The sequence below is a fragment of the Streptomyces sp. NPDC028305 genome (assembly GCF_055569495.1).
On the sequence record NZ_JBVHTN010000010.1, the window covers coordinates 333277 to 446223 of the forward strand.

Here is a 112947-nt window from a genome sequence, read left to right on the forward strand (position 1 = left end):
CGCGGCTGAGGTCCGCGCCCGACGGGGGCACGGAAGTGGAGCTGGAGATGGAGAGGGCGGCGACGACGACATGACCGACGCGAGCGGGGCGGCGAACGAGGCCGGCGGGGCGAGCGGGGCGGCGGACGGGACGGAGGGCCGCCGAGTGCGGGTCGTCCTCGTCGACGACCACCGGATGTTCCGGACCGGCGTCCAGGCCGAGATCGGGGAGACGGCCCGCACGGGCGTCGAGGTGGTCGGGGAGGCGGCGGACGTCGACCAGGCCGTCACGGTGATCGGCGCCACCCGGCCGGAGGTGGTCCTCCTCGACGTCCACCTCCCGGGCGGCGGAGGCGTCGAGGTGCTGCGCCGCAGCGCCGCGCTGATGGCCGACCCCGACCGGCCGGTGCGGTTCCTGGCGCTGTCGGTCTCGGACGCCGCCGAGGATGTCATCGGGGTGATCCGCGGCGGCGCCCGCGGCTATGTCACCAAGACCATCACCGGCACCGACCTGGTCGACGCGATCTTCCGGGTCTCCGAGGGCGACGCCGTCTTCTCGCCCCGCCTCGCCGGCTTCGTCCTCGACGCCTTCGCCTCCACGGACGCCCCGCCGGTGGACGAGGACCTCGACCGGCTCACCCAGCGCGAGCGCGAGGTGCTGCGGCTGATCGCCCGCGGTTACGCGTACAAGGAGATCGCCAAGCAGCTGTTCATCTCGGTGAAGACGGTCGAGAGCCATGTCTCGGCGGTGCTGCGCAAGCTCCAGCTCTCCAACCGCCACGAGCTGACCCGGTGGGCGACCGCCCGCCGCCTGGTGTGACCCGCCTGGTGTGACCCTCGGGCCTCAGTAGCCGATCGTGAACCGCCGCTGGACGAACCGGGGCAGCTCGGCCTCGTCGATCAGCGCGACGGCGGCGTCCTCGAAGGAGATGCGGCTGCGCCCCTCGGCGTCCAGGACCGGCTGGTCGCCGCCGAGCCGGAAGCGGCCGGTGCGCTCGCCGGGGGCGATCTCCTCGGCCGGGCTGAGGTAGGTCCACAGCCGGTTCGAGGTGCGCAGCACGTTCAGGGCGTCCCGGTGGCCCCGGACCGCGGCCGCGTACTCCCTGGGCAGGCCGATCGAGTCCAGCGTCGCGTACAGGTCCTCGTCGGAGTCGGCGCGGGTGACGCCCGGCCTGATCTCCAGGCTGCCCGCGCCGCCGATCACGATGAGCCGGGTCCTGGGGTGGCTCTCCAGGGCCTTCAGCAGCGACGTGGCCGCCGTGGCGTACGCGGTGGGGTCGGCGATCGAGCGCCGCACGGTGTCCGCGAGGTCCCGGGCGGCGTTGCCCGGCTGGAAGCCGCTGATCAGGACGTCTAGCCCGGGCAGGACCGCCGCCACGGCGTCGGCGTCGAAGATGTCGACGCTCTTCCAGACCACGTTCTCGCGGTCCTCCTCGATACGGGAGGCGTCGCGGGTGAGCGCGGTGATGTGGTGGCCCCGGCCGAGAGCCTCGGTGACGACGCGCTGTCCGATGCCGCCGGTGGCGCCTATGACTCCAATGCGCATGACAGAAATCTCCCCTGTGCGAGCCGTGCTCTATATGGCGTGCCGTGACTATACGGTGTGAAGTTTTTATACGGAAACCAAGGATTGTGACGCTGTAGAGTGCTCCCGTGGGTACGACAGGACGGCGGGAGAGGCTGCGCGCCGAGACGACGGCCGAGATCAAGAAGGTCGCGCTGGGGCTGATGTCCTCGGGCGGGCCGGACGCGATCACCCTGCGGGCCATCGCCCGCGAGATGGGCATGACGGCCAACGCCATCTACGGCTACTTCGCCACCCGGGACGACCTGGTCACCACGCTGATCAGCGACGTGTACACCTCGCTCGCCGACGCCGTGGAGGCCGCCCGGGACGCCTGCCCCGCCGACGACCCGGCCGGCCGCATCGCGGCCTGGGCCAACGCCTTCCGCGACTGGGCTCTCACCAGCCCGGAGGGCTTCCGGCTGATCTACGGCGACCCCGTACCCGGCTACCGGGCGCCCGAGGGCAGCGCCGCGCCCGAGGCCGAACACCGCGTCTGCGCCGGGCTGACCGGCCTGGCCGCCGGGGCCTGGCCGCACGCCAAGGCGCTCTACCCGGAAGCCGAGTTCGCGTGGTCGGACTTCGACCCCAAGCTCGCGGCCGAGGTGCGCGAGGAGTTCCCCGGCCTGCCGCCCGCCGCCGTGGCCATCGCGCTCCGCCTCTGGGGCCATCTGCACGGCCTGGTCTCACTGGAGATCTACGGCCATATGCGGGTCCAGACCCCGCGCCCGGACAAGATCTACCGCGCCGAGGTCGCCCAGCTGATCCGCGGCCTCGGCCTGCCCGCGTAGCGGCGCCACGGCTTCGCCGCGGCGGCCCGGGCCCGTCTCCCGGGCCGCCAGTTGCTTGTTGCCTGTCAGCCGTCGGCGCGTGCCATGGTCTGCTTGGCCAGCTCGTACGCGGGCAGCATGGCGTCGTGCTCCTCGCTGTCGAGCCCGCCGAGGTGCAGCACGACACCTCCCTTCGGGGTCACCACCGCGAGCGCACGCTCCCGCTTGGACTCGTCCAGGTCGGGGACGTCGAGGATGTAGCTGATCTCCGCGGCGGGCAGGTCGCCGGCCTTCACCTCGCTGTACCGGGCGTCGCGTACGCCCTTCTCCTCGGCGATGAACGCCTTCAGCAGCTGCCGGGGCTCGGCGCCGGCCGCGGCCTTGCCCTTGTCCCCGGTCCAGACGCGCAGAAAGCCGACGTGCCCGGCGGGCTTCGCGTCGATCTCGCAGACCAGGGTCACCGGCCCCTGCGAGAGCAGCGTGGAGCCCAGCTCGGGGTCCGCCCCCTCCAGCTCCTTCACCGCCTCCGGCTTCCACGACTTGGCGAGGCTGAACCGCACCGGCAGCGCGCAGGCCGTGTCCGGGCCGCCGAGTTCGCCGCCCGCGGCCGCCGTCTTGACGCCGCCGCCGCTCTTGGCGCTGTTCTTGCCGCTCTTGCCGCCCTTGTCGTCGTCGTTCGAGTCCGAGGAACAGCCCGTCAGTACTCCGAACACGCCGATCACACCGATCGCCACCGCGGCGCCCACGGCCGCCCGACCCGGTTTGCGCATCCCACGCATCGCGCTGTTCCCCGCCTTCTGCACAGAAAAATCGAAAATTCGCCGCAGCATATACGGAACGGAAGCCGATTGACCGAGGGTGGCACGGCCGGCCGGAACGCTCAGAGGCGAAACGTTTCCGGTCCCCGCGCTCCTGTGCATAACGTGCTTGAGCCGCCCGCGACTTGTGGCCGCGGGCCGGGAGGAGGCGCGAGCGATGGGCACCGCGGGAGAGTCGGCGGCACCGGAACCGGAGTGGTGGCAGACCTGGGAGGCCGAAGCGGAGCGGCGCCTGCCGCCGCACGCCTACACCTACTACGCCTCCGGCGCCGTACGTGACGTCACCCGGGACGAGGGGCTGCGCGACTGGGACGCGCTGCGGCTGCTGCCGCACGTGCTGCGCCGGGTGTCCGGGGTCGCCACCCGTACGACGGTGCTGGGCACCGAGGTCGCCACCCCTGTGCTGGTAGCGCCCATGGCGGGCCAGGAGTACGCCCACCCTGACGGGGAGCGGGAGATGGCCAAGGGCGCGGCCGGGGCCGGGTCCCTGCTGGGCGTGACGACCTGGACCGCCAGCCGCTTCGAGGACATCGCCGCGTCGGGCGCGCCCTGGTGGTACCAGGTGTACGTCACCCGCGACCGCGGCCTGACCGCCGAACTCGTCCGGCGCGCCGCCCACCACGGCGCCCGCGCCCTGCTGTTCACCGTCGACCTGCCGGTGCTCGGCCGCCGCGGCGAGAAGCAGCGCGCCGCCGACCTCGACCCGACCGTGCGCCTGGTCAACCTCGAGGGCCGCCAGGTGCTCCCGCGCGAAGAGGTCCAGTCGGAACCGGACCTGACGCCGGACCTGATCGGCTGGCTGCGCGAGACCAGCGGGCTCCCGGTCGTGGTCAAGGGGGTGCTGCGGGCGGACGACGCCAGGGTCGTCGCCGACCACGGGGGCGCGGGCGTGGTGGTCTCCACCCACGGCGGCCGCCAGCTCGACCGCAGCGTGACCTCGGCGTCCGCGCTGCCGCGCGTGGCCGAGGCGCTCGCGGGCACCGGCGTCGAGGTGTACGCCGACAGCGGGGTGCGCCGCGGCGAGCACATCGCCGCGGCCCTCGCGCTGGGCGCCCGCGCGGTGTTCGTCGGCCGCCCGGCGCTGTGGGGCCTGGCCACGGAGGGGGCCGCCGCGGTTCAGGAGGCCGTGGAGCGGCTCACCGCCGAACTCGCCCACACCATGACCCTGCTGGGCGCCGCGGACCCGGCCGCGCTCACCCCCGACCTCGTCGCCTGAGCCCGGGCCCCGTGGCACCGTGGCCCCGTCTCACCCGAAGCCGAGGCGCCGCGGCGCGGCCACGTCCAGCGTGTCCTTGACCATGGCGAGCGCCGCGCCGAGCGGGCTGGAGCGGCCGCCGCTCACGGTGATGTCGCCCGCGTCCGGGCAGCCGTAGACCACGGCCTTCTCGGGCCCGGTGAGCGCGTGCAGCGGGTCGCCGGGAGCGGTCCGCTCCAGGCGGACGCGGACCAGCAGCGGCTCGTCGGCGGTCGCGCTCGCGACCGCCCGCAGGCGGTGGTCCGAGGCGGCGGCCGCCCGCGCGGCCCGCGCCGCGCCCTCGTCCACCGCTTCGGTCTCGGTACGGATCGCCGAGGCGTCCCACCCCCACAGCAGGGCCGCCAGCAGCCGCGCCTTCGTGGCGGCGTCGGAGCCGGACAGATCGGCGCTGGGATCGGCCTCGGCGATGCCGCGCCGCCGTGCCTCGGCGACCGCGTCGGGCAGGGAGTCTCCGGCCGCCAGGCGGTCGAGTACGAAGGTGGCGGTGCCGTTCGGGCAGGCGCGGATGGAGCGGCAGCCAAGGCCGCGTACGCCCGCCCTGGCCAGGTCGGCCGCGGGCAGGGCGGCGCCGGTGGCGCCCGAGATCCTGATCAGAGAGCCGCCCGCCGCCGCGGCGAGCCCCAGCTCCCGCCAGTGGCTGAGGAGATGGCTCTTGGTGGCGGTGACCACATGCACGCCGCGGCGCAGGGCGAGCAGCGCCTCGGCGGCCGCCTGGTCGCACACCTCGGGGGAGGACGGCACGCACTGGACCAGCACCCCGGCCCCCGTACGGTCCAGCGTCCCGGCCAGCGGCAGGGCCGGGCCCCAGGCGGAGCGGGGCGGCAGCGGCGCCCAGGTGCCCGTGCTGTCGGCGGGCGTCCCGTCGGTGGGCGTCCCGTCGGCGGGCGGCAGATACTCGGCCGAGCGGGCCCGTACGGCCGCCAGGCGCAGCCGCACCCCGTACCGGCGTGCCAGGGCCTCGCCGTGCTGGGCCAGGTGCTCGGCGTACGCCCGGCCGACCGGGCCGTAGCCGGACAGCACGACGGCCGCTGGGGCCGGCTTTTGGGCGACGGTTTCGTCCGACACGGGTGCGGGTCTCCTTCGCGCGCGGCTCGACGCTGATCCAGGAGAACGCTACGCGGGCCGGGTCGCGCCCGAGAACGGCATCTGGTCGATCGGCGCCACGCGGACGGGCGCGCCGGGGCGCGGGGCGTGGATCATGCGGCCGCCGCCGATGTAGAGGCCGACATGGCTGACGCCGGAGTAGAAGAAGACCAGGTCACCGGGGGCGAGCTCGGTGCGCGAGACCCGCCGGCCCGCGTTGATCTGGGTGTAGGTGGTGCGCGGCAGGGCTACCCCGGCGGCCCGCCAGGCGGCCTGGGTCAGCCCCGAGCAGTCGTAGCCGCGCGGGCCGGTCGCGCCCCAGACGTACGGCTTGCCGAGCGCCCCGTACGCGTACGAGACGGCGCGGGCCGCGCGGCCGGAGACGGGGGCGTACGGGGCGGTGCCGAGCCCGGTGTCCGCGCCGTGGGCGCCCTGGGCCTCGTAGCGGCGGCGCTGTTCGCCGGTCAGCTGGTCGAGCAGGGCCTCGGCGGCGGCGAGCTTCTTACGGGCGGCGCCCCGGTGGCGGGCGAGCGCCGCCTGGGCGCCGCGTAACTGGTCGAGCCGGTCCTGCGCCTCGCCGCGCACCTGGCGTAACTCCCGGCTCTGGCGGGCCAGCCCCGCGACGGCGGCGGCCTGGCGGCTGCCCGCGTGGTCGGCGAGTGAGGCGCGCCGCAGATACTGCCCGGGGGAGGAGGAGAGCGCGAGCTGGAGGGTCGGGGAGATGGTGCCGGAGCGGTACTGGGCGGTGGCGTAGGCGCCCAGGGCGTTGCGCGAGGCGTTCAGCCGCGCCGTCCGGCGGGCCGCCTCGTCGCGCAGGTCGTCGAACGACTCGCGGGCCCGGTCCGCTTTCACCTTCGCGCCGTTGTATCTCTCGTTGGCCTCCTCGGCCTCCCGCTGGTACTGGTCCACCTTCGCCCTCACCTGGGCGGGGGTGAGGCGGGTCTCGGCGTGGCCGGTGCCGCTCAAGGCGGTGGTGGCGGCCCCCGCGAGGGCGATGGCGGCGGCTGTCCAGGCGGTGCCGGCGGTGAGCGAGCGCTGCTTGGGCTTCCTGTGCGACGCCACGGCGGCGGCCACCTTCCTTCACGTTCTCGCGTGCTGTTGCGTGCTTTGTTGCTTGATGTCGGGCAGGCGGCAGCCCGCCGATGAGGCGGGGACCCTCGGTTGACGGGAGGCGGACTGCCACCTGGAGGAGGAAGCTAGGCGGGCGGCCGCGGGCGGGCGGTGCGATGAACGGGAGTGGACGGATTCGGCGCCCCGATGCCCGTAACCGACCGCCCGGCGCCCGGGCCGCCGATGACTCGAGGGCGGCCGTGATCGAAGCGGCGATAGTGGCCCACCCGGTTGCCGGGGGCTGATATGGGCCCAACTACGCTCCAAGGTCATGGACGTCCTCATCAATGTTTTCGTCGGCCTGCACATCGTCGGTATCGCCGCGCTGCTCGGCGGCTTCCTGGCGCAGCTGAAGCCGATGCGCGCGGGCGAGGGCCGGATGACCCCGGGGATGCTGCACGGCGCTCTCACCATGCTGGTGACCGGCGCCGCGCTGGTGGGGCTCAACCAGGCCGACGACAACAGCGTCAACAACATCAAGATCGGCGTGAAGCTGGCGCTGCTGATCGTGATCCTGGGGCTGGTCTATGTGAAGCGCGACGACGAGAAGGTGGAGGCCGCGGCCCTCGGCACGGTCGGGCTGCTGACCACGGCCAACATCTTCGTCGCCGTCCTGTGGACCTGAGCACCGCCCTGAGCACCGCCCTTGGGGCCTGACCGCTCCTGTCAGGTTCCGCGCAACCTTTTGTCCCCACTGTGTGTCTCATCGGGCAAGGCAGCCGAAGGGAGCGGATAGTGGGGGTACTTGCGGCGTGGGGCCGCCGGACAGGCGTGGCCTTGGGGGTAGCGGGGATGGTGGTGCCGCTGGCGGTGGCGCTGGCCACTCCGGCGCAGGCCGCCTCGTCGTGCACGACGAGCACGGGGCCGTATCAGAAGAAGGTGGAGAAGTTCCTGGGCCGCCCGGTGGACGGGCGGCAGTCGCGGGCGGACTGCCTCGCGATCCAGAAGTTCCAGGTCAACCACGGCATCAGCCCGACCATCGGCTATGCGGGACCGGTCACCTGGGGCGTGATGAACCTGATCAACACGCAGAAGGCGGCCGGGCACAACCCGAACAAGGCGAGGAAGTGCCCCACCAACAAGGGCCGCATCGCCTGTGTGGACCTCACGCGCCAGCTGAGCTGGATCCAGGACGGCTCGCGGCTGGTGTACGGCCCGGTGCCGGTGCGCACCGGCCGCGACCGGTATGAGACCCGGGTCGGGCTGAAGAAGATCTACTGGCGGAACATCGACCACTGGTCGACGATCTACGACGTCCCGATGCCGTACAGCCAGTTCTTCGACGGCGGCCAGGCCTTCCACTCCATCTCGGGGAGCGTGTGGTCGCCGCCCGGCTCCCACGGCTGCGTGAACATGCGCAAGGCGGACGCCAAGAAGTACTGGAGCCTGCTGCGGAACGGCGACGACGTCTACGTGTACGGCCGCAAGCCCGGCACCTGAGCCACCGTCTCCCGGGTCCCGGGAGACGGGTTCCGGGTCCCGGTGGGCCGACCGCCCTCCGGGACCCGGGAAGCCGCTACGCCGGCCGGACGCTGCCGTAGATCGGCATCTCGGTGATCGGCGCCTTCTTCACCACATCACCCGGCTTCGGGGCATGAATCATCATTCCGTCGCCTATATAGAGGCCGACATGGCTGATGTCGTCATAGAAGAAGACGAGATCGCCCGGCTGGAGGTCGGCGGTCGACACCCGCGTGCCGACCTTCACCTGGTCCCAGGTCGTGCGCGGCAGTGAGACCCCGGCGGCCTTCCAGGCGGCCTGGGTGAGCCCCGAGCAGTCGTAGGAGTTGGGGCCGGTCGCGCCCCAGACGTACGGCTTGCCGACCTGGGCACGCGCGAAGGCGATGGCCTTGTCGGCCTTGGTGGTCTGCGAACTGGAGGAACCCGAAGAGCCCGAGGAGCCCGACGAACCCGAAGACCCGGACGAGCCGGCGGACCCCGAAGAGCTGGAGCCGCTCGCCTGTTCCTGCTGTTTCTGCTGCGCCTGCTGCTCCTGCTGTCGCTTCGCCGCCGCCTCCCGCTGCTGCCGCGCCAGCTCCGCGGCCTTGCGCTGGGCCTCCTCTTCCTTCTTCTTCTCAATCGCCGCCAGCCGCGCCTTCTCCTCCGCGGTCAGCTTCGAGAGCAACTGGCGCGCCTGGGTGAGCTTGCCCTGGACGGTCTGCTTCTGGGTCTTCAGCTCCTGTTGCGAGCGGGTCAGCGTGGCCAGGCTCTCACTGGCCTTGGTGCGCTCCTTGGCGGCCGTGGCCTGTTGGGTCAGAAAGTCGTCGACGGCCTTCTTCTGCCCGCTGGACAGCCGGTCCATCAGATGGGACTGGTCGAAGATGCCCTTCGGATCCGAGGCGAACAGCAGCGTCGCGGCGCTGGAGGCCATGCCGCCGTTGCGGTACTGCGCGGCCGCGAGGCTGCCCAGGGTGCGCCGCGCCTCGTTCAGCTTCTCGGTGCGCTTGGCGACGCTGTCCAGGAGCTGGTCGACCTTGGCGCGCTGCCGGCCGGTGCGCTCCTTGGCCGCGTTGTAGCTCTGGGTGGCGGACTCCGCCTGGTGGTAGAGGGTGTCGACCTTCTTCTTGACCTCTTCGACCGACGGCTTCGGCTTGCCGGGCTCGGCGCTCGCCGTCTGGGAGAGGAGGGTGACGGATGCGAGGGCGGCCGTCGTGACGCCGACGGCGGTGCGGCGGCCGGTGGCCGAGTCCAGTATTCGGGTCCGCGGCTTGCGGTGCGACGCCAAGGGAGGCGACTCCTTCCGTGGACCGCCTACCGGGTTAGCTGTCGGGTTCGGGCGTCGGAAGGCTGCCCTACGGACCGGATGGTGACGGCCGACGTCGCCACATGGTCCGATTCACCCCAGTGGTGCCTCTGGGTCCCCGGCTCCGGCTGCCTCGCGGCGGGACCGGACTCGGCGGAGACAGCCCGTGTCGACGCGGTCGCCGACGGGTTCCGGACCGCCTGATCGAGGACGGTAGTGGGCTTGTGGGGCTCATGTGAAGCCTGGTGTTCGAATTGTCCCGAAACCGTTTCGTGACATCCGCACGTACGCTGTCAGTGCGGCAGCCTAGACTCGGTGAGCGATGAGCAGCCTCTTTGACGACAGCTTCCTGGCGGACCTCGGGCCCTCGGACGAGGAGCCTCCGCCGCCCGAGGACGACGGCCACCCCGCAGCTGAGGGCGTTCCACACGACCTCTTCGACGGGAAGTTCGACGCGCCCGTCCCCAGGGAGGCGTACTACCGCGACGGCGCGGCGCGGCCCGCGGTGGACACGTCCGCGCTGCTCGAGGGGATGAACGAGCAGCAGCGGGCCGCCGTGGTGCACACCGGCTCGCCGCTGCTGATCGTCGCGGGCGCCGGGTCGGGCAAGACCAGGGTGCTCACCCACCGCATCGCGTATCTGCTCGGCGCGCGCGGGGTCCACCCCGGCCAGATCCTCGCCATCACCTTCACCAACAAGGCCGCGGGCGAGATGAAGGAGCGGGTCGAGGAGCTGGTCGGCCCGCGCGCGAAGGCCATGTGGGTGTCGACCTTCCACAGCGCCTGTGTGCGCATCCTGCGCCGGGAGTCCAAGAAGCTGGGCTTCACCTCCTCCTTCTCGATCTACGACGCGGCGGACTCCAAGCGGCTGATGGCGCTGGTGTGCCGGGATCTCGACCTGGACCCGAAGCGGTATCCGCCCAAGTCCTTCAGCGCCAAGATCTCGAACCTGAAGAACGAGCTGATCGACGAGGAGACCTTCGCCGGGCAGGCCGCGGACGGCTTCGAGAAGACGCTCGCCGAGGCGTATGTGATGTACCAGTCGCGGCTGCGCGAGGCCAACGCCCTCGACTTCGACGACATCATCATGACGACGGTCAATCTGCTCCAGGCGTTCCCCGACGTCGCCGAGCACTACCGCCGCCGCTTCCGGCACGTCCTGGTCGACGAGTACCAGGACACCAACCACGCGCAGTACACGCTGGTGCGCGAGCTGGTCGGGCCGGGCCCGGTGGCCGCCGCGGACGGCGGCGCGGACGAGGGCGAGGTGCTCGGGGCCGCCGAGCTGTGCGTGGTGGGCGACGCCGACCAGTCGATCTACGCCTTCCGGGGCGCCACGATCCGGAACATCCTCCAGTTCGAGGAGGACTACCCGGACGCCACGACCATCCTCCTGGAGCAGAACTACCGCTCGACCCAGACGATCCTCAGCGCGGCCAACGCCGTCATCGAGCGCAATGAGAACCGGCGCCCGAAGAACCTGTGGACCGACGCCGGCGCCGGGGCGACCATCACCGGCTATGTGGCCGACACCGAGCACGACGAAGCGCAGTTCGTCGCCGACGAGATCGACCGGCTGACGGACGCGGGCGACGCCAGGTCCGGAGACGTCGCCGTCTTCTACCGGACCAACGCCCAGTCCCGTGTCTTCGAGGAAGTCTTCATCCGGGTCGGCCTGCCGTACAAGGTCGTCGGCGGCGTGCGCTTCTACGAGCGCAAGGAGGTCCGTGACGTCCTGGCGTATCTGCGGGTGCTGGCCAACCCGGAGGACTCCGTCCCGCTGCGCCGCATTCTGAACGTGCCGAAGCGCGGCATCGGCGAGCGCGCCGAGGCGATGATCGACGCGCTGGCGCAGCGCGAGAAGATCACCTTCCCGCAGGCGCTGCGCCGCGTCGACGAGGCATACGGCATGGCGGCCCGCTCGGCCAACGCGGTGAAGCGGTTCAACGTCCTGATGGAGGAGTTGCGGACGATCGCCGAGTCGGGGGCGGGGCCGGCCACCGTGGTCGAGGCGGTGCTGGAGCGCACGGGCTATCTGGCGGAGCTCCAGGCGTCCACGGACCCGCAGGACGAGACCCGCATCGAGAACCTCCAGGAGCTGGCGGCCGTCGCCCTGGAGTACGAGCAGGATCGCGGCGAGGAGACCCCGGGCACGCTCGCGGAGTTCCTGGAGCAGGTCGCGCTCGTCGCAGACTCCGACCAGATCCCGGACGACGACGCCGAGGGCGCCGGGGTCATCACGCTGATGACGCTGCACACCGCCAAGGGCCTGGAGTTCCCGGTGGTCTTCCTCAGCGGTATGGAGGACGGGGTCTTCCCGCATATGCGTGCGCTCGGCCAGACCAAGGAGCTGGAGGAGGAGCGGCGGCTGGCGTATGTCGGCATCACGCGGGCGCGTGAGCGGCTCTATCTGACGCGGTCGACGATGCGCAGCGCCTGGGGGCAGCCCGCGTACAACCCGCCGTCGCGGTTCCTGGAGGAGATCCCGGACCAGTATGTGCGCTGGCAGCGCACCGGGCCCGCCACCCCGTCGGCGTCGATGGGGGCCATCGGGGCCGCCGCGGGGGTCGCGTCCTCGCTGTCCTCGTCGCGTTCGAGGGCGGGCGCCGGGGCCGCCGGCTTCGCCACGCGGCGGGCCAAGGAGCGGCCGGTGGTCGCGCTGGCCATCGGCGACCGGGTCACCCATGACGCGTTCGGGCTCGGCACCGTGGTCGCGGTGAAGGGAAGCGGGGACAACGCGGAGGCGACGATCGACTTCGGAGGGGAGAAGCCGAAGCGGCTGCTGCTGAGATACGCACCGGTAGAGAAGCTGTGAAGTTGTAGGGGGGTGCACCGCGGCCCGCGCGGGCCGCGGTGCCGCCGCCCAGGGCGCCTATGCCTGCGACGCCTAGGCCGCGTACGCCTACGCCTACGTCGGGTCGAGGCCGTGGCTGCGCAGCCACGAGAGCGGGTCTATGGCCGAACCGCCGCCGGGGTGCACCTCGAAGTGGAGGTGCGGGCCGGTGGAGTTGCCGGAGTTCCCGGAGTACGCGATGACGTCCCCGGCCTTCACCGTGCCGCCCCGGATCTTGGCGCTGCTCAGATGGCAGTACCAGGTCTCGGTGCCGTCCGGGCTGGTCACTATGACCATGTTGCCGTAGGCGTCGTTCCACTGGGTGCGTACGGTGCCGTCGGTCGCGGCCATGACCGGCGTGCCGTAGCTGACCGGGAAGTCGATGCCGGTGTGCACCGACATCCAGTTGATGCCGGCCTGGCCGTAGGTGGCGCTCAGGCCGTGCTGCGCGACGGGCAGCGCGAACTTCGGCCGCAGCGCTTCCTTGCGCGCGGCCTCCTCGATCTTGCGCTTCTTCTCCGCCGCCTGGCGCGCCCGGAGGTCGATCCGCTCCTGGGTGCGGCTGGCGCGGGCCCGGAAGTCATCGGCGTCCTCGAGGCCCGCGGCGAGCTGGGTGTCCAGCTTGCTGTTGGCGACCGAGGCCTTGACCGGCGGGGTGTCCGCGGCGGCCTGCGTGGTCTTGGCGTCCTTCTTGTCGTCTCCGAGGTTGCTGACGGAGGCGGCGGCCACGGCGGTGACGCCCAGCGCGCAGACGGAGGGGACGGCGACGGTGAGGAGCGCCGAGCGTTTGGGGCGGGCCGAGGGGGCGCGGCGACGGCTGCGGCCGCTCTCCCGGCGGGGGGAGGGCAGCTGTACCGCTTCGGACTCGGTGGTCCTGTCGCCCTCGAAGTCGGCGTCGTCGGCGGAGTCGGCGAGGTCCGAGGGGGCGGTGGTTTCGGGGGAATCGGCGGAGTCGGCCGTGCCGGCCTGGGGGGAGTCGAGGTCCAGGACCATGAGGGAGGTCTGGGTCTCGGCCTGGTGCACGGCCGCCGCCCCGGGTTCCGGCTCCGCCTCGGGGGCGGCGTACGGGTGCTCGGCGGGCTGTTGCTGATATCCGCCGTGCTCGTACCCGCCCTCCTGGTACTCGCCCTGGCCGTAATCGTTTTGGCCGTATTCGCTTTGGCCGTACTGCGACTCGTCGACGGTCGCGTAGGCGCTCATGTCCCAGAACTGGGTCTGCCCGGTGTCGACCCCGGAGGTGTCGAACTGCCCGGTGCCGTCCCACTCGGCGGACTGGGCGGACTGGGGGACCTGGGCGGCCGTCAGGTCGTGGTGGCCGGAGGTGTCCCAGGCGGTGGCGTCCCACTGGCCGCCGGTGTCGGAGCCCTGCTGGGCCGGGATGGTGCCGGACAGCGGGACGCCGGAACTGGCCCACATCGCGGTGGTGTCATAGGTGCCGGAGTCATAGGCGCCGCCGGTGCTGCCCCACTGCGTGGCGTCGTACTGCCCGCTGGCGGAGCCATCGTGGCCGGTGCCGTAGCCGCCGCCGTCATGGCTGCCGGGAAGGGCGCCGAAGAGAGGGTCGCCGTCGCTGTAGGAGGCGGCGAGGCCGTCGAAGTTGCCGGTGGAGTAGCCGTCGTACCCGGCGTAGCCGTGCGCTGTGCCCTGCTGGTCGTATGCCTCGTAGTACGGATATGAGGCGTCGGGAGCGGGGACGGTCGAGGTTGTGATCCCCGACGGGTGACGGTCGTTCACCACCACTTCTCTTTCGCCTCGGCAGCAGGAGAATTAGCGGCGACTGTACCCGCCAGTTTGGGACGGCGACAATCTTCATCAGGTTTTGAGTAACGCCGGCACGGGCATTTGGCCGCCTTTCGGTGGACTGGACGCCGTAATTTGGCCGGGTGTTCGATTACTGTTCGGCAACTTCCGGCCCTGTCACGCAACCGAGGCGGCGCCTGAAGCGTCTGTCGGTACCCCCTCGGCGGCGTCCAGCGCCTCGCATATGTCGGCGGCGACCGCATGGTGCACCGGAAGGGTGAGATGTCCGATTCCGTTGACGCGGACGCTGTGCGCCAGGAGATCCGGATGGTCGATCCTCGCTGTCTCCGCGGGGATCATCAGCTGGTCCACCTCGCTCCAGAAGGCGATGAACCGGGTACGGCAGCCGGGCGCGGGGCGCCGTAATTCCTCGATCACATCGGAGTCCGGGCGCATCTGCCGCACCAGCGGATGCGCGGACAGCAGGGGCGCGGTGCGGGTGCCGGAGTGCGGGGTGCCCAGGGTGACCAGCGTGTGCACCCGGGCGTCCCCGCCCAGCCGCTGCACGTAATAACGGGCGATCAGGCCGCCCAGGCTGTGGCCGACGACATCCACCCGGCTGTGGCCGGTGCGCTCACAGATCTCCCGCACATGCCGGTCGAGCAGCGCGGCGGCGGTGCGGAGATCGCAGGTCAGCGGGGAGTAGTTGAGCGCCTCCACATGCTGCCGGCCGTGCCGGCGCAGGGAGCGGCGCAGCAGAACGAACACCGAGCGGTTGTCGATGAAGCCGTGCAGCAGAAGGACCGGGCGGTGGGCCCGGCCGTCCGTGGGCAGCCGGGGCGCGGCGCCGGGCGGCGGCGCGGCGGGCGGGCGCTCCTGGAGCAGGCCGGTCGGATAGAGGAGGAGGTGCCCGGCGAGGACCGCCAGGTCGAGAACGGTGGCGCGGATACGGATCGGGATGGGGATCGGGAAGGGGATGGGGATTCGGGTGAGGCCCATGGCGGCCGACCTCCTGAACGGCGCGCGGGAGGCGGCGCTGTCCCCCGCATGCCCTCGCGGGCAGCCGGCGGCGGACGGTTCGTGGTCGTCGCGGTACGACCGCTCCGTCGCACCGCGGCGCCAGGCGGCCCTCGCTGACGGCGCGGCGCGGTGCGACGGTCCCCGCTGCGGCTCCCCTGATTGGCCGGCCCGACGTGGGTGACCGCCTTGCGGCGGCCGAGGAGGAGGTGGGCGCGGCCGAGGTGAATGTGTCCCACGTGTGATTTCCCCTTCGCCGCGTGCCGTGAAACGGCTGGCTGCGGGATCCTGGAGATAACGTTCGTTCACGTTCGCGACATGGAGGCTGCGATGGGTGTGACCGGTCCGATCCGTGTGGTGGTGGCCAAGCCCGGGCTCGACGGTCACGACCGCGGGGCGAAGGTCATCGCGCGGGCGCTGCGCGACGCGGGCATGGAGGTCATCTACACCGGCCTGCATCAGACGCCCGAGCAGGTAGTCGACACCGCGATCCAGGAGGATGCCGACGCGATCGGGATGTCCATCCTCTCCGGCGCGCATATGACGCTCTTCTCGAAGGTGATCGAGCTGCTGCGGGAGCGGGACGCGGAGGACATCAAGGTGTTCGGCGGCGGCATCATCCCCGACGCGGACATCCCGCTGCTCAAGGAGCTGGGGGTGGCCGAGATCTTCACCCCGGGGGCCACGACCGCCTCGATCGTGGAGTGGGTCAGGGAGAACGTACGGCCGGTGGCCGCCTGACCCGCGCGCCACGGGCCGTGGGTCCCGGCCGGCGCTATGGCACCGGGCTGACCGCCGCCGTGTCCGGCGGTTCGAGCTCGCGGCGCATCGCCGCGCGCAGCCGGAGCGTGCCCACCAGGCGCTGGAACGCCTCCGACCAGTAGCTCCCGGCACCTGGCGAGCCGTCCGCCGGCTCGTCCGGTATCGCGGTGAGCACTTCGAGCCGGTCGGCCTGGTCCGGGTCCAGACAGCGCTCGGCCAGCCCCATGACACCGCTGAAGCTCCACGGATAGCTGCCCGCGTCGCGGGCGATGTCGAGCGCGTCCACGACGGCCCGGCCCAGCGGCTCGGCCCAGGGCACCGCGCACACCCCCAGCAGCCGGAAGGCGTCGGACAGCCCGTGGGCCGCGATGAAGTCCGCGACCCACTGGGCCCGTTCGGCCGGGGGCAGGGCGGACAGCAGCTTCGCCGGATCGCGCCAGGACGGAGCGGCGGGCTGGGCACCGGCCGGGGCGCCCGGGGACGGCGGCGCGGTCGGGGCGAGCGGCGAGCCCGGGAGGGGCGAGGCGGCGGGCGGCTCGGACGGCGCGCCGAGCAGGGCGCGGGACCACTCCACATTCCGCTGCCGGACGGCCGCCCGGCACCAGGCCGCCTGGAGGTCCGCCTGCCAGCCGTCGGCGACCGGCAGTGCCACGATCTCGGCCGCGCCACGCCCGCCGAACCAAGCGCTCCAGCACTCCAGCGGCGTCGCCTCCACCAACTGGCCGAACCACCACGCCCGCTCGCCGCGCCCCGAAGGCGGCTTGGCCACGACACCGTCGCGCTCCATGCCGCTGTCGCACTCGGCCGGCGCGTCGATGGCGATCACCCCGTCGGTGAGCGAGACACAGGCCCGGGAACGCTCGGCCATACGGGAGGCCAGCGCCGAGCCGGGGAGGGCGGACAGCAGCTCGGCGGCCGTGGCCCGGACGTTCCGGCTGCGGTCGGCCAAGGCCTGCTCCAGGAACGGCTCGTCGGAGGGCGAGAGGTCGTCGCGGAGCGAGTCCAGGAACATCAGCCGGTCCTCCGCGCGCTCCATGGACCACGTGCCGCCGAGCAGCGCGAGACCGAGCTCCGGGTCGCGGTGGCGCACCGCCGTCAGCAGCGAGACCCGCTCGGCGAACAGGCCCTCCTCCCACTGGCGCTGTACGTCCGCGGGCACGGCGGGGGCGTCGGGCGCGGCCGGGGCTGCTCCGACGCCCGCTCCGGCCGGGGACCCGGCCGCGGTTCCGGCGGGCGAGTCGACTGTTGTCGCGGGGCCCGGAGTCGCGGCGCCCGCGGACCCGGGCGCTCCGGCCGACCCGGCCGCCTCCGCCGTCGTGGCCGCGCGCCCGGTTCCGCCGCCGCGCAGGGCGAACTTCCACTCCGGGTTCAGCCGGGCCAGCCACAGGACCCGGGGCCCGCCGAGCGCGAGCGCCTCGGGGCGCAGATCGGTGCGGGCGCGGGCGGCGTCCAGCAGGGCCGGGAGGAGGGCGTCAGGCGCTCGATAGCCGCGTTGGTTGGCCATGGTGAGCCACTGCGGGAGCAGCTCGGCGAGGTCGGGCGCGGAGCGCCGGCCGCCCCCTCCGGCCGAGCGCCCGGCGAGCAGCATGGCCAGCCGGTTGCGGGCGGCAGGCGGCAGCGGCGGGCGGGGGTCCTCGGGCGCGGGCGACGGGGCGGGCCGGGCTGCGGCGGGGCGCAGCCCGGCCCGCCGCAGCACGGTGCTGAGCGCGGCGGCGTCCAACAGGGCGGCGGACGCGTCCTGGCCGGGGCGCGGTGCGACGGGCGGGGTGCGGCGCTCGGTGCCGAGCAGGGCGGCGGCGACCAGGTCGTCCCAGGGCGCGGTGGTGGTCACGGCATGCCTCCATGCGGTGTCGAGCCGGTGCCGGACGGGTGCTGGAGCGGAACGGGGGCCGGATCCCAGGTGGTGAGCGGGGCGAAGCCGCGGTGGCCGCACTCGCCGAAGACCGTGACGGGGGCGCCGCCCGAGACCGCGGTCAGCCGCCACAGGTCCGTACGCCCCGCGCACCGCGGGTCGATCGGCAGGGCGGAACCGGTGCGGGTGTCCGCCAGCTGCCAGCCGTCCTCGCCGCCCGGGACCGGGGTCACCCCCGCGAGCACGACCGGCCAGGCGTCCAGCCAGGGGTCCTCGCGCAGCGCGTCACCATAGGCGGCCAGCGCTGTGGCGATGTCACTCCCGGGCGGCACGGGGGCTGCCGAGGGCGCGGGCGCGGGGGACGGCGGCGGGTCCGGGCGGGGGGTGCCGAGCGCGGCGCGCAGCGGGCGCCCGGCCGGGTAGTAGGTGAGGTCGGCGTCCAGCACGATCCCGACCGGCAGGGCCAGTTCGGGGGAGTTCCCGGCGGCGCCGAAGGAGAGCAGCAGGGCCATCCGGCCCGTGTCCTCGCCGCGCAGCCAGATGCGGCGCGTGGTCAGCCTGCCGTCGGCGCTGTCCTGCGCGCCGAGGACGAGCCAGCGGTCGGGGACGGCGGTGCCGGAGGCCAGCAGCTCGGCCGTGGTCGTGGTGAGGCCGACGCGCGAGCGGGCCGTGGTGGCCAGCGCCTCCGGGAGCCGGCCGAGGTGGAGAAAGCCCTGGTTCAGGAGGTGCAGCAGGGCGCACTCCTCCAGCAGCCGCGCGGGCCAGCCCGGGCCGGAGGACGGAATCGCGCCCAGCTCCCGCACCCGCGCCTCCAGTCCGGGCGCCTGCGCGTCGACCATGCGCGCGGCCGTCTCGTCCCAGGTCGCGTAGCCCGCGCGGTCGGCTCCGGCCAGGCCGTTCCGGAGCAGGTCCGCCAGGCGCTGCTCCAGTTCGGAGGCGCCCGCGGCGATGCGCTGGGCGCGCCGCTCGGCCCGCCGCCTGGCCGCCTCCGGGTCGGCGACGCCGCCCGGCCCCTTTCCTGCCCCGGCGGCGGCTCCGGCGGTGGCGGTTGACGCCTCGCGCTCGGCGCGCTCCCGCCGCCCGCTCAGCCACTGCCCGGCCCACTCCGGCGGCTCCTCGGCCTCCCGGACGCCCCCGCCGCCCGCCCACAGGAGGAGCAGCCCGAGCGCATGCTTGCAGGGGAACTTCCGACTGGGGCAGCTACAGCGGTAGCCGGGCCCGTCCAGATCGACGACTGTCTGGTACGGCTTGCCGCCGCTGCCCGCGCACAGCCCCCACACGCCCCGGCCGTGGGCCCCCGCTCCGGACCACGGGCCGGGCGCGGCGAGCTTGCCGCCCGACTTGCGTGAGGCGGCGTCAGGAGCCAGGGCCAGCACCTGCTCCGCCGTCCAGCGTTCCCCCTGCGCATTCATGTCCTCGACGGTACGGGCGACCACTGACAACGGCCCCGGCCTGCGGGATTGTTGACGGTCGGGCCGGTTGTCAGTGGGGTGGTGCAGGGTGGTCGAGGGTCCGGAAACGGACAAAGAGACGAGTCGTGGGGGAGCTGTGACCGTGCCTGTGCCCAACGGAGACGAGACCGCCGAGACCGGCGGCGGCACCGAGCCCGCCGTGCCCGCAGCCGAGGGGTCGGCGGGGGCTGCCGGAGCCGAGGCCCTGCGCCCACATGCCGAGGACGCCTTCGCCGAGGAGCTCAAGGCGCTCGCCGCGGCCGACGACCGCCCGCGGCCCGCCCGCTGGCGGCTGTCGCCGTGGGCCGTCGCGACGTACCTGCTCGGCGGCACCCTGCCGGACGGCACCGTGATCACACCCAAGTACGTGGGCCCGCGCCGCATCGTCGAGGTCGCGGTCACGACCCTGGCCACGGACCGCGCGCTGCTCCTGCTGGGGGTGCCGGGCACGGCCAAGACGTGGGTCTCCGAGCATCTGGCGGCGGCGGTCAGCGGCGATTCGACGCTGCTCGTCCAGGGCACCGCGGGCACGCCCGAGGAAGCCATCCGCTACGGCTGGAACTACGCCCGGCTCCTCGCCCACGGCCCCAGCCGCGAGGCGCTGGTGCCGAGCCCGGTGATGCGGGCGATGGCCGAGGGCATGACCGCGCGCGTGGAGGAGCTGACCCGTATCCCGGCCGACGTCCAGGACACGCTGATCACCGTCCTGTCGGAGAAGACCCTGCCGATCCCCGAGCTGGGGGAAGAGGTCCAGGCGGTCCGCGGCTTCAACCTGATCGCCACGGCCAACGACCGGGACCGTGGGGTCAACGAGCTGTCCAGCGCCCTGCGCCGCCGGTTCAACACGGTCGTGCTGCCGCTGCCCGCGACCGCAGAAGAAGAGGTCGACATCGTGTCCCGCCGCGTGGCCCAGATCGGCCGCTCGCTGGATCTGCCCGCGGTCCCCGAGGGCGTGGCCGAGATCCGCCGGGTGGTCACGGTCTTCCGCGAGCTGCGGGGAGGGGCCACGGAGGACGGGCGTACCAAGCTCAAGTCGCCGTCGGGCACGCTGTCGACGGCCGAGGCGATCTCCGTGGTCACCGGCGGGCTCGCCCTGGCCGCCCACTTCGGGGACGGCGTCCTGAGGGCGGGCGATGTGGCCGCGGGGATTCTGGGCGCGGTGGTCCGTGACCCGGCGGCGGACCGCGTCATCTGGCAGGAGTATCTGGAGACGGTGGCCCGCGAGCGCGACGGCTGGAAGGACTTCTACCGCGCGTGCCGCGAGGTGGGCGCGTGAGCGGCGCCGCCCCGGGCCGCGCGGCGGGGCCCGACGGGGCAGGGCCGCCCTGGCCGCTGCTCCTGGGGGTGCGCCACCACGGCCCGGGCTCCGCGCGGGCGGTGCGCGCGGCGCTCGACGCGTGCGAGCCGGGCGCCGTGCTCATCGAGGGCCCGCCGGAGGCGGACGCGCTCGTCGAGTTCGCCGGGCAGGAGGGCATGCGGCCCCCTGTGGCCCTGCTCGCCCACGCGGTGAGCGATCCGGGACAGGCGGCGTTCTGGCCGCTGGCCGGGTTCTCGCCGGAGTGGGTGGCCATCCGGTGGGCGCTGTCCCGCGGCGTCCCCGTGCGGTTCATCGACCTCCCGGCGGCGAACTCGCTGGCCATGGCGGGCCGTACGGAGGGGGATCCCGCGGAGGGTCCGCTGGAGGAAGCGGCGGAGGATCCGGCGGGGCGGGTGCGGGTGGACCCGATGGGGGTGCTCGCGGAGACCGCCGGATACGACGATCCGGAGCGCTGGTGGGAGGACGTCGTCGAGCACCGCGGCACCGGCGCCGAGGGGGGCGGCGCGGCCGGCTGGGCGGACGCGGTCGGGCCGTTCGCCGCGCTCGGCGAGGCGATGGCCGTCCTCCGCGCCGAGTACGGCCACGGCGGACATGAGCACGACGCGGTGCGCGAGGCGCACATGCGGCTGCGGCTGCGCGAGGCGCGGCGGGAGTTCGGGGACCGGGTCGCCGTCGTGTGCGGGGCCTGGCACGTCCCGGCGCTGGCCGGGAGGGCGACCGTGACCGCCGACCGCGGGCTGCTCAAGGGGCTGCCGAAGGTCAAGGCGGAGCTCAGCTGGGTGCCGTGGACGCACCGCCGGCTGGCCCGGCACAGCGGCTACGGGGCGGGGATCGCCTCCCCCGGCTGGTACAGCCATCTCTTCCACGCGGCGGACCGCCCGCTGGAGCGCTGGCTGACCAAGGTCGCCGGGCTGCTGCGCGCCGAGGACTTCGCCGTCTCGTCCGCGCATGTCATCGAGGCGGTGCGGCTCGCCGAGACCCTCGCCGCCGTGCGCGGACGCCCGCTGGCCGGGCTCGCCGAGACCACGGACGCGGTGCGGGCGGTGATGTGCGAGGGCTCCGATGTGCCGCTCGCGCTGGTCCACGACCGGCTGGTCGTGGGGGACGTCCTGGGCGAGGTGCCCGAGGCGGCGCCCGCCGCTCCGCTCCAGCGGGACCTGGCGCGCACCCAGCGTTCGCTGCGGCTCAAGCCGGAGGCGCTGGAGCGCGATCTGGAGCTGGACCTGCGCAAGGAGACGGACGCCGCGCGCAGCCGTCTGCTGCACCGGCTGCGGCTGCTCGGCGTCGACTGGGGGACCCCGGCCGCCTCGCGCGGCAGCACCGGCACATTCCGGGAGACCTGGCGGCTGCGCTGGGAGCCGGAGTTGTCGGTGCGGGTAGCCGAGGCCGGGGTGTGGGGCACCACCGTGCTGTCGGCCGCCACGACGCGGGCGGAGGCCAAGGCCGTGGACGCCACCGCCCTCGGCGAGGTCACGGACCTGGCCGAGCGCTGTCTGCTCGCCGCGCTCCCCGACGCGCTCCCGGTCGTGATGCGCGCGCTCGCCGACCGGGCCGCGCTCGACGCGGACGTCGGGCAGCTCGCCCAGGCCCTGCCCGCGCTCGTCCGTTCGGTGCGCTACGGGGATGTGCGCGGCACGGACACCGCCGCCCTGGCCGAGGTCGCCGTGGGGCTGGCCGAGCGCGTCCTGATCGGGCTGCCGCCCGCCTGCTTCGGCCTCGACGCGGACGGGGCCGCCGAGATGCGCGGCCATCTCGAAGCCGTGCACCGGGCCGTCGGCCTGCTGTCCGAGATCCGGGCGGACGGCGCGGAGAGCCCGGACGGAGGAGGCGGCAAGGACGGAGGAAGCGGCAAGGACGGCGGGCTGCGGGGCCGCTGGCTCGCCGTGCTGCGCGCGCTCGCCGAGCGTGACGGCGTGTCAGGGCTGATCCGCGGCCGGGCCGCGCGCCTGCTCCTGGACGACGGCAGGCTGGCCGAGGGCGAGGCGGCCCGGCTGATGGCCCTGGTGCTGTCGCCCGGCACCGCGCCGGCCGAAGCGGCCTCCTGGATCGAAGGGTTCGTGGGCGGCGGCGCGGGCGGCGGAATGCTCCTGGTCCACGACGAGCGGCTGCTCGGCCTGCTGGACAGCTGGCTCACGGGCGTCCCGGCGGAGGCGTTCACGGACGTACTGCCGCTGCTGCGGCGCACGTTCGCGGCGTACGACGCGGGGGTGCGCCGCACCCTGGGCGAGCTGGTCCGCCGCGGGCCCGCGGCGGACCAAGGACCGCGCCCGGTGGGCGACCCGCCCGCGCCCGGCTTCGGCCCCGGCCTGGACGAGGACCGCGCGGCGGCCGTCCTGCCGACGGTCCGCCTCCTCCTGGGCCTCGACGCCCAGCACGACAACGAGGGCAACCACGAGAACCAGTACGGGACGGAGGTGGCCGGATGACCGGGCAGGCGACCGGGGCCGCGGCGGACGAGCGGCTGCGCCGCTGGCGGCTGGTGCTCGGCGGGCAGGGCGGCGACGGCACCGGATGCTCCCTGAGCGGGCGGGACGCCGCGATGGACCGCACGCTCGAAGCGCTCTACGGCGAGGGTGGCGGGTCGGGCCCCGGCGGCGGAGCCGCCACGGCCCGCGGCGGCTCCGCCGGGGGCGGCCCGCGCTCGGCCGGGCTCGGCGGCTCCGCGCCCCAAGTGGCCCGCTGGCTCGGCGACATCCGCAGATACTTCCCGACGTCCGTGGTCCAGGTCATGCAGCGCGACGCCATCGACCGGCTCGGCCTGTCCGCCCTGCTCCTCGAGCCCGAGATGCTGGAGGCAGTGGAGGCGGACGTGCACCTCGTCGGGACCCTGCTCTCGCTCAACAAGGCCATGCCGGAGACGACCAGGACCACCGCCCGCGCCGTCGTCCGCAAGGTCGTGGAGGACCTGGAGAAGCGGCTGGCCACCCGCACCCGCGCCACCCTCACCGGCGCCCTCGACCGCTCCGCCCGGACCAGCCGCCCGCGCCACCGCGACATCGACTGGGACCGCACCATCCGTGCCAACCTGAAGAACTACCTGCCCGAGCACCGGACGGTCGTCCCCGAGCGGCTCATCGGATACGGGCGGGCGGCGCGCGGGGTCAAGAAGGACGTGATCCTGTGCATCGACCAGTCGGGGTCGATGGCCGCGTCCGTGGTCTACGCCTCCGTCTTCGGCGCCGTGCTGGCCTCGATGCGCTCCCTCGCCACCCGGCTGGTCGTCTTCGACACCGCCGTCGTGGACCTGACGGAGGAGCTGGACGACCCGGTGGACGTGCTCTTCGGCACCCAGCTCGGCGGCGGCACGGACATCAACCGGGCCCTCGCGTACTGCCAGTCGCAGATCACCCGCCCCGCCGACACCGTCGTCGTGCTGATCAGCGATCTGTACGAGGGCGGCATACGCAACGAGATGCTGGGCCGGGTCGCGGCGATGAAGGCGTCCGGCGTGCAGTTCGTCGCGCTGCTCGCGCTGTCCGACGAGGGCGCGCCCGCCTACGACCGCGAGCACGCCGCGGCGCTCGCCGCGCTCGGCGCGCCCGCCTTCGCCTGTAGTCCGGATCTGTTCCCCGATGTCATGGCAGCGGCGATCGAAAAGCGTCAACTGCCCATACCGGACAAGGAGCTGTAACCGTGGCCGGGGGGTTGCGCGGCCCCCCGTCCGTCGTGCAAGGATCAACCCATCGCCCCGGAAGTGAATCTGACCTTCCGATTGGTGATTCCAACCCTGCTTCGCCCTGTTCCGTATGCCCGTACGTCTGGGAAGGCCCCTGTCTTGTCTGCTGTGTCCGCCATGCCTGCCGCTGTGCGCCTGCCGCGCACCGCGGCCGCGCGGCGGGCGCTGCTGGCGGCGCTGTTCCTCGGGGCTTTCCTGGCACTCGCGTTCCTCTTCGGAGGCAGCGCGCACGCCGCCGAGCGTACGGACACGGGCGGGACGGTCGACACACAGGCGGCCTCCGGGCTGCTCGACCCGGGCCGCGCCGACGACACCGTGGCGCGGCATACCGGCAATGCGGCCGCGGCCGCGGGTGACACCGGGGCCGCGGGCGACGCAGCCCAGGTCACCGACGACGCCGTGCGGGATGCCGTACGGCCGGTCGAGCGGCAGACCCGGGAGCTCACCGAGCCGGTCACCGACCTGCTGGACGAGACGGGCAGCTCTCTGCCCGTCCACCTCCCCTCCGACGCGCTCGGGGGGGTCGGCGGCGACACCGGTAAGAGCGGCTCCGTGCCTGCTCATCGCCTGTTCGACGGCCGAAACGCCAAGGGCGACACGGCTCCCGTGCGCTCGGCCGAGCACACCGCTTCCCGCATCGGGCCCATGGCCCCGCGGGCGGCGGCCGTGACCGCGCCGCGCACCGTCGCCGACGACGGCCGGGCCCCGGTCGTCCGGGCGGCGCACGGCCCGGCCCAGGGCGGCGGCGTTCCGGCGCCGCTTCACCTCCCCCTCCCCGGTTCCCCGGTGGGAACCGTCTCCCAGTGCACCGGCGACAGCGGCGCCCCCCGTCACGGGGATATCCACGCCGCCCTCGTGCCCGGCGGCCCGGCGAGCCATTCGCTGCGGCCCGGCGCCATCCGCGCCGAGAGCTCCGCGCCCACGCGCGAGCGGTTCAACGAAGTCCTCGAATTCCCCGGATAGGGCAGACCTTCACCCCCGTCTGCTTGAGACCTGCCGCGCGGGGGCGGGTCAGGTCTGCCCGTCCGAACATCCCCCTGAATTCGAAGGACTTCCCCCTCATGCGTAACAACATCCGCCGTTCCATCCTCGTCGCCGCTGCCGCCACCGGTATCTGGGCCCTCGGCACCGCCGCCGCCAACGCGGCCGAGCTGCCCGACGTCCCGTCCACCGACAACGTCACCAGCACCGTCGGCGGCGCCGCCAAGACCGCCGGGGACACGCTGCCGACGGACGGCGTGAAGGACGTGACCAACGGCGTGGCCGACACCTCCAAGGTCACCGACGCCGCCGGCGAGACCGTGGACGGCGCCAAGGCCACCGTGGACGGCGCGGCCTCGAAGGTCACCGGCGCCGCGAAGGGCGCGCTGCCGGGCGTCGGCGATGTGACCGGCCTGACCGACGGCCTCACCGAGGGCGCCACCGGCAAGGCCGACCCGGCGAAGGCGGTCAAGGACGCCAAGAAGACGGTCAAGAAGGCGCAGAAGGCCGCCAAGAAGGCCGCTGACCTGGACCTGCCCACCGGCGAGGTGCCCGGCGTGGTGCCGCAGCTCCCCGGCCTCGGCTCGCTGCCGTCCGTGCCCGTCCTCCCCTCCGTCCCGGGCGAGCTGCCCGCCCTCCCCTCGGTCCCGGGCGAGCTGCCGGCCGTCCCGGCCACCCCTGAGCTGCCCGCCGCCCCCGGCTCGGCCGACAACCTGCTCGCCGCCCTCTCCGGCGCGGGCGTCCGTCCGGAGGAGCTGACCGGCAAGGCCCAGCGCACCCTGGGCGACGCCCAGTCGACCGTGGGCGGCGTGGCCCCGGGCGAGCTGCCGCCCGCCGGGCACGACGTCGTGGGCCAGGTGACCCCCGTCGTGCAGCAGGCCGCCGGTGACGCCGGTGTGCTGGGCGACGACGTGTACCTCCAGGTCGCTCCGTTCGCCGAGAACCTGGCCAACGGTGCCGAGGGCGACGCGACGGGCCTGGCCGGCGACAGCGTGCTGCTGGTGCAGGGCCTCACCATGACGGTGACCACCGACGGGCAGATCCTCGTCGGCAACGCGGTCGCGGGTGCGGAGTTCCTGGTTCCGGTGCTCCCCGGTGACCTGACGAACGCCGCCAACATCCCGGCGCTCCCGGCCCTGCCGGCCGTCCCCGCCACCCCGGCCGACCTGCCGTCCGTGCCGGACGCGACCCTGCCGACCGTCCCGGCCGAGCTCCCGACGGTTCCGGCCGACCTTCCGGCGGTTCCGGCTGACCTGCCCGCCGTTCCGGCTGAGCTCCCGACGGTCCCGGCTGACCTGCCCGCCGTTCCGGCTGACCTGCCCACCGTTCCGGCTGACCTGCCCACCGTTCCGGCTGACCTGCCCACCGTTCCCGCCGACCTCCCGGCCGCGGAGCTGCCCTCCGTTCCGGCCGAGCTGCCCACCATCCCGGCCGAGCTGCCCACCGTGGACGGCGTCGACGGCCTCGGCGGCCTGAACGTCTGAGGATGACACCACCTGCCGTACGCCGTACGGCATCTGCTTGACCGATCGGGCGGCCCTCGTTGGGGAGGGGGCCGCCCGTTCGTTTGCCCTCTGAGCAGCCCCGCTGTACGAAGATAGGTGGGTATGGTCGCGATCTGTGACCGTAATCACCGCGCCAGTGTGATCTGCGATTTAGGGACGCAGGTGCTGCGGGGATAACCTGCGAGACGGACATGCCGCGTACCCGGCGCACGTGTGCCGCCCTCGTCAAAGATCGCGTCCTCACGCTGCCACCGCGGCACGCCCGCGCAGACAACGAACCGCGATATCCATGGAAAAGGGACGGACGCGCGTGGACCTGTTCGAATACCAGGCGAGGGACCTCTTCGCCAAGCACGGTGTACCGGTGCTGGCCGGTGAAGTCATCGACACGCCTGAGGCGGCGCGCGAGGTGACAGAGCGACTGGGCGGCCGCGCGGTCGTCAAGGCGCAGGTCAAGGTTGGTGGCCGCGGCAAGGCCGGTGGCGTCAAGCTGGCCTCCGACGCGGATGACGCGGTCACCAAGGCCTCCCAGATCCTGGGCATGGACATCAAGGGCCACACGGTCCACAAGGTGATGCTCGCCCAGACCGCGGACATCAAGGAGGAGTACTACGTCTCCTTCCTCCTGGACCGGACCAACCGCACCTTCCTCGCCATGGCCTCCGTCGAGGGCGGCGTGGAGATCGAGGTGGTCGCGGAGCAGAACCCCGAGGCGCTCGCCAAGATCCCGGTCGACGCCATCGAGGGCGTGACCAAGGAGAAGGCCGCCGAGATCGTCGCCGCGGCGAAGTTCCCGGCCGACATCGCCGACCAGGTCGCCGAGGTCCTCCAGACCCTGTGGAAGGTCTTCATCGAGGAGGACGCCCTCCTCGTCGAGGTCAACCCGCTGGTCAAGACCGGCGAGGGCAAGATCATCGCGCTGGACGGCAAGGTCTCCCTGGACGAGAACGCCGCCTTCCGTCAGCCGGAGCACGAGGCGCTCGAGGACAAGGCCGCGGCCAACCCCCTCGAGGCTGCTGCCAAGGCCAAGGGCCTCAACTACGTCAAGCTCGAGGGCGAGGTTGGGATCATCGGCAACGGCGCGGGTCTGGTCATGTCGACCCTCGACGTCGTCGCGTACGCCGGTGAGAACCACGGTGGCGTCAAGCCCGCCAACTTCCTCGACATCGGTGGCGGCGCCTCCGCCGAGGTGATGGCCAACGGCCTGGAGATCATCCTCGGCGACCCGGACGTCAAGTCGGTGTTCGTCAACGTCTTCGGCGGGATCACCGCCTGTGACGCCGTGGCCAACGGCATCGTCCAGGCCCTGGAGCTGCTGAAGAGCAAGGGCGAAGAGGTCACCAAGCCGCTCGTCGTGCGCCTCGACGGCAACAACGCGGAGCTGGGTCGCAAGATCCTGACCGACGCGAACCACCCGCTCGTGCAGCAGGTGGACACCATGGACGGAGCGGCCGAGCGCGCCGCCGAGCTCGCGGCTGCGAAGTAAGGGAACAGGTCACCAACACCATGGCTATCTTCCTCACCAAGGAAAGCAAGGTCATCGTCCAGGGGATGACCGGGTCCGAGGGTCAGAAGCACACCCGTCGGATGCTCGCCTCGGGCACCAACATCGTCGGTGGTGTGAACCCGCGCAAGGCCGGTACGAAGGTCGACTTCGACGGCACCGAGGTACCGGTCTTCGGCACCGTCAAGGAGGCCATCGAGGCCACCGGCGCGGACGTCACCGTCATCTTCGTCCCGGAGAAGTTCACCAAGGACGCGGTCATCGAGGCGATCGACGCCGAGATTCCGCTCGCCGTCGTGATCACCGAGGGCATCGCGGTCCACGACACCGCCAACTTCTGGGCCTACGCCGGCCAGAAGGGCAACAAGACCCGCATCATCGGCCCGAACTGCCCGGGTCTGATCACGCCGGGTCAGTCGAACGCGGGCATCATCCCGGCCAACATCACCAAGCCGGGCCGGATCGGTCTCGTGTCGAAGTCCGGCACGCTGACCTACCAGATGATGTACGAGCTGAGCGACATCGGCTTCTCGTCCTGCGTCGGCATCGGCGGTGACCCGATCATCGGCACCACCCACATCGACGCCCTGGCCGCCTTCGAGGCCGACCCCGACACCGACCTGATCGTGATGATCGGCGAGATCGGCGGCGACGCGGAGGAGCGGGCAGCGGACTTCATCAAGGCCAATGTCACCAAGCCGGTCGTCGGCTATGTGGCGGGCTTCACCGCGCCCGAGGGCAAGACCATGGGCCACGCCGGTGCGATCGTGTCCGGTTCCTCCGGCACCGCGCAGGCGAAGAAGGAGGCCCTGGAGGCCGCGGGCGTGAAGGTCGGCAAGACCCCGTCCGAGACCGCTCGCCTGGCCCGCGCCGCGCTGGCCGGCTGACGCCGCCCGCCGGAGCGCACGGCTCACGGGCGCGGGCCCGCATCACCCACTCGGTGGTGCGGGCCCGCGCCCTTTTCCGTCTCCGCCGCCTCTATCGCGAAAAGGGCATAAGCGCAATCTTTGCGACACGGCGACTAATCGCCTGATGTGCGGATGAAACGGCTGTTATTGGCAGCATGGGCGCGTGACCCAATTGACCGAACGCAGCCCGTCGTTGTCCCCCCATGGCTGGCCGCGGCGCCGCGCCGTGCTCCGGCGCCCGTCCTCCGCGGTCAGGGAGGCGTTCCTCGGCGGCGTCGTGGCCGCGGGGCTCGGTCTTGGCGCGCTCGCCGTCGTCGTACTTCTGCTGTGGATCACCTCCTCGGACCCCGACAGCAGCCCGGACGGGGCCCTGCACATCGCCGCCGACCTGTGGCTTCTCGCGCACGGCGGGGACCTCGTACGGAGCGGGGCGGCGTCCGGGGGCACCGCGCCCGTCGGGCTCACCCCGCTGCTGTTCAGCGCCCTGCCGTGCTGGCTGCTCTACCGGGCCGGGCGGCATGCGATCGAGACGGGCGTGCCGGACGAGGAGGCGGAGCCCGAGGCGGCGGGCGGCGGCGAGGGGCGGTGGCTGCCCGACGGGGCCCCGCTCCACCCGCGTACCGCCTTCGGATGGGTGACGGGCGGCTATCTGCTGGTCGGGGTGGCGATCGTGGTGTACGCCTCGACGGGGCCGCTGCACGTCGAACCGCTCAGCGCCCTGCTGCATCTGCCGCTGGTCGCCGCGGGCGCCGTGGCGGTGGGGGTGTGGGCGGCGGACGGACGGTTCCCCGTCCCGCTGCTGCCCGCCCGTGCGCGCCAGGCGTGTCGTCGGTGGCGTGGCCGGCTGGGTGAATGGGCGCGTGCCCGGTTGCTCGCCCGGCTGCCGCGCGCCGTACGGCTCGTCGCGGCCTTCCACCGGCTGAGGCGGCTGGTGCGCCTGGTGTGTCTGGTGCCCTTCGTACGGCTGCGGTCGACCGGCGCGCGGCGGGGCGCCGCCCCCGGGTCCGCCGCGTTCCGGCCGCCGTTCCACCGCACCCCCGCGTTCCGCGGCGGGACGCTCCGGGCCGCCGGGGGCGCCCTCGCCGTGCTGCTCGGCACCGGCGCGCTGCTCACGGCGGTGTCGCTGATGAGCCACGCGGGCGAGGTGCAGTTGGCGTTTCTGGAGCTCAGCGACGAGTGGTCCGGCCGTTTCGCGTTGTTGCTGATCACCCTGGCGCTGCTGCCGAACGCGATCGTCTGGGGCGCCGCGTACGCACTCGGCCCGGGGTTCATGGTCGGCGCCGCCGCCGTCGGCCCGCTCGGCGCGCCGGACTACCCCGACCTGCCCCGCTTCCCCCTGCTGGCCGCCTTGCCCGCGGAGGGCGGGGGCACCCTGCTGGGTTGGGTGACGGGGTGCGCGGCGGGGGCGTCGGTGGCGTGGTTCGTCGCGATCGCGGCGGTACGGCGGGCGGACGGTGGCGAAGGCGGCGAGGGGCGGCGGGCGCCGCGCCCGGCCGTGGCGGTGTGGGGGTGGGGGCAGACCGCCCTGATGGCCGCCGGCGCGTCGCTCGGCTGCGCGGCCGCGATGGCGGTGCTGGCCGCCGCGTCCGGCGGGGCCCTGGGCACCCACGGGCTCGCCGAGCTGGGGCCGAGCGGCTGGCGTACGGGAGCGGCAACGCTGGTCTGGACGGCGGTGCCGGGGATCCCCGGAGCGGTGCTCCTGCGGTGGCTGCGGCTGTTCGTGCCCGCGCTGCTGGCCTGGTGCGCCCGCAAGGCGGAGGCCCGGGCGTGGGCGGCCTCGGCGACGCGCGCGCAGGAGGGTCGCGACGAGGGCCTGGCGGCGGCCGGGGACGCGTCGGCGCCGTGGTGGCGGCAGTTGCTCCCGCGTGCCGCGGCCCCCGCGCCTGAGGCTGACCCGGCGGCCAAGCCACCCGCTGACCTGGGCCATTAGGCCTGTCCGGCGGGTCTCGACGCCTGCGGCGGGCCTCTTCCCCACCCCGCCCCTTCCCGATTCCTGGGGCTCCGCCCCAGACCACCCCGGTCCTCAAGCGCCGGACGGGCTGGCTGTGCTTTGCCCTCAAGCGCCGGGCGGGCTTGGTCCAGCCCGTCGGGGGCACCTCCCAGCGGTAGCTGGGGGAGCTTGAGGACACGCCCGCAGGGCGTTCGGGGGTCCGGGGGCTTGCCCCCTCACGCGGCGGAGCCGCATATCGATGCTGCGGGAAGGGGCGGGGCGGGGAACAAAGCCCGCCGCAGGCGGCCGATGCGGCCGCGCTCGCCCGCTCAGTCCTCCGTGCTGAGCAGCGGCCGGAGCTGCTTCGGCAGCAGGTCCTCGCAGGCGTGCCGGGACGTTTGGGTGAGGGAGTCGTCCACACACGAGTAGTAGTCGCTGTAGACGATCTGGACGGTGAAGGTCGCCGCGACGATGGCCAGCGCCAGACCGCCCGTGACCAGCCCGCTGATCGCCGCCGTGGCCTGCGGCTTCGAGGGGCCGGTGCCCGGCGCCGGGAGGTGGGCCGGGGTGGCGCCGGGGGCGGGCGGCGGTGCGTTCAGCGGGGCGGCCGAGGGGGGCGTCGCCGGCGCGGGCCGGCGCGGCTTGGCGCGCAGGGAGCTGATGCCCCAGTAGAGGGCCAGCGCGCCGAGCAGCAGCGCGATCTGCGGCAGGCTGAACAGCGCGAAGAAGAAGCCCCACATGCCCGCGAGCAGGGCGTAGCGGGCGCGCCGCTGGGCGGGGTCGGTCGGGTCCCAGCGCGGGCCGCCCGAGCCGCCCTGGCCGCCGTTACCGGACGGCCGCCCGGGGCCCGAGCCGAAGCCGCCGTTCTGGCGGCCGGGCTGGCGGCTGCTCCACTGGCTGCCCCAGGCCGGGGGCTGCTGCGGCGCGCCGTCCTGGCCACCCGCCGCGCCGTCCTGGCCACCCGGTGCGCCGTCCTGGCCACCCGGTGCGCCGGGGGCGCTGGGCCACGGAGGCGCGCCGGCCCCGCCAGGCCCGCCGGCCCCACCGCTGTCGTTGCCGTTGTTGCTGCCGTTGTTGCTGCCGCCCTCACCGCCGCCCGTCGCGGCGTCGGGCCGGGCCCTGGGCTGCCAGGGCTGGTCCGGCCGTCCCTCCGGCGGCGGCGCGAAGGGGTTGTGCTCCTCGCGCCCGGCGGGCGAGCCCTCGGGCGAGGCGGAGGAGGACGGGGACTGCTGCTCCCGGAGCAGCGGCGTCGTGCGCGACGTGCGGGCGTGCCTCATCGCGGCCCCCCTGTACGGGCAGGGGTCGGCGTGAGGCAGTGAGCCGCGCGGCGGCGTCGGTCCGGCATGTGGAGGTGTCTTCCCCTTGTGTCGTCGTGTTGCACGCAAGGCTTCCGTACGGCCTGCGCCGTACGGCTCCCCTGCGCGGGCGCGACGGTGGTTCCCACGGCGTCAGTCGGATTCGCAGTCCAGACGCTACCTCCCGCGCCCGCCCCCGTCCCCCGGGGGCCGTTTGATGTGCCGGTATCGTTGCTGACGGTCGGCGGCTTCGTAGAGTTCCCCGGAATTCAGGACTCCGTGACCTTGTACGACCACACAAACGCAGTCGCACCCCACAGAGAAGCACCCGCCCCAGCCTTCGCACCACCCCCCGCATCGCCCGCGAGAAAGATCCCCGCCGTGGCCTCCCCGCCTCCCCTCGCCGCCCGCCCCGAGCGCCCCGCCCGCCTCGTCGTCCTCGTCTCCGGTTCCGGTACGAACCTTCAGGCCCTGCTCGACGTGATCGCCGCCGAGGGAGCCGCCGGCTTCGGCGCGGAGGTCGTGGCCGTCGGCGCAGACCGCTCCGGCATCGCGGGCCTGGAGCGCGCCGAGCGCGCGGGGATCCCCACCTTCGTATGCCGGGTGAAGGACCACGCCACCCGCGCCGAGTGGGACCGCGCGCTGGCCGAGGCCACCGCCGCGTACGAGCCGGACCTCGTGGTCTCGGCGGGGTTCATGAAGATCCTGGGGCGGGAGTTCCTCACCCGCTTCGGCGGCCGGTGCGTCAACACCCACCCCGCGCTGCTGCCCAGCTTTCCCGGTGCCCACGGCGTGCGCGACGCGCTCGCGTACGGCGTGAAGGTGACCGGCTGCACCGTCCATCTCGTCGACGACGGCGTCGACACCGGCCCGATCATCGCCCAGGGCGTGGTCGAGGTCCGGGACGAGGACGACGAGTCCGCTCTGCATGAGCGGATCAAGGAAGTCGAGCGCTCGCTGCTCGTCGAGGTCGTGGGGCGTCTGGCCCGCAACGGCTACCGCATTGAGGGACGAAAGGTAATGATCCCGTGACCGCCGAAGGTACGAAGCGGCCCATCCGCCGCGCGCTGGTCAGCGTCTACGACAAGTCGGGGCTCGAGGAGCTGGCCCAGGGGCTGCACGCGGCCGGGGTCCAGCTCGTCTCGACCGGCTCGACTGCGGCGAAGATCGCCGCCGCGGGCGTCCCGGTCACCAAGGTGGAGGAGCTCACCGGCTTCCCCGAGTGTCTCGACGGCCGCGTCAAGACGCTGCACCCGCGCGTCCACGCGGGCATCCTCGCCGACCAGCGGCTCGACTCGCACCGCGAGCAGCTCGCCGAGCTGGGCGTCGAGCCCTTCGAGCTGGTCGTGGTCAACCTCTACCCGTTCCGGGAGACCGTCGCCTCGGGCGCCTCGCCCGACGAGTGCGTGGAGCAGATCGACATCGGCGGCCCCTCGATGGTCCGCGCCGCCGCCAAGAACCACCCGTCCGTGGCCGTGGTCGTCAACCCCGGGCGCTACGCGGATGTGCTGAAGGCCGCCGCCGAGGGCGGTTTCGACCTCGAGCAGCGCAAGCGGCTGGCGAGCGAGGCGTTCCAGCACACCGCTGCGTACGACGTGGCGGTCGCCAACTGGTTCGCGGAAGGCTACGCGGCCGACGAGGGCCCCTGGCCGGACTTCATCGGCGTCACCTACGAGCGCAAGCAGGTGCTGCGCTACGGCGAGAACCCGCACCAGCCCGCCGCGCTCTACACCAACGGCTCCGGCAAGGGTCTCGCGTACGCCGAGCAGCTGCACGGCAAGGAGATGTCCTTCAACAACTACACCGACACCGAGGCCGCGCGGCGTGCGGCGTACGACCACGACGCGCCCTGTGTCGCGATCATCAAGCACGCCAACCCCTGCGGCATCGCGGTCGGCGCGGACGTCGCCGAGGCCCACCGCAAGGCGCACGCCTGCGACCCGCTCTCGGCGTTCGGCGGCGTGATCGCCGTCAACCGCCCGGTGACGGTCGCCATGGCCGAGCAGGTCGCCGAGATCTTCACCGAGGTCATCGTCGCCCCCGCGTACGAGGACGGCGCCGTCGAGGTGCTGGCCCGCAAGAAGAACATCCGCGTGCTGCGCTGCCCCGACGCCCCGGCGGCGGGCGGCGAGTACAGGTCGGTCGAGGGCGGCGACCTGGTGCAGGCCAAGGACCGGCTCCAGGCCGAGGGCGACGACCCGGCCAACTGGACCCTGGCGACCGGCGACACGCTGGACGCCGACGGCCTGGCCGAGCTGGCCTTCGCCTGGCGCGCCTGCCGGGCCGTGAAGTCCAACGCGATCCTGCTCTCGAAGGACGGCGCGACGGTCGGCGTCGGCATGGGCCAGGTCAACCGCGTCGACTCGGCGCGGCTGGCCGTGCAGCGGGCGGGCGAGGAGCGGGCGAGCGGCTCGTACGCCGCCTCCGACGCCTTCTTCCCCTTCCCGGACGGCTTCGAGGTGCTGGCCGAGGCCGGGGTCAAGGCCGTGGTGCAGCCGGGCGGCTCGGTCCGCGACGAGCTGACCGTCGAGGCGGCCCAGAAGGCGGGCGTGACCATGTACTTCACGGGCACGCGCCACTTCTTCCACTGAGTGGTACCGACCGAGGGCCGCACCCCCGACGCGCGGGGTGCGGCCCTCGGGCCGTGGGCGACATACGTCACACGACGCACGACATACATGGCCCGGATCCCGCCGGACCCCGGGTGGGGCGGGCCCTGATTGGAACAGACGTCCCCGCATCCGGGAGGATGAAGCCATGACCGCGCAGATTCTCGATGGCAAGGCAACCGCAGCCGCGATCAAGTCCGACCTCGTCAGCCGCGTGGAGGCGCTCAAGGCCAAGGGCGTACATCCCGGCCTCGGGACCGTGCTGGTCGGCGAGGACCCGGGCAGCAAGTGGTACGTCGCGGGCAAGCACCGCGACTGCGCCGAGGTCGGCATCGCCTCCATCCGGCGCGACCTGCCCGAGACCGCCACCCAGGAGGAGATCGAGGCGGCCGTACGGGAGCTGAACGAGGACCCGGAGTGCACGGGCTACATCGTCCAGCTGCCGCTCCCCAAGGGCATCGACGCCAACCGCGTGCTGGAGCTGATCGACCCGGCCAAGGACGCGGACGGGCTGCACCCGACGAACCTCGGCCGGCTGGTGCTGAACGAGACCGGCCCCCTGCCGTGCACCCCGTACGGCATCATCCAGCTGCTGCGCCACCACGGCGTGGAGATCAACGGCGCCCATGTGGTGGTCGTCGGCCGCGGCATCACCGTCGGCCGGTCGATCGGGCTGCTGCTCACCCGGCGCTCGGAGAACGCCACGGTCACGCTGTGCCACACCGGCACCCGCGACCTGTCCGGGCTGCTGCGGCAGGCCGACATCATCGTGGCGGCGGCCGGGGTGCGGCACCTGATCAAGGCGGAGGACGTCAAGCCGGGGGCGGCGGTGCTCGACGTCGGCGTCAGCCGGGACGAGCACGGCAAGATCGCCGGTGATGTGCACCCCGACGTGAGTGAGGTCGCGGGCTGGATCTCCCCGAACCCGGGCGGCGTCGGTCCGATGACCCGCGCTCAGCTGCTGGTCAACGTGGTGGAGGCCGCGGAGCGCGCCGCCAAGGCCACCGACGGCGACAGCGGTGCCGGGCATGCCGGCTGAGGCCGACGAGCCGACCGCGGACTCGACCGCCGAGCCGACGGCGGAGCGAACGGCCGAGCGGACGGCCGAGCGGACGGCCGAGTCGGCCGGACAGCGCCCCGCCATGAGGTCGCGACGCTTTCCGCTGATCACGCGGGACACCGCGCGCCCGGAGGGCGGCGGCCGCGCCGCGCCCGGCGGCGCTCCGGCGCCCGCCCGTCAGTGGCCGCTGCTGGCGGTGATGGGCGGCGTCGGCGTGGGGCTGCTGCTGGTGTCCCTGGACGCGTTCCGCGCGGGCACGGTCCTGGTGGGGCTGTCCCTGCTGGCGGGCGCGCTGCTGCGGTGGGCGCTGCCGGAGGTCGGGATGCTGGCGGTGCGCTCCCGGTTCACCGACATGCTGACGTACGGAGTGCTGGGCTCGGCGATCGTGCTGCTGTCGCTGATGGTCCAGCCCGACCCCTGGGTGGAGATCCCGTTCCTGGAGGACGTGGTGCATTTCACCGTCCGATAAACCCCGCCTCTCGAACGTTCGCCGCGACGGCCCGTCCTCTCCCCCGAAGAAGGACGGGCCGTCTGGCATAAGGGTTCTGTTAAAAGCCCTGCTGGATCAATGGACGTCGAGGGCCTGTGGCGCGGAAGTGACCATTCCGGTACGACGTCTCGGGTGTGCAACAGCTGTGTAGGGGCGCATGGGAGAGCGCATCGGAGTCCGGAATGCTCCGGTGCGCCCCTGCTGGGGGAACTGTCATTCTTGGGCAGGGCAGGGGAAGTTCACGGGTACATGCGGGGGGACAGGGGGAGGCAAATGCCTCGTTGGAGGGAGCTGCCGGAGGAGCTCGATCCGCAGGTTCGGGAGTTCGCCGGGCAACTGCGCCGGCTCGTCGAGCAGAGCGAGCTGAGCCTGGTCGCGGTCGCCGACCGCACCGGCTACAGCAAGACGTCATGGGAGCGCTATCTGAACGGCCGTCTGCTGCCGCCGCAGGGCGCGGTGGTGGCGCTGGCCGAGGCGACCGGCACGGACGTCGAGCATCTGAGCACCCTGTGGGAGCTGGCGGAGCGCGCGTGGAGCCGCTCCGAGCTGCGGCACGACGTCACGATGGAGTCGATCAGGGTCGCGCAGGCGCGGGCCGCGCTGGGAGAGCCGAGGGCCGCGACGCCCCGTGTCGAGCCTCCGCGCGCGGAGTTACCCCATACCGAGTTGCCGCGTACCGAACCACTCCGCGCAGACCCACTCCGCGCCGAGCCGCCCCGTACCGAGCCGGAGCCACCCCGCGGCGAGCCACCCCGCGCTGAGCCACCTCGTACCGAGCTACCTCGTACCGAGGCTCCCCGCGCCGAGGCTCCCCGTGCCGAGACGTCCCGTGCCGAGACCTCCCGCTCCGAGGCAGCGCTCAGGGCCGTCGCCGCCCGGTCCGTGGCGGACCCCCCGCTCGTCTCCGCCACGCCGACCGTGCTCCCCGCGCCGCCCGACCGGCCGGGACCGCCGCGTGCGGGCGCCCCCGACGGCGCCGGGCCGTCGTCACAGCCGCCGTCGCCGGACCGGCGGCGCCGCCGCGCCCCGCTGTTCGGCGCCGCGGCGGTCGGGGTGGCGCTGGTGACCGCGGGCGCGGTGCTCCTGGTCAACCCGGGGGGCCACGCGGACGAGCGGCTGAAGGACCCGACGCCCGGCCGGACCACGACCACCGGCCCCGGGCTGCCCAGCGGGGTGAAGTGCGCGGGCCAGGAGTGCACCGGCCGGGACCCCGAGGCGATGGGGTGCGGCGGCACGTACGCCAGGACGACCGCGAGCGTGACGGTGGGCAGCGCGTATGTCGAGGTGCGCTACAGCAAGGTGTGCGGCGCGGCATGGGCCCGGATCACCAAGGGCCGTCCCGGCGATCGCTTACAGGTGACCGCCGCCGTCCAGGGCGGCGTCCCGGCGCGCGCCGAGAACGGCAAGGTCAACGCGGACGGCGACGCCTACACCCCGATGATCGCGGTCGGCTCCTCCACCGGCGCCAGGGGCTGCGCCACGCTCACCACGGGACAGCGCGGCTGCACCGCGGCGGCCACCACGGGGCGCACCGGCGCACCGTAGCGCGCCCCTCGTTCGAGGGAGTCTCCGAGGAATATCGGCATCGGTGGGAATGCCCGCGCCGAATCAGGGCAGGCGCACGCCTACCCCCCACGGGTGCGGCATGGCGCCGGGGCGGCCGTCTGCTCACTCCCCCCTTGCCGGCAGGCGGCCGCCGAATGCCGAGCCGGGGCCCGCGCGGCCCCGGCCCGGCCTTGCCGGTCGGCGGTGAGCAGTTACACAGTGGCCCCCGGGGTTCCGCGCGCCCCCGTCGGATAGCCTGACGCGGGTATCTCGACACCAAGAGATCGACAGAAAACACAGCGCAGGAGACCGCCATGACCCGCACTCCCGTCAATGTCACCGTCACCGGCGCGGCCGGCCAGATCGGCTACGCGCTGCTCTTCCGCATCGCCTCCGGCCAGCTCCTCGGCGCGGATGTGCCGGTCAAGCTGAACCTCCTGGAGATTCCCCAGGGTCTGAAGGCCGCCGAGGGCACCGCGATGGAGCTCGACGACTGCGCCTTCCCGCTGCTTCAGGGCATCGACATCACCGACGACCCGAACGTGGCCTTCAACGGCGCGAACGTGGCGCTGCTGGTCGGCGCCCGCCCGCGGACGAAGGGCATGGAGCGCGGCGACCTGCTGGAGGCCAACGGCGGCATCTTCAAGCCGCAGGGCAAGGCCATCAACGACCACGCGGCGGACGACATCAAGGTCCTGGTCGTGGGCAACCCGGCGAACACCAACGCGCTCATCGCGCAGGCCGCCGCCCCGGACGTACCGGCCGAGCGCTTCACCGCGATGACCCGCCTGGACCACAACCGCGCCCTGTCGCAGCTCTCGAAGAAGACCGGCGTCCCGGTCTCGGAGATCTCCAAGCTCACGATCTGGGGCAACCACTCCGCCACCCAGTACCCGGACGTCTTCCACGCCGAGGTCGCGGGCAAGAACGCCGCGGAGGTCCTGAACGACGAGCAGTGGCTGGCCGACACGTTCATCCCGACCGTCGCCAAGCGCGGTGCCGCGATCATCGAGGCGCGCGGCGCCTCGTCGGCCGCCTCCGCCGCCAACGCCGCCATCGACCACGTGTACACCTGGGTCAACGGCACCCCGGCCGGGGACTGGACCTCCGCCGGTGTGGTCTCCGACGGCTCGTACGGCGTGGCGGAGGGGCTCATCTCGTCCTTCCCGGTCACCGCCAAGGACGGCAAGTTCGAGATCGTCCAGGGCCTGGACATCAACGACTTCTCGCGCGCCCGCATCGACGCGTCGGTGAAGGAGCTGGAGGAGGAGCGCGACGCCGTGCGCGGCCTCGGCCTGATCTGACGGCTGTACGGCCGTACGGGTTACGTAGCCGTATCCGCGTTCGTATCCGAAGGGCCACCTTCCGGTATTCACTCCGGAGGGTGGCCCTTTCGCCATTCTCTATGACTGTGGCTGGGATTCCCCTATTTTGGGAGGGGTTGCCGGTGAGGGTTGACGCCGGCCTCGGGGGCGGGGGAGCGCATGGCCGGCGATACGGGCACGGGATACGACGAGCGCGACGCCCGGCGAGGCCTGCGGGTGGCCGCCGTGGCGGTGGTGTTGTGCGGCGCGGTCGCGTTCGCCGGATGGGTGGCGTTCGGGAGCGATGGCAAGGCCGGACATCGGGCGGGGCTCTTTCCCGGGGTGAGCGACAGCCCGGCGCCCGGGCCGTCGGGCGGGGACGGAACACCGCCCTCCGACGCCTTCCCGGCCCCCGGACCGGAGTCGGGCACTCCGTCGGCCTCCCCGTCGGCCTCTCCCTCGGCGGGCCCGTCCGAGTCCCCGTCACAGACCCCTTCGGACACGCCCTCCGCGCCGCCGGGCGAGCCGCCCGAGGGCTTCCGTACGGAGGACGACGCGGCGGGCTTCACCCTCGCCGTCCCGGACGGATGGCGGCGCACCGTCGAGGGCCCCAGCGTCTTCTACACCTCGTCCGACCGGGCCACCAGGCTTCAGATCTTCGAGTTGCACGGCCCGGAGGGCACTCCGTACGAGTCCGCGCGGGAAGCCGAGCGGATCGCCTCGCGCCAGCGCGGCTATGAGCGGATCACCCTGGAGCGGGCGGGTCAGGGCGCGATGGACGCGGCGGAGTTGGAGTACACGTACGACAGCCAGGAGTACGGCGGCCTCCGGCGCATCCTCGACCACCGCTTCGCCGCGGCCGACGGCACGATGTACGCCGTGCTGGTCATCGGCCCGGCCGGCGGTCGCGCCGGGCAGGAGGAGATCCAGCGGACCGCCGTCGACTCCTTCCGCCAGAATTGACGCGGCCCTTCCGTGAGTCTCGTGATCGGGTGAGTCCGGCCACTTTTGAACGAGAATCACGCATGGGCCCGGTCCGTTCGGGGAGGGGCTCGGCGTCGTCGGTGAGGCCGGCGGCGCGAATCCCGCGGCATCGGAAGGCGGAGCGGACGTGTCGGCAGCCGAGACCATTCTTGTGGACGGGGTGTGGCGCGCCGCCGCATCCGGCGCGCAGCGGGAGGTCCTCGACCCCGCGGACGCCAAGACCCTCGCGGTCGTGTCCGAGGGCGGCTCCGATGACGCCGACGCGGCCGTCGCCGCCGCCCGCCGCGCCTTCGACACGGGCCCCTGGCCGCATACGCCGGTGGCCGAGCGGGCGGCGCTGCTGCTCCGCGCCGCCGATCTGCTCCAGCGCGACCGCGAGAAGATCGCGCTGTCCGAGAGCCGCGACACCGGCAAGACGCTCCAGGAGGGGCGGGTCGATGTCGACGACGTCACCAACGCCTTTCGCTACTTCGCCCGGTTGGCCGCCGCCGAGCCGGCCGGGCGCGTGGTCGACGCGGGCACCCACGATGTGCACAGCGTGGTCGTGCACGAGCCGGTGGGCGTCTGCGCGCTGCTCACCCCGTGGAACTATCCGCTGCTCCAGGCCGGCTGGAAGGTCGCCCCGGCGCTCGTCGCGGGCAACACGTTCGTCGTCAAGCCCAGCGAACTGACCCCGCTGTCGACGGTGCATCTGATGAAGCTCCTGGCCGAGGCCGGGCTGCCGGCGGGGGTCGGCAATCTGGTGACCGGCGCGGGCGACCCCGTCGGCGCCCGCCTGGCCGAGCACCCCGATGTGGATCTGGTGTCCTTCACCGGCGGTCTGGCCGGCGGTACGAAGGTGATGCGGGCGGCCGCGCCGGGCGTGAAGAAGGTCGTGCTCGAACTCGGCGGCAAGAACCCCAATGTCGTCTTCGCCGACGCCTGCGACACCGCCGAGGGCTTTGACACCGCCGTCGACCAGGCCCTCAACGCCGCCTTCATCCACAGCGGCCAGGTCTGCTCGGCCGGGGCCCGGCTGATCATCGAGGAGCCGGTGCGCGAGCGGTTCGTCGCCGAACTCGCCCGCCGGGCCCGGAAGATCCAGCTGGGTCGCGGCACCGAGCCGGGCGTCGAGTGCGGCCCGCTCGTATCGGCCGCGCAGTTGGACAAGGCCGAGGCGTATGTGGCCTCCGCACTGGAGGAGGGCGCGCTGCTGCGCTGCGGCGGCGAGCAGCCCGAGCCGTCCGAGTCCCGCCCCGCGACCGGGTACTTCTATCTGCCGACGATCCTCGACCAGTGCCACCGCGAGATGCGGGTGGTGCGGGAGGAGACCTTCGGCCCGATCCTGACCGTCGAGTCCTTCCGGACCGAGGACGAGGCCGTCGCGCTCGCCAACGATACGGAGTACGGGCTCGCGGGCGCCGTCTGGTCCCGGGACACCGCGCGGGCGCGCCGTGTCGCGGGGCGGCTGCGGCACGGCACGGTGTGGATCAACGACTACCACCCGTACCTCCCGCAGGCCGAGTGGGGCGGGTTCGGCAAGTCCGGCGTCGGGCGCGAGCTGGGGCCCTCGGGGCTGGCCGCATACCGCGAGACCAAGCACATCTACGAGAACCTGCGCCCGGCCCCCGTCCGCTGGTTCGCCGGCTGACCCGCGTACGCCCGCACGCCGACGTGAGTGTCGGCGCGCGGGCGTGCAGTGCGTTCAGGACGTCTTCCGGACCGCTGCCCGGCCCCTGGTCAGCCGATGATGCTGGTCAGCCAGGAGCGGTGGTAGTGGAGGTCGGTGTAGATGTCCGGGGTCGAACCGCAGACCTCGCCGATGCCACGGCTGTCCACGCCGACGATCTGCCAGCGGCCGTTGACCTTCCTCAGCAGCGGCGAGCCGGAGTCACCGTTGCACGGGCCGTAGGTGTCCTGCGGGTTGTCCGTGCACACATCGCCCTCGCGGATGCCCCACGCGTCGTCCCCCGCGGCGTCCACCCGGCACTCTTCCGCGGCCGGGTTGAGCACCGTGGTGTCGAGCTCCTGGAGCTTCACCGGGAGCTTGCTCACGTCGCCGACGTCGGCCGTCGAGGTGTAGCCCCAGCCGAGCTGGCGGACCGCGGTGCCCTCCTTGGTCGACGTGGGCGCCAGGGCGACCGGCTTGTTGGTCACCGCGGTGTCGAGCTGGAGGAGCGCGACGTCATAGCCCTCGGAGCGGTCGTCGAGCCACTTGTACCCGGGGTCGACCTCGATCTTCTTGATCTTCGCGACGGTGCCGCCGGTGGTCCGGTCGTTGGAGCCCACCCGGACGTGGAACAGCGCCGGGTCCATGACCGTGTACGGGTCCGAGCCGGTGCCCGGCTCGGTGACGCAGTGCGCCGCGGTCACCACCCAGTCCTTGCGGATCAGCGCTCCGGTGCAACGGTGACCGTCCGGATCCCCGTTCCTTTCCTTCTGCAAGGAAACGATGAATGAGTAGTTTTCGGTGGCGTCATGGCCGCCGATAATCCTGGGGGTCGGAGTCGAGGGATTTTCGTCGGCCTGCGCCGCCCCGGCGCCCGCCAGCGCGCCCACGGAAAGCGCCGCGGCCAGCACCGCACGGGTCGCCAACCGGCGTCCCCCACCCAGGCGTTCGGCCGCTCCGCGCTCCCCTATGAGATTTGTCATTCTGTTGTTGCTCCCCGATTTCTGTACCGCTTTTCCAGGTTTTCCCGGAATTCGAGTGCACGATAACTCCGCCCCGCAGACGTGTCCAGCGGCTTTAAATGTCGCTGGGTTCCGGAGGAATCCCGTTGGCGTTATTGGTCGGCTTTGCGGTGAGAAATCGGGAGAGCCGTATTTCCTTGTCGGGATTATGGCCTTACGCCGGGCGCGGTTCCGCGGCGATCGCCTCGACCGCGGCCGGCGACCGGCGGAACGGACCCGGGCCGAACGTGACGCGAGTCGCACCCGGCGCGCCGCATCCCGTCGGCCGCGCGAAGGTGCCGGTCATGCCCTGCCCGGCACCATGCGGGTGCTGACGCCAATGCGGTTCCAGGCGTTGATGGCGATGATCGCGGCGATGACCTGGGCGAGCTCGGCCTCCTCGAAGTGGGCCGCCGCCCGCTCGTACACCGCGTCCGGGACGAAGCCGTCGGTCAGCACGGTGACGGCCTCGGTCAGCGCGAGCGCCGCCCGCTCCTTCTCGGTGAAGAAGCCCGCCGCCTCCTCCCAGGCGCTGAGGAGGTGCAGGCGCTCCTCGGTCTCGCCCGCCTCGCGCGCGTCCCGGGTGTGCATGTTGACGCAGAACGCGCAGTGGTTGATCTGCGAGGCGCGGATCTTGATGAGGTCGACCAGGGCGGGGTCGAGGTCCTTGCGGGCCGCCGCGTCGAGGCCGACCATCGCCTTGTAGAACTCGGGGGCGAGCTTCGCCAGCCGCATGCGGGGGCCGTGCTCGTGGGTGCTCTGGGGTGTCTTGTCGGTGGTCGTCATGACTGCCACGCTAGGGCGCGAGTAGCCCAGCGGTATGGTCCATTTCCATGGAGGATTCATGGGCCATTTCCGGGCCGCCCCCGGCCGGGCCCGGCGCCGATCTGCATCTGGACCTGGGGCCCGACCTGCGGTCCGGCCTTCCGGGGCGCGGCACCACGGGGGTGCGCGCCGCGCTGATCCGCTCCCTGCGCGACGCCGTACGCGGCGGACGCCTCGCCCCCGGCACCCGGCTGCCCTCCTCCCGCTCGCTCGCCGCCGACCTCGGCATCGCCCGTAACACCGTCGCCGACGCCTACGGCGAGCTCGTCGCCGAAGGCTGGCTCACCGCCCGGCAGGGCTCGGGAACCCGCGTCGCCCAGCGCGTCGTACCGCCCGAGCCCGTGCCCCCGCGCACCCCGCCGGCCGCCGCGCCGCACCGCCAGCCCGCCTACGACCTGCGGCCCGGCTCGCCCGACGTCTCGTCCTTCCCCCGCGCGGCCTGGCTCTCCGCCGCCCGGCGGGCCCTGGCCGCGGCGCCGAGCGACGCCTTCGCGTACGGCGGGCCGCGCGGGCGGCCCGAGCTGCGCCGCGCGCTCGCCGACTATCTGGCGCGCGCCCGGGGGGTGCGGGCCGACCCGGAGCGGATCGTGGTCTGCGCGGGGTTCAAACAGGGGCTGGCCGTGCTCAGCAGGGTGCTCCGGGCCGCGGGCGAGCGGGACGTGGCCGTCGAGTCGTACGGGCTGGACTTCCACTGGGACGTCATGCGGCGCGCCGGGCTGCACACCGTGCAGCTGCCCGTCGACGACCGCGGCGCCCGCACCGACGAGCTGGCCGGGCTCGGCGGCGTACGGACCGTCATACTCACCCCGGCGCACCAGTTCCCGACCGGGGTGTCCCTGCACCCCGACCGCCGCGCCGCCGTGGTCGACTGGGCCTCCCGCACCGGCGGGCTGGTGGTGGAGGACGACTACGACGGGGAGTTCCGCTACGACCGCAACCCGGTCGGGGCGCTCCAGGGGCTCGACCCCGAGCGCGTGCTCTACCTGGGCACGTCGAGCAAGAGCCTGGCCCCGGCGCTGCGGCTGGCCTGGATGGTGGTGCCGGCTCATCTGATGGACGGCGTGCTGGCGGTCAAGGAGGCGGGGGAGTGGCCGACGGCCGCGCTGGACCAGCTGACGCTCGCCGAGTTCCTCGACTCCGGGGCGTACGACCGCCATGTGCGCGGCATGCGGCTGCGCTACCGGCGCCGCCGCGACCAGCTGGTCGCGGCGCTCGCCGAGCGCGCGCCGGGGGTGCGGGTCAGGGGGATCGCGGCGGGGCTGCACGCGGTGCTCGACATCCCGCCGGGGACCGAGCGCTCCGTGGTGCAGGGCGCGGCCTGGCAGGGCCTGGCGCTGGACGGACTGGCCCGCTTCCGGCACGAGCCGCCCGCCGCCCGGCCCGGCGGGGAACCGGCCGAACCGGCTGAACCGGCCGACGCGCTGGTGGTCGGCTACGGGACCCCGCCCGACCACGCGTTCGCGGGCGCGCTGGAGGCGCTGTGCCGGGCGCTCCCGGTGTGATGCCAGGATGAGGGCCGTCGAGCGCTGCCCGACGGCCCTTGGCGCTCACCCGGCCAGGACCGCCCGCAGCTGGTCCAGCCCCCAGTCCAGATCCTCCTTGCTGATCACCAGCGGGGGCGCGAGCCGGATCGTGGAGCCATGGGTGTCCTTGACCAGCACCCCCCGGTCCATGAGCTGCTCCGAGATCTGCCGCCCGGTGCCGAGCGCGGGGTCGATGTCCACCCCCGCCCACAGCCCCCGCCCGCGCACGGCGCGCACGCCACCCCGGTACGCCGGGCTCTCCACCAGCAGCCCCAGCTCGCCGTGCAGATGCTCGCCGAGCTCCGCCGCCCGCTGCTGGTACTCACCCGTCCGCAGTATGGCGATGACCTCCAGCGCGACCGCGCAGGCCAGGGGGTTGCCGCCGAAGGTCGAACCGTGTTCGCCCGGCCGGTACACCCCGAGCACCTCGTGGGAGGACACCACCGCTGACACCGGCACCACACCGCCGCCGAGCGCCTTGCCCAGCACATAGACGTCCGGGACGACGCCCTCGTGCTCGCAGGCGAAGGTCTTGCCGGTGCGGCCCAGGCCGGACTGGATCTCGTCCGCCATGAACAGCACGTTCCGCGCGCGGGTCAGCTCCCGGACCCCGGCCAGATAGCCGGCCGGCGGCACCAGCACCCCCGCCTCGCCCTGGATGGGCTCCAGCAGTACGGCCACCGCGTCGTCACCGGCGGCGTCCAGGGCCGCCTCCATCGCGGCCAGATCGCCGTACGGCACGATCTCGAAGCCCGGCGTGTAGGGGCCGAAGTCGGCGCGGGCCTCGGGGTCGGTCGAGAAGCTGATGACGGTGGTCGTCCGGCCGTGGAAGTTGTTGTCCGCGACGATGATCTTCGCCCGGCCGTCCGGAACGCCCTTGACCCGGTAGCCCCACTTCCGGGCGGTCTTCACGGCCGTCTCCACGGCCTCTGCCCCCGTGTTCATGGGCAGCACCATCTCCATGCCGCACAGCTCGGCCAGCTCCGAGCAGAAGGTGGCGAAGCGGTCGTGATGGAACGCGCGGGAGGTGAGCGTGACCCGCTCCAGCTGGGCCTTCGCGGCCTCGATCAGCCGGCGGTTGCCATGCCCGAAGTTGAGCGCCGAGTACCCGGCGAGCATGTCGAGGTACCGCCTCCCCTCGACATCGGTCATCCAGGCGCCCTCGGCGGACGCGACGACGACCGGAAGCGGATGGTAGTTGTGCGCGCTGTGGGCCTCGGCGGCGGCAATGGCGCGTTCCGTTGAGGTCAAAGTCATGCTCCGTTCGGTGTCGGGGCCGATCAGTGCTCTTTTCTATCGTCGCCCGGGCGGTTTGCGAAGAAACTTTACGGCGCGGGGGCCCGCTGGCGTGGGCTGCCGTCGGTTCACCGGGCTTCCCGATTTCGTGGCTCATTTCGTGGCTCCCGGCGTCCGCAGATGGCACGGCGAAGTCGCGAAGGCGGCCTGCGGGCCGCACAGTGGGTAGCGGTGGGCTCACCGGCCGAATCTGAAAGGAGCCCTGGCGATGGCCGTACCGCGCGTCCCGCCCAACATCTTCAGCATGGCCTTCGGTCTGGCCGGTCTCGGCGGCAGCTGGGTGGCCGCTGGTCAGGCGGGGCATGTTCCGGCGACCGTCGGAAGAGCCCTGATCGGACTGGCCGCTGCCGTGTGGCTGGTATCGGTGGGTTGGTATCTGGCCTACGTGTGCGGCGGCAGGGGGAGGCTCCGAGCCGATCTGGAAGACCCCGTGGCGAGTCCGTTCGCCTCCCTGGCGCTGATCACCCCGATGCTGCTGGCGAGCGAGGGGCTGGCGCCGTACAGCCCGACGGCGGGGAAGATCCTGGTGGACGTCTTTCTCGTGCTGACCGTGTTGTTCGGCGGGTGGCTCACCGGACAGTGGGTCTGCAGGGACATGGAACTGGACCGGATGCACCCCGGCTACTTCCTGCCCACGGTGGCCGGCGGCCTGGTTTCCTGCATCAGCGCCGCGAGGGTGGGACAGACCCGGCTGGCCGAGGTCATGTTCGGCTTGGGCGTGATCTGCTGGTTCATCCTCGGTTCGATGATCACGGGAAGGCTGTTCCACCGCCCTCGACTGCCCGAGCCGCTCCTGCCGACGATGACGATCGAGGTGGCCCCCGCCGCCATCGCCAGCGTCGCCTACTTCGCACTCGACCAGGGCCGGGTGGACTCCATCGCGGCCGGGCTGGCCGGATACGGACTGCTGATGGTCATCGTCCAGCTCCGGCTGATCCCCCTCTACGCGCGCCTGCGGTTCACGGTCAGCACGTGGGCCTTCACCTTCTCCTGGGCCGTGGTCGCCACCACCACGCTGCACTGGATCGATGTCGGCAAACCGGCGGGCCACCTCGTCTACACCTACCTCGTCCTCGCGGCCATCACCGTCCTCATCGGTGGCATCGCGGCCCGGACCGTCCTGGCCCTGGCCCGTGGCGAACTGCTTCCGCCCTCGTCGCCCGCCTCCGGCGCCCACAGCTCGTAGACAAGCTCGGCGTGCCCCTCAGTCGATACAGAACTCGTTGCCCTCGATGTCCAGCATCGGGATGCACGAATCATTGCCGTCATACAGCGTCTGCACGTGTACCGCGCCGAGCGGGACCAGCCGTGCGCATTCGGCCTCAAGTGCGGCGAGGCGCTCTTCCCCCACGAGTCCGGTGCCGACCCGCACATCAAGATGAACCCGGTTCTTGGCGGCCTTCCCTTCGGGGACGCGCTGGAAGTACAGCCGCGGGCCCACACCTGAGGGATCAATGCATGCGAACCATGAATCCCGCTGCTCAGGTGGTTGCGAGTGCTTGAAATCGTCCCACGTGGCAAACCCCCCCGGCGGCGGCGGTACGACGTACCCCAACACCTCGCACCAGAAACGAGCGAGGCGCTCAGGTTCTGCGCAGTCGAAGGTGACTTGGAACTTCTTGATCGACGTCATCGGCCCACCATATTGGCGCGTGCTGTTCACCGAGATCCCGGGGTTTCATCTCCGTGCTCCCTGTAGCCGGGGTGGCCAGCGGGCGAAGGCGCTGCGGAACCGCACAGCGCGGGCCGGCGTCTGCCAGGTCGCTCGGGGCGGCCGACACTTCACTCCTGGATTTCCAGGAGCCACTCCTGGAAATCCAGGAGCCTCATTTTGTGGGAGTCGTTAGAGTCCCGCCGTGAGAGATCTCCGCCTACTGCCCAAGGCTCATCTGCACACGCACCTGGAAAGCACCGTCCGCCACGCTACGATCCGCGAGCTGGGCGGCGAGCCGCCTGTCCAGGACCGGCCATTCACCAGTTTCGGGGAGTTCGCCGACCAGCGGGCCGGGGTGCGCGCGCTGCTGCGCGACCATCGGCACTTCCGTCGTATCGCCGAGGAGTTCTGCCAGGACGAGGCGGGCCAGGGCGTCCGCTACGCGGAGGTCACCTTCACCGCGGCGGCTCACGGCGAGCGCGTCGGCGATCCGGAGATGCCGCTGCAAGCCGTGCTGGAGGGGCTGGCCGCCGGCGCGGAGCGATACAGCATCCAAACTCGGGTGATCCTGGACCACTCGCGCCGTCGCCCCGTCGAGCGGCTGTGGGAAAGCGTCAAGCTCGCCACCCGGTACCCGCAGGTGATCGCCATCGGCCTCGCAGGAGACGAGTCCTACCCGGCGGCACCCTTCGCCGAGGTGCTCCAGGCCGCCCGCGAGGCGGGGCTGCACCTGGTACACCATGCCGGGGAGACGGCGGGCCCGGCCAGTGTCCGGGAGGCCTTGACGGCGGGGCACGCGGAGCGGATCGGCCACGGCATCCGCGTGTTGGAGGATCCGGACCTGGTGGCCGAGTTGCGGAGACGCCGTGTGCCGCTGGAGGTCTGCCCCTCCTCCAATGTCCTGCTCGGCCTGGTGCCGTCGCTGGCGGAGCACCCGCTGCCGCGCCTGATCGAGGCCGGTCTGACGGTCACCGTGAACACTGACGGGGAGACGTCGTTGGCGGCGGAGTACCAGCACGCCCGGGAGATTTTCGGGTACGGCGACGCCGAACTGGCGAACCTGGCCCGTGCCTCGGTCGAATCCAGCTTCGCTCCCGCGGAGTTGAAAGCGCAGATCAGCACGGAGATCGATCAATGGCTGAGCACATGACGCGTGATGATGGCAGGACCCGGATCCGATGCGCGGAGGAGGCGGATGCGGCCGTGATCGCGAGCATCCATATGGCCTCGCGGTCGGCGACCATGCCCTATCTGCCCCCGCAGAAGCGCGATCACGAGCAGGTGACCCGATGGGTTCGGGACGTCCTGCTCAAGCAATGCCGCACCTGGGTGGCAGTGGGTGATGCGGAGATCACCGGCTATGCAGCCCTTGACGGTGACATGCTCGAAGACCTGTATCTGCGCCCGGACGTCCGTCGGCAGGGCATCGGCACGCTACTGCTCGATGAGGTAAGGCGGCACAGCCCTGACGGGGTGTCCCTCCACGTCTTTCAGCAGAACACCGAGGCCCGCGCGTTCTACGAGCGCCACGGGTTCACCGTCCTCGACACCAACAACGGTGATCGCAACATGGAGAACCTGCCCGATATGACGCTTCGCTGGACACCCGACAGGATCATCTGACAGGGCAGGGGATGGTCGGGCGGATCCGGTTCGCGCTGCATGCGACCACGTGGACGGAGGCGAATCCGGTCCCCCGCAGGTACCAGCCGCCGACGACGTCTCCGCCCCAGCTGAGCCGGTCACCGGCGGCCGTGAACCGTTCGGCCTGCCGCGCGGGGTCCTTGTCGTGGTCGGTCATGAAGCCGGGTGAGGCGGCCGCGATCTGCTTCCACTCCTGGGGGGTGATGTCGTGGACGACGAGGTGTGGTGGTCGGCGTGTGGATTCGTCGTCGTAGGTTCGGCGTTCTCCGGTCCAGCGGTAGCAGTGCCAGTGTGACGCTGTCATGAGGGTGGCTCCGGTGTGGTGGGGAGCGGCCCCGCCCCGGCGGGGGCGGTCTGAGGACGGGGCCGTCGTGTGGCTAGTGCGCGTACTGGCGTCCGTCGTCGGAGTCGCCGGGTGTCTGGCCGCCGGGTGCCGGGGCGTCGGTGTCGGGCATGGTGTCGCCGTCGTCCGGGTCCTGGCGGGTGGCGTGCTGTAATCGCATGGGCTGTTCCTGTGGGTTCAGGTGTGCAGGGGTGTCCTTGCGCTGGTTGCGCGGTGCTCGTCCCGGTCACTGGCCTGCAAGCGGGGGCCGGGGCGAGGCGTTTGGGCGGGCTTACGCCGTCGAGGTCGGGATTTGTGGTGAGTTTGAGACGGCGACACGCCGTCGCTTCGGCGTGTCGCTGTCTCAAACTCACCGCAAAGTCACTGGCAGCGGCCCGCTGGTCTAGGTGGCGTCTGCCTTCAGGGCCTCGATGGGCGGGGTCTGGTGGCAGTCGCAGTCACAGCGGACGGTGAAGATGAGCGCGCCCCGGGTCGCGGGCGGTATGGGCGCCGCCCGGACCTCGCCCGGTCCTTTGCAGTATGCGTGGATCTCGGCGGGCGTGGTGTCGGGTTCGGCGGTGTACATGGCGCAGTACGGGGACAGGTGCCGGGGACCGGCTGGGACGGTCATGCCGTCGTCTGGCTCTCGCGCTGGAGGGTGACGAGCACCTCGTACAGGTCGGTGTCGGGGTGCGGTCGTCGGCGGTTGCAGTCCGGGCACAGGTGGCGCAGGCAGCCGGGCCCGGAGGCAGACGCGCGCAGCACGGTGATCGGCTCGCGGGTGGGTTTGTCGCAGCGGTAGCAGTACTCCGTCACCGGGCGGCCTCCTCGCGGGGGCCGAGCGCTTCGCGGGTCGCGGTCCGCAGCGCGGCGAGCAGGGCCGCCGGATCGGTCAGGCGGCCGCAGTACCGGAGCGGTACGCGCCAGTGGACGGCGGGTCCCGTCGTGCGGGTCGCGGGAGGTACCTCGATGTAGGCGGTCGCTCCCCAGACTTGGATGCTGGGCAGCAGGTTCATGTCCCATTCGGCGGCTGAGCCGGGCGCGATCAGCCAGTAGAGGACCTTGTCGAAGGGGTTCTCGATGACCCCGCCCGTCGCGTCGCCCAGTAGATCGAGGGTGCGTTTGCCGATGCCGATCGAGAGGGGAACGCGCACGACGTCCCACGATCGGCCGGCGGGCCGCAACTCCGCGCTACGGCCGCTTGGTGGTGCCCACGGCGCGGGTCCCGGTGCCGAACAGGGGAAACCACACCTAATCGTGCCCGTGTGACGCGGCTCACCGGCATGATGAGGTCATGAGCACGCGCGAAACCCTCCTCGGTGCTGCTGCCCTCAAGTCCCTGCGGAGGACACGAGGCTGGTCTCTGGCCGATACCGCTCGGGCGCTCAGCGCCACAGCGCGCTGCCTCGGCCAGCCTCTCGACTCATCCGTCGCGAGCGTGCAGCGATCAGTGGCCCGGTGGGAGAGCACGACGCGCCCCATCCTCCCCAGCGACCGATATCAGCTGCTGCTCGCCCACCTCTACGCCCGAGGTGTCGACGGGCACATCGCACTCGGGCCGGGTAGCGACTTCGCCGAGCTGCTTGACGCACTGGCCTACCTGGGAGAGTCGGAGGCCCGGCTGAGCGATCTGCGCGCGCTGTTGATCCGCGCGGCCACTGATGATGGGACCGGCCTGCTCGCCCTGCTCGGGCCCACAACCCGACTGTCCATGGCCGCCGCACTCACCGATCCGGCGCGTGTCGACGAGGTTCTGATCGACGGGCTGCGGACCGCCGTGGGTGACGTCAACGCACAAGTCGGCTCGCTGCCCTTCGCTCGGCTCCAACTACTGCTCGCCCCCGTGATCGAGTCCTGCCGACGACTCCTGACCGGAGATGTCCCTGCCGCCCTGTTGCCTGGGCTACGCACGGTCGCGGCGCAGGCTTACACCCTCGGAGGACGGCTGGCGTTCGAGACCCGAGACGACCAAGCCTCCCGCGCGCTGTACACGGCCGCCACGGCTACGGCCGGACAGCTCGACGCCCGGTGGCGCCGGGCCGTCGTCCACATGAGCCACGCCCTGGTCACCCTGTACTCCACCCCCGGCATCGAAGCGGCCTGTGGGTTGGTCGACGCAGCGGTGCGTGATGCGCGTACGGGCGACAGTGTCCGCGTGCGGGCCCGAGCGCATGCGTTACAAGCCGAGGTGGCCGCCCGGGCGGGGGCCGAGCGGCACGCGCAAACGGCGCTGTCGCTTGCCTGGTACGACCTCGACGGCGACGGCGAGGACGACCCGGCGCTGACGAGCTTCGGCCGGGACCACCTCGGCGGTTTTGAGGGCCTCTGTGAGCTGTACGTCGGAGACGCGGCGGTCGCTCACGACTTCTTTGCCGGTAGCGCGGCGGCTCTCGGAGCACCGCGTGAGCGGGTACAGCGGGCCATCGTCTCCATCGACCAGGCCCTGGCCTGCATCCGGCTGGACGCGCCTGAGAGAGCTGCGGATCTCCTGCACAGCTGCGTCGACTCCGCCGTCAGTACCGGCGGGCGTGTGCCTGCGCTACGGCTGCGGCAGGCACGCAAGGAACTGCGGCCCTGGCGGCGTGAGGACTTCGTCGCCCATCTTGACGATCACCTCGTCGAGATACTCGGAAGGTGACGGGCCCGCAGCACGTCGTCGTTCCCGACGCCCGGATGGGGCGAAACCGGACCATGACTACAGTGGAACCGCACACCGTGACTGGCGAACGTGGAAGAGACCACGAGGAAGCGGTGCGCTCCAGCCACCACGAGGTGCCGCCCGCCTGGGCACCCCGGGACCACGACCGGACCAACCGACCGATCGCCCGGAGGACACCGTGAGCCTGCCGCATTCCCCTTCCACCCCCGCCCCCGCTCCCTCCCATCCCGCGTTGGCCGCCACCGATCCGGAGCTTGCCGCGCTGGTCGGCGCGGAGGAGCGGCTCCAGGCGGAGACCCTGCGCCTGATCCCCAGCGAGAACTATGTCTCCAGCGCCGTGCTGGAGGCCTCCGGCACCGTGCTCCAGAACAAGTACAGCGAGGGCTACCCGGGCCGCCGCTACTACGAGGGTCAGCAGATCATCGACCAGGTCGAGACCCTCGCCGCGGACCGCGCCAAGGCCGTGTTCGGTGTCGAGCACGCCAACGTGCAGCCCTACTCCGGCTCGCCCGCCAACCTCGCCGTCTATCTGGCCTTCACCGAGCCCGGCGACACCGTCATGGGCATGTCGCTGCCCATGGGCGGCCACCTCACCCACGGCTGGGGGGTCTCCGCCACCGGTAGGTGGTTCCGCGGTGTCCAGTACGGGGTGCGGCAGGACACCGGCCTGATCGACTTCGACGAGGTGCGCGACCTGGCCCGCAAGGAGCGCCCCAAGGTGATCTTCTGCGGTGGCACGGCGGTGCCCCGCACCATCGACTTCGCCGCCTTCGCGGAGATCGCCCGCGAGGTGGACGCGGTGCTGGTCGCCGACATCGCGCACATCGCCGGGCTGATCGCGGGCGGCGCCCACCCCTCCCCGGTGCCGCACGCCGATGTCATCTCCACCACCACTCACAAGACGCTGCGCGGCCCGCGCGGCGCGATGCTGATGTCGCGCGAGGTGCACGCCAAGGCGATCGACAAGGCCGTCTTCCCCGGGCTTCAGGGCGGCCCGCACAACCAGACCACCGCGGGCATCGCCGTCTCTCTGCACGAGGCCGCCCAGCCCGCCTTCCGCGACTACGCCCACGCCGTCGTCGCCAACGCCAAGGCCCTTGCCGAAGCCCTGCTCGCCCGCGGCTTCGACCTGGTCTCCGGCGGCACCGACAACCACCTGATCCTCATGGACCTCACGCCCAAGGAGGTGCCGGGCAAGGTCGCGGCGAAGGCCCTCGACCAGGCCGGGATCGTGGTGAACTACAACACCGTCCCCTTCGACCCGCGCAAGCCGTTCGACCCCTCCGGCATCCGGATCGGCACTCCCTCCCTGACCTCGCGGGGCCTGCGCACCGAGCACATGGCCACCGTGGCCGAGTGGATCGACCGGGGCGTGGGCGCCGCCGGGACCGGCGACGAGGAGACGCTCGCCAAGATCAGGGCCGAGGTCGCCGAGCTGATGGCGGCCTATCCCGCCCCGGGTCTGCCGACCGCCTGACGCCGGGCCCCCTGGGACCGTTCACGGAGTCCTGCCCGGCCGTCAGGCCGGGCAGGTCCCGCCACTGCTCCTCCGCCCAGACCCGGACCCGTGTGTCCTGGTCCCGCCCGTCCCGGACCTGCCCGCCCTGGTCCCGCCCGTCCCGGTCCGGTGCGGTCGCGGGACCGGCCGCCGAGGCGCGCACTATCCGCGCCATCACCCGCTCGACCAATGTCTCTCCGTCCACCGGCGGCACGCCCGGCGGGTGAGACTCCAGCGCGCGCCCGAGCGCCCGCAACTCGTCGGGCAGCCGCCCGCCCGCGCCCGGGGCCGCAGCCCCCGTGGTTTGCGCGGCCGTCCCCGTGGGAGTCCCCGAGGGAGTCTCCGCGGCAGGGTCCCTGGTCCGCTCCGTCACTTCCCCACCTTCCTTCCTCCTTCTCCAACAGCAGCTCCAGCCGCCTGAGCGCACGGCTGAGCCGGGATTTCACCGTGCCGCGCGGCCAGCCGAGCGCCTGCGCGGTCTCCGCCTCGTCCAGATCCAGCAGATAGCGGTAGGTGACCACCCGCCGCTGCTCCTCGCTGAGCTCGTCCAGCGCGGCCAGCAGCCTGGACCGCCGCTCGCCGGCCAGCGCCGCCACCGCCGGGTCCGCCGATTCCGGTATGGCCGGCTCGGCCCCGCCCAGAGCCGCCTCCCGGCCCACCGCCGTGTGCATCCGCCGAGCCGAGCGGAGTGCGTTTCTCGTTTCATTGGCCACGATCCGCAGCAGCCACGGCCGGAACGCCGCGCCCTCCCGGAATCCCCCCAGGGCGAGATACGCCTTCACAAAGGCGTCCTGCACCACATCCTCCGCATCGGCGCCAGCCCCGAGCAGCACCGCCGTGCGGTGCGCTATCGGCGTGTGGGCCCGCATCAGCTCCGCATACGCCTCGGTGTCCCCGGCCCGCACCCGCGCGATGATCTCCGCGTCGCCGCCTGCCTCGGCCGGCGCCGGCCCTGCCGTCATTCGCGCGATGAGGTCCCCCTCCCGCGCCCTCTCACGAGTCCTCACACCTTTCATACACCGGCGGACCGAGTCCGGTTCCACACCTGAGAGAATGGGTGCCATGGCCCTCGATCGTCCCCGTGTCCTCTCCGGTATCCAGCCCACCGCAGGCTCGTTCCACCTCGGGAACTACCTCGGTGCGCTCCGCCAGTACCTCGTACTTCAGGACACCCACGACGCGTTCTACATGGTCGTCGACCTGCATGCGATCACCGTCCCGCAGGATCCGGCGGAGCTGCGCGCCAACACCCGGGTGGCCGCCGCCCAGCTTCTCGCCTCCGGGCTCGACCCGGACCGCTGCACGCTCTTCATCCAGAGCCATGTGCCCGAGCACGCGCAGCTCGCCTGGGTGATGAACTGCCTGACGGGCTTCGGCGAGGCCTCCCGGATGACCCAGTTCAAGGACAAGACGGCCAAGCAGGGCATGGAGCGGGCCACCGTGGGCCTGTTCACCTACCCGGTGCTCCAGGTCGCCGACATCCTGCTCTACCAGGCCAGCCAGGTCCCGGTCGGCGAGGACCAGCGCCAGCACGTCGAGCTGACCCGCGATATCGCCGAGCGCTTCAACGGGCGCTACGGCGACACCTTCGTCATCCCCGCTCCCTACATCGTCAAGGAGACCGGGAAGATCTACGACCTTCAGGACCCGGCGATCAAGATGAGCAAGTCGGCCTCCACGCCGAAGGGCATCATCAACCTGCTGGACGAGCCCAAGGTCTCGGCGAAGAAGATCAAGAGCGCGGTGACGGACACCGAGACCGAGGTCCGCTTCGACGAGGAGAAGAAGCCCGGCATCAGCAATCTGCTGACCATCTACTCCACCCTCACCGGCACCTCCATCGCGGATCTGGAGCGCACGTACGAGGGCAAGGGCTACGGCGCGTTCAAGACCGAGCTCGCCGAGGTGCTGGTCGAGTGGGTCACGCCCTTCCGTGAGAGCACCCAGGAATACCTCGCGGACCCCGCGACGTTGGACGGGATCCTGGCCAAGGGCGCGGAGAAGGCCCGGGCCGTCGCGGGCGAGACGCTGGCCCGCACGTACGACAAGGTGGGCTTCCTGCCCGCGAAGCACTGATCGAAGCACCGGCTGAAGTACACACGACGACTTCGGCGACCACCTCGCCCGCGCGTGCCCGAGCAGGCGCACAGAGGCAGTGGGCGTCGGCCCAGGGGCCCCTTCACGGAGGGCCGTGGGCCTGTGCGCCGAAGGACCGAGGAACCTAGCCGCGAAGGCGGCACTGCCGCCACACTGACACCGGTGCGGCGGCTGACGCCCACAACGCCCGGGAGGGCCAGGAGGGAGAACGCAGTGGGGACCGTAACGCTCGGGGTTTCGATCGCGGTCCCGGAGCCGTACGGCAGCTATCTCCAGGAGCGGCGCGCGGGCTTCGGCGACCCTGCCGCGCATGGCATCCCCACCCACGTCACGCTGCTGCCGCCCACCGAGGTCGACGCCTCGGCGCTGCCCGGCGTCGAGGACCATCTGGCGACCGTCGCGGCCGAAGGCCGCCCGTTCACGATGCGGCTGGAGGGCACCGACACCTTCCGCCCGCTGTCCCCGGTCGTCTACGTCAAGATCGTCGAGGGCGTCGAGGAGTGCACCGCGCTCCAGGCGCGGGTGCGGGAGGCGTCCGGGCCGTGCGCCCGCGAGCTGCATTTTCCCTACCACCCCCATGTGACGATCGCCCACGGCATCGACGACGAGGCCATGGACCGGGCCTACGCGGAGCTGAAGGACTTCGCGGCGGCCTGGACGATCGGTGGCTTCGCGCTTTACGAGCAGGGTGCGGACGGGATCTGGCGCCTGGAGCGTGAGTACCCCTTCGGCGGCGGCCCCGGCCCGCAGGGCACCGGCCCCGTCGTCCCCCGTCAGGTCAATCTCTCCCGTCCACCAGCGCCCTCCCTCTGAGCGGTGTCGTCGGGACCGAACGTACAGGCGGGGCGGGGGCGCTCGGCCGGGTGTTTCCACAGCCTCGCCAAAAAGAGTGATTAGCCGAGTGTCGGACTAGTCGATCCGGGCCGACCACCCATCGGGAGCGAGACCCTGGCCACCGGGACTGAAAGCCGACCGGAGGGTACTCGCTGATCATGGACTGGTTGACCCGGCTGCCACTGATCGGCCCCCTGATGGTCCGGCTGATGCGCACCCACGCCTGGCGCTCGTACGAGACGCTGGAGCGCGTCCACTGGAGTCGGCTGGCCGCCGCCATCACCTTCATCAGCTTCCTCGCCATCTTCCCCCTGATCGCCGTCGCCGCGGCGATCGGCGCCGCCGCGCTCAGCGCGCAGCAGATGCGGGACCTGGAGAAGAAGCTCGCCCAGCAGGTCCCCGGCATCTCCGGCCAGCTCGACCTCAGCGGCCTCATCGAGAACGCCGCCACCATCGGCATCGTCGCCGGCGTGCTGCTGCTGTTCACCGGCATCGGCTGGGTGGGCTCGCTGCGCGAGTGCCTGCGCGCGGTGTGGGAGCTGGAGGAGGACCCCGGCAGCGCGGTGAAGCGCAAGCTCAAGGACGCCGTCGTGCTCGTCGGCCTCGGCGGCGTCGCGCTGGCCTCCTTCGCCGTCTCCGGCTTCGCCGTCACCGCCGTCGGCTGGACCGCGCGCCACCTGGGCATCCCCGAGAACGGGCCCGGCGGCTATCTGCTGCGGGTGGCGGCCTTCGCGGCCGCCGTCGTCGCCGACTTCGTGCTGCTGTGCTACGTCCTGACCTGGCTGCCCGGCGTGCGGCCGCCGCGCCGCCGCGTCGTCGTCGCGGCGCTGATCGGCGCGGTCGGCTTTGAACTGCTCAAGCTGTTGCTGAGCAGCTACCTCCAGAAAGTCGCGGCGAAGAGCATGTACGGGGCCTTCGGAGTGCCCATCGCCCTCCTCCTGTGGATCAACTTCACAGCCAAGCTGACGCTCTACTGCGCCGCCTGGACCGCCACCAAACCGGCCCCCGAGCCCGAGACGCCCCAGCCGGAGACGCCCGAGCCAAAGACGCCCGAGCCCGAGACGCCCCAGCCGGAGACGCCCGGGCCGACGGCCCCGCAGCCCGAGCGCTCCTGACCGCCTGACCGAGTCGAGCGTTTCAGCCGCGCGAGCGGCGCCGCACCAGCTCCGGCAGCGGCCACCGGCGGTGCACCGCGAACGCCACGCCCGCCAGCAGCACGAGCGAGCCGCCCGTGACCCCGAGAGCCGTCCACTTCCCGTTCGAACCGCCGTCGCCCGGGGAGACCGCCGCCTGCGCGCGCTCGCCGGCCTTCTTCCCCGCCTCGTCCGACGGGGACCCGCTGTTGAGGCCCTTCGGGCCCGGCCGGACCAGCGCGCCCACCGGCTCGACCGAGTCCGCCGCCTTGAAGCCCCAGTCGAAGAGGGTCGCGGTCTCCTTGTACACCTCGCTGGGCGCCTGCTTCTGCGGGTTCATGACGGTCACCAGCAGCACCCGGTCACCGCGCTGCGCCACGCCGGTGAAGGTGGAGCCCGCGTTCGTCGTGTAGCCGTTCTTCACCCCGGCGATGCCCTTGTACTGCGGGATGCCGAAGCCGGTCAGCAGGCGGTTGGTGTTCTGGATCCCGAAGCTCTCCCGCTTCTTGCCGCCCTTCTTGTCCTTCTTGTACTCCCCGGGGAACTGCGCCGTCGCCGTCGCGCTGTACTCCCGGAAGTCCGCCTTCTGGAGCCCTGAACGGGCGAACAGAGTCAGGTCGTACGCGCTGCTGACCTGGCCCTTCTCGTCGTATCCGTCGGGGGTGACGACATGCGTGTCGAGCGCGTTCAACTGCTTGGCGTGTGCCTGCATCTCCTCCACCGTCTTCGTCTTGCCCCCGTTCATCGCGGACAGTACGTGCACGGCGTCGTTGCCCGAGCGCAGGAAGACGCCGAGCCACAGGTCGTGCACGGTGTAGGTCAGGTTCTCCTTGACCCCGACCAGGCTGCTGCCCTCGCCCATGCCGGCCAGGTCCGACGGATCCACCTTGTGCTCGCGGTCCTTGGGCAGCTTGGGCAGCACCGTATCCGCGAAGAGCATCTTCAGCGTGGAGGCGGGCGGCAGCTTCCAGTGCGCGTTGTGCGCGGCGAGCACATCGCCGGACTCCGCGTCGGCCACCAGCCACGAGCGTCCGCTCAGCCCCTTGGGCAGCGCGGGCGCGCCCGCCTTCAGCGAGACCTGGGTGCCCGGACGGCCGAGCCGCTCGCCGCCCACGGTGGACATCGTGGCGGGCGGCTTGGCGTTGTCCTTGTCGTCCGAGCCGTCGGCGGCCGCGGCGGCGTGGGCCGGGGCGGCGGACAGCAGGGCGGAGAGCAGGAGGGCGGAGGTGGCGGAGGCGATGGTGAGCGGTGCGGCGGTGCCCCGCTTCGGGGCGCAGGAGGTGGTCGGCACGCCTGTGAACGTACCGGCCGTCGAACCCCCGGGCGACATTGCCACGGCCTTACGAGTGGCCGACCCGCGCGAGGTTCGCCCGGCAGGCGTGCTCATACTGGACAGCATGAAGCTCAGCCGCCCCGTTTCCTGGTTCCTGCTCGCCTTCGGGGTCTGGAGCTGGGCCATCTGGTTCACCTTTGTCAAAAACTTGTGGAAGGACAGCAGCGGGCTCGCTTTCGACGACGCCGGGGATCCCACCGCGTACTTTTGGGTGCATCTGCTGCTCGCGATCACCTCGTTTCTCTTGGGGACGGGGATTGGCGTGATCGGGTTCCGTGGTCTGCGCGCGCTGCGCCGCGAGGACGCCGCTCAGCAGGAGCAGTAGAAGCAGTAGAAGCAGTGGTGGCGTAACGGGCGCCTTGGTGGCGCGAATGGGGAGGGACCTGCGTCTTGGCCGTGCTCTTCGCCCTTGTGGCGTTCGCCGTCGTCGGGCTGCTGTCCGGCGTCCACTGGTATCTGTGGCGGCGGCTCGTCGGTGACACGACCGCGCGGGGCGGGCTCGCCCGGCGCGTCGGGACGGTGGCCGCGGTGGTCCTGCCGCTGATCAGCGTGGGCGCGCTGGTCTCCGGTCGGGCCGGAGCGCCCTTCGCCCTCCAGCAGGCCCTGGCCTGGCCGGGGTATCTGTGGCTGGCGCTGGTGCTCTATCTGATGCTTGCCCTGCTGGTGGGCGAGGCCGTACGGCCGCTGCTCCGCCGGTGGCTGGAGCGGCGCGACGCGGCTCCAGCTGCCCGACACGGAGTCCGCACGCGCGCTCAAACTGATGAAGGAGGCCTTCCCGCAGCAGGCCGGTGAGTCGGACACCGTGGTGTGGCACGTCACGGACGGCTCGGTGCGGGACGCCTCCGTCAAGGAGCGGATGGCGGCGGCGCTCGCCGACATCGCCAAGCTGCCGGACGTCGGCGCCGTCGCCAGCCCCTACGACAAGGGCGGCAAGGGCCGCATCAGCAGGGACGGCCGCACCGCCTACGCCACGGTCACCCTCGCCAAGCAGGGCAAGGATCTGCCCGAAGGCCTGGTCGAGCAGATGATGGACACCGCCAGGGCGCCCGCGGGCAAGGGACTCCAGGTCGAGTTGGGCGGCAAGGCCGTCGCGGATGCCGAGCGGCCGCCGCAGAACATCGCCGAAGTTGTCGGGATCATCGCCGCGGCCGTGGTGTTGTTCCTGGCCTTCGGCTCGTTGTTCGGCATGCTGCTGCCGATCGTCACTGCGCTGTTCGCCATCGGCACCGCGTCCTTCCTGGTCATCCTCCTCAGCCACGGCGTGGAGATCCCCCAGATCGCGCCGATCCTGTCCACCCTGGTGGGCCTGGGTGTCGGCATCGACTACGCGCTGTTCATCATCACCCGGTACCGCAAGGCGATCCTGCGGGGCCGGCCCCTGGAGGAGGCTGCGGTCCAGGCGGTCGACACCTCGGGACGGGCCGTCCTGTTCGCGGGCGGCACGGTGTGCATCGCCCTGCTCGGCATGTTCGCGATGGGCATGACGTTCCTCAACGGCGTGGCGATCGCCGCGTCACTGAGCGTTGTCTTCACCGTCGCCGCGGCAGTGACGCTGCTGCCCGCGATGCTCGGCGTGCTCGGCATGCGGATCCTCAGCCGCCGCCAGCGCCGCAGGTTGGCCGCGAACGGCTCCGAGCCGGAGGCCGTGAACGGCGCAGCCGCCCGCTGGTCCACGTTCGTGGAGCGGCACCCGCGGATGCTGACCGTGGTGGCGGTCGCCGTGATGGCGGCGCTGTCCATCCCCACGCTGTCGCTGCGCCTCGGCTCCTCCGACCAGGGCAACAATCCGTCGTCCACGACCAGCCGCAAGGCGTACGACCTGCTGGCGGACGGTTTCGGGCCGGGCTTCAACGGCCCGTTGCAGATCGTCACCGAGGTGCCCGGCACCGGCGACCGGGCGGCCGTGGCTACGCTGGCCAAGGACCTCGCCGCGGTCAAGGGCGTCGCGCAGGTCGCACAGTTGCCGCTGCCGCCGGACGCCGGCATCGCGGTGCTTTCGGTCGTGCCGACGACGTCACCGCAGTCGGAGGAGACGTCCGAGCTGATCGACCACCTGCGGGAGGACGTCGTCCCGGCCGCTGAACGCGGCACCACGATGAAGGCGCACGTCGGCGGGGCCACCGCGACCTACAAGGACTTCGCGCAGGTCCTCACCGGCAAGCTGCCGATGTTCATCGCCATTATCGTCGCGCTGGGCTTCGTGCTGCTGCTGATCGCCTTCCGCAGCCTGCTGGTGCCGCTGACCGCCGCCGCGATGAACCTGATCGCCGCCGTGGCGTCCTTCGGCCTGGTGATCGTGGTGTTCCAGTGGGGCTGGGGCGTCGAGTTGCTGGGTGCCGGCAAGGAGGGCCCGATCGAGCCGTTCCTCCCGGTGATCATGCTGTCGCTGCTGTTCGGCCTGTCCATGGACTACCAGGTGTTCCTGGTCAGCCGGATGCACGAGGAGTGGGTGCACACCGGGGACAACGCCCGGGCCGTGCGCGTCGGCCTCACGGAGACCAGCCGCGTCATCAACTCCGCGGCGGTCATCATGATCTGCGTGTTCGGGGCGTTCATCCTCAGCGGGCAGCGGATCATCGCCTTGTTCGGTATCGGCCTCGCGGGCGCTGTCGCGCTCGACGCGTTCATTCTGCGGACGATCCTGGTGCCCGCCCTCATGTACCAGTTCGGAGCCGCCAACTGGTGGCTGCCGCGCGCGATCGACAAGCGGCTGCCGCACCTGGCGGTCGACCCGCCGGACCGCCCGTACCCGGGGGTCTCGCCGGAGCTCGAGGGGGAACGGGAGCTGGCGGCGGAGCGCTGAGTTCGAGCGTGCAGGGGCGCTTCTGGAAGCCGGGAGCGCCCCGAGGCGCCGTGCGTCGTCCCGAAGCCGGGCGGACCACCCGACGCAGGGGTACGGAGTTCCGGCGTCCTTGAGCCGTAAGGTGACGGTGGTCGGCGTCCGTCGATCCGCCGGCCAAGCGGCGCCGGGCTCAGGGGGGTTGGGATGACGGGCTACCACGGGGGCATAGAAGGGCTTGCGCCGGGGGCCCGGGTCGGGCCGTATCGCATCCTGTCGGTGCTCGCCGGCGGGGGCATGGGGCGGGTGTATCTGGCCCGTTCGCCCGGGGGCCGGCTGGTCGCGCTCAAGACGATTCGTGAAGAGGGGCCGATCAGCGACGCCGCCCGGCAGCGGTTCGCGCGCGAGGTGAGGCTCGCCAGACGGGTCTCGGGCATCTACACCGCCAATGTGATGGACGCCGACCCCGACGCCGATGTGCCGTGGATGGCCACCGAGTACATCGCGGCACCTTCCCTGGCCCATCTGGTGGAGACCTGCGGGCCGCTGCCCGTCCCCGCGGTGTGGTGGGTGGGCGCCGGGATCGCCGAGGCGTTGGTGAACGTGCATGCGGCGGGGCTCGTGCACCGGGACGTCAAGCCCTCCAATGTGCTGCTGCCCGAGGGCGGCCCGCGCGTGATCGACTTCGGCATCTCGCACGCCGTCGACGTGACCCGGACCACGGCCACGCTGGGGACGATCGCCTTCACCTCGCCCGAACAGGCCCGGGGCGAGGAGAGCAGCCCGGCGTCCGATGTCTTCTCCCTCGGGGCGACGATGTTCTGTCTCGCGGTCGGCCGCCCCCCGTACGCCGAGACCGGCGAGGTTCTGCAACTGCTGGGTCGGGTCGCCCAAGGGCGGCTCGACCTGACCGGACTGCCCGCTGAGCTCGACGGCCCCGTGCGCGGCTGTCTGGCGGCCGACCCGGCCGACCGGCCGTCGCCGCGGGAACTGCTCGAGGTCCTGGCCGCCGAACTCGACGCGCCGGCCACGGCCTCGGACGACACGGCCTGGCTGCCGCCGAACTGGTTGCGGGCCATCGACGCCTTCCGGGAGCGCGGTTCGGCCTCCGCCCAGGAGCCCGGCCGGGAGAGCGGCCCGCAGAGCGGCACGCCGGCCGGCTCCTGGGGCCTGGTGGAGCGCGGCGAAACGGCGTGGCCGGCCGAGGCCGCCGTCCTCCAGGACGCACGGACCGCGCCGGTGCCCCCGCCCCCGCCGACCCGGCACCACACCGTCCTGACCGGTCCGCCACGGCGGGCGAGCGGGCCGGGCCGGCGGAAGATCGTGGCTGCGGTCGCCGCGATCGTCGTGGTCCTCGCCGTCGTGCTGGCGGCGCTGATGTTCAACAACTTCAACAACTCCGACAACTCCGACAACGGGGGCGAGCCGAAGGCGCGAGCGAGCGGGAGCACGTCGGCGTCGCCGGGCTCGGCGAGTCCCACGAGTACGGCGGACACGGCCGCGGAGCCCGCGCTACTGACCGGCGAGTGCACCGACGTCTTTCATGACGGCAGCGCGTGGTATCCGGCCGACAAGGTCCCGGGGCGGGTCGACTGCGCGGCCGACGACGCCTACTACAAGGTGGTCGACCGCGCGGAACAGCGCGAGGGGATGGACTGTTCGCAGACCTGGCAGATCGAGTGGAAGCCGGCCGAAGCGGACCGGCCGGCGCTGTGCATGGAGCGCCTCTACCGGGTGGGGCAGTGTTTCCCGCTGCACACGGACTCGTGGGGCGAGGAGATCGTCGAGGCGCGGGTCGGCGCCCGGACGCCGTGCGGGTGGCAGATCCCCTTCACCGGCCGCGACTGGCTGAAGGCGCGGATCTTCAAGGTGCTCGAGGGCCAGGACAAGGTCTACGCCGACGCCTGTGGCGATGACTTCGGGACGTACATGGTGATCGTCAAGCCCCGTGAACTCGCCCTCTGCGCCCGGGAGACATGAACCGGGAGGCATGGGCCGGAGGCATGAACCGGGAGGCGTGAACCGGGCCCGGACGCCCGAGGGCCCCGTCTCCCGGAACTCACGTACCGGGGGACGGGGCCCTGAGCGGATCCACGACCAGGGATCAGAAGCGCCGCGTGATGAGCGCGCGCTTCACCTCCTGGATCGCCTTGGTGACCTCGATGCCACGCGGGCAGGCCTCCGTGCAGTTGAAGGTGGTGCGGCAGCGCCAGACGCCGTCCTTGTCGTTCAGGATCTCCAGGCGCTGCTCACCGCCCTCGTCGCGCGAGTCGAAGATGAAGCGGTGCGCGTTGACGATCGCCGCCGGGCCGAAGTACTGGCCGTCGTTCCAGAACACCGGGCACGAGGAGGTGCACGCGGCGCACAGGATGCACTTGGTGGTGTCGTCGAAGCGCTCGCGGTCCTCGGCGGACTGGAGGCGCTCACGCGTCGGCTCATTGCCCGTCGTGATCAGGAAGGGCATCACATCGCGGTACGCCTGGAAGAACGGCTCCATGTCCACGACCAGGTCCTTGAGGACCGTGAGGCCCTTGATGGCCTCGACCGTGATGGGCTTCTCAGGGTTGATGTCCTTGATCAGCGTCTTGCAGGCAAGCCGGTTGCGGCCGTTGATCCGCATGGCGTCGGAGCCGCAGATGCCGTGGGCGCAGGAGCGGCGGAAGGTCAGGGTGCCGTCCAGATCCCACTTGATCTTGTGAAGCCCGTCGAGGACGCGCTCCTTCGGATCGATGTCGATCTGGAAGTCCTCCCAGAACGCATCCGCGGAGACCTCCGGGTTGAAGCGGCGGATCCGGAAGGTGACCGTGATCAGGTGCGAAGCGTTGGCCTCGGCCGCCTCCGGAGCCTCGGAGGGCTTGTCAAGCGTGGGGGTGCTCATCAGTACTTACGCTCCATCGGCTGGTAGCGGGTCTGCACGACCGGCTTGTAGTCGAGGCGGATGGAATCGGAACCGTCGGCGCCCACCTCGCGGTACGCCATGGTGTGGCGCATGAAGTTGACGTCGTCGCGGTTCGGGTAGTCCTCGCGGTAGTGGCCGCCGCGCGACTCCTTGCGGGCCAGGGCGGAGACGGCCATGACCTCGGCCAGGTCCAGCAGGTTGCCCAGCTCGATGGCCTCCAGCAGGTCGGTGTTGAACCGCCTGCCCTTGTCCTGGACGCTGATGTTCTTGAAGCGCGAGCGCAGGTGGCCGATCTCCTCGACGGCCTCCTTCAGCGTCTGCTCGGTGCGGAAGACCATGACGTTCTTGTCCATGGTCTCCTGGAGCGCCTTGCGGACCTCGGCGACCCGCTCGCTGCCGGTGGCGTTCCGCAACCCCTCGACCTGGTCCTGGACGAGCCGGGACGGGTCGTCGGGGAGCTCGACGAAGTCGTTCTCGGCGGCGTACTCGGCGGCGGCGATGCCGGCCCGGCGGCCGAAGACGTTGATGTCGAGCAGCGAGTTGGTGCCCAGGCGGTTGGCGCCGTGCACGGAGACACAGGCGACCTCGCCCGCCGCGTACAGGCCCGGCACGACGGTGTCGTTGTCGGACAGCACCTCGCCCTGGACGTTGGTCGGGATGCCGCCCATCGTGTAGTGCGCGGTGGGCTGGATCGGGATCGGGTCCGTGTAGGGCTCGATGCCCAGGTACGTCCGGGCGAACTCGGTGATGTCGGGCAGCTTGGCGTCCAGCTGCTCCGGCGGCAGGTGGGTCAGGTCCAGGTAGACGTGGTCGCCCTCGGGACCGCAGCCGCGGCCTTCCCGGATCTCGGTGTAGATGGAGCGGGAGACGACGTCGCGGGAGGCGAGGTCCTTCATGACGGGCGCGTACTTCTCCATGAAGCGCTCGCCGTCCTTGTTGCGCAGGATGCCGCCCTCACCGCGGGCGCCCTCGGTGAGCAGGATGCCCATGCGCCAGATGCCGGTCGGGTGGAACTGGAAGAACTCCATGTCCTCCAGCGGCAGCCCGCGCCGGTAGGCGACCGCCTGGCCGTCACCGGTCAGGGTGTGGGCGTTGGAGGTCACCTTGAAGAACTTGCCGCAGCCGCCCGAGGCGAAGACGACGGCCTTCGCCTGGAAGACATGGAGCTCGCCGGTGGCCAGCTCGTACGCCACCACGCCCGCGGTGCGCTGGACGCCGTCGACCTCGGTGAGCAGCAGGTCCAGGACGTAGAACTCGTTGAAGAACTCCACGCCCTCCTTCACGCAGTTCTGGTACAGCGTCTGGAGGATCATGTGGCCGGTGCGGTCCGAGGCATAGCAGGACCGGCGGACCGGGGCCTCGCCGTGGTTACGGCTGTGGCCGCCGAAGCGGCGCTGGTCGATGGTGCCGTTCGGGGTCCGGTTGAACGGCAGGCCCATCTTCTCCAGGTCGAGGACCGAGTCGATGGCCTCCTTCGCCAGGATCTCGGCGGCGTCCTGGTCGACCAGGTAGTCGCCGCCCTTGATCGTGTCGAAGGTGTGCCACTCCCAGTTGTCCTCCTCGACGTTCGCGAGGGCGGCGGCCATGCCGCCCTGGGCGGCGCCGGTGTGGGAGCGGGTCGGGTAGAGCTTGGTCAGCACCGCGGTGCGGCTGCGCTTCGTCGACTCGATGGCCGCGCGCATCCCGGCGCCGCCGGCGCCGATGATGACGGTGTCGTACTTGTGGATCTTCATGAGTGGATACCTCAGCCCCGGGGCCTAGCGGATGTTCGGGTCGAAGGTGAAGATCACCAGAGTGCCGAGCACAATGGTGAATCCTGCCGCCGTGTAGAGCAGCCCCTTCAGCCACAGGCGGGTGTTGTCCCGCTCCGCGTAGTCGTTGATGACCGTGCGCAAGCCGTTCGCGCCGTGCAGCGTGGCGAGCCACAGCATGATCAGGTCCCATGCCTGCCAGAACGGCGAGGCCCAGCGGCCGGCCACGAAGGCGAAGCCGATCTTGGAAACACCGCCGTCGAGGACCAGCTGGATCAGCAGGTGGCCCAGGACGAGCACGACCAGCACGATGCCGGACAGCCGCATGAACAGCCAGCCGTACATCTCGAAGTTGGTGCGCGTCGCCTTCGGCGTCTTACGGGTACGGGCGCGCGGCGGCTCGATGAGCGGCGCGGGGTGGTCCACGTCGTACTGGTGGACGCTGTCGGTCGCGGGGGTGGTGGTCTCGGCGGACATCTCGCGTCAGCCCTTCCCGAACAGCTGGCGCAGGGTGTGCTCCAGAACCGGATAGAAGGCACCGGCCATCAGCACGACCCAGACGCCGACAACGCTCCACAGCATCTGCTTCTGGTACTTCGGGCCCTTCGACCAGAAGTCCACGGCGATGACGCGCAGACCGTTGAGAGCGTGGAACAGGATGGCGGCCACCAGGCCGTACTCCATCACGTTCACGATCGGATTCTTGTATGTGGCCACGACGTCGTCGTAGGCCTCGGGCGACACGCGAACGAGCGAGGTGTCCAGCACGTGGACGAACAGGAAGAAGAAGATGAGGACGCCGGTGACTCGATGAGCCACCCAGGACCACATGCCTTCCCGGCCGCGATACAGCGTTCCAGCCGGCACGGAAAACCCTCCGGAAACGGGGATTGGGGCCTGCCGGCTTCTGTCGGTCGGGCCCGGCCGGGTATGGTCCACCGGCCCTGGCCATCGTAGCGACGTGTTGTCGGCTCGCTCGCCCGGGGGGCGTCAGTGTGATCGATCAGGCACGTACGGCCTATATCAGGCGGGGCGGAACCGTGGGATTCCGGACAGCTGTAGAGGGCCCGAAATCAGCCGTACGAGCCTGCCGCGCGCGATCCGCCGCAGTTCCTCGGCCGCCTTGGCCCGCTCGGCGTCCCGCTCGTTGTCCAGCCGGGCATGTATTTCGGCCAGCACCCGGTTCCGCATCTCGTCGGGGTGCAGCCCGTCCAGGCAGATCACGAAGACATGGCCGAAGCGGCGCTCGTACTCGGCGTGGGCGGCCCGCAGCGCGGTGTGCGCGGCCAGCGCCCCCGCACCGTCCATGGGGATGACAGCCGGCAACTGCTCGACCACCGCCTCGTCGGCGAGGGCCTCGTCGAGGTCGGCGGGGGAGAGGTCGTAGCTGGCCTCGTCGCCGGCGGCGAGCAGCGCGCCGAGATCCGGATACGGGCGGTGGGCCGCGATCAGCCGCGCCCAGCGGCGGCTGCCACAGCAGGCGAGCAGCGCGCCCTCGGCGACGCCGGCCGGGGCGGCGTTGAGGTGGCCGAGCAGAGCGGCATCGCCTGTCGCGGCGGGCGGTGCCTGCGCGGCGGAGGCGCGCTGGCCGGGCGGCCGGGCGGAGCGGGAAGAACGGGGAGAGCGAAGGATGCGGGGCGCGGACGGGGTGCGCGGGGAGTCGCTGGGCCTGGACAGCATGGGCTCCTTGGACACGCGTGGCGGGCCCGGCGGCGCGGGCGGTACAAGGGTGTGAATGGTGATGAAGGTGATGTGGGGGATGAAGGTGGTGCTGGGGATGTAAGGGGCGCGAGGGTTTGAAGTGGTGCGATCGGCAGTTCAAGGTAACGATATGTGTCAGTCACTGTCCGGCGGCTGTGCGAAATTCACCCGGAAGGGGCGGTTTCATGGCATGCGGTGGACGACTGGGGCGCAAGGGACTGGGCGCCGTCACGGCCCTGGCCGCGGCCTTCACCCTGGTCACCGGCTGCGGGCACGAGGGCGGCAAGGGCGGGCACCCGGCCACCACCACCCACAGCCCGAGCCCCACCGCCACGGCCACCGGCCGCCCCCGGGCCACCCCGAGCCCCCGCCCCACCACCGCCACGCCGCGCCCCCCGGCCAGCCCGACCACCCTCCCCGCCGCGCCCCGCACCATCCCGTCCGTCCGGAGCTTCACCCCCAAGGCCGGCCCCGGCTGGCGGCCCGGCGCGCGCAGCCGCGTCGTCGCCGACACCCGCGGCCCGCTCGCCGACGAGGCCGGGCTGATAGCCCGCGAGCTGGGCATACCCGTCAGCTCGGGCCCCGTCCGGCGCGGCGATCTCCAGCTCGCGCTGCGCCCCAAGCAGAGCGGCGGCGCCGAGGCGTACGTCCTCACCGTGCGCGACGGCCGGGCCCTGATCACCGGCTCCACCGACACCGGCGTCTTCTACGGCACCCGGACCGTCAAGCAGGCGCTGCGCTCCGGGGACCGGCTGCCGCAGGGCGTGATCCGCGACTGGCCCGACCGCTCACAGCGCGGCCTCAACCTCGACATCGCCCGCAAGTACTTCCCGCCCTCCTGGATCGAGGCCCGGCTGCGCGAGATGGCCGACCTCAAGCTCAACCAGCTCGGCCTGCACTTCTCCGACGATCAGGCCTTCCGGATCCAGAGCAGCTCGCACCCGGAGATCGTGGCGCCCCAGCACCTCACCAAGCAGGAGCTGCGCAACATCGTGCGCCTCGCCCAGAGCCTGCACATCACCGTCATCCCCGAGATCGACTCGCCCGGCCACCTCGGCGCGGTCATCCGCGCACACCCCGCGCTCCAGCTGCGCACCGCGACCGGGGCCGCGTTCCGCGGCGCCGTGGACATCACGAACCCGGCCGCCGCGCGCATCGTGGACGATCTGATGCGCGAGTTCGCGCCGCTCTTCCCCGGCCGGTACTGGCACCTGGGCGGCGACGAGTACGGCGCGCTGATGTCACGGAACCCCGAGGCCACCTATCCGGCCCTGGCCACCGCCGCCCGGCTCGCCTACGGGCCGAAGGGGCGCATCCAGGACCTGGCCACCGCCTGGCTCAACGCCCGCGCGGCGGTCGCGCGAGAGCTGGGCAAGGTGCCCAAGGCATGGAACGACGGCTTCTTCGCCGGCGGCGTGGTCACCCCCGCCCGGGACATCCAGGTCGAGTACTGGACGGGCCGGGAGAGCGGGGCGCGAAAGCCGGAGGAGTATCTGCGCGAGGGGCGCACGGTGGTCAACCTCAACGACGAATACCTCTATTACGTGCTGGGCCAGCCGAACAACTTCCGCTACCCGACCGGCCGACGTATATACGAGGAGTGGACCCCGGCGGTCCTGCGCGGCACCACGCCCGTCAAGGACCCGGCGCTGACCGGTCCCTCCCGAATACAGGGCGCGCGCTTCGCGGTGTGGTGCGACATCGCGAACGCGCAGACGCCGACGCAGGTGGCCGACGGCATCAGGCTGCCGCTCGCGGCACTGGCCCAGAAGCTGTGGACTCCCGGGAAGCCGCCCTTGAGCTGGAAGAACTTCACCGCTCTCCGCGCCCGGCTGACGAAGTGAGCTTCCGCGGGCCCCTGACCGGGGCGACCGGATGAGTCGGAGAGAGGTCCGAGAAGTCGGAGGGACGGTCGGGGCCGCCACCCCCCACAGGAGAGGCCCCGACCGCCGTCCGGTACGGGCCCGCCAAGGACCCGTATTCCCTACAGCGTCGCACGCCTCGATTCCGTCACACCTCCCGCGGACGCGACCGAGTCCCTCCGCGGGCGGGACCGGAAGGCCCCGGGCCGCGTCCGGTGCCCGGTCCGGCTCTGGACGTGACCGGTCGAATCCCCGTAACGTGCAGGTCCGCGCCGGTGGGCGCGGTGTGTTGTTTATTCCTTGCGTGGCCTGAGACGGGGCCATGTGCCCAGGGGGACTCCAAACATGTATCCGTGTGGGAACTGCCGTGCCGTGGCCGTCGGCCCCGACGGGCGCTGCGCCGCATGCGGGACCTACCAGCAGCAGCTCCAGCAACAGCCGCCGCCGCCCCCGCAGCAGCAGCCCCAGCAGCCTATGCCGCATGTTCCGCAGGGGCAGGGGCCCCTGCCGCCCGCACCGCCCCTCTCCTATCCGTCCGCCCCGGGCATGGGGATGCCGGCCGGCGGGGTGGATCTGCGACGCGGGCTGTCGACCGCGCTGGTGGTGCTGTTCGGCGTGACCATCGCCGCGCTGATTCTGGCGTTCGCCGGACGGGCGAGCCAGTACGGCGTGTACTCGGATCTCGTCGACGGGCGGAGCGTGACCGTCGAGGAGGCCAATGACGCCGACGACTTCGCCGCGGTCTCCTTCTACCTCTCGACGGCGGTCATGATCGCGGTCGCCGTCGTCTGGCCGATCTGGTTCCGCCGGCTGCGGCTGAACGCCGAGGTCTACGCCCCCGGACAGCACCGCTTCGGCAGCGGCTGGGCCGCCGGGTCCTGGTTCACCCCGGTCGTCAACCTGTGGTTCCCCAAGCAGATCGCCAATGACATCTGGCGAGCCAGCTCCCCGCAGGGGCCGCACAACGTACGGCGCGGCCTGCTCAACGGGTGGTGGGTGACATGGATCGTCGGAGGGGTGACGTTCTTCGTGGGCCTCTTGCAGTTCGGCCAGGCAAACGGGGAGGCACGCAAGGCCGGCTTCTTCTCGCTGAACCGGCACATCGACGACATGACGTCGGCGCTCGCCCTGATCATGTTCGCGTATCTCGTCACCATCGCGGCGGCCATCCTCGGGCTGCTGCTCGTCCGCCAGATCACCGCGATGCAGGAGCAGCGCGCGTCCCTTCCGCCCCAGATCGGCGGGGTGGCCCCGTACGGGGCGGCCGTCCCTCCGTACGGAACTCCGCCCTACGGCCCGCCCGGTCCGGTGAACCAGCCGTATCCGCCCCATGGCCACGGCTAGCCTCAACTACGGCATCGCTGGACCTCCGATTCTCCGAGTGGGGCAGGTAGAGGGCGTGCACGGGGACGACGCGGAACTGACCGTCGCGGTGCGCGCGGCGCAGGACGGAGACGAGACCGCTTTCCGGACCGTGTACCGAGCGGTCCACCCTCGCCTCCTGGGGTATGTGCGAACGCTGGTCGGCGACGGCGACGCGGAGGACATCACCTCCGAGGCGTGGCTCCAGATAGCCCGGGACCTGGTCAGGTTCAGCGGCGACGCCGACCGCTTCCGCGGCTGGGCCGCGCGCATAGCCCGCAACCGGGCGCTCGACCACATCCGGATGCGCGGGCGGCGCCCGGCGATCGGAGGCGACGAGACCGAGCTGGAGGGCCGGGCGTCCGACGTGGACACGGCGGACCAGGCGCTGGAGGCGCTCGGCACCGGCCGCGCGCTCGGGCTCGTGGCCCAGCTGCCGCAGGACCAGGCCGAGGCGGTGGTGTTGCGGGTGGTCCTCGGGCTCGACGCCAAGAGCGCGGCCGCGGTGCTCGGCAAGCGCCCCGGCGCGGTGCGCACCGCCGCCCACCGGGGACTGCGGCGCCTGGCCGACCTTCTCGAGGCCGGGAAAGGGTCCGAGCACGGGGTACTGGACGGGGTCCCGCTTCAGCGGGAGTCACGCAGAGGGACCGCGAGGTCCGCTGGTGTGACGGATTCCGGCGCCCCGACGCAGAAGGACATGTGATGGCCGACGACCACCGCTACAGCTGGCTGGATGACGATGCCGCGGAGCGGTTGCTTCGTGGCGAGGCTGCGTGGGTGCGATCCAGCGCTCTCGATCCGGGCGATCCGGGTGATCCGGGTGATCCAGGTGACGCGAGCGGGCTGAGCGAGTCGAGTGAGCCGAGCCGGTCGCGCCAGGCGCGGCGGGAGGCGGAGGCCCTGGCCGCCGTGCTCGGCGCCATGGCCGAGACGTCCGGCCCGGTCCCGGCGGACGGCACCGCCGACGGCCAGAAGCCCCTCCCGGGCGAGGAGGCCGCGGTGGCCGCGTTCCGCGCGGCGCTGGCCGAGCGGGCCGCGGAGACCCGACGGGCCGGACAGGCCGGGCAGATCGGCCGGGCCGCCCGCGCGATGCGGGTACGGTTCGGCGCCGACGGCGGCTCGGCGCCCCTCGGGCCGTTCCGGTTGACGAGACCCTCGGCCGGATCGGGCGCGTCGGGCGGATCGGCGCGGCTGCGCCGGCCGCTGCATGCGGGACTGGTCGCCGCGCTGGCCGGCTGTGCGCTCAGCGGATTCGCGGTCGCGACGGCCTCGGGCGTACTGCCGTTCGGCACGCATGACGGCTCGCCGGGCCCCAAGGTGAGCATGTCCGCCAGCGACACCGCCGACGGGGAGTCGGCCGAGCCGAACTTCTCCCCGGGCGGCCGGACGCCCCCCAGAGAAGACGGATCCGCCGACAACGATGCCAGCGACGGCGGCTCGTACGGCTCCGGAGGCGCGCACACCTCACCCGGCCACGGGCAGGGCGCGGACGGCGACGAGGCCGACGAGGACATCCACGACGACCAGGGCAAGCACGACGACGCCTCGGGGCAGGGCTCGAACGGCGCCGACGGAGGGGGCTGGTCGCTCACCGTCTGCCGCCAGTACGTGGCAGCGGCGGACGGCGGCGCGGCCGTCGACGACAAGGACCTGCGCAAGCTGGAGAGGGCCGCGGGCGGCGTGACCGCGATCGACGGCTACTGCGCCGAGGTCATCGAGCACGGCGGCGACAACGAGGGCGTCCCGCGCAGCGGCCACGACAACGGCAATGGCGGCAGCGGCGACAACGGCCAGGGCGGCGACTCCGGCGACTCCGGCGGTTCGGGCGGCTCCGGCGACTCCGGCGGCGACAACAGCGGAGCAGACCCGGGAAAAGGGGACGGGGGCACGGGCACTGACGGCGCCCCGCCGCCCCCAGCACCCCCGCCTCCGCCCTCGTCCGACCCGGTGACCCCCGACGCGACGCCGTCCACCGACGGCCCGACCGGGACCCCTGACGGCACCACCGGGACCGCTGACGGCGAGACCGGGACGTCCGGTGACGCCACCGACGGCGCGGCGGACGACGCCTCGACCCCCGCCCAGTGAGGTTCCGGAATCGGGTGTGACGTTTTTTTCGGCGGTGACGCTGTAAGAAACGGGCCGACTGGTCATCGGCCGAGCGCAGGAGCCGAGGTTCCCCCCGTACCGACGGCTCCGCGCATATGGCGCGGGCGGGGCACGTTCCCCCGGCCCTGCCCGCGCCCTTCTCCTCGGCCCGTCGGTCGGCGACCTACTTGTAAACCACGACCTTGTCACCCGTCCGGACCTGGTCGAAAAGCCTGGCGATCTTGCCCTTGTCCCGCACGTTGACGCAGCCGTGCGAGGCACCGCTGTAGCCGCGGGCCGCGAAGTCCGCCGAGTAGTGCACCGCCTGGCCGCCGCTGAAGAACATCGCGTACGGCATCGGGGTGTCGTAGATCGTCGAGACGTGGTCCCGGCTCTTGAAGTCGACCTTGAACAGCCCCTCCCGCGTCGGCGTGTACTGCGAGCCGAACCGCACATCCATCGCCGAGACCACCTTGCCGCCCACCATCCAGGCGAGCGTGCGGCTCGTCTTGCTGATGCACAGCACCCGCCCGGTCATACAGCGCGGGTCGGGCTTGGCGAGCGGGTTGGTGGTCGGCGGATACAGCTCGTCGCGGGTGGGCCGCTTGGTGGCGCCGCGCACCGAGTTCCAGGTGCGCAGGTCGACCGAGCCGGTGGCCGTCAACCCGTGGGCGCGCTGGTACGCCTGCACCGAGGAGCGCGTGACGGTGCCGAAGTAGCCGGTCGGGTTGCGGTCGAAGAGGCCGAGCCGGCGCAGCCGCGCCTGTAATTCGCGCACCTGCTCGCCGCTCGTGCCGAAGGCGATCACCGCCGGCGGTGGTGGCGGGGCGGTCCGCCGGGGCGGCACGGCCCGGTGGGTGCGCGGCGCCCTGGGCGACGGCTTCTTCCAGGTCTTGTGCGGCCGCGGCTTCGCCGGTGCCGCGTGGGCGGGCGCACTGCTGCTCGTACGCACCTCGGGTTTCGCGTGCGCGTGCCCGGTGTCGGCCAGGCCCTGCTCCTTGCACCCCGTGACCAGCGCCGCCACCGCAGCCGTGGCGAGCGCCGTACGGGCCACCGTTATCCGGTGCATCCTCCCCATCCCCCAGTCCCTGTCCGTGCCCCGGTCCTGTCGCTGTGCAGTTCTGTGCCTGTTCGCAGTTCGCAGTTCGCTGTTGCTATCCGTCTTCCATGCTTCCCGGGGCTGCCGCGCGGCGAACATCGGCGCATGCTGTGTGGAGGACCACGGCGACCGGAGCGGCAGGAGGAGCGAACCCATGGCGCGCGATGCGGAGTCGGGATTTCCCGTCGAGCCGGTGTACGGGCCCGGGGAGCCGGCCGGCTGGGACCCGGAGGAGGCGCTGGGCGAGCCGGGCACCTACCCGTACACGCGCGGCGTCCATCCCTCGATGTACACCGGCCGCCCCTGGACGATGCGCCAGTACGCGGGCTTCGGCACCGCCGCCGAGTCCAACGCCCGCTACCGCCGGCTCATCGACCACGGCACGACCGGCCTGTCCGTGGCCTTCGACCTGCCCACCCAGATGGGCTACGACTCCGACGCCCCGCTCGCACACGGCGAGGTCGGCAAGGTCGGCGTCGCCATCGACTCGATCGAGGACATGCGGACGCTGTTCGCGGGCATCCCGCTGGACCGGGTCTCGACCTCCATGACCATCAACGCCCCCGCGGCCCTGCTGCTCCTGCTCTACCAACTGGTCGGCGAGGAGCAGGGCGTGGCGGCCCGGAACCTGACCGGCACCATCCAGAACGACGTGCTCAAGGAGTACATCGCCCGCGGCACCTACATCTTCCCGCCGGGCCCCTCGCTGCGCCTGGTCGCGGACGTCTTCAAGTACTGCCGGGCCGAGATCCCCCGCTGGAACACCATCTCCATCTCCGGTTACCACATGGCGGAGGCGGGCGCCTCGCCCGCGCAGGAGATCGCCTTCACGCTGGCCGACGGCATCGAGTACGTCCGCACGGCCCTCGCCGCGGGCATGGCCGTCGACGACTTCGCGCCCCGCCTGTCGTTCTTCTTCGTCGCCCGTACGACGCTCCTGGAGGAGGCCGCCAAGTTCCGGGCGGCGCGCAGGATCTGGGCGCGCATCATGCGCGAGGAGTTCGGCGCACGCGATCCGAGGTCGCAGATGCTGCGCTTCCACACCCAGACGGCCGGGGTCCAGCTCACCGCCCAGCAGCCCGAGGTGAACCTGGTGCGGGTCGCGGTCCAGGGCCTCGCCGCGCTCCTCGGCGGCACCCAGTCCCTGCACACCAACGCCTTCGACGAGGCCATCGCGCTGCCCACCGACAAGTCCGCCCGCCTCGCGGTGCGCACCCAGCAGGTGCTGGCCCACGAGACGGATGTGACGGCCACGGTCGACCCGCTCGCCGGCTCGTACGCCGTCGAGTCGCTGACGGACGCCGTCGAGGCCGCCGCCCTCGATCTGATGCGGCGGGTCGAGGACCTGGGCGGCGCCGTGGCCGCCATCGAACGGGGCTTCCAGAAGGAGCAGATCGAGCGCAACGCCTACCGCATCGCCCAGGAGACGGACGCGGGCGAGCGGGTGGTCGTCGGCGTCAACCGCTTCCGGCTGGAGGAGGAGGAGCCGTACGAGCCGCTGCGCGTGGACCCGGCCATCGAGGAGCGGCAGCGGGACCGCCTGGCGAGGCTGCGTGCCGAGCGCGACCGTACGGCGGTGAGCAGGGCGCTTTCGGCGCTGAGGAAGGCCGCCGAGAGCGAGGCGGGGACGGCGAACGTCCTCCACCCGATGAAGGACGCGCTCGCCGCCCGCGCCACGCTGGGGGAGGTGTGCGACGCGCTGCGGGACGTATGGGGTACGTACGTCCCGGCCAATACCTTCTGACCGGGTCACGGTTTCTGGTCTACTTTCAGGACTGACTCGGGGCCAGGGGGCCCGGGGACCACGGGGGGTGGGCCGATGAGGAGCGGATGGGCGCGGGGCGCCGCGGTGGCGGGGCTGCTGCTGGCGGCGTCGGCGGTCGCCGGGTGCGGCGGCGACGGTGACGGTGGCGACGGAGGCGTGTTCGGCCTGCCGGCGAGCGGCGCGTCGCCGAGCGGTGACGGCGGCGGCGGCGCCGCCGTGGGCGGCGTGGTGAGCGGGCCACCGCTGCTGCTGCTCCCCGTGACGCGGGCGGACCCCAGTCCGTGCCCGAGCGGCGCCACCGACGCGTACACGGACCCGCCGACGGAGCAGACGGGCGCGACCGGCCAGGCCGAGCAAGCCGGGCAGTCGTGTCTCCACGTCGATCCGGACGCCGGGATGACCGTGCGCAGGACCAAATCGGTGAAGGCGAGCCTCGACCAGCAGTACAGCCAGGGCTTCATCGTGGACATCGACCTCGACAGCGCGGACGCCGCGCGCTTCGGCGAGCTGACGGGCAAGGTCGCGCGGCGGCAGAGCCCGCGGAACCGGATCGCGATGGTGCGCGGCGGCAAGCTGCTGTCCGCCCCGTCCGTCGCCTCGGCCATCACCGGAGGCAAGGTCCAGATCAGCGGGTCGTTCGACCGGGACAAGGCGGAGCAGCTGGCCCGGGACCTCGGCGGCGGCTGAGCCGCACCGCTCGTTGTTTCCGCTCGTTGTTTCCGACACAAGAAACGCTACGTTGGGGGGATCAGGGACCACTACTCAAGGATCACCGGGGAGAATCGCGATGCCGGGAGGCAGGCTCACCCAGCAGGAACGCCAGCAGATCGCGCTGGGGCTGGCCGACGGCCTCGCCTACGCGGAGATCGCCAGGCGCCTCGACCGCCCGACCTCGACCGTCACCCGCGAGGTGATGCGCAACGGCGGCCCCACCGCCTACCGCGCCGACCTGGCCCACCGCGCCACCGAACGCCGCGCCCACCGGCGCAGGCCCGCCCCCTCCCGAGGGGCGGAGTCGGTTCCCTCGTCACACGGACGCGACGCCGAGGCCGTGCGCGAGTACGAGGAGACGCTCACCACCGTCTTCATGCAGTCGGGCACACCCAAGATGATGTCCCGGGTGCTGGCCTGCCTCATCACCAGCGACAGCGGCAGCCTCACCGCATCCGAACTCGTCGAGCGACTCCAGGTCAGCCCGGCGTCCATCTCCAAAGCGGTCGCGTTCCTCGACAGCCAGGGACTCGTCCGCCGGGAACGCGACGAACGCCGCCGCGAGCGTTACATCGTCGACGACGACATCTGGTACGAATCCATGATGGCCAGCGCCCGGTCCACCGCCCAGGTCGGCGAGATCGCACGGCAGGGCGTCGGCATCTTCGGCCAGGGCACCCAGGCCGGCACCCGCCTCGAGAACATCTCCCGCTACCTCGACTTCATCAGCGAAGCCGTCGCCCGCGCCGCCGAACAGGCCCGCGAAGTCCTCCACACCAAACCCCAGGCGACCTGAGCCCTGTCCAGCGGATCTTGACGCCTGCGGCGGCCACGCTGCGGAGCAGCAAATCGACGCGGCCCCCACCCCGCCGGACCCTAGCCCGTGACCGTCTGCCGTGCGCCCGTGACCAGGCGGGAGTGGATCCGTACGCCCGGGGAGCACTCCGTCAGGGCCGCGGCGAGCGCGTCGCCGGCGGCGGTCAGGGCGGCGTCGTCCATGGGCCCGAGGGCGTCGAGGACGAACATGGCCCGGGTGGTGGCGTGGGTCAGCCGGGTGCGGGTGCACTGGCGCCAGTTCCAGCGGCGGCAGGTGACCCCCACGTCGTCGCGCCAGACCACCTCGCCGGGCGCGGGGTGCTCCACGACCGCCTCGCCGCCGGCCGTGGTCTCGAAGGTCTCGTCGCCCTCGGCGCGGACCAGGCGCGCCGGGCCCGCGTAGTGGTCGAGATCCTCGCCGCCGAGCGGCAGGACATGGGCGACGGAGATCGCGTTGTAGATGTCGGTGAGCCGGTCCACGCGGGGCAGCCCGGCCGCCACCCGCCGCAGCAGCGCCTCCGCGCTGGGCCGTGTGCGCTGCGGCTTCGCGCCGAAGGCGCGGAACGCCTCGCGCCACGCGGCGATGTGCGGGTGCTCCTCCACGGCCCCGTCGCCCAGCAGCTCGCGCGCCGTGGACTCCGCCGCCGCGAGCATGCCCTCGCTGAAGTCGTCGCTGGGGCCGGGGCGCAGCCCCTCGGCGGTGAGGAGGAGCGCGCGGTAGTCGGGGCGCAGCGCGAGGACGGCGGGGTCGATGGTGGCCGAGTCGAGCCATTCGGCTGCGTCGAGTGTCACGGTTCTCCCTATGGGTCTGCGGGCTCCGCAGTCCAATATGCCATACGGTGGAGTGCAGTGCAGTGGACGGAAGGGGTGGCTGCGGGACTCGCGTCCCGGGGCAAGGTGGACTCAGCTCCACCCGAGGACGGCGGGCTCCCCACATGGTGCCGGGCGGCCCGGCGCGGAATCCTCTGACACATGACGACATACACCATCGGCACCCTCGGCCGTAGGCCGCACCGCAGTGAACCGCCGGCCGGCCGGTACCCCGTCGGCGCGATCTTCCTGCACCTGGTCGACCGCGACCGGTGCGACGCCTGGGTGCCGTCCAGGCCGTACCGCGAGCTGATGGTCGGCGTCCGCTACCCGGCCCGCGAGGTGGAGGGGTACGAGCGGGTCCCGGGGAGCTTCGCCCACGAGGACGCCCCGCCCGTGCTGGACCCGGTCGGCCCGCGCCCCGTGGTGCTCTACTCGCCCGGCGTCGGCGAGGCGCGTGTGCCGGGCACGCCGCTCGTGGACGAGCTGGCCTCGCACGGCTACGTCGTCGTGTTCATCGACCACGCCGACGACGCGCCGGCGGCGAAGTTCCCGCACGACCGGGTGGCGGACGTCCGGTTCGTGCTCGACCAGCTCGCCTCGCTCGCCCCCGGCCTGCTGGACCTGTCCAGGATCGGGCTGTGCGGCCGGTCCGAGGGCCGTCTCGCGGACCTGGGGACCCTGTACGACGACCCGAGGATCAAGGCGGTCGCCGATCTGGACGGAGAGGGAGACGGAGACGGGGCCGCGGCTCGCCTCGTGGCGTTCTTCGACCGCCGACTGCTCGGCCGGGAGGAGATTCCCGCGGCTACAGCAGCCCGAGCTGGACGGTGAGCATCGCGATGACGACCGTCAGCACCCAGCCGAGGACGGACTCCAGCCGCCCGTCGTCGGAGGGTCCGCCGGTCCGGTGCCGGAATCGCACGCGGCGTGCCGCGATGTCGGTCATGCGGGTGTCCTTCTCACTCGGCGATGATCGGCATGAGGCAGCCGTCACCCGGCCCAGGGTGCGCACACGCGTCCCGTGAGGTAAAGCGGGAGTGGCCGAACTCACGTGCACCGGTCCCCGCCCACGGGCACGGGCGAAGCGAGTCGAGGAGGTCCGCCGTGACCAGCGTCATTCCCCAAGGCTTGAGTGAACAGGTCCGTGCGTTGGCCGGCGGTGAGGTGTCCTCCCGCGCACTGGTCGAGCGGGCGCTGGACCGCATCGCCGAAACGCAGGGCACGCTCAACGCCTTCCGGCGGGTACGGGCCGAGGCGGCCCTCCGCGAGGCCGACGAGGCCGACCGGCTGCTGGCGGCCGGGCGGCGGCTGCCGCTGCTGGGGGTGCCGATCGCGGTCAAGGACGACGCGGATGTGGCGGGCGAGCCGACCGCCTTCGGGTGCCGCGGGGAGTTCCCGCCCAAGACCGAGGACTGCGAGGCGGTGCGGCGGCTGCGGGCGGCCGGGGCCGTCGTCGTGGGCAAGACCAACACGCCCGAGCTGGGGCAGTGGCCCTTCACGGAGGGGCCGGCCTTCGGGCTGACGCGCAACCCGTGGAACCCGGACCACACCCCGGGCGGTTCCTCCGGCGGATCCGCGGCCGCGGTCGCCGCGGGCCTGGTGCCCGCCGCGCTCGGCTCGGACGGGGCGGGCTCGGTCCGTATCCCGGCCGCCTGGACCCATCTGATCGGCGTCAAGCCGCAGCGCGGCCGGATCTCCACCTGGCCGGAGGCCGAGGCGTTCAACGGCATCACCTGCTACGGGTCCCTCGCCCGCACGGTCGAGGACGCCGCCCTGCTGCTGAACGCGGCGACCGGCAGCCACCCGGGCGATCTGCACCAGCCGCCGCCGGTGGACGTGCTGTCCGCCGTGCGCCGGGACCCGGGGCGGCTGCGCGTCGCGCTCTCCCTGAAGCCCCCGTTCACCGGCACGCACAAGCATCTCGACCCGGTCGTCCGGGCCGCCGTCCTACGGCTCGCCGAGCGGCTGGCGGCGCTGGGCCACGAGGTCGTGGAGGCCGAGCCGCGCTACGGCGTCGGGGTCGGCCTGTCCTTCCTGCCGCGGGCCATGGCGGGGCTGTGGGAGTGGTCCTCGCACGTCCCGGACCGGGCCCTGCTCGACGTACGCACCCTCACCGCCGTCCGGCACGGCAGGCTGCTGGGCGGCAGGCCGCTGCGTCTGGCCCGGGCGGCCGAGGAGCCGCTGCGGCGCAGGGTCGGGGAGCTCTTCTCGCGCGACGGCCACGGCTTCGACGTGGCGCTCTCCCCGACGACCGCGACCCCGCCGCTGCGGATCGGGACCATGGCCGAGCTGAACAGCTGGCACACCGACCGGGCGACGATCGCGGCCTGCCCGTACGCCTGGCCGTGGAACGTCCTGGGGTGGCCGGCCGTGAACGTACCGGCCGGCTTCGCCGACGAGAACGGGACGCTGCCGGTGGGCGCGCAGCTGCTGGGCCCCGCCAACAGCGAGCCGCTGCTGATCTCGCTCGCCGCGCAGCTGGAGGCGGATCAGCGGTGGTACGAGCGGTGGCCGGGCGGGGTGCGGGCGGGGGCCGCCGGGTTGGGCTGACGGCACCCGTATGCCCGTGCCGTACGGGCGCCCGTACCGCCTCGCGCTTTCACGGCGGCACGGCGTCACGGTTTCACGGCTTCACGGCGCCAGGATGTCCAGCTCCCGCAGCGCGCCGACCGTGATCTCCCGGGTGCACGCCTCCGCCCGCACCGCGTCCCGCGCCCGGATGGCCTCGGCGACCCGGACGTGCAGCGTGACCGCCTCCGGGTCCGGGTCGCTGAACATCACCTGGTGCTGGGTGCGCCCCGTCAGCACCTCCGCGACCACATCGCCGAGCCGCGCGAACATCTCGTTGCCCGAGGCCTTGAGGATCACCCGGTGGAACGCGATGTCGTGGACCAGATAGGCCGCCAGCTGCTGGCCGCGTGAGGTGGCCACCATGTTGAGGGCGTGTTCGGTGATCTCGGCGCACTGCTGGGGCGTGGCGTGCTCGGCGGCCAGCGCCGCCGCGGCCGGTTCGATGGCCGAGCGCAGCGCGGTCAGTGAGCGCAGCTGGCGCGGCCGGTCGGAGCCGGCCAGCCGCCAGCGGATGACCTGCGGGTCGAAGACGTCCCACTCCTCGGTCGGGCGCACCGTGACCCCCACCCGGCGGCGGGACTCCACGAGGTGCATGGACTCCAGCACGCGCACCGCCTCGCGCACGACGGTCCGGGAGACGTCGAAGCGCTCCTCCAGCTCGTCCGTCCGCAGAACGGTGCCGGGCGGGTATTCCCCTGCTGTGATCGCGGGCCCGAGGGATGCCAGCACGCGTGCGTGCAGTCCACGCCCCTGGTTGTCCATGGGCTCACCTTACGTGCCGAGTCGCATCTCAAATAAGTATGACTTTTAGGTCACGGACTCTTGAATACGTCGTACCTGTGGGGTTGAGTGTGCCGCGGCGTCGAGGTCGATGAAGACGGCGCCGGAGAAGACAGTGAGGTATCCATGCAGACCCCCCAGGTTGTCGTCGTCATGGGAGTGTCCGGCACGGGCAAGACCACGGTCGGCGAGCGGCTGGCGGCCGAGCTCGGTGTTCCGTACGCCGAGGCCGACGACTTCCACCCGCCGGCCAACATCGCCAAGATGTCGGCCGGTGTCCCGCTCGACGACGACGATCGGTGGCCCTGGCTGGACGCCATCGGCGTGTGGGCGCACGAACACACCGCGGGTGGCGGGGTGGTCAGCTGCTCCGCGCTCAAGCGCGCCTACCGTGACCGGCTCCGTGCCGCCGCCCCCGATGTCTTCTTCCTCCATCTCACCGGTGACCGCGATCAGATAGCCGCGCGGATGGAGGCCCGCAAGGGCCACTTCTTCACCAGCAAGATGCTCGACTCACAGTTGGCCACCCTCGAACCGCTGCAACCGGACGAGAACGGCGTCGCGGTGGACATCACCCCCGAGCCCGAGACCGTCACGGAGCGCGCCGTCGCCGCACTGCGGCGGCTCGAACCGTAGCGGTAACGCCCGACCCGACCCGTCCTGTCCCGTCCCCGGGCCGCACCTGGCATACCCGGCACAGCCGGATAAACAAACGTACGGCCAAGACACGCACGCAAAGGAAACCTCCGTGACCAGTCTCAGCGTCGAGATGCTGGCAGCGGATCCCGTCGACCCCATCACGTCGGCCGGTCACGCCCAGCTGGGAATCGCCGTCCTCGTCGGCATCGCCGTCATCGTCCTGCTCATCACCAAGTTCAAGCTGCACGCCTTTCTGTCGCTGACCATCGGCTCGCTGGCCCTCGGTGCCGTCGCGGGTGCGCCGCTGGACAAGGCGATCGCCAGCTTCACGACCGGGCTCGGCAGCACGGTCGCGGGAGTCGGCGTGCTGATCGCGCTCGGCTCCATACTCGGCAAGCTCCTCGCGGACTCCGGAGGAGCGGACGAGATCGTCGACACGATCCTCGCCAAGGCGAACAAGCGCACCATGCCGTGGGCGATGGCGCTGATCGCAGGCATCATCGGGCTGCCGCTCTTCTTCGAAGTCGGCATGGTGCTGCTGATCCCGGTCGTGCTGCTGGTGGCCAAGCGCGGCAACTACTCGGTGATGCGCATCGGTATCCCGGCCCTCGCCGGCCTGTCCGTCATGCACGGCCTGGTGCCGCCGCACCCCGGCCCGCTCGCCGCGATCGACGCGGTGAAGGCCAATCTGGGCGTCACCCTGGCGCTGGGCGTGCTGGTCGCGCTGCCCACTGTCGTGATCGCCGGGCCGCTCTTCGCGCGTGTCGCCGCCCGCTGGGTGGATGTCACCCCGCCCGACCGGCTGATCCCGGCCCGTCCCTCGGAGGAGCTGGAGCGTCGCCCCGGCTTCGGGATCACCGTGGCCACGGTGCTGCTGCCCGTGGTCCTGATGCTCGGCAAGGCGCTCGTCGACATCGTCGTGGACGACCCGGCCAACGGCGTCCAGCGGGTCGCGGACGTGGTCGGCTCGCCGCTGATCGCGCTGCTCGCCGCCGTCATCGTCGGGATGTTCACGCTCGGCCGGGCGGCCGGCTTCACCAAGGACCGGCTGACGTCCACGGTCGAGACCTCGCTCGCCCCCATCGCCTCCATCCTGCTGATCGTCGGCGCGGGCGGCGGCTTCAAGGCGACGCTGGTCGACATCGGCGTCGGTCAGATGATCATGGACGTCTCCAAGGACTGGAACGTCTCCGCGCTGCTGCTCGGCTGGCTGATCGCGGTCGGCATCCGGCTGGCGACCGGCTCGGCCACCGTGGCCACGATCTCCGCCGCCGGTCTGATGGGCCCGCTCGCGGCCGATATGAGCACCACGCACACCGCGCTGCTCGTGCTCGCCATCGGCGCCGGGTCGCTGTTCTTCAGCCATGTCAACGACGCCGGGTTCTGGCTGGTCAAGGAGTACTTCGGGATGAGTGTCGGGCAGACCGTGCGGACCTGGTCGGTGATGGAGACCATCATCTCCGTCGTCTCGCTCGGCTTCGTCCTGCTGCTCTCACTGGTCATCTAGCGACCTGGTCATCCAGCGCGACCTGGTCATTCAGCGACCTGGCCGTCCAACGATCCGGCCATCCAGCGATCTATGGGGGAACACACACCCATGACGACACATCCGCTCTTCGACATCGCGGGCCGCACCGCCCTCGTCACCGGCTCCAGCCGGGGCATCGGCCACGCCCTCGCCCGGGGCCTGCTGGAGGCGGGCTGCACGGTGGTGCTCAACGGCCGTGACCCGGCACGCCTCAAGGCCGCGGCGGCCGAACTCGCGGATTCCGTGGAGGCGACGGGGAACACCGCCGCCGTCCACACCGCCGCCTTCGACGTCACCGACGGACCCTCCGTCGTCGCCGGGATCGCCGAGGTGGAGGAGCGGGTCGGCCCGCTCGACATCCTGGTCAACAACGCGGGCATGCAGAACCGCGCCCCGCTGCTGGAGTTCACCGACGCCGACTGGCACCAGATCCTGGACACCAACCTCACCAGCGCGTTCCTGGTGGGCCGCGAGGCCGCCCGGCGGATGACCGAGCGCGGACACGGAAAGATCGTCAACGTCTGCTCGCTCCAGAGCGAGGTGGTGCGCCCCGGCATCGCCCCCTACGCGGCGACCAAGGGCGCGCTGAAGATGCTCACCAAGGGCATGTGCGCCGACTGGGGCCCGTACGGAATCCAGGTCAACGGGCTGGGCCCGGGCTATATCGAGACGGAGCTGACCCGGCCGCTCGTCGAGGACGAGAAGTTCAGCGCCTGGGTGCGCGGACGGACCCCGGCGGGCCGCTGGGGGCGGACCGAGGACCTGGTCGGCGGGCTGCTGTATCTCGCGTCCCCCGCGGCGGACTTCGTCAGCGGGCAGATCCTTTACATAGACGGCGGCATGACGAGCGTGCTCTGAGCACGGAGAGGTATGGGTGGAGACATGGTGCTGGGCTGTGTGATCCATGGGCAGGGCGATCTGCGGATCGACGAGCTCCCCGAGCCGAGTCCGGCTCCCGGGCAGGCCGTCGTCGCGATCCGCTACGGCGGAATCTGCGGATCCGATCTGCACTACCACCGCCACGGCGGGGTCGGTGACTTCCGGCTGAGTGAGCCGATGGTGCTGGGCCACGAGGTCGTCGGCACGGTCGTCGGGTACGGCGAGGGCGCGAGCGGACCCGCGCCCGGCACGCCCGTCGCCGTCCATCCGGCCACGCCCTGCGGGGTGTGCCCGGAGTGCGCGGACGGCCGGGCCCAGGTCTGCCGTGACACCCGCTACCTGGGCAGCGCGGCGCGGACCCCGCACGTCCAGGGCGGCTTCGCGGCCCGTATCGCCGTCCCGGCGGAGCAGCTGCGGGCCCTGCCCGAGGGGCTCGACCTGCGCCGCGCCGCGCTCGCGGAGCCGCTGTCGGTCGCCCTGCACGCGGTGCGGCGCGCCGGTGACCTCAAGGGCCGTCGGGTGCTGGTCACGGGCGCCGGGCCGATCGGCTGTCTGGTCGTGGCCGCCGCGCGGGCGGCGGGCGCCGCAGAGATCACGGTGACCGATCTGCTGCCGCGCGCCCTGGAGTTCGCGGCCTCGGCCGGGGCCACCGCGTGCGTACGGGCCGACGACCCGGACGACCCGAACTGGCCGGACGACGAGGTGGACGTCGCGATCGAGGCGTCCGGTGTGGCGGCCGGCCTGGACACCTGTGTGCGCCGGATACGGCGCGGCGGCGTCGTCGTACAGCTGGGCATGCTGCCGCCCGGGCAGAGCCCGATCGCGGGGAACCTGCTGGTCAGCCGGGAGATCGAGGTGCGCGGGGCGTTCCGCTTCCACACGGAGTTCGACGACGCCCTGCGGCTGCTGGCGGCCGAGCCGTCCCTGGAGGCGCTGATCAGCGCGGTCCGGCCGGTGCAGGAGTCGGTCGACGCCTTCGCGCTGGCCGCCGACCGCAGCCGCTCCTGCAAGGTGCTGCTGGAGTTCGGCGAGAAGTAGAGCTGAGCCGTACGGAGCGGGCGGCGTGGCGGAGCTGACTCCGCCACGCCGTCCGCCGTTTGCGGACGCGGATGCGGACGCGGATGCGCCGCATGCCATGGACATGTCTAGGCCAATCGTGGCAGGCTTTCCGCGGCGCGGGTTGGACAACGTTGTCGGGTCAGCTCGCGCGGCAAGTCAGAACGCACCACGCACCCCCTCCTCAACGGACGTGGAGCCCCTTCCATGAGACGTGCCATCACCTTCTTGAGCGCGATAACCGTCGCCGCCATGGGCTGGACCCTCGGTACCGCCCAGGCCGCTCCCGCGCCGCCCCCGCCGCCCGGGCCCGCGCAGGAGACCTCCTTCTCCGCTGAGCAGCAGCGGTCCGCGCTGCGCTTCTGGACCGCCGAACGCCTCCGCACCGCGCGGGACATGACCGGGCCGCGGCAGACCGGCACCACGGACGCCCGGTCGTCGGCCGCTGGACCGTCGGCGGCCGGACCGCGGGTGACGATCCCCCCGGTGTCCGCGCCCGAATCCGTGTCGCCCTCGGGCGCCGCCCCCTCGGTGGCCGCCTCCTCGCCCACCCCCTGGACCGGGGGCGGCCTGATCAGCACCACGGCGGGCAAGGTGTTCTTCCAGAACGCGTCCGGGGGCACGTTCGCCTGCTCGGCCACCGTCGCCAACGCGGACAACAAGTCCGTCGTCCTCACCGCCGGCCACTGCGTCGTCGACGCGGGCACCGGCGAGGTCTACCGCAACTGGGTCTTCATCCCGGGCTACGCCAACGGCAACCGCCCCTTCGGCACCTTCACCGCCAGGTCGCTCTTCCACCTCGGCCAGTACGTCTCCACGCGCGGCGACGCCAACTGGGACCTCGCCTACGCCGTCATGGGCCAGGTGAGCGGGCGCTCGCTGGTCGACACCGTGGGCGCCCAGGGCATCGCCTTCAACTCGCCCACCGGCCGCCACGTCCACTCCTTCGGCTACGGCGGCTCGGCCGCGGAGGGCAACGGCGAGCGCCTGAACCACTGCGAGGGCGACGAATACCCCGACGCGGGGCGGCCCGGCTCCACGATGTGGGGCATCGACTGCGTACAGACCGGGGGTTCGAGCGGCGGCGGCTTCCTGGCCGACTTCAACACCTCGAACGGCGGCGGCTATCTCATCGGCAACATCAGCGTGAGCGCCGGCAACAACGAGTACCACCCGACGCTCGGGAACGAGGCGCTGGATCTCTACCGTCAGGCGGGCGCGGCGTAGGCCCTGTCCGGCGGATCTTGACGCCTGCGGCGGGCCCACGCGGCGGAGCCCCGCGCGGCGGAGCCGCATATCGACCGCCGCTCGGACACTGCCTCACCCCGCCCCTTCCCGGCCCCTGCCGATATGCGGCTCCGGGGGAAGGGGCGGGGCGGGAAAAGATCCCCCGGACACCTCCTGGCCGCCGAGTCCGGCCAGATAGTCCCGTAGCCCGGCTTCCTCGTCCGCGCGAAACCGATGTACCCATCGGGGCGGACGAGGAAGAGCCCGCGCTCCCCGTAACCGGCCCGGATATGCCCCTCGGGGTCGAGCAGATCGGGCGCCTCCCCATGGGCCAGGGCGAGGCCGACCGGACGGGGTCAATACGTCAATAAGTACGTATACTCATGCGCTCGCCCATGTCCGGGGTGAGGATGACCCGCATGAGGAACACGGTCGCGGTGCTCGCGCTGCTGCCGGTCAACGCCCTGGCCGTGGGCTACGGATGGCTGGCGGTCGGGATGACCGGGTGGGCGGCGAACGCGGACAACCAGGGCGAGCCGTACGAGCCGCCACTGGCCGAGCTGGGCACGGCGTGCGGTGCGGTGGTGATCATCGGCGTCGCCTTGTGGTGCGCCCGGTTGCGACGAGCCGCGGTATTTCAAGCGGTTCCGTTGCTTCCGCTGGTCGCGCTGATGACGGGCTGAACCCTGGGCGGTGTGCGTCAGCTCACGGATGGTGGCCGCGTCTTCCTGCCCGCGCCGAGCACAATGATCGTATGACCCAGCGAATCGACGCGGCGACCGCCCACGCATGGGCGGCCCTGGGCGGCGCGCCGCAACTGCTCCAGACGGTGTCGTACGTCCCGGCCGACGGGGTGCTGCCCTCCCGCCTGCCCGTACGGGAGCTGGCCCGCGCCACCGTCGGCGCGTGCTCGCTTGCCGCCGCCGAGCTCGCGGCGCGGCGGTCCGGGGGAGCGGTGTCCGCCGTACGGGTGTCGGAGGCCGCGGTCGGCACGGCCTTCGTCAGCGAGCGGCATCTGCGGATCGACGGCCGGAAGCCGGTGAACTTCGCGCCGCTGTCCGGCTTCTGGCGCGCGGCCGACGGCTGGGTGCGCACGCACGCCAACTACCCGCACCACCGCGCCCGCCTGCTGGCCGCCCTCGGCATCGCGGACGAAGGCGATGAGAACGCCCTCGCCAAGCGCCTTGCGGAGGAGCTGGCGGGCCGCCCGGCGCAGTGGATCCAGGAGACGGTGTACGAGGCGGGCGGCCTGGCCGTGGCCGTAGCGCCCCCCGCACAGACCGCCCCCGGAGCCGCACCCACGCTGATCGAGTCCCGGCAGGTCGGCGACGCCGCCCCCCGCCCGCTGCCGCCCGCGCCCCTCCCCGCGAGCGGCGTACGGGTCCTCGACCTGACCCGCGTCATCGCCGGGCCCGTGGCCACCCGCACCCTGGCGCTGCTCGGCGCCGATGTGCTGCGTGTCGACTCCCCGCGCCTGCCGGAGGCCCCGGACGCCCACGCCGACACCGGCTTCGGCAAGCGCTCCACCCGGCTGGACCTCGCCGACCCCCGGGACCGGCAGACCTTCGACGAACTCCTCGCCCACGCCGACGCCGTGGTCACCGGCTACCGCCCGGGCGCCCTCGAGCGCCTCGGCCTCGCCCCGGACGCCCTGCTGGAGCGCCGCCCAGGACTCGTCGTCGCCCAGGTGTCGGCCTGGGGCTGGTCCGGCGCCTGGGCCGACCGGCGCGGCTTCGACAGCCTCGTCCAGGCCGCGAGCGGCATCGCCGCCCTCGAAGCCGCCCCCGACGGCCACCCCGGCGCACTCCCCGCCCAGGCCCTGGACCACGGCACCGGCTATCTGCTCGCCGCGGCGGTCCTGCGCGCACTGACCGAGGGCCAGGAGAGCGGCGGCGGACGCCACCTGCGCCTCTCCCTGACCGCCACGGCCTCCTGGCTGATGCACGGCATCACTCCCGCCACCCCCACCACCCCGCCCGGCGACGCCTACGACCCCACCCCCTGGCTGACCGAGCGCCCCGCCCCGTACGGCCGCCTCCGCTACGCCCGCCCACCCCTCGGCCACGCCGACGCCCCGCGCGACTGGTCCCACCCGCCCACGCTCTGGGGCACGGACCGCCCGATGTGGCTCTGACCTCGCGCTACAGGCCGTTGGCGAAGGTGACCGCGGCGACTTCCAGCGTCTTCGGGCCGTCCGCGGTCGGCCGCCGCTCGTCGTCCTCGTCACTCCGTTGCCGCCATGCCTGCCACGCCGCCTTGAGGCCGAGAGCGAGGGGCAGCAGTCCGAGGTAGGGGATGGCCGCCTCGGGCAGGAAGGTCGCGCCGAACGCGGCGGCGACGGCGGCGGCGAGGATGGCGGCGAAGCCGAGGTACTGGCCGAGCACGATCCGGCGACCGGAGCCGCCGTGGGGCTCATGCGATGCCCTGCCAGGCGTCGGCTCCGAAGGTGCCTTTGACATCGGAGGCGATGGTCGTGGGGTTCACCGTGGCCTGGAGGGCGTAGACGGTGGTCTTGCGCGCGCCGCGGACACTGAGGTGTACGGGGTTGTCGCCCGGGTGGGCCGCGAGGATGCGCTTGAGCTCTTTGACGGACTGTTCGGTGACGCGGTGCGAGGGGAGCGAGAGCCTCACGGGTGGCCTGCCGCCGATCTCGGCGGAGGAGATGTCGAGGACGGAGAGTTCGCGACCGAAGATGTTCATGGTTCCGTCCCTGTCTTCGACCTTTCCCTTGACGGCGATGACGTTGTCCTCGGCCAGCGCGTGCTGCACGAGCTGGTATGCGGCGGGGAAGAAGAGAATTTCGATGCCGGCGTCACGGTCCGCGAGGTTCACGATGGCCCAGGCGTTGCCCTGTTTGGTCATCTTGAGCTGAATGCCGGTGATCAGCCCGGAGAGCTGTACGTCCCCGGTGGTGCGGCCGGAGGCGAGCAGTTCGGCGATGGAACAGTCCCGTGCCCGGGAAAGGACGTGCTCGGCGCCGTCCAGCGGGTGGGCCGATACGTACAGGCCCAGCATTTCGCGTTCGGTCGCCAGGAGCTGCCGGCGTGGCCACTCCGTCTCGTCGATGGGGAAGTCGAGACCGAAGGCCGGTTCGCCGCTTCCCTCGCCGCCCAGGTCGGCGAAGAGGTCGTCCTGTCCGTAACTCGCCGCCTTCTTCACGGGGATGATCGTGTCGATGGCGTCCTCGTGGACGGCGGTGAGGCCCTTGCGGGAATGGCCCAGGGAGTCGAAGGTGCCGGCCTTGATCAGGGATTCCACGGCTCGTTTGTTCAGCGCGGGCAGGTCGGCCTTGCCGAGGAAATCGGAGAAGGAGGTGAATTTCCCCCTCCGGCGCGCTTCGACAACGGCCTCGATGACGTTGTCGCCGACGTTGCGTACGGATCGCAGCCCGAACCGTACGTCGTCGCCGACGGCGGTGAACTCGGCGACGGACTCGTTCACGTCCGGCTGGAGGACGCGGACGCCGTTCTTGCGGGCGTCGGCGAGGTAGACCGCGGCCTTGTCCTTGTCGTCGCCGACCGAGGTGAGCAGGGCGGCCATGTACTCGGCCGGGTAGTTGGCCTTGAGGTAGGCGGTCCAGTACGAGACGAGGCCGTAGCCGGCGGTGTGGGACTTGTTGAACGCGTAGCCGGAGAACGGGAGCATGACGTCCCACAGGGCCTTGATGGCTTCCTCGCCGTGCCCATTGCCGCGCATGCCGGAGTGGAACTTGTCCCACTCGGCGGCCAGTACCTCCGGTTTCTTCTTGCCCATCGCACGGCGCAGCAGGTCGGCGCCGCCGAGGGTGTACCCGGCCAGTTCCCGGGCGATGGCCATGATCTGCTCCTGGTAGACGAGCAGATGGAAGGTGTTGCCGAGGATCGGCTCCAGAGCGTCGCGCAGCTCGGGGTGGATCGGGGTGATCTCCTGGCGGCCGGTTTTGCGGTGCGCGTAGTTGGTGTGCGCGTTGGCCGCCATGGGGCCGGGCCGGTAGAGGGCGTTGACCGCGGCGATGTCCTCGAAGCGGGTGGGTTCCATCTGCTTCAGCAGGACGCGCATGCCGCCGCCGTCGAGCTGGAAGACACCGAAGGTGTTGCCCTCGGCCAGCAGCCGGTATGTCGTGGCGTCGTCCAGAGGGATCACGACGGTGGACGGGTCGCCGTCCAGGGGATCCACGGTGGCCAGGCTGATGCCCCGGTTCTCGCGGATGTTCTCGATGGCCTGGTCGATGACGCCCAGGTTCCGCAGCCCCAGGAAGTCCATCTTGATCAGGCCCATGGCCTCGCAGGACGGGTAGTCGAAGCCGGTGATCTTCACGCCGTCCGAGGCACGCATGTGCAGCGGAATGCGGTCGGTGAGCTTCGTTTTGGAAAGGATCACCGCCGCGGCGTGCACTCCCGTGCCGCGGGTGAGGCCCTCCACCCCGCGGGCGGTGTCGAGGACCCGCTTCACATCCTGTTCGTTGTCGTACATCTGCCGGATCTCCCCGGCCTCGCCGTATCGCTCGTGGGAGGGATCGAAGATGGCGGCCAGCGGGGCGGACTTGCCGTTCTGGTCCGGCGGGAGCGCCTTGGTGATCCGCTCGCCGTGGGCGTAGGGATAGCCGAGGATGCGCGAGGAGTCCTTGATCGCGTTCTTGGCCTTGATCTTGCCGAACGTGTTCACCATCGCGGTGTACTCCTCGCCGTACTTCTCGGTGACGTAGCGGACCATCCGGTCGCGCTGACGGTCGTCGAAGTCGAGGTCGACATCCGGCGGGTTGATGCGCTCGGGGTTCAGGAAGCGTTCGAACAGCAGGCCGTGTTGCAGGGGGCACAGCTCCGTGATGCGGGTGGCGTAGGCGACGATCGAGCCGGTGCACGAACCCCGGCCGGGACCGAGCGGGATCCTGTTCTCCCGGGCGTGGCGGCAGATGTCCGCCACGACGAGGAAGTAGGAGCTGAATCCCATGGGGCCGATCACCGACATCTCGGTCTCGAAGCGATCCAGGATGTGCTGGGGGACCGGGTCTCCGTAGCGCATCGCCAGCCCCTTGAGGACTTCCTTGCGCAGCCACGACTCCTGGGTCTCGCCTTCGGGCACGTCCGGGAACCGCGGCATCTCGTCGACGTAGTCGAACACCTCGTCGTAGGACTCGACGCCCTCGGCGATCAGCAGGGTGTTGTCGCAGGCCTCCGGAAGCTCCGAGAACAGGCCGCGCATCTCGGCGGCCGTCTTGAGGTAGTAGCCGGAGCCGTTGAAACGGAAGCGGCCCGGGTCGTCCTTGTTCTTGCCGACGCCGATGCACAGCAGGCTGTCGTGGGCGTCGGCCTGGTCTTCGGTGACGTAGTGCGCGTCATTGGTGGCCAGGAGCGGAAGGTTCAGTTCCGTGGCCAGCCGCAGCAGGCCCTCGCGGACCTCACGCTCGATGTCCAGACCGTGGTCCATCAGCTCCAGGAAGTAGTTCTCGCGGCCGAAGATCTCCTGGTAGGCCGCGGCGGCAGCCTTCGCCTCGTCGTACTGGTTCAGCCGCAGGCGGGTCTGGATCTCGCCGGACGGGCAGCCGGTGGTGGCGATGACGCCGTCCGGCCGCTCGGCGATCAACTCCCGGTCCATGCGCGGCTTTCCGGCGGGGAACTGACCCTGATAGCTGGCCTGCGTGCTGAGCCAGAACAGATTCCGCAGGCCCTGGCTGTTCCGCGCCCACATGGTCATGTGGGTGAAGCGGCCGCCACCGGAGACATCCTTCGATCCCTCGCCGTCCGCGCTCGTGGCGCGACGGCCTCCCGGCCCCCAGAACTCCTGCTTCCGGCCGAACCGAGAGGAAGGCGCCACGTACGCCTCGATGCCGATGATCGGCCTGATCCCCTCGAAGCCCTTCGCGACCTGCGCGAACTCATAGGCACCGAACATGTTGCCGTGGTCGCTCATCGCGATCGCGGGCATCCCCTGCCGGGCCACCTCGCCGAACATCGGCGTCAGCTTCTGCGCGCCGTCCAGCATCGAGTACTCGGTGTGGTTGTGGAGATGAACGAAGGAATCCGGCATGTATGGGTCGCCTCCTGCCGCGCTGGTTGCCAAACCACAGGTTGATCGGAGACATCAAAACGAGCGTGGCGTACTGGAATCAAACAACTATTTCGGTGCTCAGGCTCAACGATTGGTTGTCCATCTAGGATGGGCGGCATGGATCTCACTGCCGTGCGCACCTTCGTCGCCGCCGTGGACGCGGGACAGTTCCAGGAAGCCGCCGCCAACCTGTCGATCACTCCACAGGCTGTGTCCAAGCGCGTCGCCGTGCTGGAGAAGGACCTCGGTGTGCAGTTGTTCAGCCGTACGGCCCGCGGCGCCCGGCTCACCATCGACGGGCAGGCGTTCCTGCCCTACGCCCGCGCTCTCCTCCAAGCCGAGGAACGGGCGGCCGCGTCCGTGCGGCCCGGGCGCCGGGCGTTGCGGGTCGACGTGATCCGCTACCGGGTCTCGGTGGCGGGTCTGCTGCGCGACTTCCACCGCGCGCATCCCGAGACCGAGCTCGATGTCCTGAACCTGTTCGATTTCGACACGGCCATCGCCGCCGTCCGGTCCGGGACGATCGACGCGACCTTCCGCGCCGTGACCATGCCGGGCCGGCAGCTCCCCGACGGAATCGAGGCCACTCCGGTCTTCGACGAACCGCTGTACCTGTTCACCGGGCCGGCCCACGAGTTCGCCGGCGCCCCCGCGATCGCTCCCGCCCAGCTCGCCGGGCGCCGGATCTGGATGCCCGGCAACATGCCCGGCACCGAGTGGGCCGCCTACTACGACGAACTCGCCGCCACGTTCGGTCTCACCATCGACGCGGTCGGCCCGAACTTCGGTGTCGAGCATCTGCTCGACACCATCGCGGACTCCTCGACGCTGGCCACGTTCGTCAGCGAGCAGACCCCGCTCGTCTGGCCCGCCCGCCACGACCTGCGACGCATCCCCCTCCAGGAACCGACCCCGGTCTACCCGCACTCCCTGGTCTGGCGCACCGACAACCCCCACCCCGCCCTGGCCGCCCTGCGCCACCATCTCACCTCCGCGTATCCCGGCCGCGCCGACAACGGCATCTGGACGCCGAAATGGGCCCAGCGCGCTCAGCCTGCACATGCATGAACACGCATGACCGATGTACGTGGCGGTGCCGAGCTGAGCGAATCCGGCCGGGCCACGGGAAGGATCGTGCTGACGGTTCGGTGACCGCTGGCGTACCCACGGTGCCGAAGAGAGCGAGACCACTGGAGAGCGGCATGACTTCTCATGACACCCCAGCCGCCACGCACGCGGCACGGCTGTACGCGCACTTCCTGGACGACGAGAAAGACGGCGCGGGCCGAGGACTGACACTGGCCGAACGGATACAGCAGCAGGTGCCCAACGTCGGCTTCATCGCACGCAACCAGCGTCTCTTTGTGCTGCGGGCGGTGCGTACCGTCGCCGAGCAGTACGGCATCCGGCAGTTCCTGGACATCGGCTCCGGGCTGGACCACGCACCGAACGTCCACGAGGTGGCGCAGGCCGTCGACCCGACCTGCAAGGTCGTCTACGTCGATCGGGACGAGGCGGTCATGGCGAGGCTGTCGGCCACGTGGGAGGGGGACCCCCGGGTCGGCTGCCTCACGGCCGATGCGCGCGATCCCGAGTCGATCCTGCGCTCCCCGGTCGTGAGGAGGAGCATCGACTTCGGTCGGCCTGTCGGGCTGCTCCTGGCCTCGGTCTTCCTGTTCGTCGAGGACGAGGACGATCCGGCCGGCATCATCGAGCGGCTGGTCGGAGAGCTGCCGAGTGGCAGCTATGTGGTCTTTTCGCAGGGCACCCACGACTATGACGGCGACCGGCGCACCGTGGAACTCCTGACCTCCTTGTACGCGGAGGGCGGCGTGACCGTCACACCGCGAGACAAGGCCACCATCGCGGGATTCCTGGAACGGGCCGGCTTGGAGATCCTTGCCCCCGGCATCGTCGCCACCAACCATTGGCGGCCGGACGCGGACGCCCGGCCGGGGGACGAGGCCGACTCCTGCATTCACGCCGCCCTCGCCTACAAGCCGTAGGCACGCTGTTGGTGGAAAGGAATGCGTACATTGCTGTGCTACCCGATCGGGAGTCCATGGTGAGTCTGTCCGGCCAGATACTTCCGCTCGTAGGCGTCGCCCTGGGGGCTGCCATGTCGTTCCTGGTGAGCAGCTTGAACGAGCGGACGAGGTGGCGCAGGCAACAGTCTGTGCGCTGGGACGAGCACCGCTTGACGGCCTATGCCGAGTACGCCCACGCCGTGAAAGAGCTGGCGGCTCGTTACCAGATGATCGCTGCCGCCCGGGGTCTGGTGTCGGGACCCATGCCATGGGAACCCACGCCCGAAGTGCTGGCCGAGGTACGGGAATTGGAGTCGCGCCGCTCCGCGCTGTCGGAGACGCTCGGGCTGCTCGGTGACACGGAGGCGAACACCGCGTCCAGGACACTTGACCACTGCCTGTGGCGGTTGGAGTGTCTGGCCCGCGGTGTCGCCACGGAGGTCGAACAGAACTGGGATCAGGCGTATCAGGAGTTCCGAGAGGCGCGGAGCCGCTACGTAGAACAGGCCCGCGCCAGCCTCGGTGTGTCAGGGGCCGTTGCCCGGGACGTCGCCTGGCCGGCCGCATGGCGTCCCGTGCCCCGGTCATCGTCTTCCCAGTGACGCGGTGCCCGGCACGGGCGCAGTCTCAGCCGCCCTCGCGCCACGGTCCGTGCTGGCTGGGGACACATCAGGACCGCCCACCCCGCCAGGCGGGGGACCGCGACACAGGGGCGGGACCTTGTCCTGGCAGTCGCCCGGTTCATTCGGGTGGTCCGGATCGGCCGCGCATTCCTGGCCGTGCGTGGGCGGGCGCGCGCCTCCTTCGCAGCTGGTGGCCATGCCCCCGGACATTGACCCGTCGCGCCGGGGCGCCTGCCGACCCTTCCGCTTCGACGACGACGCACTCGTCACACCGCACCTGGCCCGGCTCCTCGGCCATGATTCGCCGTTGATGCATCTGCGGCGTCACGGCGAGGTGGGGATGTGCTCGCGCTTCGTCGAGCACACAGAAGAACTGTGGGCCGGTGGCGTTCCCGTCCCCGAGAACTCGGCCGCCCCGCGGTAGCGGCAGTTGGCGGGGGACGGCGGCCTGGACGCGTGGCGCCCGGGCCGCCGGGGCAGCCCGGGGGTCAGCCGTCTTCGCCGGGCGGGGTGCCGCAGCTGGGGCCGCCCGGGCCGTTGAACTGGACCGAGCTGAGGAAGTCCCGGTAGTCGGGGAAGAAGTTGCCCTTGCCGCTCGGGCCGGCGGAGGTGACGACCGTGCAGCCCGTGTAGTTCGCGTCGGACCAGAGGTGGATGGTGGAAGAGGTCCGGTTCCAGTCCGACTTGGCACGGTCGTTCATGCCGAGCGCCGCGAGGTCCGGCGTGTTTCCGTTCAGCTTGATCATGTCGCCGGTGCCGTCGAGCCCCGAGAACATGCAGTAATAGCCGTCAGGACACCGGTCGTACCCGCCGGCCTCGGCCGCGTGGGCCATGGAGGACGGCAGCGCGGTGGCGGACGCGACGGCCACCGATACCAGCAGGGCACGGAACGTGTTCCTCATCTATTTTCCTCCTTGGCCCGAATCGGGCCCAGCGGGTGATGCGCCGAACCAACGGGAGGAGACCCTAGGGCGGGCCGGGCCGTCAGCGCACCCGAACGGCCGTCAACGACCGCTTGATGACAGGAGTCAGGCGTTGCTCCACGAAGCGGTAGAGCAGCCAGGCGAGGACCAGCATCAGCAGGATGGTCAGGGCGAAGGTGCCGTACGAGGGGATGCCCAGCTTCTGGTGGAGCAGCTCGACCACCACCCAGCCCAGGTGTTCATGGACCAGGTAGAAGGGGTAGGTGAGCGCGCCCGCGAGGGTGAGCCAGCGCCAGTTGGCCCACTGGAACTTCCCCAGGGCGATCAGGGCGACCGCGAGATAGCCGAAGGCGACGATGGCGACGATGCCGAGCGTCGAGCGGTAGGAGAAGAAGGAAGGATTCGGCGCGTGCCACAGCTCGGCCACTGCGTAGTGCTGGCCGATGAGGAAGCTGAGGCCGACGATGCCCCAGGCCAGGGCGTCGTGGCCGTAGCGGTGGATCAGGTAGAGGCCCATGCCGCCGATGAAGTACGGGGCGTACTCCGGCATCAGGACCAGCTCGAGGAAGGGCTGGTTCGCGGCGTCCGCGAGGGCGGCGCCCAGGGTCCATACGGCGCAGAAGAGGATGACGCGCCGGCGGTTGGCGCCGGGGAGGACGACGAAGAGCGCGAACAGGGCGTAGAAGCGCAGCTCCGCCCAGAGCGTCCAGCACACGCCCAGCACCCGGTCCGCGCCGATGGGCTGCTGAAGCATGGTGAGGTTGACGAGCGTGTCGCTGGGCGAGACCGACTTGAACGCGATCCAGGGCAGCGCGAAGACGGCGGTGACGATGAGGATCGCGGCCCAGTAGGCGGGGTACAGCCGGGAGACGCGGGAGGCGAAGAAGGAGCGCAGGGGGCGGCCCCAGCCGCTCATGCAGATGACGAAGCCGCTGATGACGAAGAAGATCTGGACGCCGAGGCAGCCGTACGCGAAGTAGGTGGACGCGGTGGGGAACTGCTCGCGGGGGGAGGTGCCCCACGCCTGGCTGATCTCCCCGCCCCGGCCGCCGTAGTGGTACGCGGCGACCATCAGGGCGGCGAGCAGCCGCAGGCCGTCCAGCGCGCGCAGTCGTACGGGCGCGCCGCGGGACGGGCGCGAGCCCTCGGGGGAGGGGGAAGGATTCTGCGGGAGTGCGGGGGGCAGGGGGCGCGCGGGGGATATCGGGCCGGTGTCGTCCGCGTCCCCGCCGGCCGGGGTGCTCCCCGAGCCGGTGGACGACGGGGCGGGTGCGCCTGCGGTCGCGGTCATGATGTCACCTCGTTCCGCGTCGCCCCGTCACCCTCAACGCGTATTCGGCCGAGCTCTCTGCCCGTGGTCATGGTGCCGTTTCCGTTCCTTCGCACTCGTCGCCTGTCTGTCCCGTACGGCCCGCTCAGTCCCCCGGTGCACCCGGTTCACCCCGTGGCCGCTCGCTTCAGCGCCGACCGCTTGAGCGCGCGCGCCCGGCGCGCCACGCGGCGCACGGTTTCGTTGCGCGGGATGAAGGCGAGCTGGGAGGGGACCGCGCCGGGCAGGGCGAGTGCCGTGAGGCGGCGGCGCTTGAAGTAGCGCCAGGTGGCGGCGTCCAGGTGGGCGGCGAGGTAGCGCTCGGCGGCGGGGCGCAGATTCGGGTAGATCTTGGCCTGCATGGCGAAGCCGACCGCGCTGACCAGCCCGGTCAGCCGCTGGCCGGTGCGCTCGTCGGTGGGCGGGGTCCAGGCGGCGACGGCCTTGTGGTCCTCGAGGTCGGGCAGCAGCGCGTCGACGATGGTGACCGGGACCCGGTTGCTGTTCTGGTAGGGGGTCAGCCGCTCCAGCAGCACCTCGGTGCCGATCCGGGCGACGGGCAGCCCGTAGAAGACGCTCGCGGTGAGCAGCGCGGTGGAGAAGCAGCCGATGACCAGGGCGGGGGCCATCCGCTGGTACAGCACCTCGGCGAGGACGGGCGTGTCCATGACGGTCAGCTCGGCGCCCAGCTCCGCGGCCTTCTTCTCCAGCATCCGCGACCAGCGGGCCGGCGCGGTGGGGTGCGGCTTGAACACGACGCTGCGGTGGCCGAGGGCCACGGCCCCGCGCAACATCCGCACATGCAGCTCTTCCTCCTCCTGTGGAGTGAGGATGTCGAGCGCGGAGAGGTACTGGCCGAGGATCAGGGCCGGGCCCACGCCGGTGGCGATCCGCTCGCTCGCGGAGGCGACGCTGCGCGGGGCAGCGTCGGTGATCTCGGTGAGCACCTTGGTGAAGACATCGGTCGGGATGATCTCCGGCTCGACGCCGAACTCGGTGAGCAGCAGCGGCCGCAGCCCCGGGACGAGGTCGAGGTGGAGGAGGCGGCGGATGCGGGTGCCGATCAGTGGATCGAGTTTGTTGCGGGTGGGGCCGTAGCTCATCAGCCCGTCGGCGTAGACGTCGATGGGCGCGCCCTGGAAGACATTGGCGATCGCCCCGGCCGGGTTGACCTGGATGGACTCCAGGACGATCTCGATGTCGTCGTCGCCCAGGTTCCACAGCAGCCGCAGATGGCGCTCCCACAGCGGGGCGTCGTCGGCGCGCGGGGACCAGCCGCCCGGGTGGAACGGGCTGATCGTCTCGTTCCAGGACAGGACGCGGTCGAAGCGGCCGCGCAGCCGCTCGAAGCCCGGCATCTCGTCGATGGCGGGCGTGGTCTCGGGCGTCGCGGCGTTGTTGCTGACGAGCAGCAGCCGGCGGTCGGCCGGGCCGATGCGGTCCGAGTCGAGCGCGGCGACGATCGTGGCGGCGCCGTAGAGCGTGGAGGCGAGGAAGATCTGGGTGCGCTTGCGGGGGGCGCGGGGCGCCCGGGCGGACCCGGCGGCTCCGGCGGGGACGAGGGCGGACATCAGGCCGCCACCTCCGTCACCGGGCGGCGCTTGAGCCGGCGCAGCCGGGCGGCGCGCTCGTAGTCCATCGAGTCCAGCGCTTCTTTGAGTACGTCCTGTGGCATGCGCTTCATGGCGGCCGCGGACATGGAACGCAGTTTCCTGGCCACGGTCGGCTCGAACCTTTCGATGTTGCCGAGATGGTGGGAAATGATCGCGCAATAGGTGCGCACGGCCTTCGGGAGAAGATCGGCCGCGTCCCGGTCCTGGGCCGTTTCTTCGATTACCTGATCGAATGCGCGAATGAAGTCGAGCTGCCGTACGTCGCCGATCTGGGTCAGGGAGGAGGCGACGCCGCGTCGGTAGAAGACGCCGAGCAGTCCGACCACCGCGAATGAGCTCGCCTCGCGGTGCAGCTTCCAGATCCAGGGGCGGTCCTCGGCGGTGCGCAGACCGTGGGTGAAGTGCAGCAGGCCCTGGTCGGCCAGGCGGCGGTGGTAGATGCCCGCCCAGGCGTAGGCGTAGTCGACGGAGGTGGAGCGGTCGGCGGGGAGGATGACGTCGCGCGGGTTCATGACGACGTTGCGCAGACCGTGCGGCACGCGGTGGATCGTGCGCGCCCGGCCGGTGCACTGGACATGGTCGGTGCGCACGAAGTCGCACCCCAAGTCCTCGATGGACGCGAGGAGTTGCTCGTAGTAGCCGGGGGCGAGCCAGTCGTCGCCGTCGAGGAAGGTGAGGTACTCGCCGCGGGCCGCGTCCAGGCCGGTGTTACGGGCGGTGGCGAGCCCCCCGTTCTTCTCGTGACGCACGTAGACGGCCCCCGGAAGATCGCGCTCGGCGCGCTCCAGGATCTCCGGCGTCCCGTCGGTGGCACAGTCGTCGACGAGAATGAATTCGAAGTCCGCACGCGCGTTCGCACGCAGACTTCTCAGCGTATCGGGGGCATAGGTCTGCACGTTGTAGAACGGCACGATGACGGAGAGCTTAACCACTCGCGTGACGGTAGGTCGCCGTCTGGCATTCGGCTTGACGAGGGGTGTACGTGAAGGTGAACGAAGGACGTCAGGACGGTTAACCCGCCGCCCCTGTCACCACATTTACGCGGTTGACCGGGGGCTTCGACCGACTTCCCGACAGCTTCCGGAAGACTTCCCGACGGCTTTCCGAAGGGCTCCCGTCGGTTCCCGTCGGCCGATTCGCCAAGCGTCGATGTTCTGTTAACCCTTTGTTGCTCCTGAGTTGGGCCGCGAATCGAAATCGCTTCCTAGCGTCAACGTCGTGCCCTCACGTACCAATTCCCCCCTACGAGTCGCCGTGCTCGCGGACTCCGACACCCGGTGGAAATGGGGCGCGCTCACCGCGCACCGCCTCGTACCGGATGACCTGGACTCCGCCTCCGCCCGCCGCATGGACGGCTTCCTGCTGCGCGGCCGGGCCACGCCGACGGTCCGGCAGCTCGCCGAGGTCGGGGTGCGGGCGGACTCGCTGCGTGAGGTGACGGGGGTCGAGTTCGTCGCGGCGATGGACCGCGAGCGGTACGACGTGATCGTACTTTCCCTGGTCGGCGGCGCCGTCCAGGCCATGCTGCACGGCCTCGCCCGCGCCTGGGAGGGCGCGCCGCGCCGCCCCGTCGTGGTCACCGGCTATGTGGGCGTGGTCTACGAGAAGCTCGCCGACGGCCTGCTGCTGCGGCACGGCGCGGATGTCGTCCTCGCGAACTCCCGCCATGACGCGGAGCGGTTCCGCGACGTCTACACGGGCGTCGGCGCGTCGGCGGACAGCGTCGTGGAGTGCGCGCTGCCGTTCCTCGGGGGCGCCCCGTACGACGAGAAGGCGCGCGAGGGGCGGGCCCACCCCGGCGGCACCGTGGTCTTCGCGGTCCAGCCGTCCGTCCCGGACAACCGCACCGACCGGATGTACCTGCTGCGCCGCGCCGTGGAGCACGCCCGGGCGCACCCTGACCGCGAGGTCCTGGTCAAGCTGCGCAGCAAGCCCGGTGAGCACACCACGCACATCGAGGAGCTGCCGTACCAGAAGCTGGTCGGCAAGCTCGGCGACGGCGTGCCGAAGAACTTCCGCCTCGCCTACGGGAACATGGGCGAGGTCCTGGACACCACGGACCTGCTGGTGACGGTCAGCTCCACGGCCGCCCTGGAGTCCCTGCACCGCGGCATCCCGACCGCCGTCCTCACCGACCTCGGGGTGCGCGAGGTGCTGGGCAACCACCACTTCCTCGGCTCCGGCTGCCTCGCCTCCTGGGACCAGCTGGACGCGGGCCACCTCCCCGAGCCCGACCCCGAGTGGGTGAGCCGCCAGGGCGTCGCGGCCGACGGCGCGTACGAGACGGCCTTCGACGCCGCACGCGAGCGGGTCGCCGAGCTGGCCGCGGCGGAGCAGCTGCCGCCGCTCGCCCCCTACTACACGCGCGTCACCGCGCCCGGCTATCTGCCCGCGAGGCTCGCCCGGTACGGCTTCGAGCCGGACGGCCGGCCCCGGCCGGGCGCGGCGGCCGGGGACGACGCGCAGGTCAGCGGGTTGCGGCGGGTCGTACGCAACACCATGCGGGAGGCGGCGCGCGGCGCCTACCGGCACGGCGTCCAGCGCGTGGCGCCGGTGATCCGGCGGATGGGGGAGCTGTGAGCACCCCAGCGGGTCACCCCACCGCAGCCGGCCTCGTGCACCCCCCACGCGAAAACCCCGAAGGCACTGAAGGAGCCGCCATGTCCCCCTCCGACCGGCGTGTGGTCGCCGTGATCCCCGCCCGAGGCGGTTCGAAGGGCGTGCCCGCCAAGAACCTGGCCGCCGTGGGGGGCGTGCCGCTCGTCGCGCGCGCCGTCCGGGAGTGCCGGGCGAGCCGCCTGGTGACGGACGTGATCGTGTCCACCGACGACGCGGGCATCGCCGCCGTGGCCCGCGGCGCGGGCGCGGAGGTCGTCCAGCGGCCCACCGCCATCGCGGGTGACACCGCGACCAGCGAGGCCGCCGTGCTCCACGCGCTCGACGCGTACGAGGCGATCCACGGGTTCTCCGCGGAGGTGGTGCTGCTGGTGCAGTGCACCAGCCCGTTCATCGTCCGCGAGGACGTGGACGGCGTCGCCGAGGCGGTGCTGGACGGCGGGGCGGACACCGCGCTGACCGTGGCCCCGTTCCACGGCTTCGTCTGGCGGGACGCCGAGGACGGGACCGACGCGGACGCCGAAACGACGGCCGACGGCGGGTACGGCGTCAACCACGACAAGTCGTACCGGCCGCGCCGCCAGGACCGGCCGCAGGACCTGCTGGAGACCGGCGCCGCGTACGCGATGCGCGTCGAGGGGTTCCGCGCCGAGCGGCACCGCTTCTTCGGCCGCACCGCGCTGGTGCGCACCGACGCCGCCCGCGTCCTGGAGATCGACGACCCGCACGACCTGGCGCGGGCCCGCGCCCTCGCGCCCCTCCTCGACGCCCCGCGCCCCGGTGCGCTCCCCACCCGCGACGACATCGACGCGGTGGTACTCGACTTCGACGGCACCCAGACGGACGACAAGGTGCTGATCGACTCCGAAGGACGCGAACTCGTCGCCGTGCACCGCGGCGACGGGCTCGGGATCGCCGCCCTGCGCCGCGCTGAGCTGGCGCTGCTGATCCTGTCCACGGAGCAGAACCCGGTCGTCGCCGCACGCGCCCGCAAGCTGCGGGTCCCCGTGCTGCACGGCATCGACCGGAAAGACCTCGCGCTGAAGCAGTGGTGCGAGGAGCAGGGCATCGCGCCGGAGCGCGTGCTCTATGTCGGCAACGACGTCAACGACCTCCCGTGCTTCGGCCTCGTCGGCTGGCCCGTGGCGGTCGCAGGTGCGCACGACGTCGTGCGCGGCGCCGCACGCGCGGTCACCTCCACGCCCGGAGGTGACGGTGCGATCCGCGAGATCGCCTCGTGGATTCTTGGAAAGGAACTGTCTTAAGTGAGCTCCAACAATCGCCTCCGTACGCTCGGTGACAAGATCGCCGGCCCCGGCCACCCGGTCTACGTCACCGGTGAGATCGGCATCAACCACAACGGCGACCTGGAGAACGCGTTCAAGCTGATCGACGCTGCCGCGGACGCCGGCTGTGACGCGGTCAAGTTCCAGAAGCGCACCCCGGAGATCTGCACCCCGCGCGACCAGTGGGACATCGAGCGGGACACCCCCTGGGGCCGGATGACCTACATCGACTACCGGCACCGCGTCGAGTTCGGCGAGGACGAGTACCGCGCCATCGACGAGCACTGCAAGAAGCGCGGGCTCGCCTGGTTCGCCTCCCCGTGGGACACCGAGGCCGTCGCCTTCCTGGAGAAGTTCGACGTCCCCGCCCACAAGGTGGCCTCCGCCTCGCTGACCGACGACGAGCTGCTGCGCGCCCTGCGCGCGACCGGCCGCACGATCATCCTGTCGACGGGCATGTCCACCCCGAAGCAGATCCGCCACGCGGTGGAGGTGCTGGGCAGCGACAACATCCTGCTCTGCCACGCCACCTCGACGTACCCGGCCAAGGCCGAGGAGCTCAACCTGCGCGTGATCAACACGCTTCAGGCCGAGTACCCGAACGTGCCGATCGGCTACTCGGGCCACGAGACCGGTCTCCAGACCACCCTCGCCGCCGTCGCGCTCGGCGCGACCTTCATCGAGCGCCACATCACCCTGGACCGCGCTATGTGGGGCTCGGACCAGGCCGCCTCGGTCGAGCCGCAGGGCCTCCAGCGCCTGGTGCGCGACATCCGCACCATCGAGGAGTCGCTGGGCGACGGCGTCAAGAAGGTCTACGAGAGCGAGCTCGGGCCGATGAAGAAGCTGCGCCGTGTCGCGGGCGTCGTCGCCGAGGGCGAGTCCGCCGAGCGCGAGCCGGTCGGGGTCTGACCGTCCGGTCGGAGCCAAAGAGGTCCAACCAAGGGGCCTGAGAGGGCCATGAGGACTAAGAGGTCCGAGAGGGCCAAGAGGTCTGAGAGGTCCGAGAGGGTCATGAGGTCCAAGAGGCCAAGGAGCCGTCTGCTGTGAACTCATCGGCCGGTCAGCCCGGCCCACACCCGGAAGCGGCGGGTCCCCGTGACTCGTCGGGGGCTGCCCGCCGCTTCCGGGCCCTGCCCCGGGACGCCGCGGAGCGTGCCGCACGTCCCGGTACCACCGGCGCCGGCTCCGGCGCCACCCTGGCCTTCGTCGAGAGCCCGGTCCAGCTGCTGAACGTCCTGGAGTGGGCGCATACGGCCGGGGCCGACCCCGACGGGCTCACGGTCGTGGTGCTGTCGCCGCACGACCCGATGACGCGCGGTCAGCTGCGCCGTATGGCGGAGCTCGCGCGGGACGAGGGCTTCGCGGTGCGGTGGGAGGAGGCGCGCGGCGGGGCGGGCGCGCCGCTGAAGACGATCGGGGGGCTGCGCGGGCCGCTGCGCCGCGCCGACCGGATCGTCATCGGCGATCCGTTCTCGCGCTATGTGCAGCTGCTGCTCATGCTCACCCGCGCCCGGGACCTGGTCGTCGTCGACGACGGCACGGCCACCATGGAGTTCGTCTCCCAACTGGCCAGCGGTGAGCCCCTGGTGCGCTGGCACCGGCGCGGCACCGGCCGGGGGGCGCGCGAGATGGTGTTCGCTCCGGTGTCCGCGAACGCGCGTCGTCGGCTCACCCCAGGTGGCGACCGGCGCGTCGAGGTGTTCAGCTCGATGCCCGTCGAGCCGCCCGCCGGGGTGACGGTCACGGCCAACTCCTTCGCCTGGACCCGGGACCGCTTCGGCCCGCCGACGCTCACCCGGGGCACCGACCTGGTGGGCACCTCCCTGGTGGAGACCGGGGTGGTGGACCTGGAGCGCTATCTGGAGGCGGTGGCCTCCCTGGCCCGTACGCACGGGGCGACCCGCTACTTCGCGCACCGCCGCGAGAGCGCCGAGAAGCTCCACCGGGTCTCGGTCGAGATCGGGCTGGAGATCGTACGGCCGGACCTGCCGCTGGAGCTGATAGCCCGCCGCGGCCCCATCGGCCATACGATCGTGAGCTTCCCGTCGACCGTCGTGCACACGCTGCCGCTCGCGCTCGTGGGCACGGGGGTCAAGGTCGCGGTCTGCGATGTGGACCCCGCCTGGCTGCGCAGCGACGCCTCGCCGCGCGCCCAGGGGTTTCTGTCGGGGGTCACCGGCACCGCCCGGGACGCGCACCGGCTGCGGTCGATGCCCGCGTCGGCGGCGCCGTGAGCGGCGGGTCCGGGGGCCCATGACCACGTCGATGACCACATCCTGAGATGACGGCGGCAACTTCCTGTCAGGGCTTCACCTGTACGCCATGTGGCGCTCGTCACTACCAGGCGGCGGCGGAGGGGCCTGTTATACCCCCTGACTAGGGAGATCATGCGCAAGGGGTGGCAGTTTCCCGTCCCCGAACGGGTTGATGTTTTGTTGATCGACATCCGGCCGCCCCACCAGCCGTTCTACGCTTCATCGGGTGAAGCAATTGATGTCCCCCCAGACCGATTCCGTCACCGCCGAGGCCGAGGCCGTCACCGCCCTGGCCGCCGCACCCGAGGTCGCCGCCAGTCTCAGCGCGGACGCCCTCGCTCTGCCCGGCCGGCTTCCCGAAGAGCTTCGGACGGAACTGATCGCCTTCCGGCGGGACATCCACATGCACCCGGAGCTCGGCAACCGCGAGGTCCGCACCACCGCCGCGATCAAGGCGCGGCTCGAGCAGGCCGGCCTGGAGCCGCGCGTGCTGCCCTCCGGCACCGGCCTCATCTGCGACATCGGCACAGGCACCGGGACTGGGACCGGGACCGGTACCGGCGACGCCGCGGCCCTGCCCATGCTGGCGCTGCGCGCCGACATCGACGCGCTGCCCATCCCGGACACCAAGTCCGTGCCCTACCGCTCGACCGTGCCCGACCGCGCCCACGCCTGCGGCCACGATGTGCACACCACCGTCGTCCTCGGCGCCGGTCTGGTGCTGGCCGAGCTGGCCCGCGAGGGCCGGCTGCCGCGCCCCGTGCGGCTGCTGTTCCAGCCCGCGGAGGAGGTGCTGCCCGGCGGCGCGCCCGACGCGGTCGAGGCGGGTGTGCTGGACGGGGTCGGCCGGATCCTCGCGGTGCACTGCGACCCCGGGGTCGACGTGGGCCGCATCGGGCTGCGCGTCGGCGCGATCACCTCCGCCTGCGACCGCCTGGAGGTCTCCCTCGACGGCGCGGGCGGTCACACCGCGCGCCCCCATCTGACCACCGATCTGGTGACCGCCGCCGCGAAGGTGATCACTGAGGTGCCCGCGCTGCTGTCCCGCCGCGTCGACACCCGCTCCGGCCTGGCCGTTACCTGGGGCCGGGTGGAGTCGGGCCACGCCTGCAACGTCATCCCGCAGCACGCCGAGCTGTCGGGCACGGTCCGCTGCCTGGACCTCCCGGCCTGGCGGGAGGCGCCCGATCTGGTGCACGCCGCCGTCGACGAGATCGCGACCCTGCACGGCGCCAAGTCGGAGATCAACTACGTCCGCGGGGTGCCGCCCGTGGTGAACGAGGAGAGCTCGGTCGGGCTGCTGCGCCGGGCGATGGAAACGCGCCGTGGATTGTATGCGGTGGAGAGCACCGAGCAGAGCCTCGGCGGCGAGGACTTCTCCTGGTACCTGGAGCATGTGCCCGGCGCGATGGCGCGGCTGGGCGTCCGCAGGGTCGGCGACACTGTCCGGCGTGACCTGCATTGCGGCGATTTCGACGTGGATGAAGAGGCCATCGAGGTTGGCGTGGAGCTGTTCACCGCCGCGGCTTTGCTCGATTGACATGTCCCGGAGGCCCCCAGGACAAGTCAGATTCGCGACGATCCGATAACGGCTTCCGGGGGCCCCTTTATCTGCCATCTACGCGCGTTACGATGCGGCGAAACCAGCGCCGAAGGAGGCGCGCTCAAGCCGAAGGGGATCCCTCGTGCGCCGGGTATCCAGCATCGCCGTCGCGGGCATAGGCATCGCGGCCCTCGCTTTCACCACCACGGCCTGTGGTGGCAGCAGCTCGTCCGACTCCAAGAAGAAGGACAAGGGCGTCGCCATCGCCTATGACGTCGGCGGGCGTGGCGACCAGTCCTTCAATGACGCAGCGTACGCCGGCTTCGTCAAGGCCAAGAAGGAACTGGGGGTCGCCGGCGACGACATCGAGCCGTCGGAGGGCGAGTCCGACGCCGACAAGGTGCAGCGCCTGACCGAGCTGGCCCGTGAGGGGCACAACCCGGTCATCGCCGTCGGGTTCGTCTACGCCCCGGCGGTGAAGGAGGTCGCCAAGAAGTTCCCGAAGGTCACCTTCGGCCTCGTCGACGACGACACCGTCCACGCCAAGAACGTGGTCAACATGGTGTTCAACGAGGAGCAGGCCTCCTACCTGGCGGGCGTGGCGGCCGCCCTGACCACCAAGACCAAGACCGTGGGCTTCGTCGGCGGCGTGGAGAACCCGCTGATCAAGAAGTTCGAGGCGGGCTACGTCCAGGGCGTCCAGGAGACCGACAAGTCGGTCAAGGTGAAGGTCCAGTACCTGACCCAGCCGCCGGACTACAGCGGCTTCAAGAAGCCCGACGCCGGCAAGGACACCGCCAACGGTGAGCTGGACGGTGGCGCGGACGTCATCTACCAGGCCGCGGGCGACTCGGGCAGCGGCGTCATCGAGGCCGCCGCCACGCGCGGCAAGTGGGCCATCGGCGTCGACAGCGACCAGTACACGCAGAAGGGCCTGGCCAAGTACAAGGACAAGATCCTTGCCTCGGCGACCAAGGGCGTCGCCGACGCCGTCTTCAACCTGGTCAAGTCCGTCAAGGACGGCAAGCCGGAGTCCGGCACCGTGCGCTACGGCCTCAAGACGGGCGGCGTCGGCCTGGCCGACTCCAACCCCGCCTACCAGAAGATGACCAAGGTCGTCGAGGCGGTCGAGGCCGCGAAGAAGAAGATCATCAGCGGCGAGATCAAGGTCAAGACGACGCCGTAAGGCGGCATTCGATCTGCTGAGCAGATGTTGAGCGGGGCCTGGGGAGGGAGCTTTGGGCACACCACCTCAGGTCCCGCTCGCTGTGCGGCGGCCCGTTGCGGCCCCGTGATTCCACCAGGTACCGCCGAGACTCCTTCTTCGAGGAGAGTGCGCCATCAACGCGTCCAGCAGTCCGCCCGCCGTAGAACTCAGCGGGATCACCAAACGTTTCCCCGGCGTCGTCGCCAACCACGACATCCACATCGCCGTCCGCAAGGGCACCGTGCACGCGATCGTCGGTGAGAACGGCGCGGGCAAGTCCACCCTGATGAAGACCCTCTACGGCATGCACAAGCCGGACGAGGGGACCATCGCGGTCGATGGCGAAGAGGTCTCCTTCCACAGCCCCGCCGACGCCATCGCCCGCGGCCTGGGCATGGTGCACCAGCACTTCATGCTCGCCGACAACCTCACCGTCCTCGAGAACGTGGTGCTCGGCGCCGAGAAGCTGTACGGCATCGGCTCCAAGGCCCGTGCGAAGATCAAGGAGATCTCGGACGCGTACGCCCTCGGGGTGCGCCCCGACGTCCTCGTCGAGGACCTGGGCGTCGCCGACCGCCAGCGCGTGGAGATCCTGAAGGTCCTCTACCGGGGCGCGCGGACGCTGATCCTGGACGAGCCGACCGCCGTGCTGGTCCCGCAGGAGGTCGACGCGCTCTTCGACAACCTCCGCGAGCTCAAGGCCGAGGGACTCACCGTCATCTTCATCTCGCACAAGCTGGGCGAGGTGCTCTCCGTCGCGGACGACATCACCGTCATCCGGCGCGGCACCACGGTCGGCTCCGTCGTCCCCTCCGAGGTCACCGCCCGGCAGCTCGCCGAGCTGATGGTCGGCAGCGAACTGCCCTCGCCCGAGACGCGCGAGTCCACCGTCACGGATGTGCCGATGCTCCAGGTCGAAGGGGTGACCCTGACCGCGCAGGACGCCGAGCACGGCGCCCGCACCGTGCTGGACGACATCACCTTCACCATCCGCAAGGGCGAGGTGCTGGGCCTGGCCGGGGTCGAGGGCAACGGCCAGACCGAGCTGATCGAGGCCCTGGTCGGCATCCGCAGGACCGACAGCGGCACCATCCTCCTCGGCGACGAAACCATCACCGACTGGCCCACCCGCCGCCGCCGCGAGGGCGGCGTCGGCTACATCCCCGAGGACCGGCACCGCCACGGCCTGCTGCTCGACGCGCCGCTGTGGGAGAACCGCATCCTCGGGCATGTCACCGAGCGCCCCAACAGCAAGGGCAAGGGCTTCTGGCTCGACCTCAAGGGCGCGCGGACGGACACCGAGCGGATCGTGGCCGAGTACGACGTGCGCACCCCCGGCATCGAGGTCACCGCGGCCTCGCTGTCCGGCGGCAACCAGCAGAAGCTCATCGTGGGGCGGGAGATGAGCCACCGTCCGCGGCTGCTCATCGCCGCGCATCCCACCCGCGGCGTGGACGTCGGCGCGCAGGCGCAGATCTGGGACCAGATCCGCGAGGCGCGCCGGGAGGGCCTGGCCGTACTGCTGATCTCCGCGGACCTGGACGAGCTGATCGGCCTGTCCGACACCCTGCGGGTCATCTACCGCGGCCGGCTGGTCGCGGACGCGGACCCGGCGACCATCACCCCCGAGGAGTTGGGCTCGGCCATGACCGGCGCGGCCACGGGCCATCTGGAGCACCCCGCCGAGGAGGGGGCGGCGCGATGACGAAGACCAACGAGGAGAAGCCGACGAGCGGCAGCCCCGCCAACTCCGCCGAGTCCGCCAAGCCCGCCGAGTCCGCCAAGTCCGGCGGTTCCGGCGGTTCCGCGGGCAAGAGGTTCAGCCGTGACCGGCTGCTGCTGGCCGCGGCCGGCCCGGTGCTGGCCCTGGTGGTGGCGGTGCTGCTGACCTCCGGGGTGCTGCTCATCTCGGGCAAGAGCCCGTTCGAGCCGTACCAGCTGATGCTGGACTACGCGTCCAACGCCGATATCCAGGTGCTCATCGTCAACCAGGCGAGCTCCTACTATCTGGCGGCCCTCGCGGTGGCGGTCGGCTTCCGGATGAATCTGTTCAACATCGGCGTGGACGGCCAGTACCGGCTCGCGGCGATGGCCGCGGCCCTGGTCGGCGCCAATGTCGATCTCCCCGGCCCGCTGAGCATCGCGCTGATCGTGATCGTCGCCATGCTGGTGGGCGCCTTCTGGGCGGGCATCGCGGGCATCCTCAAGACCACCCGCGGCGTGAGCGAGGTCGTCTCCACGATCATGCTCAACGCGATCGCCACCAGCCTGATCGCGTATCTCATCCTGCCCGAGCAGTTCGGTGTGCAGCCCAAGGGCAGCAACAACCTCACCACCGGCGACCTGCCCGAGTCCTCCTGGTTCCCGGGCCTCCACGTCAGCGACGTGGCCGGTGACATCTACGGCTTCGTGTTCGTCGCGATCGGCTGCGGCGTGGCGTACTGGCTGGTGCTGGGCCGCACCCGCTTCGGCTTCGACCTGCGCGCCACCGGCGCCAGCGAGAGCGCGGCGGCCGCCAGCGGCGTCGACGCCAAGCGCATGGTGCTCACCAGCATGCTGATCTCCGGCGCGGTGGCGGGCCTGGCGGGCATGCCGGTGCTGCTCGGCGACTCGCACACGTACAGCCTGAACTTCCAGACCGGCATCGGCTTCACGGGCATCACCATCGCCCTCCTCGGCCGCAACAACCCGGTCGGGATCGCCTTCGGCGCGCTGCTCATCGCGTTCCTCGACAAGGCGTCCCAGACGCTGGACTACAACGGCTACGAGAAGGAGATCGCCACGATCATGCAGGGCCTGATCGTGATCTCCGTGGTCGTCTCCTACGAAACCGTTCGCCGGTACGGCCTGCGCCGCCAGCAGCGGAGGGTCGGCGAGGAACTCGCCGCCGCGGCCCGCACGACGACGACCCGTGAGGAGGTGCCGGCGTGAGCACCACCCCCGTGTTGGACAAGCCGCAGTCGCGGAAGCCGGTGCGCCGGAAGCTGTCCCTGCCCGTGATCCTGCTGATCGTCGCGGGCGCCCTGGTCCTGACCTCGGTGGTCCGGATGATCACCGGCGCCGACGACATCACCTCGGTGGGCCAGGTCGCGGGCGCGCTGGAGCTGGCCATCCCGATCGGGCTGGCCGGGCTCGGCGGCCTGTGGGCCGAGCGGGCGGGCGTGGTCAACATCGGCCTCGAGGGCATGATGATCCTCGGCACCTGGCTGGGCGCCTGGGCCGGGTATCAGTGGGGGCCGTGGACCGGCGTGCTGTTCGGCATCGTCGGCGGTGCGCTCGGCGGGCTGCTGCACGCCATCATCACGGTGACGTTCGGCGTCAACCACATCGTGTCCGGTGTGGCGATCAACATCCTCGCCGTCGGCGCCACCCGCTATCTCTCCAACTTCACCTTCCTGGAGAGCTCGGGGTCCGCCCGCAAGTCGCCGCCCATCGACCCGATCACCCAGATCACCGTGCCAGGGCTGTCGGACGCGATGAAGACCCTCAACGGCAAACACTGGTTCCTCGTCTCCGATGTCGCGGGGTTCATCGGCGGTGTGGTGACGGAGCTGTCGCTGCTGACCGTCGTGGCGCTGCTGCTGGTGCCGCTCACCTGGTGGGCGCTGTGGCGCACCTCGTTCGGCCTGCGGCTGC

The 112947-nt window shown here is 71.8% G+C and carries 99 protein-coding genes, 3 pseudogenes and 2 riboswitches (2 of these 104 cut by a window edge); of the genes and pseudogenes, 66 read left to right on the forward strand and 36 right to left on the reverse strand.

The window, feature by feature from the left end; all coding sequences use genetic code 11:
* On the forward strand, positions 1-74 hold the 3' end of the coding sequence (locus ACZ4WQ_RS39075) for a PspC domain-containing protein (RefSeq protein WP_398374661.1). Its footprint begins 1198 nt before the window's first position; the window shows 74 of its 1272 coding nt (coding positions 1199-1272); the start codon falls outside the window, past its left edge; the stop codon is at positions 72-74.
* The gene (locus ACZ4WQ_RS39080; RefSeq protein ID WP_398374659.1) at positions 71-799 is read left to right on the forward strand and encodes a LuxR C-terminal-related transcriptional regulator; all 729 of its coding nucleotides are present in this window, start codon (positions 71-73) and stop codon (positions 797-799) included. Before ACZ4WQ_RS39075 ends, ACZ4WQ_RS39080 begins: the two co-directional genes overlap by 4 nt.
* A gap of 24 nt (positions 800-823) precedes the next feature.
* Here the strand turns inward: ACZ4WQ_RS39080 and ACZ4WQ_RS39085 are convergent, their stop codons facing one another.
* Positions 824-1525: an NAD(P)-dependent oxidoreductase gene (locus ACZ4WQ_RS39085; RefSeq protein ID WP_311724329.1), complete on the reverse strand. Its 702-nt coding sequence runs from the start codon at positions 1523-1525 to the stop codon at positions 824-826.
* 107 nt (positions 1526-1632) lie between these two features.
* Here ACZ4WQ_RS39085 and ACZ4WQ_RS39090 point away from each other — a divergent pair, with 107 nt between their 5' ends.
* Entirely contained in the window at positions 1633-2334 is a 702-nt protein-coding gene (locus ACZ4WQ_RS39090; RefSeq protein ID WP_398374657.1) for a TetR/AcrR family transcriptional regulator, read from the forward strand.
* Positions 2335-2399: 65 nt separating this feature from the next.
* Here the strand turns inward: ACZ4WQ_RS39090 and ACZ4WQ_RS39095 are convergent, their stop codons facing one another.
* The gene (locus ACZ4WQ_RS39095; protein WP_398374656.1) at positions 2400-3083 is read right to left on the reverse strand and encodes a lipoprotein; all 684 of its coding nucleotides are present in this window, start codon (positions 3081-3083) and stop codon (positions 2400-2402) included.
* 205 nt (positions 3084-3288) lie between these two features.
* Here ACZ4WQ_RS39095 and ACZ4WQ_RS39100 point away from each other — a divergent pair, with 205 nt between their 5' ends.
* Positions 3289-4347: an alpha-hydroxy acid oxidase gene (locus tag ACZ4WQ_RS39100; protein WP_311724326.1), complete on the forward strand. Its 1059-nt coding sequence runs from the start codon at positions 3289-3291 to the stop codon at positions 4345-4347.
* A 30-nt stretch (positions 4348-4377) separates the two neighbouring features.
* On the opposite strand, the gene ACZ4WQ_RS39105 is transcribed toward ACZ4WQ_RS39100, so the two are convergent.
* A complete protein-coding gene (locus tag ACZ4WQ_RS39105) occupies positions 4378-5451 on the reverse strand; it encodes a homoserine dehydrogenase (protein WP_398374654.1) in 1074 nt (357 codons plus the stop codon).
* 48 nt (positions 5452-5499) lie between these two features.
* Positions 5500-6531 (reverse strand): C40 family peptidase, encoded by a 1032-nt coding sequence (locus tag ACZ4WQ_RS39110; protein ID WP_398374653.1) that lies wholly within the window; start codon positions 6529-6531, stop codon positions 5500-5502.
* 319 nt (positions 6532-6850) lie between these two features.
* Between ACZ4WQ_RS39110 and ACZ4WQ_RS39115 the strand changes: the two genes are divergently transcribed.
* A complete protein-coding gene (locus tag ACZ4WQ_RS39115) occupies positions 6851-7204 on the forward strand; it encodes a hypothetical protein (protein ID WP_311724323.1) in 354 nt (117 codons plus the stop codon).
* Positions 7205-7371: 167 nt separating this feature from the next.
* A complete protein-coding gene (locus tag ACZ4WQ_RS39120; protein WP_311724322.1) occupies positions 7372-8019 on the forward strand; it encodes a L,D-transpeptidase in 648 nt (215 codons plus the stop codon).
* A 76-nt stretch (positions 8020-8095) separates the two neighbouring features.
* Here the strand turns inward: ACZ4WQ_RS39120 and ACZ4WQ_RS39125 are convergent, their stop codons facing one another.
* Complete coding sequence (locus tag ACZ4WQ_RS39125; RefSeq protein WP_398374651.1) at positions 8096-9304, reverse strand: C40 family peptidase; 1209 nt, start codon at positions 9302-9304, stop codon at positions 8096-8098.
* Between the two features lie 8 nt (positions 9305-9312).
* Positions 9313-9488: riboswitch (cyclic di-AMP (ydaO/yuaA leader) on the reverse strand.
* A 156-nt stretch (positions 9489-9644) separates the two neighbouring features.
* Here ACZ4WQ_RS39125 and pcrA point away from each other — a divergent pair.
* Positions 9645-12137 (forward strand): DNA helicase PcrA, encoded by a 2493-nt coding sequence (pcrA, locus tag ACZ4WQ_RS39130; RefSeq protein ID WP_358846454.1) that lies wholly within the window; start codon positions 9645-9647, stop codon positions 12135-12137.
* Positions 12138-12230: 93 nt separating this feature from the next.
* Here pcrA and ACZ4WQ_RS39135 read toward each other — a convergent pair whose 3' ends face one another.
* Both ACZ4WQ_RS39135 and ACZ4WQ_RS39140 read right to left on the reverse strand, forming a co-directional pair.
* Positions 12231-13889 carry a M23 family metallopeptidase gene (locus tag ACZ4WQ_RS39135; protein WP_398374650.1) on the reverse strand — a complete coding sequence of 553 codons (1659 nt, stop codon included), beginning with the start codon at positions 13887-13889 and terminating at the stop codon, positions 12231-12233.
* Between the two features lie 183 nt (positions 13890-14072).
* Positions 14073-14894: an esterase/lipase family protein gene (locus ACZ4WQ_RS39140; protein ID WP_311724318.1), complete on the reverse strand. Its 822-nt coding sequence runs from the start codon at positions 14892-14894 to the stop codon at positions 14073-14075.
* A gap of 348 nt (positions 14895-15242) precedes the next feature.
* On the opposite strand from ACZ4WQ_RS39140, the gene ACZ4WQ_RS39145 reads away from it, so the two are divergent.
* Positions 15243-15653 (forward strand): cobalamin B12-binding domain-containing protein, encoded by a 411-nt coding sequence (locus ACZ4WQ_RS39145; protein WP_398374648.1) that lies wholly within the window; start codon positions 15243-15245, stop codon positions 15651-15653.
* 34 nt (positions 15654-15687) lie between these two features.
* On the opposite strand, the gene ACZ4WQ_RS39150 is transcribed toward ACZ4WQ_RS39145, so the two are convergent.
* Positions 15688-17505 (reverse strand): DUF5691 domain-containing protein, encoded by a 1818-nt coding sequence (locus ACZ4WQ_RS39150; protein ID WP_398374647.1) that lies wholly within the window; start codon positions 17503-17505, stop codon positions 15688-15690.
* A complete protein-coding gene (locus ACZ4WQ_RS39155; protein ID WP_398374645.1) occupies positions 17502-18938 on the reverse strand; it encodes an SWIM zinc finger family protein in 1437 nt (478 codons plus the stop codon). Before ACZ4WQ_RS39155 ends, ACZ4WQ_RS39150 begins: the two co-directional genes overlap by 4 nt.
* 199 nt (positions 18939-19137) lie before the next feature.
* Here ACZ4WQ_RS39155 and ACZ4WQ_RS39160 point away from each other — a divergent pair, with 199 nt between their 5' ends.
* From ACZ4WQ_RS39160 to ACZ4WQ_RS39195, 8 genes are all read left to right on the forward strand, one after another.
* A complete protein-coding gene (locus ACZ4WQ_RS39160) occupies positions 19138-20253 on the forward strand; it encodes an ATP-binding protein (protein ID WP_352130529.1) in 1116 nt (371 codons plus the stop codon).
* Complete coding sequence (locus ACZ4WQ_RS39165; RefSeq protein WP_398374643.1) at positions 20250-22721, forward strand: DUF5682 family protein; 2472 nt, start codon at positions 20250-20252, stop codon at positions 22719-22721. Before ACZ4WQ_RS39160 ends, ACZ4WQ_RS39165 begins: the two co-directional genes overlap by 4 nt.
* The gene (locus ACZ4WQ_RS39170; protein WP_385341037.1) at positions 22718-23926 is read left to right on the forward strand and encodes a VWA domain-containing protein; all 1209 of its coding nucleotides are present in this window, start codon (positions 22718-22720) and stop codon (positions 23924-23926) included. The genes ACZ4WQ_RS39165 and ACZ4WQ_RS39170 overlap by 4 nt, the downstream gene beginning before the upstream one ends.
* A 162-nt stretch (positions 23927-24088) precedes the next feature.
* A complete protein-coding gene (locus ACZ4WQ_RS39175; protein ID WP_398374640.1) occupies positions 24089-24934 on the forward strand; it encodes a hypothetical protein in 846 nt (281 codons plus the stop codon).
* Between the two features lie 98 nt (positions 24935-25032).
* On the forward strand, positions 25033-26436 hold the full coding sequence (locus tag ACZ4WQ_RS39180) for a hypothetical protein (protein WP_468022786.1): 1404 nt from the start codon (positions 25033-25035) through the stop codon (positions 26434-26436).
* A 331-nt stretch (positions 26437-26767) separates the two neighbouring features.
* A complete protein-coding gene (gene sucC, locus ACZ4WQ_RS39185) occupies positions 26768-27943 on the forward strand; it encodes an ADP-forming succinate--CoA ligase subunit beta (protein ID WP_311724309.1) in 1176 nt (391 codons plus the stop codon).
* A gap of 20 nt (positions 27944-27963) precedes the next feature.
* Complete coding sequence (gene sucD / locus ACZ4WQ_RS39190; protein WP_014177349.1) at positions 27964-28848, forward strand: succinate--CoA ligase subunit alpha; 885 nt, start codon at positions 27964-27966, stop codon at positions 28846-28848.
* Between the two features lie 184 nt (positions 28849-29032).
* Positions 29033-30799, forward strand: a complete 1767-nt coding sequence (locus tag ACZ4WQ_RS39195) for a cell division protein PerM (RefSeq protein ID WP_398374636.1) — start codon at positions 29033-29035, stop codon at positions 30797-30799.
* A gap of 329 nt (positions 30800-31128) precedes the next feature.
* Here the strand turns inward: ACZ4WQ_RS39195 and ACZ4WQ_RS39200 are convergent, their stop codons facing one another.
* Entirely contained in the window at positions 31129-32076 is a 948-nt protein-coding gene (locus ACZ4WQ_RS39200) for a hypothetical protein (protein WP_398374634.1), read from the reverse strand.
* Positions 32077-32475: 399 nt separating this feature from the next.
* Between ACZ4WQ_RS39200 and purN the strand changes: the two genes are divergently transcribed.
* The 8 genes from purN (at position 32476) to ACZ4WQ_RS39240 (ending at position 41716) form a co-directional block, all read left to right on the forward strand.
* Positions 32476-33126, forward strand: a complete 651-nt coding sequence (purN, locus tag ACZ4WQ_RS39205) for a phosphoribosylglycinamide formyltransferase (protein ID WP_311724305.1) — start codon at positions 32476-32478, stop codon at positions 33124-33126.
* Positions 33123-34685: a bifunctional phosphoribosylaminoimidazolecarboxamide formyltransferase/IMP cyclohydrolase gene (gene purH, locus ACZ4WQ_RS39210; RefSeq protein WP_398374631.1), complete on the forward strand. Its 1563-nt coding sequence runs from the start codon at positions 33123-33125 to the stop codon at positions 34683-34685. The genes purN and purH overlap by 4 nt, the downstream gene beginning before the upstream one ends.
* A gap of 166 nt (positions 34686-34851) precedes the next feature.
* Complete coding sequence (locus ACZ4WQ_RS39215; protein WP_385341023.1) at positions 34852-35742, forward strand: bifunctional methylenetetrahydrofolate dehydrogenase/methenyltetrahydrofolate cyclohydrolase; 891 nt, start codon at positions 34852-34854, stop codon at positions 35740-35742.
* Positions 35743-35845: 103 nt separating this feature from the next.
* Positions 35846-36232, forward strand: a complete 387-nt coding sequence (locus ACZ4WQ_RS39220; protein WP_311724630.1) for a DUF3017 domain-containing protein — start codon at positions 35846-35848, stop codon at positions 36230-36232.
* Positions 36233-36526: 294 nt separating this feature from the next.
* Positions 36527-37798 carry a helix-turn-helix domain-containing protein gene (locus ACZ4WQ_RS39225; RefSeq protein ID WP_398374629.1) on the forward strand — a complete coding sequence of 424 codons (1272 nt, stop codon included), beginning with the start codon at positions 36527-36529 and terminating at the stop codon, positions 37796-37798.
* 314 nt (positions 37799-38112) lie between these two features.
* Positions 38113-39102 carry a malate dehydrogenase gene (locus ACZ4WQ_RS39230; RefSeq protein WP_311724301.1) on the forward strand — a complete coding sequence of 330 codons (990 nt, stop codon included), beginning with the start codon at positions 38113-38115 and terminating at the stop codon, positions 39100-39102.
* 180 nt (positions 39103-39282) lie between these two features.
* Positions 39283-40065 carry a serine/arginine repetitive matrix protein 2 gene (locus ACZ4WQ_RS39235; protein ID WP_398374627.1) on the forward strand — a complete coding sequence of 261 codons (783 nt, stop codon included), beginning with the start codon at positions 39283-39285 and terminating at the stop codon, positions 40063-40065.
* Between the two features lie 148 nt (positions 40066-40213).
* Positions 40214-41716, forward strand: coding sequence for an aldehyde dehydrogenase family protein (locus ACZ4WQ_RS39240; protein ID WP_398374625.1), 1503 nt, complete (start codon positions 40214-40216; stop codon positions 41714-41716).
* Positions 41717-41805: 89 nt separating this feature from the next.
* Here ACZ4WQ_RS39240 and ACZ4WQ_RS39245 read toward each other — a convergent pair whose 3' ends face one another.
* Together ACZ4WQ_RS39245 and ACZ4WQ_RS39250 are read right to left on the reverse strand one after the other, a co-directional pair.
* On the reverse strand, positions 41806-42717 hold the full coding sequence (locus ACZ4WQ_RS39245) for a S1 family peptidase (RefSeq protein ID WP_311724296.1): 912 nt from the start codon (positions 42715-42717) through the stop codon (positions 41806-41808).
* A 321-nt stretch (positions 42718-43038) separates the two neighbouring features.
* Positions 43039-43521 (reverse strand): carboxymuconolactone decarboxylase family protein, encoded by a 483-nt coding sequence (locus tag ACZ4WQ_RS39250; protein WP_311724295.1) that lies wholly within the window; start codon positions 43519-43521, stop codon positions 43039-43041.
* Between the two features lie 47 nt (positions 43522-43568).
* Here ACZ4WQ_RS39250 and pdxR point away from each other — a divergent pair, with 47 nt between their 5' ends.
* Positions 43569-45062 (forward strand): MocR-like pyridoxine biosynthesis transcription factor PdxR, encoded by a 1494-nt coding sequence (gene pdxR / locus ACZ4WQ_RS39255; RefSeq protein ID WP_398374622.1) that lies wholly within the window; start codon positions 43569-43571, stop codon positions 45060-45062.
* Positions 45063-45107: 45 nt separating this feature from the next.
* On the opposite strand, the gene rocD is transcribed toward pdxR, so the two are convergent.
* A complete protein-coding gene (gene rocD, locus ACZ4WQ_RS39260; protein ID WP_311724629.1) occupies positions 45108-46334 on the reverse strand; it encodes an ornithine--oxo-acid transaminase in 1227 nt (408 codons plus the stop codon).
* A 253-nt stretch (positions 46335-46587) separates the two neighbouring features.
* On the opposite strand from rocD, the gene ACZ4WQ_RS39265 reads away from it, so the two are divergent.
* Positions 46588-47565 carry an SLAC1 family transporter gene (locus ACZ4WQ_RS39265; protein WP_398374621.1) on the forward strand — a complete coding sequence of 326 codons (978 nt, stop codon included), beginning with the start codon at positions 46588-46590 and terminating at the stop codon, positions 47563-47565.
* A gap of 18 nt (positions 47566-47583) precedes the next feature.
* Here the strand turns inward: ACZ4WQ_RS39265 and ACZ4WQ_RS39270 are convergent, their stop codons facing one another.
* A complete protein-coding gene (locus ACZ4WQ_RS39270; protein WP_311724292.1) occupies positions 47584-48012 on the reverse strand; it encodes a VOC family protein in 429 nt (142 codons plus the stop codon).
* Between the two features lie 223 nt (positions 48013-48235).
* Here ACZ4WQ_RS39270 and add point away from each other — a divergent pair, with 223 nt between their 5' ends.
* Positions 48236-49183: an adenosine deaminase gene (gene add / locus ACZ4WQ_RS39275; RefSeq protein WP_398374618.1), complete on the forward strand. Its 948-nt coding sequence runs from the start codon at positions 48236-48238 to the stop codon at positions 49181-49183.
* Complete coding sequence (locus ACZ4WQ_RS39280) at positions 49168-49656, forward strand: GNAT family N-acetyltransferase (RefSeq protein WP_398374616.1); 489 nt, start codon at positions 49168-49170, stop codon at positions 49654-49656. The genes add and ACZ4WQ_RS39280 overlap by 16 nt, the downstream gene beginning before the upstream one ends.
* On the opposite strand, the gene ACZ4WQ_RS39285 is transcribed toward ACZ4WQ_RS39280, so the two are convergent.
* The 5 genes from ACZ4WQ_RS39285 to ACZ4WQ_RS39305 all read right to left on the reverse strand — a co-directional run bounded on the left by ACZ4WQ_RS39285 (position 49649) and on the right by ACZ4WQ_RS39305 (position 51153).
* Positions 49649-49981, reverse strand: coding sequence for a hypothetical protein (locus tag ACZ4WQ_RS39285; RefSeq protein WP_398374615.1), 333 nt, complete (start codon positions 49979-49981; stop codon positions 49649-49651). The genes ACZ4WQ_RS39280 and ACZ4WQ_RS39285 overlap by 8 nt on opposite strands.
* 73 nt (positions 49982-50054) lie before the next feature.
* Positions 50055-50180: a hypothetical protein gene (locus ACZ4WQ_RS39290; protein ID WP_398374613.1), complete on the reverse strand. Its 126-nt coding sequence runs from the start codon at positions 50178-50180 to the stop codon at positions 50055-50057.
* Between the two features lie 222 nt (positions 50181-50402).
* Positions 50403-50630 (reverse strand): hypothetical protein, encoded by a 228-nt coding sequence (locus tag ACZ4WQ_RS39295; RefSeq protein ID WP_385341001.1) that lies wholly within the window; start codon positions 50628-50630, stop codon positions 50403-50405.
* A complete protein-coding gene (locus ACZ4WQ_RS39300) occupies positions 50627-50815 on the reverse strand; it encodes a hypothetical protein (RefSeq protein WP_311724286.1) in 189 nt (62 codons plus the stop codon). Before ACZ4WQ_RS39300 ends, ACZ4WQ_RS39295 begins: the two co-directional genes overlap by 4 nt.
* On the reverse strand, positions 50812-51153 hold the full coding sequence (locus tag ACZ4WQ_RS39305) for a hypothetical protein (protein WP_385340998.1): 342 nt from the start codon (positions 51151-51153) through the stop codon (positions 50812-50814). Before ACZ4WQ_RS39305 ends, ACZ4WQ_RS39300 begins: the two co-directional genes overlap by 4 nt.
* 140 nt (positions 51154-51293) lie before the next feature.
* Between ACZ4WQ_RS39305 and ACZ4WQ_RS39310 the strand changes: the two genes are divergently transcribed.
* Together ACZ4WQ_RS39310 and ACZ4WQ_RS39315 are read left to right on the forward strand one after the other, a co-directional pair.
* The gene (locus ACZ4WQ_RS39310) at positions 51294-52637 is read left to right on the forward strand and encodes a hypothetical protein (RefSeq protein WP_398374611.1); all 1344 of its coding nucleotides are present in this window, start codon (positions 51294-51296) and stop codon (positions 52635-52637) included.
* Between the two features lie 67 nt (positions 52638-52704).
* Positions 52705-52795, forward strand: a riboswitch (ZMP/ZTP riboswitch).
* 41 nt (positions 52796-52836) lie between these two features.
* On the forward strand, positions 52837-54135 hold the full coding sequence (locus ACZ4WQ_RS39315) for a serine hydroxymethyltransferase (protein ID WP_385340994.1): 1299 nt from the start codon (positions 52837-52839) through the stop codon (positions 54133-54135).
* Between the two features lie 389 nt (positions 54136-54524).
* Here the strand turns inward: ACZ4WQ_RS39315 and ACZ4WQ_RS39320 are convergent.
* Positions 54525-55073 (reverse strand): annotated as a pseudogene (locus ACZ4WQ_RS39320) (RNA polymerase sigma factor); the annotation flags it as partial.
* Positions 55074-55218: 145 nt separating this feature from the next.
* Between ACZ4WQ_RS39320 and trpS the strand changes: the two are divergent.
* The 3 genes from trpS (at position 55219) to ACZ4WQ_RS39335 (ending at position 58202) form a co-directional block, all read left to right on the forward strand.
* A complete protein-coding gene (trpS, locus tag ACZ4WQ_RS39325; RefSeq protein ID WP_311724282.1) occupies positions 55219-56232 on the forward strand; it encodes a tryptophan--tRNA ligase in 1014 nt (337 codons plus the stop codon).
* Positions 56233-56466: 234 nt separating this feature from the next.
* Positions 56467-57066 carry a 2'-5' RNA ligase family protein gene (locus ACZ4WQ_RS39330; protein ID WP_311724281.1) on the forward strand — a complete coding sequence of 200 codons (600 nt, stop codon included), beginning with the start codon at positions 56467-56469 and terminating at the stop codon, positions 57064-57066.
* A 179-nt stretch (positions 57067-57245) separates the two neighbouring features.
* Positions 57246-58202, forward strand: a complete 957-nt coding sequence (locus ACZ4WQ_RS39335; protein ID WP_311724279.1) for a YihY/virulence factor BrkB family protein — start codon at positions 57246-57248, stop codon at positions 58200-58202.
* A gap of 22 nt (positions 58203-58224) precedes the next feature.
* On the opposite strand, the gene ACZ4WQ_RS39340 is transcribed toward ACZ4WQ_RS39335, so the two are convergent.
* Positions 58225-59550, reverse strand: a complete 1326-nt coding sequence (locus ACZ4WQ_RS39340; protein ID WP_449658034.1) for a D-alanyl-D-alanine carboxypeptidase family protein — start codon at positions 59548-59550, stop codon at positions 58225-58227.
* 67 nt (positions 59551-59617) lie between these two features.
* Here ACZ4WQ_RS39340 and ACZ4WQ_RS39345 point away from each other — a divergent pair, with 67 nt between their 5' ends.
* From ACZ4WQ_RS39345 to ACZ4WQ_RS39360, 4 genes and pseudogenes are all read left to right on the forward strand, one after another.
* Complete coding sequence (locus tag ACZ4WQ_RS39345) at positions 59618-59878, forward strand: SCO4848 family membrane protein (protein WP_398374608.1); 261 nt, start codon at positions 59618-59620, stop codon at positions 59876-59878.
* Between the two features lie 65 nt (positions 59879-59943).
* Positions 59944-60274, forward strand: a pseudogene (locus ACZ4WQ_RS39350) (metallophosphoesterase); the annotation flags it as partial.
* A 39-nt stretch (positions 60275-60313) separates the two neighbouring features.
* On the forward strand, positions 60314-62356 hold the full coding sequence (locus ACZ4WQ_RS39355; RefSeq protein WP_468022787.1) for an MMPL family transporter: 2043 nt from the start codon (positions 60314-60316) through the stop codon (positions 62354-62356).
* 183 nt (positions 62357-62539) lie between these two features.
* Positions 62540-64312: a serine/threonine protein kinase gene (locus ACZ4WQ_RS39360; protein ID WP_398374599.1), complete on the forward strand. Its 1773-nt coding sequence runs from the start codon at positions 62540-62542 to the stop codon at positions 64310-64312.
* Between the two features lie 124 nt (positions 64313-64436).
* Here the strand turns inward: ACZ4WQ_RS39360 and ACZ4WQ_RS39365 are convergent, their stop codons facing one another.
* From ACZ4WQ_RS39365 to ACZ4WQ_RS39385, 5 genes are all read right to left on the reverse strand, one after another.
* Positions 64437-65210, reverse strand: a complete 774-nt coding sequence (locus tag ACZ4WQ_RS39365) for a succinate dehydrogenase iron-sulfur subunit (RefSeq protein ID WP_311724268.1) — start codon at positions 65208-65210, stop codon at positions 64437-64439.
* Positions 65210-66964 carry a succinate dehydrogenase flavoprotein subunit gene (gene sdhA, locus ACZ4WQ_RS39370; RefSeq protein WP_311724267.1) on the reverse strand — a complete coding sequence of 585 codons (1755 nt, stop codon included), beginning with the start codon at positions 66962-66964 and terminating at the stop codon, positions 65210-65212. The genes ACZ4WQ_RS39365 and sdhA overlap by 1 nt, the downstream gene beginning before the upstream one ends.
* Positions 66965-66988: 24 nt before the next feature.
* Positions 66989-67459, reverse strand: a complete 471-nt coding sequence (locus tag ACZ4WQ_RS39375; protein ID WP_311724266.1) for a succinate dehydrogenase hydrophobic membrane anchor subunit — start codon at positions 67457-67459, stop codon at positions 66989-66991.
* Positions 67460-67465: 6 nt separating this feature from the next.
* On the reverse strand, positions 67466-67849 hold the full coding sequence (gene sdhC / locus ACZ4WQ_RS39380) for a succinate dehydrogenase, cytochrome b556 subunit (protein WP_311724626.1): 384 nt from the start codon (positions 67847-67849) through the stop codon (positions 67466-67468).
* Between the two features lie 156 nt (positions 67850-68005).
* Entirely contained in the window at positions 68006-68662 is a 657-nt protein-coding gene (locus ACZ4WQ_RS39385) for a 2-oxo-4-hydroxy-4-carboxy-5-ureidoimidazoline decarboxylase (RefSeq protein WP_398374596.1), read from the reverse strand.
* A gap of 206 nt (positions 68663-68868) precedes the next feature.
* On the opposite strand from ACZ4WQ_RS39385, the gene ACZ4WQ_RS39390 reads away from it, so the two are divergent.
* The 4 genes from ACZ4WQ_RS39390 (at position 68869) to ACZ4WQ_RS39405 (ending at position 73995) form a co-directional block, all read left to right on the forward strand.
* Positions 68869-70527 carry a beta-N-acetylhexosaminidase gene (locus ACZ4WQ_RS39390; protein WP_398374594.1) on the forward strand — a complete coding sequence of 553 codons (1659 nt, stop codon included), beginning with the start codon at positions 68869-68871 and terminating at the stop codon, positions 70525-70527.
* A gap of 390 nt (positions 70528-70917) precedes the next feature.
* Positions 70918-71889 (forward strand): DUF4328 domain-containing protein, encoded by a 972-nt coding sequence (locus tag ACZ4WQ_RS39395; protein WP_311724263.1) that lies wholly within the window; start codon positions 70918-70920, stop codon positions 71887-71889.
* A 55-nt stretch (positions 71890-71944) separates the two neighbouring features.
* The gene (locus ACZ4WQ_RS39400) at positions 71945-72610 is read left to right on the forward strand and encodes an RNA polymerase sigma factor (protein WP_311724625.1); all 666 of its coding nucleotides are present in this window, start codon (positions 71945-71947) and stop codon (positions 72608-72610) included.
* Positions 72610-73995 (forward strand): hypothetical protein, encoded by a 1386-nt coding sequence (locus tag ACZ4WQ_RS39405; RefSeq protein ID WP_398374592.1) that lies wholly within the window; start codon positions 72610-72612, stop codon positions 73993-73995. Before ACZ4WQ_RS39400 ends, ACZ4WQ_RS39405 begins: the two co-directional genes overlap by 1 nt.
* A gap of 184 nt (positions 73996-74179) precedes the next feature.
* Here ACZ4WQ_RS39405 and ACZ4WQ_RS39410 read toward each other — a convergent pair whose 3' ends face one another.
* A complete protein-coding gene (locus tag ACZ4WQ_RS39410; RefSeq protein ID WP_398374590.1) occupies positions 74180-75064 on the reverse strand; it encodes a L,D-transpeptidase family protein in 885 nt (294 codons plus the stop codon).
* Between the two features lie 184 nt (positions 75065-75248).
* On the opposite strand from ACZ4WQ_RS39410, the gene ACZ4WQ_RS39415 reads away from it, so the two are divergent.
* The 3 genes from ACZ4WQ_RS39415 (at position 75249) to ACZ4WQ_RS39425 (ending at position 78366) form a co-directional block, all read left to right on the forward strand.
* Complete coding sequence (locus ACZ4WQ_RS39415; protein WP_398374589.1) at positions 75249-76838, forward strand: methylmalonyl-CoA mutase; 1590 nt, start codon at positions 75249-75251, stop codon at positions 76836-76838.
* Positions 76839-76913: 75 nt separating this feature from the next.
* Positions 76914-77546 (forward strand): SecDF P1 head subdomain-containing protein, encoded by a 633-nt coding sequence (locus ACZ4WQ_RS39420; RefSeq protein ID WP_398374587.1) that lies wholly within the window; start codon positions 76914-76916, stop codon positions 77544-77546.
* Between the two features lie 100 nt (positions 77547-77646).
* Positions 77647-78366 carry a helix-turn-helix domain-containing protein gene (locus ACZ4WQ_RS39425; protein ID WP_398374585.1) on the forward strand — a complete coding sequence of 240 codons (720 nt, stop codon included), beginning with the start codon at positions 77647-77649 and terminating at the stop codon, positions 78364-78366.
* A gap of 80 nt (positions 78367-78446) precedes the next feature.
* On the opposite strand, the gene ACZ4WQ_RS39430 is transcribed toward ACZ4WQ_RS39425, so the two are convergent.
* A complete protein-coding gene (locus ACZ4WQ_RS39430) occupies positions 78447-79178 on the reverse strand; it encodes a B3/4 domain-containing protein (protein ID WP_398374584.1) in 732 nt (243 codons plus the stop codon).
* A 180-nt stretch (positions 79179-79358) separates the two neighbouring features.
* Between ACZ4WQ_RS39430 and ACZ4WQ_RS39435 the strand changes: the two genes are divergently transcribed.
* A complete protein-coding gene (locus ACZ4WQ_RS39435) occupies positions 79359-80030 on the forward strand; it encodes a hypothetical protein (protein ID WP_398374582.1) in 672 nt (223 codons plus the stop codon).
* On the opposite strand, the gene ACZ4WQ_RS39440 is transcribed toward ACZ4WQ_RS39435, so the two are convergent.
* Positions 80005-80145, reverse strand: coding sequence for an SCO1431 family membrane protein (locus ACZ4WQ_RS39440; protein ID WP_311724254.1), 141 nt, complete (start codon positions 80143-80145; stop codon positions 80005-80007). The two genes, ACZ4WQ_RS39435 and ACZ4WQ_RS39440, sit on opposite strands and share 26 nt — an antisense overlap.
* A gap of 158 nt (positions 80146-80303) precedes the next feature.
* Between ACZ4WQ_RS39440 and ACZ4WQ_RS39445 the strand changes: the two genes are divergently transcribed.
* The gene (locus ACZ4WQ_RS39445; RefSeq protein WP_398374579.1) at positions 80304-81749 is read left to right on the forward strand and encodes an amidase; all 1446 of its coding nucleotides are present in this window, start codon (positions 80304-80306) and stop codon (positions 81747-81749) included.
* An 81-nt stretch (positions 81750-81830) separates the two neighbouring features.
* Here the strand turns inward: ACZ4WQ_RS39445 and ACZ4WQ_RS39450 are convergent, their stop codons facing one another.
* Positions 81831-82532 (reverse strand): FadR/GntR family transcriptional regulator, encoded by a 702-nt coding sequence (locus ACZ4WQ_RS39450; RefSeq protein ID WP_358847023.1) that lies wholly within the window; start codon positions 82530-82532, stop codon positions 81831-81833.
* Positions 82533-82676: 144 nt separating this feature from the next.
* On the opposite strand from ACZ4WQ_RS39450, the gene ACZ4WQ_RS39455 reads away from it, so the two are divergent.
* The 7 genes from ACZ4WQ_RS39455 to ACZ4WQ_RS39485 all read left to right on the forward strand — a co-directional run bounded on the left by ACZ4WQ_RS39455 (position 82677) and on the right by ACZ4WQ_RS39485 (position 90013).
* Positions 82677-83186: a gluconokinase gene (locus ACZ4WQ_RS39455; RefSeq protein ID WP_358847022.1), complete on the forward strand. Its 510-nt coding sequence runs from the start codon at positions 82677-82679 to the stop codon at positions 83184-83186.
* A gap of 112 nt (positions 83187-83298) precedes the next feature.
* Positions 83299-84696: a GntP family permease gene (locus tag ACZ4WQ_RS39460; RefSeq protein WP_398374577.1), complete on the forward strand. Its 1398-nt coding sequence runs from the start codon at positions 83299-83301 to the stop codon at positions 84694-84696.
* 90 nt (positions 84697-84786) lie between these two features.
* Positions 84787-85575 (forward strand): SDR family oxidoreductase, encoded by a 789-nt coding sequence (locus ACZ4WQ_RS39465; protein WP_311724249.1) that lies wholly within the window; start codon positions 84787-84789, stop codon positions 85573-85575.
* Positions 85576-85599: 24 nt separating this feature from the next.
* The gene (locus tag ACZ4WQ_RS39470; protein WP_398374888.1) at positions 85600-86634 is read left to right on the forward strand and encodes an L-idonate 5-dehydrogenase; all 1035 of its coding nucleotides are present in this window, start codon (positions 85600-85602) and stop codon (positions 86632-86634) included.
* A 225-nt stretch (positions 86635-86859) separates the two neighbouring features.
* Positions 86860-87879 carry a trypsin-like serine peptidase gene (locus ACZ4WQ_RS39475; protein WP_385340954.1) on the forward strand — a complete coding sequence of 340 codons (1020 nt, stop codon included), beginning with the start codon at positions 86860-86862 and terminating at the stop codon, positions 87877-87879.
* 419 nt (positions 87880-88298) lie between these two features.
* On the forward strand, positions 88299-88562 hold the full coding sequence (locus ACZ4WQ_RS39480) for a hypothetical protein (protein WP_398374574.1): 264 nt from the start codon (positions 88299-88301) through the stop codon (positions 88560-88562).
* A 71-nt stretch (positions 88563-88633) separates the two neighbouring features.
* Positions 88634-90013, forward strand: a complete 1380-nt coding sequence (locus tag ACZ4WQ_RS39485; RefSeq protein ID WP_398374573.1) for a CoA transferase — start codon at positions 88634-88636, stop codon at positions 90011-90013.
* Between the two features lie 7 nt (positions 90014-90020).
* Here ACZ4WQ_RS39485 and ACZ4WQ_RS39490 read toward each other — a convergent pair whose 3' ends face one another.
* Both ACZ4WQ_RS39490 and dnaE read right to left on the reverse strand, forming a co-directional pair.
* Positions 90021-90263, reverse strand: coding sequence for a hypothetical protein (locus ACZ4WQ_RS39490; protein ID WP_398374571.1), 243 nt, complete (start codon positions 90261-90263; stop codon positions 90021-90023).
* A gap of 28 nt (positions 90264-90291) precedes the next feature.
* Entirely contained in the window at positions 90292-93885 is a 3594-nt protein-coding gene (gene dnaE / locus ACZ4WQ_RS39495) for a DNA polymerase III subunit alpha (protein WP_398374569.1), read from the reverse strand.
* 138 nt (positions 93886-94023) lie between these two features.
* Here dnaE and ACZ4WQ_RS39500 point away from each other — a divergent pair, with 138 nt between their 5' ends.
* The 4 genes and pseudogenes from ACZ4WQ_RS39500 to ACZ4WQ_RS39515 all read left to right on the forward strand — a co-directional run.
* The gene (locus ACZ4WQ_RS39500; protein ID WP_398374567.1) at positions 94024-94974 is read left to right on the forward strand and encodes a LysR family transcriptional regulator; all 951 of its coding nucleotides are present in this window, start codon (positions 94024-94026) and stop codon (positions 94972-94974) included.
* 134 nt (positions 94975-95108) lie between these two features.
* The gene (locus tag ACZ4WQ_RS39505; protein WP_398374565.1) at positions 95109-95912 is read left to right on the forward strand and encodes an SAM-dependent methyltransferase; all 804 of its coding nucleotides are present in this window, start codon (positions 95109-95111) and stop codon (positions 95910-95912) included.
* A 113-nt stretch (positions 95913-96025) separates the two neighbouring features.
* Positions 96026-96535, forward strand: coding sequence for a hypothetical protein (locus tag ACZ4WQ_RS39510; protein ID WP_398374563.1), 510 nt, complete (start codon positions 96026-96028; stop codon positions 96533-96535).
* Positions 96536-96797: 262 nt separating this feature from the next.
* Positions 96798-96980 (forward strand): annotated as a pseudogene (locus ACZ4WQ_RS39515) (XRE family transcriptional regulator); the annotation flags it as partial.
* A gap of 64 nt (positions 96981-97044) precedes the next feature.
* Here the strand turns inward: ACZ4WQ_RS39515 and ACZ4WQ_RS39520 are convergent.
* The 4 genes from ACZ4WQ_RS39520 to ACZ4WQ_RS39535 all read right to left on the reverse strand — a co-directional run bounded on the left by ACZ4WQ_RS39520 (position 97045) and on the right by ACZ4WQ_RS39535 (position 101333).
* Positions 97045-97458: a peptidase inhibitor family I36 protein gene (locus ACZ4WQ_RS39520; protein WP_398374562.1), complete on the reverse strand. Its 414-nt coding sequence runs from the start codon at positions 97456-97458 to the stop codon at positions 97045-97047.
* 82 nt (positions 97459-97540) lie between these two features.
* The gene (locus tag ACZ4WQ_RS39525) at positions 97541-98770 is read right to left on the reverse strand and encodes an acyltransferase family protein (RefSeq protein WP_311724230.1); all 1230 of its coding nucleotides are present in this window, start codon (positions 98768-98770) and stop codon (positions 97541-97543) included.
* 146 nt (positions 98771-98916) lie between these two features.
* Positions 98917-100359, reverse strand: a complete 1443-nt coding sequence (locus tag ACZ4WQ_RS39530) for a polysialyltransferase family glycosyltransferase (protein ID WP_361183869.1) — start codon at positions 100357-100359, stop codon at positions 98917-98919.
* The gene (locus tag ACZ4WQ_RS39535; protein WP_311724228.1) at positions 100359-101333 is read right to left on the reverse strand and encodes a glycosyltransferase family 2 protein; all 975 of its coding nucleotides are present in this window, start codon (positions 101331-101333) and stop codon (positions 100359-100361) included. The genes ACZ4WQ_RS39530 and ACZ4WQ_RS39535 overlap by 1 nt, the downstream gene beginning before the upstream one ends.
* 322 nt (positions 101334-101655) lie before the next feature.
* Here ACZ4WQ_RS39535 and ACZ4WQ_RS39540 point away from each other — a divergent pair, with 322 nt between their 5' ends.
* From ACZ4WQ_RS39540 to ACZ4WQ_RS39580, 9 genes are all read left to right on the forward strand, one after another.
* The gene (locus tag ACZ4WQ_RS39540) at positions 101656-102981 is read left to right on the forward strand and encodes a DUF6716 putative glycosyltransferase (RefSeq protein WP_398374885.1); all 1326 of its coding nucleotides are present in this window, start codon (positions 101656-101658) and stop codon (positions 102979-102981) included.
* 80 nt (positions 102982-103061) lie between these two features.
* Positions 103062-104282: an acylneuraminate cytidylyltransferase gene (locus ACZ4WQ_RS39545; protein WP_311724226.1), complete on the forward strand. Its 1221-nt coding sequence runs from the start codon at positions 103062-103064 to the stop codon at positions 104280-104282.
* Complete coding sequence (locus ACZ4WQ_RS39550; RefSeq protein WP_311724225.1) at positions 104283-105215, forward strand: N-acetylneuraminate synthase family protein; 933 nt, start codon at positions 104283-104285, stop codon at positions 105213-105215.
* 221 nt (positions 105216-105436) lie between these two features.
* The gene (locus ACZ4WQ_RS39555; RefSeq protein WP_385341080.1) at positions 105437-106540 is read left to right on the forward strand and encodes a hypothetical protein; all 1104 of its coding nucleotides are present in this window, start codon (positions 105437-105439) and stop codon (positions 106538-106540) included.
* Between the two features lie 259 nt (positions 106541-106799).
* On the forward strand, positions 106800-108101 hold the full coding sequence (locus tag ACZ4WQ_RS39560) for an amidohydrolase (RefSeq protein WP_398374882.1): 1302 nt from the start codon (positions 106800-106802) through the stop codon (positions 108099-108101).
* A gap of 145 nt (positions 108102-108246) precedes the next feature.
* Positions 108247-109290, forward strand: coding sequence for a BMP family lipoprotein (locus ACZ4WQ_RS39565; protein WP_385340932.1), 1044 nt, complete (start codon positions 108247-108249; stop codon positions 109288-109290).
* A gap of 154 nt (positions 109291-109444) precedes the next feature.
* Positions 109445-111016 (forward strand): ABC transporter ATP-binding protein, encoded by a 1572-nt coding sequence (locus tag ACZ4WQ_RS39570; protein WP_361184199.1) that lies wholly within the window; start codon positions 109445-109447, stop codon positions 111014-111016.
* The gene (locus ACZ4WQ_RS39575) at positions 111013-112242 is read left to right on the forward strand and encodes an ABC transporter permease (RefSeq protein WP_361183863.1); all 1230 of its coding nucleotides are present in this window, start codon (positions 111013-111015) and stop codon (positions 112240-112242) included. Before ACZ4WQ_RS39570 ends, ACZ4WQ_RS39575 begins: the two co-directional genes overlap by 4 nt.
* Positions 112239-112947: the 5' portion of an ABC transporter permease gene (locus ACZ4WQ_RS39580; protein ID WP_398374557.1), read on the forward strand. The gene runs 545 nt beyond the window's last position; only the first 709 of its 1254 coding nucleotides appear in the window; it begins with the start codon at positions 112239-112241; its stop codon lies off the right edge, out of view. The genes ACZ4WQ_RS39575 and ACZ4WQ_RS39580 overlap by 4 nt, the downstream gene beginning before the upstream one ends.

Excerpts from the sequence above, each read along its gene's own strand:
- ACZ4WQ_RS39080 (WP_398374659.1), top strand. The coding sequence starts at position 71 with ATGACCGACGCGAGCGGGGCGGCGAACGAGGCCGGCGGGGCGAGCGGG.
- ACZ4WQ_RS39085 (WP_311724329.1), bottom strand. The coding sequence starts at position 1,525 with ATGCGCATTGGAGTCATAGGCGCCACCGGCGGCATCGGACAGCGCGTC.
- ACZ4WQ_RS39095 (WP_398374656.1), bottom strand. The coding sequence starts at position 3,083 with ATGCGCAAACCGGGTCGGGCGGCCGTGGGCGCCGCGGTGGCGATCGGT.
- ACZ4WQ_RS39100 (WP_311724326.1), top strand. The coding sequence starts at position 3,289 with ATGGGCACCGCGGGAGAGTCGGCGGCACCGGAACCGGAGTGGTGGCAG.
- ACZ4WQ_RS39115 (WP_311724323.1), top strand. The coding sequence starts at position 6,851 with ATGGACGTCCTCATCAATGTTTTCGTCGGCCTGCACATCGTCGGTATC.
- ACZ4WQ_RS39120 (WP_311724322.1), top strand. The coding sequence starts at position 7,372 with ATGGTGGTGCCGCTGGCGGTGGCGCTGGCCACTCCGGCGCAGGCCGCC.
- pcrA (WP_358846454.1), top strand. The coding sequence starts at position 9,645 with ATGAGCAGCCTCTTTGACGACAGCTTCCTGGCGGACCTCGGGCCCTCG.
- ACZ4WQ_RS39140 (WP_311724318.1), bottom strand. The coding sequence starts at position 14,894 with ATGGGCCTCACCCGAATCCCCATCCCCTTCCCGATCCCCATCCCGATC.
- ACZ4WQ_RS39145 (WP_398374648.1), top strand. The coding sequence starts at position 15,243 with ATGGGTGTGACCGGTCCGATCCGTGTGGTGGTGGCCAAGCCCGGGCTC.
- ACZ4WQ_RS39155 (WP_398374645.1), bottom strand. The coding sequence starts at position 18,938 with ATGAATGCGCAGGGGGAACGCTGGACGGCGGAGCAGGTGCTGGCCCTG.
- ACZ4WQ_RS39170 (WP_385341037.1), top strand. The coding sequence starts at position 22,718 with ATGACCGGGCAGGCGACCGGGGCCGCGGCGGACGAGCGGCTGCGCCGC.
- ACZ4WQ_RS39175 (WP_398374640.1), top strand. The coding sequence starts at position 24,089 with ATGCCTGCCGCTGTGCGCCTGCCGCGCACCGCGGCCGCGCGGCGGGCG.
- ACZ4WQ_RS39180 (WP_468022786.1), top strand. The coding sequence starts at position 25,033 with ATGCGTAACAACATCCGCCGTTCCATCCTCGTCGCCGCTGCCGCCACC.
- sucD (WP_014177349.1), top strand. The coding sequence starts at position 27,964 with ATGGCTATCTTCCTCACCAAGGAAAGCAAGGTCATCGTCCAGGGGATG.
- ACZ4WQ_RS39200 (WP_398374634.1), bottom strand. The coding sequence starts at position 32,076 with ATGAGGCACGCCCGCACGTCGCGCACGACGCCGCTGCTCCGGGAGCAG.
- ACZ4WQ_RS39215 (WP_385341023.1), top strand. The coding sequence starts at position 34,852 with ATGACCGCGCAGATTCTCGATGGCAAGGCAACCGCAGCCGCGATCAAG.
- ACZ4WQ_RS39220 (WP_311724630.1), top strand. The coding sequence starts at position 35,846 with ATGAGGTCGCGACGCTTTCCGCTGATCACGCGGGACACCGCGCGCCCG.
- ACZ4WQ_RS39225 (WP_398374629.1), top strand. The coding sequence starts at position 36,527 with ATGCCTCGTTGGAGGGAGCTGCCGGAGGAGCTCGATCCGCAGGTTCGG.
- ACZ4WQ_RS39230 (WP_311724301.1), top strand. The coding sequence starts at position 38,113 with ATGACCCGCACTCCCGTCAATGTCACCGTCACCGGCGCGGCCGGCCAG.
- ACZ4WQ_RS39235 (WP_398374627.1), top strand. The coding sequence starts at position 39,283 with ATGGCCGGCGATACGGGCACGGGATACGACGAGCGCGACGCCCGGCGA.
- ACZ4WQ_RS39245 (WP_311724296.1), bottom strand. The coding sequence starts at position 42,717 with ATGACAAATCTCATAGGGGAGCGCGGAGCGGCCGAACGCCTGGGTGGG.
- ACZ4WQ_RS39250 (WP_311724295.1), bottom strand. The coding sequence starts at position 43,521 with ATGACGACCACCGACAAGACACCCCAGAGCACCCACGAGCACGGCCCC.
- pdxR (WP_398374622.1), top strand. The coding sequence starts at position 43,569 with ATGGAGGATTCATGGGCCATTTCCGGGCCGCCCCCGGCCGGGCCCGGC.
- ACZ4WQ_RS39265 (WP_398374621.1), top strand. The coding sequence starts at position 46,588 with ATGGCCGTACCGCGCGTCCCGCCCAACATCTTCAGCATGGCCTTCGGT.
- ACZ4WQ_RS39270 (WP_311724292.1), bottom strand. The coding sequence starts at position 48,012 with ATGACGTCGATCAAGAAGTTCCAAGTCACCTTCGACTGCGCAGAACCT.
- ACZ4WQ_RS39280 (WP_398374616.1), top strand. The coding sequence starts at position 49,168 with ATGGCTGAGCACATGACGCGTGATGATGGCAGGACCCGGATCCGATGC.
- ACZ4WQ_RS39285 (WP_398374615.1), bottom strand. The coding sequence starts at position 49,981 with ATGACAGCGTCACACTGGCACTGCTACCGCTGGACCGGAGAACGCCGA.
- ACZ4WQ_RS39290 (WP_398374613.1), bottom strand. The coding sequence starts at position 50,180 with ATGCGATTACAGCACGCCACCCGCCAGGACCCGGACGACGGCGACACC.
- ACZ4WQ_RS39295 (WP_385341001.1), bottom strand. The coding sequence starts at position 50,630 with ATGACCGTCCCAGCCGGTCCCCGGCACCTGTCCCCGTACTGCGCCATG.
- ACZ4WQ_RS39310 (WP_398374611.1), top strand. The coding sequence starts at position 51,294 with ATGAGCACGCGCGAAACCCTCCTCGGTGCTGCTGCCCTCAAGTCCCTG.
- trpS (WP_311724282.1), top strand. The coding sequence starts at position 55,219 with ATGGCCCTCGATCGTCCCCGTGTCCTCTCCGGTATCCAGCCCACCGCA.
- ACZ4WQ_RS39335 (WP_311724279.1), top strand. The coding sequence starts at position 57,246 with ATGGACTGGTTGACCCGGCTGCCACTGATCGGCCCCCTGATGGTCCGG.
- ACZ4WQ_RS39340 (WP_449658034.1), bottom strand. The coding sequence starts at position 59,550 with ATGTCGCCCGGGGGTTCGACGGCCGGTACGTTCACAGGCGTGCCGACC.
- ACZ4WQ_RS39345 (WP_398374608.1), top strand. The coding sequence starts at position 59,618 with ATGAAGCTCAGCCGCCCCGTTTCCTGGTTCCTGCTCGCCTTCGGGGTC.
- ACZ4WQ_RS39355 (WP_468022787.1), top strand. The coding sequence starts at position 60,314 with ATGAAGGAGGCCTTCCCGCAGCAGGCCGGTGAGTCGGACACCGTGGTG.
- ACZ4WQ_RS39360 (WP_398374599.1), top strand. The coding sequence starts at position 62,540 with ATGACGGGCTACCACGGGGGCATAGAAGGGCTTGCGCCGGGGGCCCGG.
- ACZ4WQ_RS39365 (WP_311724268.1), bottom strand. The coding sequence starts at position 65,210 with ATGAGCACCCCCACGCTTGACAAGCCCTCCGAGGCTCCGGAGGCGGCC.
- sdhA (WP_311724267.1), bottom strand. The coding sequence starts at position 66,964 with ATGAAGATCCACAAGTACGACACCGTCATCATCGGCGCCGGCGGCGCC.
- ACZ4WQ_RS39375 (WP_311724266.1), bottom strand. The coding sequence starts at position 67,459 with ATGTCCGCCGAGACCACCACCCCCGCGACCGACAGCGTCCACCAGTAC.
- ACZ4WQ_RS39385 (WP_398374596.1), bottom strand. The coding sequence starts at position 68,662 with ATGCTGTCCAGGCCCAGCGACTCCCCGCGCACCCCGTCCGCGCCCCGC.
- ACZ4WQ_RS39390 (WP_398374594.1), top strand. The coding sequence starts at position 68,869 with ATGGCATGCGGTGGACGACTGGGGCGCAAGGGACTGGGCGCCGTCACG.
- ACZ4WQ_RS39405 (WP_398374592.1), top strand. The coding sequence starts at position 72,610 with ATGGCCGACGACCACCGCTACAGCTGGCTGGATGACGATGCCGCGGAG.
- ACZ4WQ_RS39410 (WP_398374590.1), bottom strand. The coding sequence starts at position 75,064 with ATGCACCGGATAACGGTGGCCCGTACGGCGCTCGCCACGGCTGCGGTG.
- ACZ4WQ_RS39415 (WP_398374589.1), top strand. The coding sequence starts at position 75,249 with ATGGCGCGCGATGCGGAGTCGGGATTTCCCGTCGAGCCGGTGTACGGG.
- ACZ4WQ_RS39420 (WP_398374587.1), top strand. The coding sequence starts at position 76,914 with ATGAGGAGCGGATGGGCGCGGGGCGCCGCGGTGGCGGGGCTGCTGCTG.
- ACZ4WQ_RS39425 (WP_398374585.1), top strand. The coding sequence starts at position 77,647 with ATGCCGGGAGGCAGGCTCACCCAGCAGGAACGCCAGCAGATCGCGCTG.
- ACZ4WQ_RS39435 (WP_398374582.1), top strand. The coding sequence starts at position 79,359 with ATGACGACATACACCATCGGCACCCTCGGCCGTAGGCCGCACCGCAGT.
- ACZ4WQ_RS39440 (WP_311724254.1), bottom strand. The coding sequence starts at position 80,145 with ATGACCGACATCGCGGCACGCCGCGTGCGATTCCGGCACCGGACCGGC.
- ACZ4WQ_RS39450 (WP_358847023.1), bottom strand. The coding sequence starts at position 82,532 with ATGGACAACCAGGGGCGTGGACTGCACGCACGCGTGCTGGCATCCCTC.
- ACZ4WQ_RS39455 (WP_358847022.1), top strand. The coding sequence starts at position 82,677 with ATGCAGACCCCCCAGGTTGTCGTCGTCATGGGAGTGTCCGGCACGGGC.
- ACZ4WQ_RS39465 (WP_311724249.1), top strand. The coding sequence starts at position 84,787 with ATGACGACACATCCGCTCTTCGACATCGCGGGCCGCACCGCCCTCGTC.
- ACZ4WQ_RS39470 (WP_398374888.1), top strand. The coding sequence starts at position 85,600 with ATGGTGCTGGGCTGTGTGATCCATGGGCAGGGCGATCTGCGGATCGAC.
- ACZ4WQ_RS39475 (WP_385340954.1), top strand. The coding sequence starts at position 86,860 with ATGAGACGTGCCATCACCTTCTTGAGCGCGATAACCGTCGCCGCCATG.
- ACZ4WQ_RS39480 (WP_398374574.1), top strand. The coding sequence starts at position 88,299 with ATGAGGAACACGGTCGCGGTGCTCGCGCTGCTGCCGGTCAACGCCCTG.
- ACZ4WQ_RS39485 (WP_398374573.1), top strand. The coding sequence starts at position 88,634 with ATGACCCAGCGAATCGACGCGGCGACCGCCCACGCATGGGCGGCCCTG.
- dnaE (WP_398374569.1), bottom strand. The coding sequence starts at position 93,885 with ATGCCGGATTCCTTCGTTCATCTCCACAACCACACCGAGTACTCGATG.
- ACZ4WQ_RS39500 (WP_398374567.1), top strand. The coding sequence starts at position 94,024 with ATGGATCTCACTGCCGTGCGCACCTTCGTCGCCGCCGTGGACGCGGGA.
- ACZ4WQ_RS39505 (WP_398374565.1), top strand. The coding sequence starts at position 95,109 with ATGACTTCTCATGACACCCCAGCCGCCACGCACGCGGCACGGCTGTAC.
- ACZ4WQ_RS39510 (WP_398374563.1), top strand. The coding sequence starts at position 96,026 with ATGTCGTTCCTGGTGAGCAGCTTGAACGAGCGGACGAGGTGGCGCAGG.
- ACZ4WQ_RS39520 (WP_398374562.1), bottom strand. The coding sequence starts at position 97,458 with ATGAGGAACACGTTCCGTGCCCTGCTGGTATCGGTGGCCGTCGCGTCC.
- ACZ4WQ_RS39525 (WP_311724230.1), bottom strand. The coding sequence starts at position 98,770 with ATGACCGCGACCGCAGGCGCACCCGCCCCGTCGTCCACCGGCTCGGGG.
- ACZ4WQ_RS39530 (WP_361183869.1), bottom strand. The coding sequence starts at position 100,359 with ATGTCCGCCCTCGTCCCCGCCGGAGCCGCCGGGTCCGCCCGGGCGCCC.
- ACZ4WQ_RS39545 (WP_311724226.1), top strand. The coding sequence starts at position 103,062 with ATGTCCCCCTCCGACCGGCGTGTGGTCGCCGTGATCCCCGCCCGAGGC.
- ACZ4WQ_RS39560 (WP_398374882.1), top strand. The coding sequence starts at position 106,800 with ATGTCCCCCCAGACCGATTCCGTCACCGCCGAGGCCGAGGCCGTCACC.
- ACZ4WQ_RS39575 (WP_361183863.1), top strand. The coding sequence starts at position 111,013 with ATGACGAAGACCAACGAGGAGAAGCCGACGAGCGGCAGCCCCGCCAAC.